The following is an 81,915-nucleotide window of genomic DNA, read 5'->3' as shown; positions in this document are numbered from 1 at the left end:
GCCAGTCCAGAAAACGCCAAGAGCATATTTTGTGTCTATTTTTATTCGCCCATTTTTATATATAACTCCGGGGCAACTAAACTCATCTGTTCTAAGAAAAAAAAACTTCCCTTCAGGGTCAGAGACGCCCACCTCAACCGTTCGACCCATGCCAATATGAGCGGAGAACACCCCACTCCTTACGCCTGCATTTAACCTAGAAGCTCCATCAGCATTTGCCTGCGAAGGCCATAGTGAGCCCATTAGAAAAAAAAATAGTAAAATTCCCGAAATGGAATTTTTCACTCCGTCCTCCTCAATATTGAACGTGAAGATGAGGAGGCACTCCCTCATCCAATATTAGTGTTGCTCCAGCCACGCCAGCTGCCTCTGAAAATGCCCTTCTATTAACATCTCTCGAACGAAAATCAATCGCAGTATTCCCAAGGTGGTCCGAGATATAGACACCCCGGCCGACCTGATCACTGATAGTCCGCTCCATGGCATCTAATGGATTAGATTTGCTTATTTTTGCTGATCGATAGCTATTTAGTATTTCCATCGCAGCCGCATGGTTTCGATAAATTCTAACTCCCTCCCCATGTCTAATCTTATAGAGCATACGACTGGCCTGTTCCCGTGGCGTTCTCAGGCCGTCAGTAACAATTAATTTATTACCTGTAATCCGACTATATTCGTCAGCTTGGTTTGAAACGACCGTTTCCTGGGCAGAATTGATTCTTACGCCCGGCTTCAGAACATAGTTGGGCGGTGGTGCCCAAGTTCGCGAATCTATTGGGCCAATACTTGTAACAGACGGCCCTCCGCCGCGAACTGCACCACTCCCATCGCATCCATCTACTCCACAAACATTGTAAGTCAGCCCCGAAATCTGCCGCCCATCCGGATCCGTAAACCGATACGGATTATTGGCCGCATAGTTGTAGCGATTGAAGTTCCAGGCCGTATTGGTATCGGCCGCCATCGGATCCGCGGAGAGGAACCTGCCGATCTGCGGATCGTAGTAGCGCTGCTGCATGTAGGTCAGGCCGGTGTCGTGATCCATGACGTGGCCGGTGTAGCCGGTGCCATCAATGTTTGTTGAGCCGTAGGCTTCGCCATACGGTGCGTAGGTGTTGCGTTTGACGATATGCGCGTCGGCATCGGTCTCGGCGACCGGACTACCGAGCGCATCGGTGTGCTGATAGCGCAGGGTCGTGGTGCCCGTGCCCCAGGCGACGTTGCGCGTGGCGACCTGCGTGTTGCCCAGGTAGACATAGCTCAGGTTCTGGCTACGTCGCGCTTCCGAGGTGTACAACACCTGCCCGCTCTGGCTGTAGATCCAGTATGTGGCGGTGCTGTTGGCATCGGTGGTCTGCACACGGCGGCCCTGACCGTCGTAGCGATAGGTCTGCTGGCCGGTGACCTGGTTCAGGCGGTTGGCGCTGTCGAACACGAAGGCCTGCGTGTTCTTGCTGGTGGTGTTGCCCTGGGCGTCGTAGCCAAGCGTGAACAGCGTCGCGCCGGCCGGGCTCTTGATGGTGCTCAGGCGCTGCGTGATCGCGTCGTAGGTGTAGCGGTACTGCCGCGCGCCCTGATCAGCACGGCGAAGATTGTCGAGCGGATCGTAGGCATAGGTGGCATTGCCCCACTGGCCGGGCGAGACCGCGGTGATCAGACGATCCAGATCGTCGTAGGCCATGCCCCGCGTGGTCAGGCCACCTTGCGCCTGATCGGTGATGTCGGTGACATTGCCGTTGGCATCGAAGGCATAGCTGTCATCGAGGATGATCGTGTCGCCGCTCGGGTCGTGATGGATGTCCTGACTGCGCGCCGGCAGCTTGCGGGCGTTCTGCACCATCGTGTGTTTGATGCCATTGCCGTAGACGAAGTCGCTGATCGCGCCGTTGGCGTAATAGTGGATGGCGCTGGCATACGTTGCGCCGCCCGTCGTGCCCAGGTCGGTGACCTGTGTGGCGCGGCCCAACGCATCGGGGGTGTAGCTGACGGTACGCCCGTCCGGATACGTCAGCGCGCCCAGATGCGCGTTGGCGTTGTAGCCATAGCCCAGGGTGTAGAAGGTCGTCGCATTGGCTGAGCTCTCGCTCTCGAGCAGGCGGCGTTTGTCGTACCCGTAAGTCGTGGTGACGGTGTGGGGCGTTGGCGTACCTGGATTTACCGCCGCCAGGCTGCGAACGAGACCGTCGAGCTCATAGGTCGTGGTCAGATCAGCCGTGCGGTTGGGCGTCTCCACCGACGTCACACGATTCATGACGTCGTAGTGGCGGATCGTGCGATTGTTCGTGCCGCTGGCAAGGGTGTTGCGATCACCATTGCAGCTCGACTGCGCGGTGCTGGTGAACGCGGTGCCGTCCGCACTCCAGTCGACATTGCCGGCCGCGTCATAACTGACCACGGTCGCGCCCGATTCCGGTTGGATCGTCTTGCACAGGCGCTCGTTGTCGTCATAGACATAACTGCGCGTGGCCGCCAGCGGGCTGCCGGCATACATGCCGCTGCGGGTCACGTTCAGCGGCTTGCCCAACGACGGTTGCCGGGCAATCGTGGTGGTCACGCCTTCGGGCAGGCTGATCTGCACCGGGCTATCGGTGCTCGGGCTATCGAAGACCTGATAGCTGGTGGTGGTTTGTTTGCCGCGCGCATTGGTGCTGCGCGTCTGGAAGCCGGCCAGGTACTCGGTGGTGCTGGTGAGGATGGGTGCTGTCGGTAGTTCTGCGTCCTGCTTGCTCTGGATCGGGCGACCGAGCACGTCGTAGACCGTGGTCATTCCCTTGAGGGCATCGTTGACGCTGGTCAGCGTATCGACGGCGTAGCTGGTGAACACGGTGCGCCCCAGCGCATCAAAGCGCGTGACCACAAAACTCTTGGTGGCGGCATTGCCCGTGTCTTCGCTCAGCGTCAGCACCGGATGCCACTGCGCATCGTAGAAGGTGCTGGTTCGGCCATTGCCGGTCTGCACCACCTGCTTCCAGTGGCCAGCGGGAAGGCCGTACTCGGCCACGGCGACGGGCGCGAAGCTGCGCGTGGTGTCGTTCCAGGCCACGGTATCGCCGACTGGATAGGTGATCCGGTTCATCCGACCCATCACGTCGTAGCCGTAGTTGGTATCGGTATGCAGCTGATTGGTGACGCGGGTGATCGACCCGATCGGGCTGATCACGGCCGCGAGCGTGGTGGTGTCGGGGAAGGTGATGGCGCCGGGAATACCGCGCGTCCAACTGCCGAGCGTGGTGGCGTGGCCGAGCGGATCGGTGATCGAGAGCAAGGTGCCGTCGGTGTTGTAGGCCAACGTCTGTTGCAAGGCACCGACGCTGTAGGTGCGGATCGGCAGATCCGACGTCGCGTCGTAGTCGGTCTGGCTCATGACTTTGCCGGTGACCACATCCGTCACGGTCGCGACCTGACCGATCACCCATTTGGCGGTGTCGTGACGATAGGTCGTGGTCTCGGTGCGGCTGTAGCTGGAGGTGGGCCCGGCCAGGCCCGCGCTGCTGCGCGTGATCGTGGTCGGATCGGCGTATTGATCGAAGCCGGTGGTCGCGGGATTGTTGACCTGCCAGATGAAGTTCACGCCTTGCAACGTCGTCTGCCGCTGGATCTCGGGCAGCACGCGCTCGGTGAGGAAGGTCTCGTCGCGTGCGCCGGCCTGGCCGCGGTAGGGATTGACGCCGGCGCGGATCACGAACGCGGTCGGGCTGTTGGCGCCGCTGGGCGCGGCATAGGTGTGGGTGTCTTGCTGCAAGAACACCGGCACGCCGTTGATCACACTGCCCTGTTGCTGCTGCAGCAACTGACCTTCGTTGAGATTGGCGTCGATACCAAAGGTGTAGCGGGTCAGGTTCCCGTCGGGGGCAATCGCATCGGTGGTGATGGTCGGGGGCAAGATGCCGGCATCAATGCTGGCCTTGGCGGTGGCGCGATCGGGGGCATAACTGAACTGCCAGGTGCCCGGGGTCAGGCCCGGACCCGAGATCGTCTTCTGGCTCAGCGAGAGGGGATACGACCACTGCCCGCTGCTGCCCAGCTTGAAGCGCGACACGAAGGTGAAGTCAGCGCGCGCGCCCGCCGGATGGATGACGTAGGCGCCCGAGGCGGTGGCATCTTCGGGTGGGGCCCAGCATTCCTGTGGCGGGGTCACCGGCTCGGGGCAAAAGGGCTGGTACGGCCCGGTGGTGGTCAGGTTGGTGAGGTTGTACTGCCAGCGCGTGGCATCGGGCAGCGTGACGCCGGTCAACGTGCCATTGGTGTCGTATTGATAGGTCCAGGTGCGCGTGCCGTCGGTGACTGAGCCGATGAAGCCTTGCGCGTTGTAGGTCGGGGTGATGGTGCGGCCATCGCTGGAGGTGATGCTGATCAGGTGTGCGAAGGCATCGTTGGACCAGGTGTATTTGACCCAGTTGCCGAAGCGGTCGGTGATCTGGCTGGGCAGCAGGAACACTTCCTTGCGGTACACCTTGCGGTTGGTGGCGCCGCCTTGAATCATCGGCGTGGGCTGGGTCGGCGCAGGTGACGTGCGCGACGTGCTGGGCGCGGGGCTGGCGACCAGCGCATTGCCCGGCAAGGGGATGATCTCGTACAAGCGCGACACATCGCGCGAGGTCATCCAGTCGAAGGTGTAATGCGTGCCGTCAGGCGACACCGCTTCGAAGGCTTCGCCGCCGGCGTTGTTCTTGGTCGTGGCCAGGCACGAGAACCACCAGCGGTCCTTGGTCACCCAGTGATACGGGCCGCCGGTGCTCGGGCGCGCGGGGTTGGGCAGGGAGGCGAGCAGCATCGTCTGATCGCCGCCGGGCAGATGCAGCGTGTTGCCTTGCCAGAATTCCCAGAACAGGTAATTGCCCGTGCTGCGCGGGTTGCCGGTCGCCGCCGCGCCGTTGGTCTTGAGTTGCGAGAGCACGCTGCAGCGCGATTGCGGGGTGGTTGAGTCGATCTCCCAGCCGTTGGCCTGGGTGAAGGTGCCCGACAGATAGGGAATATCCAGATCCCAATCGCCGAAAGCGCGCAGTTGCTTACCGGTCGTGGTCGGCGTCTCGGCCGCGTTGTTGTCGTCGTTGTCCATCCCCCGGTGCCGACCCAGCGCCACGCTCAGGCCGTTGTTGCCTGGCAGATTCACATCGGTCGCACTGAAGCTGGTCACGCCGGTGTAGAAGTTGGTCTGGTCCCCGGCGAAGTTCGGACCCAAGGCATCCACCACCTCCGCCGACTTGATCCGCTTGTCGTACTCCGTCTTCGGATCGGTCGCGCTCACTGTCAGCGACCAGAGGCACGACACCATCGCGACTAATAAGGCCCAGCCCGTACGATTCATGAGACCCCCGACGCCTGCTACCCGTCTGCAGCCTCCCGTGCGCCGCGTTCGGCAACCATCAGGAAATCCCCATAGGGCGTGTCAGAAACGACGCGCAGGCGCCCTCAGATAAGCGCCAGAATCTCGAGTCCGAAAAAAAAGCGGGCTCTGCGCCGCAAGTCTTGGCGTCTTTCGGCAATCCATTGCATGGCAAGCCCGCGACACATTCGCTCCGAGGCACGCCAAAAATTTGTCCCTTCAAATGGAGAGACCGGAAATACCAAGGGGAAAATTCTTGACCTTAAATTAATTGCATGTATAAATAAATAATGTCCCCGCCCCGCAAGCCCATTTCGATTCCACGCCGCCCCGGCCGCCCCAATCAGGACGCCGCGGACCTGCGCCAGCACCTGCTTGACGTCGCGCTGGCCCGCTTCGTCAGCGACGGCATCGGCAATACAAGCCTGCGCAGCATCGCCAAAGCGGCGGGCGTGACGCCGGCGCTGGTCAGCTACTACTTCGGCAATCGGGATCTTCTGGTCGGCGCGATTTTCGAGGAGCGGCTGATGCCGGTATTCGCGGAACTGCTGTCGATGCTTGCCGGCAAAAATCCGGATGACCTCGTGCGCGGCTTCGTCGAAGGCATGCATCGTCTGGTCGAATATCACCCGTGGTTGCCGGTGCTGTGGGTCCGTGAAATCCTCAATGACGGCGGCGCGCTGCGCGAACTTCTGCTAACGCATATCGCGCCAAAACTGCCGCAGATGCTGGCGGCGCGTTTCGCCGAGGCGCAGCGCGCGGGCCATCTCAATGCCGATCTCGATCCGCGCCTGTTGATGGTGTCGCTGATCGGCCTGACTTTGTTTCCACTCGCGGCCAGACCGATCTGGAGCCGCGTGTTCAACGCCAGCGACATCGACAACCAACAGCTGCAGAAGCACACGCTCGCCCTGCTCGAGCGTGGACTGGAGAACACCCATGCGCCTTGATCACCTACTCATTGCATCGGCCGTCTGCGTGGGACTGGCAGGCTGCGGATCGAAAGCCGATCCAGTGTTGCTGGGCACCCTCGAGTGGGATCGCATCGCCCTGCCCGCGGAAGCAAGCGAGCCGGTATTGACGCTCGCGGTGAAGGAAGGCGATCAGGTCGGCGCCGGCCAGTTGCTGCTGACGTTGGATGGCCGACGCATGGATGCAAAACTCGCACAGGCACAGGCGCAGGTGGCGCAACAACAGGCGCAACTCGCGGAGCTCGTGCACGGTGCGCGCAGCGAGCAGCTCGATGCCGCCCGCGCCGCGCTTGCCAGCGCGCAGGCGGGTCGCATCGAAGCCGACAAGCAGTTCAGGCGCCAGGCCGATCTGGCCGCGAAACAACTGGTCGCGCGCGCCACGCTCGATACCGCCCGCGCCACCCGCGATCGCGCCGATGCGCAAGTCGCGACGGCGGAAGCGCAATTGCGCGAACTCACCCACGGCACGCGCGTCGAGCAAGTGGAACAGGCGGAGGCGGCGCTGGCAGCAGCGAAATCCGCACGCGATGAAATCCAGTTGAACCGCAGCAAGCTCGATGTGCGTGCGCCACGTGCCGGTCGCATCGATGCTCTGCCGTTCAAGCCTGGCGACCAGCCACCGATCAACGCCAGCGTCGCCAGCCTGCTGGTCGGCGATGCGCCGTATGCGCGCGTGTTTGTGCCCGCCAGCCAGCGCGCCGGCCTGCGCGATGGCGAGAAATTCCTGGTGCGCGCGAAAGGCATCGACCACGACCTTGCCGCGCACTTGCGCAGCGTCGCCAGCGAGCCCGCATTCACGCCTTACTACGCCCTCACCGGCGACGACGCGAGCCGCCTCGTCTATCGCGCCGAGCTCGTCATCGATGCGATCGATGGCAAAACTCTACCCGCGGGCCTGCCGGTCGAAGCGCGACCCGCGCAGTGAGCATCAATGCTGCCAGCACGAGCCTGGTAATCCAGGCGCGCGGCCTGACCCGCCGCTTCGGTGATCTGGTTGCGGTCGATCATGTCGATCTGTCGATTTCTCGCGGCCAGGTCTACGGTTTTCTCGGCCCGAACGGTTCAGGCAAATCGACGACGCTGCGCATGCTCTGCGGCCTGCTCACTCCGACCAGCGGCGAAGTGCAGGTACTCGGCCTGCGCATTCCCGAACAGGCCGAAGCGCTGAAGCGACGCATCGGCTACATGACGCAGAAATTTTCCCTGTACGAAGATCTGACCATCCTGGAAAACCTGCAGTTTCTCGCGGCGATCCACGACCTTCCGCGCGCAAAGATCAAAGCACGCGTCGACGAAATGATCGAGCGCTACCACTTCGGCGATCGCCGCGGACAGCTCGCCGGCACCTTGTCCGGCGGTCAGAAGCAGCGGCTCGCGCTGGCATGCTCGGTGTTGCACGAACCCGAGCTGCTGCTTCTCGACGAGCCGACCAGCGCCGTCGATCCGGAATCGCGCCGGGATTTCTGGGCCAACCTGTTCGAACTCGCCGACGCCGGCACCACGCTGCTGGTATCGACGCATTACATGGATGAAGCCGAGCGCTGCCATCGCCTGGCGATCCTCGAAAGCGGTCGCCTCGTTGCCGACGACACACCGCAGGCCTTGTGCGCCGCTTTGCCCGGACGCGTCTGGCGCATCCACACGGCGCAGACACGTCAGGCCGAGAAAAATCTGCGCAGCCATGCCGAGGTTCTCGGCGTCGCGCAGATAGGCACTGACCTGCGCGTGCTCGCGGCGACGTCGCTGGACGAAGCGGCGCTTCGTCGCCTGCTGCCCGACGGCGACGCCGTGAACATCGAGGCGGTGACGCCGAATCTCGAAGACGTGTTCGTCGCTGCCACCAAGCTCGGTCGCGCGGAGGCCGCATGAATTTCACGCGACTGTTCGCGATCGTGATCAAGGAGCTGCGCCAGCTGCGCCGCGACCGCATCACCTTCGGCATGATCCTTGGCATTCCGACCCTGCAGCTGCTGTTGTTTGGTTTTGCGATCAATCTCGACATCCGCCATATCGATGCCGGCGTGGTCGATCAGGCGCAGACCGCGCATTCGCGGGAGATCCTCGCCGGCCTCGACGCCACCGGCGTGATGACAGTGCGCGCACAGGTGACCACGCCCGAGCAACTGCAGACGCTGATGCGCCGCGGCCGGATCAGCATCGGCCTGGTGATTCCTCCCGATCTCGAACGACGCCTGGAAACGCGCGATCGCCCGGCCTTGCAGGTGATGGTCGACGGCTCCGATCAGACCGTGCAGGCCGCCGCGCGACAACTTGCGGTGATGCCGCTGCCGGGAATGCGCGCCAACTATCAAGGTGTGGAAGTGGTGAATTTCTACAATCCGGAACGCCGTGCGCCGGTCAACACCGTGCCCGGTCTGATCGGCGTGATCCTGACCATGACGCTGGTGATGTTCACGGCGATGGCGCTGGTGCGCGAGCGCGAACGCGGCAATCTCGAGATGCTGATCGCGACGCCGGTCTCGCCGTGGGAGTTGACCATTGGCAAGGTGCTGCCTTTCATCGCGATCGGGCTGGTGCAGGTGACGGTGGTGCTGACCCTGGGCAAGCTGGTGTTCGCCGTGCCGATCCGCGGCAGCCTGCTGGAGGTCTATGCCGCGGCGCTGCTTTTCATCATCGCCAATCTTTCGCTGGGCATTTTTATTTCTACGCTGGCCAAGAGCCAGTTCCAGGCGATGCAGATGGCGTTCTTCACGCTGCTGCCGCAGATCCTGTTGTCGGGCTTCATGTTTCCGTATGCCGGCATGCCGCGGGCGGCGCAGTGGCTGTCGGAAGTGTTGCCGATGACGCATTTCATCCGTCTGATCCGCGGCATCATGCTGCGCGGCGCGGAGCTGACCGATTTGCCGAACGATCTGCTGGCGCTCGCGGCGATCGCCACAGTGCTGCTGATCATCTCGACGCGGCGGATCAGCAAACGGCTGGATTGAACACTGCGATCTTCTGTTGCGGGAACATCATCCCCGTGACAAATGCGCAAGCTCGCCGGCATTGCGCTCCCATTCGCGGCCATCGAATGGCTCGACGATGAGCTCGTCCACTTCGCCATCGTCCAGGCAACGCGCATTGACATCGATGCCATCGGGATTGGAGCGCGGCACGTAGAAACTCTTGATGCCGCAGACGCGGCAGAAGCGATGTTTTGCGACGCCAGTGTTGAAGGTATATTCGATCAGGTCGTCGTGCCCGGCCAGCAGGCGAAACCGCGCCGCCGGCACGATCAGATGCCAGAAGCCGCTCATCCGGCAAAGCGAACAGTTGCAGTCCTGCACCGTCAGCACGACGGGCGCATCGACCTCAAAACGCACGCGCCGGCAATGGCAGCCGCCGCGGTAGGTTTTCAATATGGGCTCGGCTTCGGTCATTGGATCGATCTTCCTGTTTGCGTCGCCGGGATCGCGCGTCTGCGCAGAGCGACGGGGTGAATGCCGTTTCGCTTTCCCGACCGTTCGAATCTAGGACGGGACACCCGCAAGCGCAACTGCACCCAGCGCATGGCGACGATCAGTCCATGCGCTACCGATGCCGATGCGTATTCGGTGCCCCGGGGCTAACCCCGCCGGACGAAAGCAGGCGTTCCCGCCTGTGACCAACCCCGGAGGTGTCCCATGGTTCGCAGCCAAACCGCAGTCCCCACCCTGTCCCTGGATGGCAAGCGCATCGCCGCCAACAGCGTCGTCATCGCCTTGCACGTTGCTGCGCTGATGATGCTGCTGGCGCCGGTGCAGACACCGATGTCGACCACGATGGATGAGCCCGAGATGCAGGTCGTCCAGGTCGATGAGGTCAAGCCGATTCAACCTCCGCCGCCGACGCCCACCAGCGATCCCAAGCCGCATCCGCAGCCGCCCAGCCATGCGTCGACGCCCATCGCGCAGATCGCACCGCCATCCGAGATCACCTACACCGACGGCACCGAACAAGCGATTCCGGACACCGGCCAGCAAGTCGATGTCGATACCGACGTCGGCCCGTCCGAACCGGCGCTGGCCGCGCTGACCACCGACCGCGCGCCGGCGCCGCCCTATCCGCCGATGGCATTGCGTCGTGGCATCACTGGCACGGTGGTGTTGCTGGTTCTGGTCGGTGCCGATGGCGCGCCGCTCGATGTCAGCGTTGAGCAGAGCAGCGGCTCGAAGTTGCTCGACGAGGCCGCGCAGAAATTCGTGCGCAGTCACTGGCATTTCAATCCGGCGTTGCAAGGCAGCATCGCGATCAGCGCCTACGCGCGGGTGCCGATCAACTTCACGCTGGGTCGCTGATCCGCCTCCGGTGTCGGCCCCGAGCCGGCGACGGTTCGCGGGGATGCGGTCGCGGCGCTAGGATGGCAGCTTCAGCCGAAGGAGCTCGCCATGCGTTTGCCCACGATCGTGCTTGCCTGTGCCATCACCACAGCGCTGGGCATTTCCAGCGTTTCGGCCAACTCCCTGAAGCACAAACTCCAGCAAGCGCTGCAAAAATCCTCGGCGACCACCGGCAATCCCAGCCAGGCCGAAGCCGCTGGCGGCATCAAGGAAGCCCTCGCGCAGGGCGTGAACCGCGCGATCACCCAACTCGGGCACAAGGATGGTTTCCAGGGCGATCCGCTGGTGCGCATCCTTGTGCCGGAAAAGATCCGCTCGCTCACCGACACTGCGCGGCGCTTGGGCGCCGGCAAGAAAGTCGACGAGTTCGAGTTGTCGATGAATCGCGCCGCCGAGCAGGCCATCCCGGTCGCGGCGAATATCTTTTCCGATGCGGTACGGCAGATGACGGTGCAGGATGCCGTCAACATCGTGCGTGGCCCCGATGACGCCGGCACACAATTCTTCCGCCGCGTCACCAGCGATACGTTGCGCGCGAAATTCCAGCCGATCATCGCCAATGCCACCGCGCAGACCGGCGTGACCCAGCGCTACAAATCGATGCTGGGAAAAAACCAGGGCCTGGGCAATCTGCTCGGCGGCAACCAGAACCTCGACCTCGACTCCTACGTCACCAACAAGGCCATGGACGGGCTGTTTTTCTACGTCGCGCAGCAGGAAAAAGACATCCGGCGCGACCCGCTCAAGCGCACTACCAGCCTGCTCAAGAAAGTCTTCGGCGGCTGAGGACTCAGGCCAGCAAGGGCCGGATCGCGAGGAACACCGCCGCGCATCCGGCCACGCCGCAGGCAACGGCGGCGATCAACGAACCGATGTAAAGACTTTTCCCCATGAAGCGCTGGCGCGGCGTCAGCGAGTGATAGTTGGCGCCGTACGCGGAAGTTGACGACAGGCAGAGGAAGGCGAAGAACACGCTGCCCATCGCCAGCATCACCGCCAGGATCAGCCACAGCCACCAGGTCATCGCTGCGCTCCGCGGCGATCGCTGTTCAAAGACGCTCCGCCCGATGCGGACGGTTTCGGCAACGGCTTCATTTCACCAGTGTCGCGATCGCTTCCGGCTTGCTCGCGCGCAACCGCAGCAGCACGCCGGCATTGAAGCAGAGGTAGTAACCGACCAGCGTGCCAGCGATGACGAAGGTCAGCGGCGACAGCTGCGCCATCGGATCGCCGCCGATCTGCGTGGCCACGCCCTGGACCAGGAAGCGGTAGGCAAGCCGGCCGACCAGCACCGCGCTCAAGGCCATGCCCATGTAGATATTCGGCGTATAGAACAGGCCGGTCGCGCGATAGTCGAAATGCGCCAGCTTCAGTCCCCAGAGCGCGAGGACGGCACCTCCCGCCATGCCCGCGAGAGCGCCAAGCCCCACCGGCACTTTGACCAGCAGCAAGGTGCTCATCAGCAACGCGACCAGGGCGAGGAAAACTACGCGTACCCAGACCCGGGTCGGCCGCACCTGCTGCACACCGAAATTCCTGCGGAAGCGCCGGTACACACTGAACACCAGCAAGGGCCCGACGACGAAGGGGAGATAGGGCGCGGCCATGGGCGACTCGGGACGAAAGAGGCGGCAAGTATCGCCGAATCGGCCGCGCCCCGACCATGCTGGAAGTGATGGCCGCCGTGCCCCGGTGCCGACGCGGGTAAAATGCGCGCCTGTCCTTCCGGAGCCACCCATGTCCCTGAGTCCCGAACTGCGCGCGCGCATCGAGCAAACCCTGCAGGCCCATCACGTCGTGCTGTTCATGAAGGGTGATCCGGCGTCGCCGCGCTGCGGTTTTTCCGCGAAGGCGGTCGGCATCCTCGACGGCCTCGTGCCCGGCTACGGCAGCGTCGATGTTCTCGCCGACCCCGAGATCCGCGAAGGCATCAAGGAATACGGGCAGTGGCCGACGATCCCGCAGTTGTATGTCGGCGGTGAACTGATCGGCGGCAGCGACATCATCGAGCAGATGTTGAACTCAGGTGAGCTGCACGAAGTGCTCGGCCTGCCCGCGCCCGATCGTCGCGCACCGCAGCTGCATATCAGTGCCGAAGCCGCCGCGGCGATCGAACGCGCGATCGCCAATACCGAGCCCGGCATCGGCCTGCACCTGTCGGTGGATCCGCGCTTCAACGCGCAATTCCAGCTCAAACCGGTGACCGGGCAGGAGATCGTCAGCGAGTCGGCCGGCATCCGCGTGCACTTCGACCTGGCCAGCGCGCCGCGCGCCGAAGGCATCCGCATCGACTGGGTCGAGGACGTTCGCGGCTCGGGTCTGGCGATCCACAACCCGAATGCACCGCCCGCCGTGCAAGCGCTGTCGGTGCAGGATCTTTCCGCGCAAATGCTTGCCGGTGCGGCACCTGTCGTCATCGACGTGCGTCCCGCTGCCGCACGAAAACAGGCGGGTTTTCCCGGTGCGCACGAGGTTCTCGACGAGGATAGCCACGATCGCCTCGCCGCATTGCCCAAGCAAACGCCGCTCGCTTTCCTCTGCCACCACGGCAATTCCAGCCGCCAGGCCGCCGAGCATTTCCGTGGCCTGGGCTTCACTTCGGTGTTCAATATCGAGGGTGGACTGGATGCCTGGGCCGTCGAAATCGACCCGTCGGTGCCGCGTTATTGAGGCCGTACCGGCAAAACCTCCTGTGAACCGCCCGCGGCCCATTCGTGACGGGGCGCACCTGTGCAGTTAGAGTAAACATGCAAACATCGCAAGATGGCCACGAAATGTGGCACCAGGATGGCAGTGCCATGGTTCACAGGGGGTTCTCGATGAAGACCATTTCCACGCTCGCGATCTGTATTCTGCTGACCGCCTGCGGCGGCAGCGGCGGCGGCGGCAAGAACGACATCGCGGCCACGGCCTGCGATGCCTATGCCAAGAGCCAGCTGGCCGACAAGCCTTACAAGCTCGATCTCGGCGCGCTCGCGGCCAGCATGAAGGACGACGGCACCGGCTCGATGCTGCTCACCGCCCCGATCGTCATCAACCCGGGCGTGCCCTCGGCGGAGAGCAAGCAAAGCCTCGAATGCCAGGTGCGCTTCACCGCCGGCAAGGCCCAGCCCGACGTCACCCGGATGCAATTCATCTGGTGACGCAATAAAAAAAGCCCGGCGATTGCCGGGCTTTTTTCATGGCTGCTTATGCTGGTCAAAACAACGACGATTACTCGTCGAAGCGCAGATGCTTGACCGATTTGCCGTGGCGCCGGATCAGCTTCAGCGCCTCGATGCCGACGTTGATGTGCGCCTCGACGAAATTCTCGGTCACCTTCTTGTCGGAGGCTTCGGTCTTCACGCCTTCGGGAATCATCGGCTGATCCGACACCAGCAGCAGCGCGCCGGTTGGGATCGAATTCGCGAAGCCGGTGGCGAAGATCGTCGCGGTCTCCATGTCGATCGCCATGCAGCGGGTCTTGCGCAGGTATTCCTTGAAGTCCTCGTCGTGCTCCCAGACGCGGCGGTTGGTGGTGTACACCGTCCCGGTCCAGTAGTCGTGGCCGAGGTCGCGGATCATCGTCGACACCGCGCGCTGCAGCGCAAAGGCCGGCAGGGCCGGAACTTCCGGCAGCAGGTAATCGTTGGAGGTTCCCTCGCCGCGGATCGCCGCGATCGGCAGGATCAGGTCGCCGAGCTCGTTCTTGCGCTTGAGTCCGCCGCATTTGCCCAGAAACAGCACCGCCTTCGGCGGCAGCGCGCTGAGCAGGTCCATCACCGTCGCGGCGTTGGCGCTGCCCATGCCGAAATTGATCATGGTGATGCCATCGAAAGTCGCGCTCGGCATCGGCCGGTCCAGGCCGACGATCTCGGCGCCGGTCAGGCGCGCGAAGGTGTTGAGATAACCGCCGAAGTTGGTCAGCAGGATATGTTCGCCGAACGCTTCCAGCGGCAGACCCGTGTAGCGCGGCAACCAGTTGCTGACGATCTCGTTCTTGTCCTTCATTCTTTTTCTCTCCGTATTTTCGCGGCCATTTTGCCACGTCCGGCCCGGGCCGTATGCCGAAAGTCACTGTTGGCAAGCACCGGCGCAGGGGCTACGGTGACTCCGCCACCGGGGGAGTGTCCATGTTCCGAACCATGCTTGTCGTCGCGCTCGCGACGCTGACGGTGACCGCGTCCGCGGCGACCACCGATCCCTATCCCAGCACTTATCACGCGATCGCCTCGGGTCCGGTACTGATCCGCAATGCCACCGTGTTGACCGGCACCGGCACGCGCCTGGATGGCGCCGACGTGCTGATGTCCGACGGCCGCATCATCGGCGTCGGCAAGAATCTCGACGCACCGAACGATGCGCGCGTGATCGACGCTACCGGCAAATGGGTGACGCCCGGCATCATCGACGTGCATTCGCATCTCGGCGTCTACGCCAGCCCCGGCGTCAGCGCGAACGACGACGGCAACGAGGCCACCAGCCCGGTCACGCCCAACGTCTGGGCCGAACATTCGATCTGGCCGCAAGACCCCGGCTTCGCGACCGCGCTTGCCGGCGGCGTCACTGCGATGCAGATCCTGCCGGGCTCGGCCAACCTCATCGGCGGACGCGGCGTGACCATCAAAAACGTCTACGCCAACACCTACCAGGCGATGAAATTTCCCGGCGCGCCCTGGGGCCTGAAAATGGCCTGCGGCGAAAATCCCAAGCGCGTCTACGGCGCCAAGGGCAGCGCGCCGTCCACGCGCATGGGCAATGTCGCCGGCTATCGTGCGGCGTTCATCGATGCCCAGACCTACATGCGCGCCTGGGACAAATACGAAGCCGGAAAAAAAGATTCCGGCAAGGGCAAGAAAGGCGACGACAAGAAAGGCGATGACGATCCGCCGGCGCGCGACCTCGCCAAGGAAACCCTGGTCGGCGTGATGAAAGGCGAGATCCGCGTGCACATCCACTGCTATCGCGCCGACGAGATGAGCACCATGCTCGATCTCGCCAAGGAATTCGGTTTCAAGATCTCCGCATTCCATCACGGCGTCGAGGCCTACAAGATCGCCGATCGCCTCGCCGCCGAAGGCGTCTGCGGCGCGCTCTGGGCCGACTGGTGGGGCTTCAAGATGGAGTCGCTGGACGGCATCGAGGAAAACCTCGCGTTGGTGGATCGCCCCGTCAACAGTTGCGCGATCGTGCACTCGGATTCGCCCGAAGGCATCCAGCGCCTGAATCAGGAGGCCGCGAAAGCGATGGCGCACGGCGCCGCCGTCGGCATCGATATTCCACCCGAACGCGCGATCCGCTGGCTGACCGCGAATCCGGCGAAAGCCCTCGGCATCGATACGCAAACCGGTTCGCTGGAGGTCGGCAAGATGGCCGACGTGGTGATCTGGAACGGCACGCCCTTCAGCGTCTACGCGCATGCCGAGAAAGTCTTCATCGACGGCGCCCTGCTCTACGATCGCAGCAATCCGAAGCTGCAGCCGAAATCCGACTTCATGCTCGGCCAGGAGGTGGCGCCATGAAGCAGCTCGCGCTTTCCCTGCTACTGCTCACCGGCGCGGCCTCGGCGCAGGACGTGTTGATCCGGCACGCCACCGTACACACCGCCGGCGTGCGCGGCACGCTCAAGAATGCCGACGTGCTGGTGCAAGGCGGCATCATCCGCGCCGTCGGTCCCGGCCTGCTCGTGCCGCCGGGCGTGCCCGTGGTCGAAGCCGGCGGCAAGCCGCTGAGCCCGGGGTTGTTCGCGGGCCTCGGCGATATCGGCCTGGAAGAAGTCTCCGGCGAGGACAGCACCGTCGACGGCGCGCAGTCGTTCGGCGGCAATGGCCTCGCGCCGCAGATGCGTCCGGAGTTCGACGTCACCGTCGCCTTCAACCCGCATTCGATGCTGATCCCGGTCGCGCGCATGGATGGCCTCACCTTCAGTGCGCTCGCCGCCAATCCCACCGGCGGCGGCAGCCTGGTCGCCGGGCAAGGCGGCGTCGTTCGTCTTGATGGCGACTATGCCAATCCGCTCGGCGGGCGACAGTTGTATGTGAGCCTCGGCAGCAGCGCCGATTCCCTCGGCGGCAAATCGCGCGCCGCGCAATTCATGCTGCTCGACCAGGCCCTGCGCGAAGCCCGCGGCCTCACGCCGTATGGCTCGCCGTATGCGCTGCTCACGCCGGCCGGGCGCGAGACGCTGGCGAAATACCTGCTCGGCGGCCGCGTGCTGTTCAACGTCGATCGCGCCGCCGACATCCACCAGGTTTTGCTGTTCGCCCGCCGCAACGGCCTCCGTCCGATCATCGTCAGCGGCGCCGAGGCGTGGGTCGTGGCGAAGGAATTGGCCGCGGCGAACGTGCCGGTGATCCTCGACTCGTTGCAGAATCTCCCCTCGAGTTTCGATGCCATCGGCTCGCGCCTCGACAACGCCGCGCTGCTGCACAAGGCCGGCGTGCGCGTAGCTTTCACGCAGTTCGAATTCGCTTCGCACAACGCCCGCAAGGTGCGCCAGGAAGCCGGCAACGCGGTCGCCAACGGCCTGCCCTGGGAAGCCGGCCTCGCCGGTCTCACCAGCGTGCCGGCGAACGCGCTCGGCGTCGGCGACAAGGTCGGCCGCATCGAACCGGGACTGATCGCCGATCTCGTGCTGTGGACCGGCGATCCGCTGGAAGTCACCACGTTGGCGTCGCAGGTATGGATGGCCGGCAAACCGATGCCGATGCGCTCGCGCCAGACGCAATTGCGCGATCGTTATCTGCAGGCGCCGGACGCGCTACCGCGCGCCTATTCGCACTGACGGAGACGGCGAGTGAACATCCGCTGGTACTTCGATTTCATCTCGCCGTTCGCCTACCTGCAATGGCCGAAGGTGCGCGCACTCGCGGCGCGGCAGCGCGTCGACTTCATGCCGATCCTGTTCGCCGGCCTGCTCGATCGCAACGGCAACAAGGGCCCCGCGGAAATCCCCGGCAAGCGGCTTTTCACCTATCGTCATGTGCTCTGGCAGGCGCAGCAGCAAGATCTGCCGCTGAAATTTCCGCCGACGCATCCGTTCAATCCGTTGCCAGCGCTGCGGCTTTGTCTTGCCGCCGGCAATTCGGCGGAAGCGATCGACGCAATCTTCCACTGGCTCTGGGCCGAAGGCCGTGCCGCCGACAGCCTCGAGGCAATCGCGCCGCTGGCGGCGGCGCTGGGCGTCGCCGATCCCACGCAGGCTTTGGCCGCCGCGGAAGTGAAGAATGCGCTGCGCGACAATTTCGAGCGGGCCGTCGCCGAAAACGTGTTCGGCGTCCCGACGCTCAGCGTCGATGGCGAACTGTTCTGGGGCAACGATGCCTTCGCCTTCGCACAGGCAGTGATCGCCGACCCGGCGATTCTTTCCGCGCCGGCGATGCAGGCCCTGTCCGCGTTGCCGATTGGTATTGCGCGACGCTGAGCGAATTCACCGACGCGAATGCGCCGCACTGAGCAAGGTAGAACTCCGTGCCGCGAGGACATGCCCGTCACGGCAATGGCGGTTAGAGTGTCGGCCTGCGGTCCGCCCGCCTCATGATCGCCACGCCGGAGAACACCATGGCCACCCGTTACTACATCCGCCTGCCCAACCCCGCGCTCGCCCGCGGCAACGACGACGCCCTCGCGTTCCGCAGCGAAAGCGCTGGCGAGCTGGCCACGGAACTCGAGCAGGCGCTGCGCACGACCGCGCTGTTCGATCGCTGGCGCGACCAGCAGGACGATCCCGAAGGCGTCGAGCCCGGTCTCGGCGCAACCGATCCGCAGGCCACGGTAGTCGGCTCGCAGCGGGACCTGGCGATCGATCTCGTTGTCACCACCCGCCTTCCCGGCGATCTGTTCAAGATGCGTCTGCGCTGGCTGGCTGGCTCGCACTGGCAGCTGCGCGACGTCAGCGCCGGCTGATCGCGACAACCAGCTACGGGCTGCGAAATCGCCCGGCTTGGATGACAATGGCGGCCTCATCTGGAGGTCGCATGCCCATCGCCGGACTCGGACTGCACATCATCATCGCGATCTTCTTCGCCGCGCATGCCGTGCGCAGCGGCCAGGATCGCTACTGGCTATGGATACTGTTCGCGTTTCCGGGGCTGGGCAGCCTCGTCTACGCACTGACGATCTGGTTGCCGGATGCGCGCAATACCCGCCAGGGCCAGCAGGTCGTACGCGGCGTCACCCGCCTGCTCGATCCAAGCCGCGAATTGCGCGCGGCGCAGGAGTCGCTGGAAGTCGCCGCCACGCCCGAACACCGCCTGCGTCTGGCCGATGCGTTGCTCAATGCCGATCGCGCCTCCGAAGCCGTGGTGCAATACCACGAGGTGATGCAGGGCATTTACGCGAAGGACCCGCAGATCCAGGTGCGGCTCGCGCATGCCCTGGTCGAATCGGGCAATCCCGGCGAAGCGCGCGGTCTGCTCGAAGCATTGATTCGTGACCAGCCCACGTTCAAATCGCCGGAAGGTCACCTGACCTACGCCCGCGCACTGGCCGCACTCGATGAACGCAGCAAGGCGCGCGAGGAATTCGAAGTACTGGTCGGCTACTACGCCGGTCTCGAAGCCCGCGCCTGCTACGCCGCCATCCTGCTGGCCTGGAACGATCGCGAACGCGCCCGCACGCTGGTCGCCGAAAGCCTCAAGCTCGCCCAGCGCATGCCGCGCTATTCGAAAAAGATGAATGCCGATTGGCTGAGCCAGCTCAAGCGTGTGGAAGCGCAGTTGACGAAAGCGCCGACTGCGTAGGCCATCGTCAGCCGGTGTTCTGCACGCCGGCCGCGATCCCGTTCACCGTCGCCACCAACGCGGCGAACAAGGCATCTTCTGGCCGACCGGCCTCGCGCCAACGTGCAAGCAGATCGACCTGCAGCAGGCTGATCGGATCGACATAGGGATTGCGCAGGCGGATCGAACGGCGAAATCTGCGATCGCCCTCAAGCAACCCGGTCTGCCCCTTGATCATCAGCAACGCTTCGCGGGTACGCGAAAATTCTTCGGCGATGCGTGGATACAGTTGTGCGTGCAGCGGGCCGGCGAGCTGCGAGTAGCGCTCGAAGATCGCCATGTCGGATTTCGCCAGCACCATTTCCAGGTCGTCGAGCATCATCACCAGGAACGGCCAGTCGCTTGCCATTTCCTGGATCGTCGCCAGGCCGTGTTCGGCGATCGCCGCACTCAAGCCGGTGCCGGCGCCATACCACGCCGTCAGGCCGGCACGATTCTGCGACCACGAAAACACCCAGGGAATCGCCCGCAGGCTGTCGACGCCACCACTGCCGCCGCGTCGTGATGGCCGCGAACCGATGCGCAGCCGCTCGATCACGTCGATCGGCGTCGCCGCACGGAAGTACTCCGGGAATTCCGGCGTGTCGTAGACGAGGCCGCGGTAATGACCGCGCGCGACTTCGGCCATGACGGCGACGATTTCGCGCCAGCGCACCTCGCGTGGCTCCGCTGCGCGTGGCCGCAGCGTCGCGCGCAGCACCGCACCGGCGGCCTGTTCGAGATTGCGCAGCGCGATCGCGCGGATGCCGTATTTGCGATGGATGACTTCGCCCTGTTCGGTCACGCGCAGCACGCCGTTGATCGATCCACGCGGCGCCGCGATCACCGCGCGTTCGGTCTTGCTGCCGCCGCGCGACACCGAACCGCCACGGCCATGAAAATAGCGGATGACGATGCCGGCCTGCGCAGACAGTTCAGTCAACTCCACCTGCGTGCGCTGCAGCGCCCAGCGCGAGGCGATCAGGCCGCCGTCCTTGGCGCTGTCGGAATAGCCGAGCATCACCCACTGCACACCGCCGCGGCGCGCGAGGTGATCGCGATACGCTGGCTCGGCAAACAAGGTGCGCAAGACATCCTGCGATGCCTGCAGGTCGGCGACGGTTTCAAACAGCGGCGCGATGTCCAGCGGCACCGCGCCATCGCCATCGACGCATCCGCCCAGCCGCGCAAGCGCGAGCACGGCCAATACGTCGGCGGCGCTGCGGCTCATGCTGATGATGTAAAGGCCGAAGGCGACGCGCCCGTAGCGCGGCAACGACGCCGCCATCGTGCGGAACACCGCCAGTGTCGCGACAGCAGCCGGCGCGTCAGCCGCGGAGACGCACGCATTCGCCAGAAGCAATGGCCGCAGCAATGCCAGCCGCTGCTCGATATCGCGCGCCGCATAGCCGGCATCAGCAAACAAGGCCGCCAACGCGATGTCGTGCTGGCGCGAATCCTGGCGCACATCCAGCGTCGCCAGATGAAATCCGAAGCAGCGCGCGCGCCGCAATACACGACGCAGCGCAAACCAGCCGGCCTGTTCACCGTGATGGCTGCGCAGACTGTCGCCGATCAGTTCGAGGTCGGTGGTGAATTCCGCGGCATTGCCGTAGCCCGATGCAAGACCGGCCTCCGTCGCACGCAGGCGTTGCACGATCAGATCGAGCAGCGCGCGATAGGGCATGTCCTGCCAACGCGGTCGTGGCCGCGTTTCCGGCGGCAGCAGCGCGCGGTAGTCGTCGATCCGTGCCAGCACCGCCGCGGAAATCGCCACCCGCGTCGCCGACTGGCTCAGCAATTGCGCGAGGTTGCGCAGATCGGCGCGATACGCAGCCAGCACCAGCGCGCGCTGCGTGGCCAGCGTCGCCGCGATGGTTTCCGCGCCGACGTTGGGATTGCCGTCCATGTCGCCGCCGACCCAGGAGCCGAAGCGCAGCAGTCCGTCGGGTGATGCGACGCCGGGAAAATTTTCGCCGAGCGCATCCTCGAATATTTCGTGGAAGACCGGCAGGATCCGGTACAGCACTTCGGTCAGATAGAAACTGACATGCTCAAGCTCGTCGGCGACGGTCGGCTTTTCCGGCGCCGATTCCTCGGTCTGCCAGGCGGCAGTCAATGCGGTGCGAATGATCGCAAGATCGGCGCGGCGCTCGGCCGGCGTGCGTTGCTCGTCGAAACCCGCGACCAGGGCGCGGACGATCATGCGCTCCTTTTCCAGCAATGCCCGTCGCACCGCTTCGGTCGGATGCGCGGTGAACACCGGCTGCACCAGGCAGTCGGCGAGCGCTGCGCGCAATTCGTCGGCATCGACGCCTGCATCACGCAGTGCCGCCGCGACCTCGCGCAGACCACCGGGTTGCGCGCTGGCGCCGGCACGCTGGTAATCGCGCTGGCGGCGGATGCGATGCACGAGCTCGGCGAGATTGACCGCGGAAAAATACGTCGCGAACGCGCGTACCAGATCCTCGGCGCGCGCCAGCGGCAGATGGCTCAGTTGTTGCGCGAGCACCTCGACGCCACCATCGCTCTCGCGACGCGCGATCGCCGCCTTGCGGATGCGTTCGACCTCGGCGAGAAAATCCGCGCCGACCTGTTCGGAGAGAATTTCGCCGACCAGCGCACCGAGCCGACCGACATCCTCGCGCAATGGCTCGTCGGTGACCGGAAAATCGATCTCGCGCTGGCTATCGTCGACGGGGGCGGCGGGCAACGGCATGCGGCGGATTCTCGCGGCGGGCGTTGCGTACAACTTACCGTAGATCGGTCGTCTTTTTTACCCCTGCAGGAGCGACGCAAGTCGCGATGTCTTTGGCGCTGATGGGATGTCGCGACTTGCGTCGCTCCTACATTGCTCCTACGCGCCCATCAATATGCGAATTCGCGAAACAGCGGATCCACCGATCCGCCCCATTCGCCGTGATAGAGCGCGAGCTTGCGTTCGGCCGGGGTCTGGTTGGCCATCGCGAATTCGATCAGCGGTTCGAGGAACACAGCTTCGCTGGCGCCGGTGCGGTTGAGGCGATTGCGCCGCGCCAGGCCCTGGCCAGAAATCTTCAATGCCTCGATGGCGATATCGCGCAGCGTGCCGCCACGATGCGGCACCTTGAAGCCAAGCCTCGGCACGTTGTCGCGCAGGGCATTGCGTTCGGCCATGGTGAAATCCTTGACCAGATCCCAGGCCGCATCCAGCGCGACATCGTCGTAGAGCAATCCGACCCAAAATGCCGGCAGCGCGCACAGGCGATTCCACGGGCCGCCGTCGGCGCCGCGCATCTCCAGATATTTCTTCAGGCGCACTTCCGGAAACGCCGTGGTCATGTGGTCGCCCCAGTCCTTCATCGTCGGCAATACGCCGGGAAGATTGGGCAATTTGCCGGCGAGGAAATCCTTGAAGCTGCGGCCGGCGCAGTCGATGTACTCGCCGTCGCGATAGGTGAAATACATCGGCACGTCGAGCAGGTAGTCGACGTAGCGCTCGAAGCCGAAGCCGTCCTCGAAGACGAAATCGAGCATGCCGGTACGGTCGGGATCGGTGTCGGTCCAGATATGCGAGCGATAGCTGAGGTAACCGTTCGGCTTGCCCTCGGTGAACGGCGAATCGGCGAACAGCGCGGTGGCGATCGGCTGCAGCGCCAGCGACACGCGGAATTTCTTCACCATGTCGGCTTCGGAAGCGAAGTCGAGATTGACCTGCACGGTGCAAGTGCGCGTCATCATGTCGAGGCCGAGACCGCCGACCTTGGGCATGTAGTCGCGCATGATCTGGTAGCGGCCCTTGGGCATCCACGGCATTTCGTCGCGACGCCATTTCGGCTGGAATCCCATGCCGAGAAAACCGAGCCCGAGTTCTTCGGCGACAGTTTTCACTTCCTGCAGATGCTGCATGGTTTCGCAGCAGGTTTCGTGCACGTTCTTGAGCATCGCGCCGGAGAGTTCGAACTGCCCGGCCGGCTCCAGCGTCACCGAGGCGCCATCGCGCAGCAGCGCGATGACCTTGCCCTTCTCTTCGTATGGCTGCCAGCCGAAACGGGTGAGGCCGCGCAGCATCGCTTCGATGCCGCGCTCGCCTTCATAGGTCGGCGGGCGCAGGTCGTCGAGACGGAAGCCGAATTTTTCATGCTCGGTGCCGATGGTCCACTGCTCGCGCGGGCGGGCGCCGGAGGCGTGAAACTCGACCAGCTGTTGCTTGCTGGCGATGGGAAGCTCTTTGACGTTGCTCGGACCGGACACGGGCGCGCCCTCTTCAAGATGGATACGTTAGTTGGGGGCGAGGCCCTACAATCGCAAGGCGACGGTCGCCCCGGCCGAAACCTTCGTCACGGCAGGAGCCCGTTTGCCAGCGATCACCCCGCCCCGAGTGTACCCGTTGCCTGCGATCGGCTTGCTGCTGGCGTTGCTGCTGGCGATTTCCGCCACCGCCACGGCGCAGACGCTGCTGCGCGGCAACGGCCCGGAGCCGTCGACACTCGACGCGCATCGCTGCCCGGAAGTGAGTTGCGGCAACATCCTGCGCGACCTTTACGAAGGCCTGGTCACGGAAGATGCAAAAGGCCAGCTGATTCCCGGCATGGCCGAACGCTGGGAGCTGTCGGGCGACGGCCGCGAATGGATTTTTCATCTGCGCAATGGCTTGCGCTGGTCGAACGGCGAGGCCTTGACTGCCACGCAGATCGTCGCGAGTTTTCGGCGCGCGTTCGCGCCGGCGACCGCTGCACCTTTCGCCGTGCATTTCACCGCGATCGAAAATGCCGAAGCGGTGCAGCAGGGGAAATTGCCGCCGGAACGATTGGGCATAACCTCGCCGGATCCGCGCACAGTGGTGTTCCGCATCACCCGCAGCGTCGCGTTGCCGCAGTTGCTGCTGTTGCCGATCGCGTATCCGGTGTATCTGCCGGCGCTGGAGAAATTCGGCGCGCAACACACGCGCCCCGGAAATCTGGTCAGCAATGGCGCTTATCGCCTGGAGGACTGGCGGCCGCAGGCGCAGGTGAGCCTGCTGCGCAACGCCTGGTTCCGCGATGTCGCGCCGATCGAACACGTGCGCTATCTGGTGACAGAAGACGCCGCCAGCGAATTGCAGCGCTTCGAGGCCGGCGACCTGCATATCACCGAGACCGTGCCGCCGCAGCCGCTGGCGCTGCTGCGTCCGCGCTTCGGCACGCAACTGCGCATCAGTCCATATCTTGGCGCGATGTGGATCGGATTGAATCTCGACAAGCCGCCACTGCGCGGCAACGCCGCCTTGCGCGAGGCGTTGTCGCTGGCGATCGATCGCGACAAGCTCACGCGCTACATCACTGGCCTCGGCGAAAGCCCTGCTTACGGTTTGATTCCACCCGGCGTCGCCGACTATCGACCGGTGTCGCTGCCTTGGGCAGGCGCCACGCAGGCAGCGCGCGAAGCGCTGGCGCGGCAGCGTTATCGCGAGGCGGGATACGGCGAAGCGCAGCCGCTGCAGATCGAACTGCGTTACAACACCTCGACGCCGCTGCGCCGGATGAACCTTGCGGTCGCGGCGATGTGGCGCGAGGTGCTTGGTGCGCAGGTGACGCTGCGCAACGAGGAGTGGAAAGTCTTCGTCGGCAACCGCAAGCAGCGTGTGATCACCCAGGCGTTTCGCGGCGGCTGGATCGCCGACGTCAACGACGCGCGCAATTTTCTCGCCAATTTTGAAACCGGTTCGATCACCAACTGGAGCGGCCTGCATGATCCGGGTTTCGATGCACTGATCGCTGCCGCCGATGCCGCGCCCGACCTGCAGCAGCGCGGACAGAAGTTGCAGCAGGCGGAAGCGCGCGTACTGACGCAGCAGGCGATCATCCCGGTGTATTTCTACACATCGAAACATCTGGTGCGCCCGGAAGTGCAGGGTTTCGAGGCGAATGCGCTCGATCATCATGCGAGCCGGTTTCTGCGCTTGGTGGAGATGCGACGGTGATTTTTCCTGTGGTCGCGATTGCCATCGCTCCTACGGGGCGATGCCGCAGGAGCGATGGCAATCGCGACATCTGCGAGCGCGGCGCGCAATGAAGCGCATCGCCCTGCTCGTTCTCGAAGCCGCGCTCACGCTCTGGCTGCTCGCGACGCTGTGCTTTTTCCTGTTGCACGCCGCGCCCGGCGGGCCGTTCGATAGCGAGAAAGCGGCGCCGCCTGAAGTGCAGGCGGCGCTGGATGCGCAGTACCGGCTCGACCAGCCGCTGCTGCAGCAATACGCGCGCTGGCTGGGCGATGTCGTGCGCGGCGATCTCGGGCCTTCGTTCCAGTATCCCGACTATCGCGTCAACGAATTGATCGCTTCGAGTCTGCCGGTGTCGCTGATCAATGGCAGCTGCGCATTGTTGCTGGCCCTGCTGCTGGGCATGCCGCTAGGTGTGTGGGCGGCGTTGCGCGCGGGGCGCTGGAGCGATCGCCTGCTGATGTTCGGCGCCGGGCTGGGTTTGGCGATGCCGAAATTTGTGGTCGCGCCGCTGCTGATCCTGGTGTTCGCGGTGACGCTGCGCTGGTTGCCGGCCGGTGGCTGGGACGGTGGCTGGCGCAGCGCGTTGCTGCCGATCGTCGCACTGACCCTGCCCAACCTCGCGTACTGCGCGCGGCTCACGCGCGCCAGTCTGCTCGAAGTGCTGGATGCCGATTACCTGCGCGCGGCGCGCGGGCGTGGACTGTCGGAAGCACGATTGTTGTTCGCGCATGCGCTCAAGCCAGGACTGTTGCCGGTGATCGCCTGGCTGTCGCCGGCGCTGATCAACGTCGTCAGCGGTTCGGCGGTGGTCGAGCAGGTGTTCGGAATTCCCGGCATCGGCCGCTACTTCGTCCAGGGCGCACTCAACCGCGACTACACGCTGGTGCTGGGCGTGGTGCTGGTGATCGGCCTGGCGATCGTGGTGATCAACTTCATGGTGGACGCGTTGCGCGGATGGCTGGATCCACGGCTGCGGGATTCCGCGTGAGCCTCTGATCGCGCGATCGGTGCGGCGTGCTACAGCTGCAGCCAGCCAGCGACGACCTTGCGCGCTTCGTCGATGCCGATCTTGGTTTCGGCGGAAAACAATTGCGCGGTGGCGACGCCGCCCAGAGCCTTGCGCACTTCCAGCAGCGTCTTGGCCTGCGGGCCGCGGCCGAGCTTGTCGGATTTCGTCAGCAGGCAGTGCGCGGGCAGGCTGCGGTTCTTGGCGAAATCGAGCATTTGCAGGTCGTATTCGCGTAGCGGATGACGGACATCCATCACCACGATCAGGCCCGCCAACGAAGCGCGGACCTGGAAATACTGGTTGATGAACTGCTGCCAGTGCAGGCGCACCTGCTCGGGCACCTTGGCGTAACCGTAGCCGGGCAGATCGACCAGGTAGCGTTCGGGCTTGGCTTCGAAATACACCAGTTGCTGCGTGCGACCCGGCGTCTTGGACGTGCGCGCCAGCGACTTCTGGTGGGTCAGGGCATTGAGGGCGCTGGACTTGCCGGCGTTGGAGCGTCCGGCGAACGCGACCTCGAGGACGGTATCGACCGGCAACTGCTTGATCGCATCGGCGGAAAAGCGGAATTCGGCTTGGGCGAGAGGATTGGCCATGCCGGCATCTTACGCGAGCGCGGCGCGGCGCCGTTCCCGAGCAACGCCCGAGCCGGCGACGCACCGGGCTTTCATTGACCCCGCGCAGCCGGGACTGGGATAATCGCGCCCTTGCATGCGGCCCGCGCATGCCCCGCAACAAGCTGTCCGGAGCTCATCCATGAAGTTCTTGCGCATCCTCGGTATGGCCAGTGCCGTGCTCGTCACGACCGCCGTCGCCCAACAGGCCGCCACGGTAACGCCACTGCCCGATCCTGCGCCGGCCCCGGCCGCAGCCATCGCTGCGGCAGCGGCTGCCGATGCCAAGCCGGCGACCTTCGGCGACGTCAAGGCCGGCCAGACCAAGGCCGGCGCCTGCGCCGCCTGCCACGGCCTCGACGGCAATTCCTCCGATCCGCAATACCCGCGCCTGGCCGGCCAGCACGAGCGCTACATCTGGCGCCAGCTGAAGATGTTCAAGAGCGGCGAGCGCAACAACGCCATCATGATGGGCATGGGCGCGCCGCTGAGCGAGCAGGACATGCGCGACATCGGCGCCTATTTCGCGACCCAGAAAGCCGTGCCCGGCGTCGCCGACGACACCAAGATCGCGACCGGTCCGAACCAGGGCCGCAAGTTCTACCAGGTCGGCGAGTCGATCTTCCGCGCCGGCAAGCCCGAAGCCGGCGTCCCGGCCTGCATGGCCTGCCATGGCCCCAGCGGTCGCGGCAATCCGGGCCCGTCCTATCCCTCGATCGGCGGCCAGCACGCCGGTTACACGGTCGCCAAGCTGCAGGCGTTCCGCGGCGGCGAGGTCTGGGGCAAGGCTGGCAATGCCAACGTGATCATGAGCGGCATCGCCCACAACCTCAGCGATGAGGAAATCCAGAGCTTGGCCACGTACATCGAAGGCCTGCACAACAGCCGCGCCGCCGCCAAGGCCGAGTAACGCAGTTAAAGTTCCCGATCACGCCGCTTGCGCGCCAGCCACGATTCAGCCGACCGTCGGCATGGTGTCGCCGGTTCGCCCCTTTCCCAGGAGATTTCCATGTTCCGCCGCGCCCTGATCGCACTGCTGCTGCTTGTTCCCCTGATCGCCTGCGCGCAGTCGCCAGCCCCGCCGGCGATCCCCGCCAACGCCGAGCCGCGTCTGGGCGTCGACTACGAAATCCTCGAAACGCCGCAGCCGACCTACGGCCAGGGCAAGATCGAAGTCGCGGAAGTTTTCAGCTACATGTGCATCCACTGCGCGCACTTCCAGCCGTCGGTGAATGCCTGGAAGAAAAAGCTGCCGGCCGACGTCCGTTATGAATACGTGCCGGGTGTGTTCGGTGGTGCCTGGGACAGCTTCGCCCGCGCCTACTTCGCCGCCGAGATCATGGGCGTGCAGCCGCGCACGCACGACGCGGTGTTCAAGGCGATCCACATCGACCACGTGCTCAAGACCGGCAGCCTCGAGGAAATCGCCGACCTCTACGGCACCATGGGCGTGGACCGCAACAAATTCCTCGCGACGATGAACAGCTTCGCCGTCACCGCCAAGCTCAACCGCGCCAAGCAGTTCGCGGTGCGCACCGGCGTCAACGCCACGCCGACCCTGATCATCGCCGGCAAGTACCGCGTGCTGGCCAGCCAGGATCGCGGTCTGGAATACATGTTCACCACCACCAACTTCCTGCTTGCACGCGAGCGTGCGATGGCCAAGCCGGCCGCCGTGGCTCCAGCCAAACCGGCAGTCACGAAGCCGGCCGCCAAGAAGGCATAACGCTTCGTCTGCCGTTTCGAGAAAAAGGCCGCATCGCGGCCTTTTTCTTTTCCCGGGGCTTGCGGCCGCCCCGATCGAGCGCGAGGATGCCCCATGCCATCGCCCGACGCCACGTCGTTGCGCCTGCTGAGCTGCAACATCCAGGCCGGATCGAGCACCCGCGCCTACCGCGAGTACGTGACACGCAGCTGGTCGCATGTCCTGCCCAACGGCAAACGCGCCAATCTCGACAGCCTCGCCGAACTGTTCCGCCCCTTCGACATCGTCGGCCTGCAGGAGAGCGACCCCGGCAGTCTGCGCTCGGGTTTCAGCAATCAGAGCGATTACCTCGCCGAACGCGGCGGCTTCCCGTTTTTCAGCCACCAGGCCAACCGACGCATTTCGCGCATCGCGGGCAGCGGCAACGCCCTGCTCAGCCGTCTGGCGCCGAACGATCTGCTCGACTACGCCCTGCCCGGCCGCGTCGCTGGGCGCGGCGTGCTGATCGCCAACTTCGGCAGTGGCGACGATGCCTGGCAACTCGCCATCACCCATCTGTCGCTGGGCGCACGCTCGCGACAACTGCAACTGGCCTTTCTCGCCGAGTTGCTCGCCGAACAAAAACGCCTCGTGCTGATGGGCGATTTCAATTGCGCGGTCGATGCGCCGGAAATGGCTTCGCTGTATCGGCGCACGCGGCTGCAGCCACTGGATCACTGCCCGCCGAGCTTTCCGAGCTGGGCGCCGGACCGGGCGCTGGACCATATCCTCACCGCCGGTTTCCGCAGCGCCGACTATCGCGCGCTGCCCGCTGCCGGTTCCGATCACCTGGCCGTGGCGATCACGCTCCATCACTGAGCCGGGTTGGGCCGCTGGCGCGGATGCCCTACTCTTGGCGCATGTACCTCACACATTACGGCCTCGCCGAGCCGCCTTTCGCGATCACGCCCGATCCGCGCTTCGTGTTCCTCAGCGAACACCACCGCGACGCGCTGGCGCATCTGCTTTACGGCATCGGCCAGGGCGGCAGCGGCGGTTTCGTGCAGCTCACCGGCGAGGTCGGCACCGGCAAGACCACGCTCTGTCGCCTGCTGCTCGAACAACTGCCGGCGAACGTGCGCGTGGCATTGGTGCTCAATCCAAAACAAACGCCGCTGGAATTGCTGACCACGATCTGCGAAGAACTGCATATCGATCTGCCCGGAAAACGCCGCAGCCTGAAGATGGAAATCGATGCGCTCAACGCGCACTTGCTCGATGCGTATGCGCAGGGGCTGCGCGTGGTGCTGATTGTCGACGAGGCGCAGGAATTGTCGCGCGAAGCGCTGGAGCAGATCCGCCTGCTCACCAATCTGGAAACGCCGACGCAGAAATTGCTGCAGATCGTCCTGCTCGGCCAGCCGGAACTGCGCGACACCTTGTCGCGGCCGGCGTTGCGGCAACTGGCGCAACGCATCACCGCGCGCTACCACCTCACGCCGCTGGCGCCCGAGGAAACCGAGGCGTATCTGCGCCATCGCCTGACGATCGCCGGGGCGAGCGCATTTCCTTTCGAAGCGCCGGCGGTGCGGCGATTGCATGCGCTGTCCGGCGGCGTGCCGCGTCTGCTCAATGTGCTCGGCGAGCGCAGCCTGCTCGCCGGTTATGTGCACGGGCGCGGGCGCATCGACGCAGCGCTGGTCGATCTCGCCGCGCGCGAAGTATTGCCGCCGATCGATGCGCGCGAACGCCGCTGGCGCGTGTTCGGCTGGAGCCTCGGTCTCGGCGCGCTGACGATCGTCGCGCTGTGGCTGACGCTGCACACGGGAGTCCGCTGAGATGTCGCTGATCCTCGACGCCCTGCGCAAGTCCGAAGCCGAACGCCGGCGCGGACAATCGCCCGACCTGTTCGCGCCATCGCCGATGGTGACCCCGCGCGTGGCGCGACGAGGGATCCAGACCTGGCAGGTGGTGATCGTGATCGCGGCGATCGCATTGCTGGCCGGTGTCTGGTGGAACCTGCGCGCGACCGGCGCGGCGACGGATGAATCGATCGCGTCGATACCGGTACTGACGGAACCGAAGCCGGCACCGGCATCCGCAGCCACAGTTGTCGCTGCGCCGCTGCCCACGCGTCACGATGACCCGTCCGCAAGATCGGAGACCGCGCCAGCCTTGGTCGCGGCCAAGACCGCTCCTACGGTGGCTGCAGCGCCGGTCACGCCGTCCACGACGCCTTCCGCGCAACTCCCGCCGCCCATTCCACCGTCGGCGTCCACATCCGCCGCGACCACCAACAGCGATGCCGACGAAGCCTTGCCGAACATCGCCGCGCTCGACGATGCGCAACGCAGCGCTCTGCCCGCGCTCAAGATCAGCATGCATGTCTGGTCGGCGACGCCGGCGCAGCGTTTCGCGATCGTCGACGGCCAGCGCGTCACCGAAGGTTCAAGCCTGTCGGGCAACATCGTTTCGGAAATCCGTCGCGACGGCATCGTGCTCGACATCAACGGCCGCCGCTACCTGCTGCCCCGCCCCTAGGATCGTCCGCATGCTGTTCGTCGACCTGCCCACGCGCAAGCAACCGAAACGTCGCTGGGCGGCACCCTTGCTCGCGCTGATCGCGATCGGCGTCTACGTCTGGATGGCCTGGGGCCACGGCGATGCCGAACACCAGGCGCTGCTGCAGCGCTGGGGTGCGGTCTCCGGGAACCCGACCGACTGGCACCTGCTCTGGCGCAACGGTCGCTTTCTCAACCTGGTCACCGCGCTGTTCGTGCATGCCAGTCTCTGGCATCTGATCAGCAACGGTTTGTTCCTGATCATCTTCGGCGTGCCGGCCGAACGCGCACTCGGCTCCTGGCGATTGCTCGCGCTGTTTCTGATCGGCGGCGCGCTCGCCAACTTCGCGGCGGCATTGCTGATGGACAGCCCCGGCCGCGTGATCGTCGGCGCCAGCGGCGGCATCTCGGCAATGATCGGCGCCTATCTCGTGTTGTTTCCGAATGCGCGCCTGGGCATCGTCGTGCCGATGGGCCTGTGGCTGGAATTCGTGCGCGCGCCGGCGGCGCTATTGATCGGTTTGTGGGCGGCGCTGCAATTGGTTTTCACTTTCGTCGGCCCCTCGTTCGGCGCCGTCGCCTGGTGGGCGCATCTGGCCGGATTCATGGTCGGCGTGGTGATGGCGTTCGGTTTCCGGCCGGCGCTGGCGCGGAAAAAACGCGGCGCGTGAGTTCATCGCTGGATCGATACAAAAGCGCTCACGATGTTTGGTCACCGCGTTGCATGATCTCTTGATTGAATCTCTTGACCAGTGCGGTTTCCTCCAAGGAAACATAGCTCATCAGTTGATAATAATCAGACACCGCTCGATCCAGAAGGTCCTTCGCCGCCTCCTTCGGATCAAATGACACGCAATCGTCGCCCGACGCATTCATATGCTTCGTGCGGTTTTTCGGCAGATTCATGGTGTCTGCCATTTTTCTTCGGGTAATGGTTTCTGCACCGTCGTTGGATCGATCTGCGATAGCAACAGCGACGGATCTCGTGTTTTCGAACGATGGTTCTCCGCCAAGCCTTGTGACGTAGTTTCCAAGAATTTCCTCCGCCGCTCCTGCGAGGTGGAGACTCGAAAAGTAGGAATCACCCCGGAAATAAAGATCCAGCGCCCGATCCAGTAACTCGGCGGCAATATTGATCTTCTCGACTGACATGGGATCGTCCTCGTTCGCGCCGATTACCTCTTCAGCCAACTCCGCGGATCCTGCGGCTGGCCGTTGCGGCGCAATTCGAAATACAGCGCCGGCCGGCCCTGTCCGCCGGAACTGCCGACCGTGGAAATCGCTTCGCCGGCGCGGACGCTGTCGCCGGTGTTTTTCAGCAGCGCGTCGTTGAATGCATACAAGGTCATCCAGCCGCCGCCGTGGTCGATGATCAGCAGCAGGCCGTAGCCTTTCAACCAGTCGGCATAGGCGACGCGGCCGGCATTGACCGCGTGCACTTCCGCGCCGGCGTTACCGGCGATCAGCAGGCCCTGGCTGGTGTGACCATCCGGCATCACGCCGCCGTAGCCGGCTAGGACGGTACCGGCCAGCGGCAGATTCATCGGGCCGGTCGGAATCGCGGCATTGCCCACCGTCGGCGGCAGGCGCGCGCCGCTGGGACGCGTCGAATGCGTCGGCGGCGGCAACGGTTTCGGTTTCGGCATCTGCGCCATCAGTTTGCGCAGGCGCTCGAGCAGGGCGACGGTGCTTTTTTCGTCGCGACCGAGCGCATCGATCTGCTGGCCGCGATCGCGCGCCTGCGCCGCCAGCGTCGATACCAGCTTGGCGCGTTCCTGCTTCTGCGCTGCCAGCGCACCCAGCTGCGTGCGTTGCCGGCCGCGGGCGAGTTCGAGCTGCTGCTGTTGCGCTCGCACCTGGTCGGCGACGATGGCCAATGATTGCAGCTCAGCGGTCAGCCCGCTGATGCGTTGTTGCCGGTCTTGCTGGAAATAGCGGTGATAGACCAGTACGCGCGCGAGATCGCTCATCCGATCCTGCTCGAGCAACAATTTCAGTTGTTCGCTCTTGCCCAGCGCATAGGCCGAACGCACCAGCCGCGCCAACTCCTCGCGTTGCCGGCTGAGCTTGCTCTCGAGCTCCAATTGCTTCTGCTGCAGATCCTTGAGTTGCGCCTGCAGTGCGGCGATCTGCGCCTCGGTGTCGTGCAGCGCGTGCTGCGACCCCGCAACCTTGCCGTCGACCGCGCGCAACTCGCTGTTGGCCGTATCGCGGTCGGCCTCGATCTTTTTCTGCTCTTCGCTGAGCGATTTGATCTCGCCGCGCACCTGCGCCAATTGTTTTTGTGCGGCCTGATCCTGCGCGCGCTGCGCCGCCGTCTGCGCCTGCGCCGATGTCGCGGCCAGGGCCAACAGTGCGATCAGCAGAAAACGTCGCACTCAGCCCAACTCCACCAGCGGGCGACCGGTCATCTCGACGGGAATCGCGAGGCCGAGCAGGTAGAGCATCGTCGGAGCGATATCGCGCAAGGCACCGCCCTCGCGCATTTTTCCGGTGCGGCCCACATACACCAGCGGAACCGGACCGACCGTATGCGCCGTATGCGGCTCGCCGGTAATCGGGTCGCGCATCATTTCCAGATTGCCGTGGTCGGCAGTGACGATCATCTCGCCACCGACCTCCTGCAGCGCCGCGCGGATTTCTCCCAGCGCCACGTCCACCGCTTCCGCTGCCTTGATCGCCGCGTCGAGCAAGCCGGAATGCCCGACCATGTCGGGATTGGCGATGTTGCAGATGATCACGTCGTGGCGCTGCGCCCGGATGTCGGCACAGAGCGCGGCGGTAAGTTCCGGGCAGCTCATTTCCGGCTGCAGGTCGTAGGTCGCGACTTTCGGCGAGGGAATGAGCAGACGATCTTCGCCGGCCTCGGGTTGCTCGCGGCCGCCGCTGAGGAAGAAGGTCACGTGCGCGTATTTTTCCGTTTCGGCGATGCGCAACTGGCTGAGGTGATTCGCCGCCAGTACTTCCGACAACGTGTTGCGCAGATCCTCGGAGGCATAGGCGACCGCCGCCGGCAGGCGGGCGTCGTATTCGCTGAGACAGACGAAACGCGACAGCGCGATCGCGCGTGGACGCATGAAGCCGGCGAAATCCGGTTGCACGAAACAAGCGGTGAGTTCGCGGGCACGATCGGCGCGGAAATTCATGAACACCACGGCGTCGCCGTCGGCGAATTTCGCACCGGAACCAATGACCGTCGGCTTGACGAATTCGTCGGTCTCGCCACGCGCATAAGCCGCTGTCAGTGCAGTAAGCGCATCGGCGCTGTGAAACTCGGATTGCGCTTCGGTGATCGCCAGGTACGCCGGCGCGACGCGCTCCCAACGTGCGTCGCGATCCATCGCGTAATAGCGACCGCTGACGGTCGCGATGCGCGCGTTGCCGGCGTTCGCGCAAGCAGCAGTGAGGGCGGCCAGGCTGGCTTCCGCGGATTTTGGCGGCGTGTCGCGGCCGTCGAGGAAGGCATGCACGGCGACTTCAGCAACGCCTTGCCGGCGCGCGAGCTCGATCATCGCGAACACGTGCGTCTCGTGGCTGTGCACGCCGCCCGGCGAGAGCAGGCCGAAGATATGCAGGCAACGGTTCGCCGCCTTCGCGCCGGCGCAGGCGGCGGTCAGCTCCGGGTTGCTGAAGAAGCTGCCGTCTTCGATCGCCGCATCGATGCGGGTCAGGTCCTGATAGACGATGCGGCCAGCACCGATATTCATGTGCCCGACTTCGGAATTGCCCATCTGCCCCTCGGGCAGACCGACGTGGCGGCCCTCGGTATGCACCAGCGTGTGTGGATAATCGGCGAGCAGACGGCGCCAGTTCGGCACTTCGGCCAGCGCGATGGCGTTGTCGGCGCGTTCGATGCGGTGGCCCCAACCGTCAAGAATCAGCAGCAGCAAGGGTTTGGGGCGGGCCATGGGCACTCCTGACGTTCGGCACGGGACGATTGTAGCGAACAGGCCTAGAAAGGGTTCGCCAGAAAAGCTTCCTGCCCTGGCCGTAAACCTTTTCCCGAACCCCGGCATCCGAGCCACGACCCTCAACGGAGACACCCCATGCGCCGCACCCTGCTCGCCCTCGCGCTCTGCCTCGCCGTTACCGGCGCCCAGGCCCATGACGACGACGATGACAACGACACCTCCCGCATCAATGGCGGCGTGCACGCCGAAGCCGGCAAGAATTACGGCGATCTGAGCACGGTCAACGGCGGCATCAGTATCGATACCGGCGCCGTGATCAAGGACGCCGATACCGTCAACGGCGGCATCGACATCGACGACAAGGCGCAACTGCACAACGCCAACACCGTCAACGGCGGCATCACCGCTGGCGCTGGCGTGCAGGTGAGCAAGGATCTGGAAACCGTGAACGGCGGCATCCGCGTCGGCTTCAACTCGCACGTTGGCGGCGACATCAGCACCGTCAACGGCGGCATCCTGGTGCAGCAGACCGAAGTCGGCGGCCGCGTGCACACGATCAACGGCGACATCACCATCGGCGCGAAATCGCATGTCGCCGGCGGCATCCTGGTCGAGAAGCCGAACAATGGCGGCTTCAACATCAGCTTCGGCAAGCAGCGCACGCCACGCGTGGTGATTGGCCCGAACGCCGTAGTCGATGGCGAGTTGCGCTTCGAACGCGAGGTGGAATTGTTCGTGCATCCCAGCGCGAAGATCGGCAAGGTCATCGGCGCAACCGCCAAGCCTTACACCGATACCCTGCCCGCACGGCCGTAAGCGGCGGCAGTACGTTTAGAATGCGGGTCTCGCCGGTGGGAGACCCGCATGATTCGAGCCTCGTTCTGCCTGGTGCTGGCACTGGGCCTTTGCGGCTGCCAACCAAGCGCCATGCACATCACCGAAGCGTCGCTGGTCTCGGCCAATGAACGCGCCGGCCACGCCTTCGGACCGGAAATTTCCGCCGAGGATTTCGCGGCCCACGTAAAGGTTCTCGCCTCCGATGATTTCGGCGGCCGCGCGCCAGGCAGCGCCGGCGAAGACAAGACCGTCGAATACCTGCGCGAGCAGTTCCAGCGCCTAGGCCTGCAGCCGGGCAATGGCGACAGCTATTTCCAGACCGTGCCAATGGTCGAAACTACCGCTGACGTCGCGCACAGCATGCTCGCGATCGTGCAGCACGGAAAATCGCAGGCGCTGCGTTTTGGCGATGATCTCATCGTCAACACCCGTAGCGGCCAGGCCGATATCGCCGTACGCGACAGCGCGATGGTCTTCGTCGGCTATGGCGTCAATGCGCCGGAGCTGGGCTGGAACGATTACGCCGGCATCGACGTGCGCGGCAAGACCGTGGTGATGCTGGTCAACGATCCCGGCTTCCATTCCGGCGACGAAAACCTGTTCGAAGGCCGGCGCATGACGTATTACGGCCGCTGGACCTACAAGTTCGAAGAAGCCGCGCGCCAGGGTGCCGCCGCGGCGATCATCGTCCACGATACGTCCGGTGCCGGCTACGGCTGGGACGTGGTGAAGAGCAGCTGGAGCGGCGCGCAATTCGACCTTCGCAGCGAAGACGACCCGCAGCCGCGTCTGCCGATGCAGGGCTGGATCAGCGGCGCCGCGGCGCAGACGATGTTCGCGAGTGCGGGGCTTGATCTCGCGACCATGTATGCCGCCGCCGGCAAGCGCGGTTTCCATGCATTGCCGCTGGGCGATGCCCACTTCGACGCGCAATTGCACAACACAATCCGGGAATCGTCCTCGCGCAATGTCGTTGCGAAACTGCCGGGCAGCAAATATCCCGATGAAGCCATCGTCTACAGCGCGCACTGGGATCACCTCGGCACGCACTCCGGCGAGCCCGGCGACAACATCTACAACGGTGCGGTCGACAATGCCACCGGCGTCGCCGGCGTGCTGGAAATCGCCGAGCAATTCACCGTGCTCAAGCCCGCACCCGAACGCAGCGTGATCTTTCTGCTGGTCACGCTGGAGGAATCGGGGCTGCTCGGCTCGCAATATTACGTCGCGCATCCGCTGGTGCCGCTGGCGAAAACCGTGGCGGTGGTGAACATCGACGCGATGCCCGTGGTTGGCCCGACCCGCGATCTGGTAGTGGTCGGCCTCGGCAATTCCGATCTCGATGCCGTGCTGCGTCCGATCACCGACAAGCAAGGCCGCGTGCTGGTGCCGGAAACGTCGCCGGAGAAAGGGCAGTTCTTCCGTTCCGACCATTTCAGTTTCGCCAAGGCTGGCGTGCCGGCGCTGTACGCGAAAGGCGGCACCGACCATATCGAGAAAGGCCGCGACTATGGCCTGTCGGTACTCGCCGATTACACCGCGCACCGTTATCACCAGGCCAGCGACAACTACGATCCGGCCTGGGATCTGCGCGGCATCGTGCAGGACCTCAACGCCCTGTATGGCGTCGGCAAGAAACTGGCGATGAGCCGCGACTGGCCGAATTATCGCGAAGACAGCCCGTTCCGCGCGCTGCGCGATGCGTCGCGCAAAGGCGAGCAGCCTTGATGTTGACGAATGCTCTGTAGGGTCGCCAGCAAGCTGGCTCCTACGTGCGCTCGTAATTTGTAGGAGCCAGCTTGCTGGCGACCGGCTACTTCACGAACGCGTTCAACGCTTCCGCGACATTGCCCGGCTGCGCCATCATCGGCATGTGGCCGCAGCCGGCGAGCAACACGGTCTGGCTGTCATGCAGGCCTTGGTGGAAAATTTCCGCGGCGCTGACGTCGACCACGCGGTCATCGCGACACCACAGCAGCAGCACCGGCGCCTGGATGTTCGGCAATTCGGCCTGCAGTGCGAAGGCTTCGGGACCGCGGCCGATACCATCCAGCACCTTCTGTTCGAAGGCGACGTCGGCGCGGCGGCGGCGCACCATCGCCTCACTCGCCGGCCAGGGCACGAACGGCGGATCGGTGAAGACGATGCCGAGATAGCGCTGCAGTTGCGCACGCGTGGTCACTTCGAACGGGTTGCGACCAGCGACGACTTCGCGGCCGAATTCGTTTTCATGAAACAACACACCGGCCGACGACATCAGCACGACGCGCGTCACCAATTCCGGTCGCCGCGCCGCGAGCAGGCCGACGATCTGTCCGCCCATCGAATGACCAACCAGCAGTGCGGGTTTTTCCTTCAGCGCGGCCAGGAAGGCAGCAAGACGAATCGCCTGCGCACCGGGGCCATAGTCGCCGTCGGGTTTGCGTTCGCTCTCACCCCAGCCGGGCAGGTCGGGTGCGACGACGCGATGCGTCTTCGCCAACTCGCGCATCAGCGGCAGCCAGTTTTCCTTGCTGCCGGTAAAGCCGTGCACGAGTACGAGCAGCGGCCCGTGACCCGCCTCGATGTAACTCCAGCGATGGTCGTCGACCTGCAGCGTGTGCTGGCTGGCACCGGCCAGCCAGCGCTGCCGCGCGAACTCGGCATCGAGCACGCGCTCGGGCATGGTCACCGCCACGCCCACCGTCGTCAGCGCCAGCCCCAGTGAAACCGCCAGCGCGACGCGACCCTTCCGCATCGATCAGGGCGTCTTCTTGTCGGCCAGCGCCGCTTCGACCGAAGCGATCGTGATCGGGTGATACGCCGCACGCGCCTTGGCAAACTCGCCGCGGGCAAATGCCAGGCCATCAGGCGTCTTCGCCAGTTCGGTGTAGATCGGCATGATCAGCTTGCGCCGGCCGATGCGGCTGACGAACTGCGAGATCGCCGGGCGCGCCTGCGTGTAGCCGCTGCGGATGGTCAGCGGATACCAGCGCTGGGCGATTTCGGCGTTCGGCGTACCGGTGAAATGGAAGGCCGCGTCGAGCTCGGTCAACTGGTCGGCGGAAAGTTTTTCCGGCATGCCTTCGAGGAAGCGCACCCATTCCTGCGTGGTCCACTTGGACGTGTCGAAATCGCCGGCCTTCATGTGGCCGCCCAGCCAGTGCGTGCGATCTTCATCGACGCTGTCGAAACGCGCCGACGCCGCCGGTGTCGCGAACGCCGGGATGCCCGGGCCGTGCAGCCAGGCGTTGATTTCCTCGGGCGTGGTCTTGCCGGGATTCTTCTCGATCAGCTCGGCATGAAGGAAGCGCTCGAACTCAGCGCTGTCCTGACTGGTGAAGGCGTGATCATCAAACCACTTGCGCAGGAAGGCGTCGAAGGTTTCGCGGCCGTAACGTTGTTCGAGGAAGGTGAGGAACCACTGGCCCTTGATGTAGGCGATCGAGGTCAGCGCGTCATCGGGGTCGCGACCGGTCAGCGGCGCCAGCGCGAGCAGCTGGTCGTCGGGCTTGATGTCCTTGATCTCTTCGGCGAGGCCGTGCTGCGCAATCACTTTTTCCATGTCGGAAGCATCGGCGCCGTAAAGCGATTCGACGATGCGGTCCTGCACGTAGGTGGTGAAACCTTCGTTGAGCCAGATGTCCTTCCAGCTCGAATTGGTCACCAGGTTGCCCGACCAGCTGTGCGCGAGTTCGTGCGCGATCAGGCTGACCAGGGATTTGTCGCCGACGATCACGGTCGGCGTGGCGAAGGTCAGGCGCGGATTTTCCATGCCGCCGAACGGGAACGATGGCGGCAGCACGAGGATGTCGTAACGGCCCCAGCGATACGGGCCGTACAACTTCTCGGCGGTATCGATCATCTTGCCGGTGTCTTCGAATTCCTTCGCGGCCTTGTCGGCCATCGCCGGCTCGGCCCAGACGCCGGCACGTTCGTTGATCGGGCGGAACACCAGGTCGCCGGCGGAAATCGCCAGCAGGTAGGACGGGATCGCCTGCGGCATCGAGAAACTGTAGTCGCCGTCACGCACGGCTTTCGGATCGTTGTCGGCGCTCATCACCGCCATCACGTTGCTCGGCGTGGTGATGTGCGCGCTGTAGGTGAAGCGCACGCCGGGGGTGTCCTGCAACGGGACCCAGCTGCGCGCGTGGATGGCTTCGGACTGGCTGAACATGAACGGTGTTTTCTTGCCCAGCGTCATCGCCGGCGTCAGCCACTGCAGGCCGCTGGCTTCGGGCGAGGTGCTGTAGCTGATGCGCACCTGCGGCATCTGGCTGGGCAGAGTGATGGTGAGCTTGCTGCCGTAGATCGGCGCGGGCGCGGCGAGCTCAAACGGCACGTCCTGCCAGGTCTTGCCGTCGCCGGCCTCGACCTTGGCGATCTTGAGCTCGCGGGTGTCGAGCACCAGCGCGGTGGCGGCGCTGTCTTTCCAGGTGAGGTCGAGCGTGGCGCTGCCAGCGAGGATCTTCTTCTGGAAATCCACGGCCAGATCGAGCGCCAGATTCTTGATCACGACCTTGTCGGGTTCGGCGTAGGAGCTTTCATCGTGCACGAGGGCGGCCTTCGCGGGTTCGGCGGCGGGCGTGGCCGTCGCGGGCGGAGCAACGGTGGCGACAGGCGTAGCGGGCTTCTGGCAGGCCGCCAGGGGCAGGAGGGCAGCAGCGAGCATCAGGACGGGCAGGCGCATGGTCGTGTCGTCGGTGGCGGAAGAGGAGGCGAGTTTAGCCCGGTCGGAGCAAAAGGTTTAAATGACTAATGCCATGGGACGGGGTGTCGTTCAGGCCCTAGCCTTCCGGCATCTCCCGGGGAATCCAAATCGTCATGCGCCTGCTCTCATTTCCCCTGCTCGTCCTGTTGCTTGCCCAGGCCGGCGTGGCCCGCGCCGCCGACCCGGTCGATGTTCCGCACCTGGACGGCAAGCCGAAGATCGATGGCCGCATGGACGAGCCGTTCTGGCAGCAGGCCGCGCATTTCGAGCTGACTTACGAAACAAAGCCGGGCGAGAACACTCCCGCCAGCACCAAGACCACCGTCTACATCGGCGAGAACGGCAGCGAGCTGCTGGTCGCGTTCGTCGCCGAGGATCCCGATCCGAAGCAGATCCGCGCCTACCTGCGCGATCGCGACAGTGCCTACAACGACGACTTCGTCGGCATGAACCTCGACACCTTCGACGACCAGCGCCGCAGTTACGAGCTGTATGTGAACCCGCTCGGCGCGCAGATGGATCTGGTCTACGAAGAAGCCAACCACAACGAGGACGACTCCTGGGACGGCCTGTGGCAGTCCGCCGGCGAGATCAACGCCAAGGGTTACATCGTCGAGATCGCGGTGCCGTTTTCCACGCTGCGCTTCAAGAGCAGCAAGGATGCGCAGCAATGGGGCGCCGATTTCGTGCGCTTCCGTCCGCGCGAAAACCGCTACCGTCTGTCCAACAACATCCAGGACCGCAACAAGCCCTGCTATCTGTGCGGCATCGGCAAGCTGCGCGGCTTCGCCGGCATCGATCCGGGCCGCAACCTCGAGATCGCATCGACCGTGACGATGCACTATTCGCAGGAGCGCAACGCGCCGGCGACGCCGTTCACCAGCGACGGCTTCAAGGTCGAGCCGGGCGTCGACGTGAAGTGGGCGCCGAGCACCAACTTCACCCTCAACGCGACCATCAACCCGGATTTCTCGCAGGTCGAGAGCGACAGCTCGCAACTTTCCGTCAACAACACCTTCGCGCTGTTCTTCCCGGAAAAGCGCCCGTTTTTCCTTGAAGGCGCCGACTACTTCAGCACGCCAAACCAGCTGGTCTACACGCGCAACGTCAACGACCCCGATGTCGGCCTGCGCGCCACCGGCCGCAACGGTCAGCAGACCTATGGCGTGTTCGTCGCGCGCGACACCGTCACCGACCTGCTGCTGCCGGGCGTGTTCGGCTCACGACTCGCGCGCTACGACACCGCCTCCAACGACGCCGCGCTGCGCTATCGCTACGACCTGACCAATACCGCCAGCGTCGGCGTGCTCGCCACCGAGCGCCGCGGCGACGATTACCACAACAGCCTGCAGGCCGTGGACGGCCGCTGGCAGCAAGGGCACCACACCGTGATCGGCCAGTTCATGAGCTCGAGCACGCACGATCCGGGCAAGGCCAGCATCGACGGCGACGCCTACTACGTCGAATACGACTACGATTCGCGCAACTGGTCTGGCTTCTTCTTCCGCAACAAGTTCGACGACGGTTTCCGCGCCGATCTCGGCTTCATCGGCCAGGTCGGCTACCAACAGAACTACTTCGGGCTCAATCGCGCCTGGTACGGCGACAAGGACAAGTTCTTCAACCAGATCCGCCTCAGCGCGCGCTGGAACGACGATCGCACCAGCGACGGCACCCTGATGCAGCTCAAGCGCGAGATCTTCCTCGGCGCCAACGGCCCGCTGCAAAGCTACATTGAGCTCGGTCACGTCGAACGCGACCGGCAATGGCGCGGCCAGCGTTTCCCGGAAAAAATCAACCGCATCTATGGCGAATTCAAGCCGGTGCGTGGCGTCGGCCTGACCTTGTTCGTGCGCCATGGCGACATGACCGATCTGGCCAACACCCGGCTCGGCAAAGTCACCTCGATGGAACCAACCATCACGCTCAACCTCGGACGATCGTTGAGCCTGACGGTCGATCACAACTACGAGCGCCTGAGTCGCGATGGCGGCAATGTCTACGTCGCCAACCTCACCGACCTGCGCCTGTCCTGGCAATTCAGCCTGCGCCAGCGCCTGCGCCTGGCGCTGGTGCGCAACGACATCACTTTCGACCCGCGCCTGTCCTCGTTCCCGGTGCCGGAGCGCGATCGCTCGATCAGCAGCCAGCTGATCTACAGCTACAAGATCAATCCGGGCACGGCGTTTTTCGCCGGCTATGCCGATGGCTACCAGGGCGACGAGACCACGCCGCTGTTCCAACGCGAACGCACCCTGTTCATGAAATTCGCGTACGCGTGGGAGCGGTGATTTGACCTGACAACGTAGAAGCGATGGCGTTTTCAACGGCGAAGCCGGTCGTCGCGACAATTCGGCGAGTAGCGGTTACGACAACATCGGCAGTCCTGCCGTAATGCCTATCTCGCCAGCCCTGGTCGCGGCTCACGCCGCTCCTACGAGACCACCATCGCAATCATGAGATGCCGGTGATCAGACGCTGTAACCCGAATGGATCGCGACGATGCCGCCGCTGAGGTTGCGGTGCGTGCAGCGGGCGAAGCCAGCCTTGGCCATCATCGCCTGCAATTCTTCCTGCGGCGGATGCTTGCGGATCGATTCGGCGAGGTATTGATAGCTGTCGGCATCGTTGGCGAACAGCTTGCCGAGTTTCGGCAGCACCTTGAAGGAATGGAAATCGTAGATCGGCCGGAACCACTCCGGCTTCACCTGCGAGAACTCCAGCACCAGCGCGCGACCGCCGGGCTTGAGGATGCGACGCATCTCGTTGAGTCCGGCCTGCTTGTCGGTGACGTTGCGCAGACCAAACGCGATCGTGACCAGATCGAAACTCGCGTCGGGAAACGGCAGCGCTTCGGCATTGAGTTGCACGTAACGCAGGCCGCGCACCAGTCCGCGATCGGTGAGGCGATCGCGACCGACGCCAAGCATGGCGGCGTTGATGTCGCCGATGACCACCTCGCCGGCATCGCCGACGCGTTCGTGCAGCAGCGCAGCGATATCGCCGGTGCCGCCGGCGAGATCGAGCACGCGGTCGCCGCGTTTCACGCCCGAGGTGCCGACGAAGTAGCGCTTCCAGACCCGGTGCACACCCAGCGACATCAGGTCGTTCATCAGGTCGTACTTGGCCGCAACCGAAGAGAAGACCTCGCCGACGAGCTTTTTCTTCTGCTCGACCGGCACGTCGCGGAAACCGAAATGGGTGGTTTTTTCGTCCATGCCGGCATTATTCCACGGCCGGGGCCCGTTCGTGGGAGCGGGCATGACCGCGATGAATCCCCCTTGCCGCGACTTCGGTCGTGCCCGCTCCTACGGCTCGCGGCTCAGGCTACGCGCCTCGAGCTCGGCCAGATACGCGGGCCAGCGCTGCTCGTATTCCTGGCCCAGCTCGCGCAGCGTGGTCCAGCTGAAGATGCCGCTGGCGTGGCCGTCGTCGAAATGCAGCAGCACCGCGTAATTGCCGACCGGATCGATCGCCCGGATGTTCACGTGCCGCTTGCCTGGCACCAGTACGCGCTGCCCCGGGCCATGTCCCTGTACTTCCGCCGACGGCGATTCCACGCGCAGGTATTCGCAGGGCAGGCGATAACGCTCGCCGTTGTCGAACGCGACCTCGAGTACATGCGAGGCGCGATGCAGGGTGATGTCGGTGGGCTTGGGCGTGGTCATGCGCGAATCATCGCATTGTGGCAGTGGTCATGGCCGGCGCTTCGCGCGCGGATGCGCGGCGTCGTAGACCTTGGCGAGGTGCTGGAAATCCAGGTGCGTGTAGATCTGCGTCGTGGCGATGTCGGCATGGCCGAGCAATTCCTGCACGCCGCGCAGGTCGCCCGAGGATTCGAGCACATGGCTGGCGAAACTGTGCCGCAGCAGATGCGGGTAGATGCGTTTCCATATCCCCTGCTGCTGCGCGAGATGGCGCACGCGCAACTGTATCGCGCGCGGCGTGATCGGCCCGCCACCGCGGCCGGGAAACACCGGCGCATCGAGCGCCGGCGCGGATTCCTCGCGCCATTCGTTCAATGCACTCAATGCATGACTGCCGACGGGAACCACGCGCATGCGACCACCCTTGCCGTTGACGCGTACCAGGCCATCGGCGAGATCGAGTTCGCGCCAGCGCAGTCCACACAATTCCGAAAGACGCAGTCCTGAGGAATAGAACAGCTCGAGCATCGCGCGGTCGCGCCGCCCCAGCGCACCGTCAGTGGGTACCTCGACCAGTTGCGCGGCCTCGTCGGCATCGAGCACCTGCGGCAATTTCCGCGGTGCTTTCGGTGCGCGCAGGCCTTGCGCGGGATTGCCGGCGAGTTCGCCGTGCTTGAGCAGATGCTGGAAGAAACTGCGCAGCGCCGACAGGCGCCGCTGCAGACTCACACCGGACAGGCCGCGGCGATGCTCGCTGGCGATGAAGCTGCGCAACTGCTCGCCCTGCAATGCACGAAAGCTCGCGATGCCAGAAGCTTCCATCCACTCCGCGAGCGCGAGCAGGTCGCGCCGGTAGTTGCTGATCGTGTGTACGGACATCCGGCGCTCGACCGCGAGATAGCCGAGGAAGGCCTCGATGCTCGCGGTCAGCACCGACATCGCGGCGTCATGCGCGCGCGTTGCGCGCCAGTGCTGCGGCGAAGTTCTCGCCCATCAGGCGCAGGAACAAGGTGCCCATGCCCGGAAAGAAGCGGTTTCCGTCGCGGCTGCCAACCGCGATCACGCCAACGCCGGCCACCGGCATCAACGCCACGGACTGGCTCGCTTCCTGCTCGTCGCCGAACAGCACCGTCATCTTGTCGGGATTGAGACGACCACAGATCGGCTCGTTGCTCGTCAGACAGTCGCGGAACGGCGCGAGCCTTGCGTCGTTTTCCGCGATCACCTGCAGCCAGTCGGCGGTCAAGCCAGCGATCGGCGCGAACAGGATCATGCGTACCGAATCGCCCTGGAAGTCCTCGGACAGGCTCGCCACCATCGCGCGCACCGTGCCGGCGGCATCGTCGGCGCGCAGCAGCGCCTGGCTGAGCTGATGTGTGCGCACAACCAGACGCTCGTTGTCCTGGGCGTTGGCGAACAATTCGTTGAGCCGGCGATTGAGTTCGCGATTCTTGTCGCGCAGCACTTCCAGCTGATAGCTGGCCAGCGACGCCGCCGGACCGTCTTCGCGCGGCACCACCAGCGACAACGCGAGATCGGGAAACTGCGCCAGGAATTTCGGATGCCGACGCAGCCAGACGGCGACGTCGTGCGCGCCGAGGCGCTCGCTTTTTTCCTCGATCATGCCAACCACTCCCCTTCGAAAACGAATGCCGTCGGCCCGGCCATGCGTACCGAGGCATCGTCCTGCGGCCAGGCGATGTCGAGTGCGCCGCCGGGCAGATGCACGCGCACGAGCCGGTCGACGCGATCCTGGCGCACCAGGATCGCCACCGCCGCACAGGCGCCGCTGCCGCAGGCCAGGGTCTCGCCGGCGCCGCGCTCATAGACACGCAGCTTGATGTCGTCGCGCGAAACGACCTGCGCGAAACCGACGTTGACGCCTTCCGGAAACAGGCCCGATGCCTGCAGCGCCGCGCCGAGTTCGGCGACCGGCGCGCGCGCGATGTCGTCGACGACGATCAATGCATGCGGATTGCCCATCGATACCGCGCCGAAATGCACGGCGTGACCGGCAATCGTCGCGGTATAGCGCTGCTGCGCCGTCGCCATCAGCGCCGCCGTCAGCAAGGGAATGCGCGTCGGTTCGAAATCGGGTTTGCCCAGGTCCAGCGAGAAGCGCCCGTCGCCGATGTGTTCGACCTGGATGCGCCCGGCCGGACTTTCCAGCGTGAAACTCGCGGTGTTGGCGCTACCGTCGCGCACCAGCCAGGCCGCGACGCAGCGCGCGCCATTGCCGCATTGCTCGGCGAGGCTGCCATCGCGATTCCAGATGCGGTAACGCGCGATGGCGTCGCGGTGTTCGGGGGCTTCGATGGTCAGCAACTGATCGAAGCCGACGCCGGTGTGGCGGTCGCCGAGTGCCGCGGCCAGGGCCGCGCTCGGTGCGGGGTCGCCATGACGGAGATCGAGGACGACGAAGTCGTTGCCGGCCCCGTGCATCTTGGTAAAGCGCAGTCCCATGCGATCAGGACTTGGCGGCCGGAGCATCGGCCGGCTTGTCGGGCTTCACCAGCTCACCCTTGTTGCCGCAGGCGGCGAGCAGGACAAACATCGACAAGGCGATGACCAGGGCAGCGATTCGATGATTTTTCATTGCCGGAGTATAGCGCCGGAAACGCGCGGGGAAACCTGCCTGGGCGGAGCGCGAAGCCATCGCGCCGGCCTCGGAACCTCAACCGCGCTTGGCGCGATCGATCGCCGCCAGCACCGCAGGATTGTCGGCGAAACGCGCACGAATCCGCGCTTCGTCAGCATCGAGCGTCGCGCACTCGAGCCGCGCCATCGCGCGCTCGACTTCGGCCGCACGCGCCTTGTCGTACAGGGGCTCGCCGCCGTAGTGCTGGCACGCGCCCATCCGCGAGACGAATTTCGCCGCATCGATGGGCAGGCCGCGCGTGAACTCCTGCAGCCAGGGCGCGGGATCATCCTGCGCGGATTCGGGGCTGGCGGCGAGCAGGTCGATCGGCTTGGCCGCATCGCCGATCCGCACTTCCAGCTCGCTGAATTTCCAGTCGCCCGCGGACTTTTCCGCCTTGAGATAGATCGTCGCTTTCGCTTTCGGGCCTTCGATCGGGATCGCAAGCTCGGCGTATCCGCCGGCCCCGTCTTCGCGAATATTTCCGCTGGTCAGCCAGCCTTCGGCAATCGGCGCACCCAACTGCGCCTGCACCTGCGGATTTGCGCGGGCGCTGGCGATGGCGGACAGATACGCCCCGTTGGAATGCATCACCGAATGGATGATCGAAAAAATGCCGGCCACGAACGCGCCGACCACCAGAATGAACACGAACACCAGCGACGGAACCAGCCATTTCCAGTTGCGCATCAGCCAATTGTCTGCCGACGGCGATGATCCTTGCGGCAGTGGCGGGGGGGCTGCGGCCATCACTCCTGCACTCCCAACTGCTGCAGCATGAACGCGTAGTACTCGGCGATCTCGTGGTAGCGCTGGAAACGGCCGGATTTTCCGCCGTGGCCAGCTTCCATGTTGATGCGAAACACCAGCGGATGCTCGTCGGTCTTGCGCTCGCGCAGACGCGCGACCCATTTTCCGGGCTCGTAATACTGCACCTGCGAATCCCACAGTCCGGTGCCGACGAAGATCGCCGGATACGCCTTCTTTTCCACGTTGTCGTACGGCGAATACGACAGCATGTAGTCGTAGTACTGCTTCTGCTTCGGATCGCCCCACTCGTCGAATTCGTTGGTGGTCAGCGGAATGGAATCGTCGAGCATGGTGGTGACGACATCGACGAACGGCACCTGCGCAATCAGCACGCGATAGTCGTCGGGGGCCATGTTGGCGATCGCCCCCATCAGCAAGCCGCCGGCGCTGCCGCCCTGCGCGGCGACGCGATCCTTCGCGGCGTAACCCTGGGCGACCAGGAAGCCCGTGACATCGATGAAGTCGGTGAAGGTGTTTTTCTTTTTCAGCAATTTGCCGTCGTCGTACCAGGCGCGGCCCATTTCTTCGCCACCGCGGATGTGCGCGATCGCATAGACCACGCCGCGATCAAGCAGGCTGACCACCGACGCGGAAAAATACGGATCGCTGGAAATGCCGTAACTGCCGTAAGCGTACTGCAGCAGCGCCGCGCTACCGTCCTTCCGGAAGCCTTTTTTGTACACGACCGATACGGGAATCCTGGCGCCGTCGCGCGCGGTCGCCCACAGTCGCTCGGTCACGTAATTGTCCGGATCGTAGCCGCCGAGCACCGGATCGCGCTTGAGCAGGCGGCGTTCGCCAGTCTTGATGTTGCGTTCGTAAGTCGTATTCGGCGTGGTCAGCGAGGTGTAGCTGTAGCGCAGCCAATCGGTGTCCGCCTCGGCGTTCACGTCCAGCCCCATCGTGTACGCCGGCTCGTCGGAAGCGACAAATTCGCTCATGCCGTCCTTGTCCAGCGTGCGCAGATGCAACAAGCCACCGGAGCGCTCTTCGATCGCGATGAAGTCATTGAACAGGTCGAATTGCTCGATGAAGACATCGGTCTTGTGCGGAACCAGATCGATCCAGCGTGCGCGGTCGCCCAGCGGCTGATCGTCGGCCAATGTCATCAGCTTGAAGTTCGGCGCGTCCCAGTTGGTGCGGATCACCCAGCGACCGCCGAGATGGTCTGCCTCGTATTCGAAATCGCGCTGACGCGGCGCGATCACCGCGAATTCGCCCGGCGCCGCCGCCGATGTGCAGCGGCTCTCGCTGCTGACGGTGGCCTCGAGGCTGATGCAGATGTACTTGTCCGAGCGCGTGCGCGAGATGCCGACGTAGAAACTGTCGTCCTTCTCTTCGTATACCAGCTTGTCCTGCGCCGCCGGCGTGCCCAGCACATGCGTTTTCACCCGCGTGCTCAGCAGCGTGACCGGATCTTTTTCGACATAGAAAATCGTGCGGTTATCGTCGGCCCAGACCAGATTGGCCTCGACGTTGTGCACGACGTCATCGAGAACCTTGCCGCTGGCGATGTCCTTGATGCGCAACACGTACTGGCGGCGGCCGACGTCGTCTTCAGCCCAGGCGATGAATTTGTTGTCCTGGCTGACCACCGAATCACCGATCTGGAAAAAGCCCTTGCCCGCGGCCATCGCGTTCTGGTCGAACAGGGTTTCCTCGGGCGCATCCATCGTGCCGGCGCGACGCGCGTCGATCGGATAGTCCTTGCCGGTTTCGTAGCGGCGGTAATACCAGTAACCGCGTTCGCGATACGGCACCGACGCATCGTCCTGCTTGATGCGGCCAGTAATCTCGGCATAAAGCTTGGCCTGCAACGGTTTCGTTGGCGCCAGCAAGGCGTCGGCGTAGGCGTTCTCGGCCTTGAGATAGGCGAGCATCGCGGAATTCTTGCGGCTGTCGTCGCGCAGCCAGTAGTACTCGTCCTGGCGCGTGCCGGCGGCAGCGACGACGGCATGCGGTTTCTTTGCGGCGATCGGAGGCGTGGGCATGTCGGCGGCTTGGGAACTCGGAGGAAGAGCGGCAAGGCAAACCGCAAATAAAATGGATTTCAGCGACAGGAAAGTCATGACCCGCCCCGTAGGAGCGGTCATGACCGCGATTGCTCCAAATTGCACGTCGGACCTGTCGCGACCAGATCCGCTCCCACGAAACGCAATGCGGTCATGACCGCTCCTGCAGATCAGAACAATTTTTTCTTGAGGAAGGTGTAGGCCAGCGCCTGCATGAACGCGGCCTGCTCGTTGTTCGCCGCGCCACCGTGGCCGCCCTCGATGTTTTCGTAGTACAGCACGTCGTGGCCCTGCTCCTTCATGCGCGCCATCATCTTGCGCGCGTGGCCGGGATGCACGCGGTCGTCGCGGGTCGAAGTGGTGAAAAGCACTGGCGGATATGTCACGTCCTTGCGCACATTCTGATACGGCGAATATTTCTGCAGGAAATCCCAGTCGGCGGTATCCGGATCGCCGTATTCGGCCATCCATGACGCACCCGCAAGCAGGTGGCTGTAGCGTTTCATGTCGAGCAGCGGCACCTGGCAGACCACCGCGCCGAACAGCTGCGGATACATCACCGTCATGTTGCCCATCAACATGCCGCCATTGCTGCCGCCCTGAATGCCCAAGTGCGCCGGCGTGGTGATCTTGCGCGCGATCAGGTCTTCGGCGACCGCCGCGAAATCCTCGTAGGCCTTGTTGCGGTTTTCGCGCATCGCCGCCTTGTGCCAGCGCGGGCCGTATTCGCCGCCGCCGCGGATGTTGGCGACCACGTACACGCCGCCCTGCGTGAGCCAGGCGCGACCGACGCTGGCCGAATAGCCGGGCGTCAGCGAAATCTCGAAACCACCGTAGCCGTAGAGCAGCGTCGGGTTCTTGCCGTTCGCGGCAACGCCCTTCTTCGCGACCATGAAATACGGGACTTTTGTGCCGTCCTTGCTGGTAGCGAAATGCTGGCTGATTTCCAGGCCTTTGGTGTCGAAGAACGCCGGCAGCTGCTTGAGCGTTTCCGGCTTGCTGCCGACCGTGCCGAGCAGCAGGGACGTCGGCGTGAGGTAGTCGGTGACGGTCATGAAGTAATCGTCGGAGGCTTCGTCGTCGACCGCGGCAACACTGATCGTGCCGAAGCCCGGCGCACCGGCCAACGGTTCGCGCTTCCAGCTGCCATCCGCGCCCGGCGTCAGCACGCTGATGCGATTCTTGACGTCTTCGAGCACGTTGAGCAGCAGGTGATTCTTCGTCCAGGTGTAACCGGACAGCGCCGCGTGATCGGTCGGCTCGAACAGCACGGTGAAGTCGCGGCCACCGGCCATGAACTTGTCGAAATCGGCGGCGATCAATGCACCGGCGGCATAAGTCTTGCCGCCGACCGTCCACGGATCGCGCAGCTCCAACATCAGGTATTGCCGATGCACGTCCTTCTGTGCGGAGTTCGGTACGTCGATCTTGACCAGCTTGCCGTCCTTGCCGATCAGGAAGAGCTCGTCGTTGTAGAACGCCAGCGAACGCTGGACGAAGTCACGCTCGAAACCGGGCGTGTGATCGCGGCTCGCACCCGCCGCCATGTCGGTCGCCTGCGCTTCGTACACCAGCGTCGCCGCCGACATCGGCGTGCCGCGCTGCCATTGCTTGACGATACGTGCGTAACCCGAGGGCGTCATCGAACCGGCGCCGAAATCGGTGGCGACGTAGACGGTGTTCTCGTCCTTCCAATTCAGGCTGCCCTTGGCTTCGGGACGGAAGAAACCATCCTGGCGCCAGGTCTTGCTGGCGAGATCGAATTCGCGGGTGACATCGGCATCGGCACCGCCGCGCGACAACGCGATCAAGCAATGCGTATACGCCGGCTTGAGGCAGTCGGCGCTGTGCCAGACCCAGTTCTCGTGCTCGGCCTTGTTGAGCGCATCGAGATCGACCAGCACTTCCCAGGCCGGCTCGGCCTTGCGGTATTCGGCCAGCGTGGTGCGCCGCCACAGGCCGGCGGGATTCTGCTTGTCGCGCCAGAAGTTGTAGTAGTACTCGCCTTCCTTGGTCACGGCAGGAATGCGCGCGTTGGAATCGAGGATCGCGCGCAGGTCGTCGCGCAGCACACCGAACGATGGATCGCTGGTCAGCGCCTTCTGCGAATCGGCGTTCTGGGCGCGGACCCAGTCCAGGGCCTTGTCGCCGTTGACATCTTCGAGCCAGAGGTTGGGGTCGTCCTTGGCCATGGTCTGGGCTCCGGCATGGGCGGCAAACAAGGCACTGGCCAACCAGGCAATCGCGGATGGGCGCATGGGATGTCTCCGAAGTGAAGAGACCCCGTCGTCGAGGCCTCGTGGTCGAGGCCGCAAATTAGCATGCAGCGCGCCTCCGGAGCGCGTAGGCCGAAAGTCATGCCGTTCGCAGTGCTGCGATCACGCCGCGCGCTGCGGCTGTTGTCGCTTGCTACGCACACGCAGCAGTCGCCGCGCCTGCTTGCCGCTCTGGCGCGGGCTGCGCGTGCGCGCGGCGGCTCGTTCGTGCGCTCGACCGCGCCAGGCCGATGCGATGACGTGGCGATACAGCATTGCCAGCGATATCAGCGGCGCCAGCAATAGCCAGAACGACCAGGGGCCCGCCGCATCGGAGACGCCACGTGCCGCCGGCAGGAAAAGCGTGACCAGCAGGCCCAGCGTCAGCCATTGCCAGAGCGAACGGGCGAGCACGGGCGACACCGATGGCGCGGAAGAGACAGCAGCAACGAGACGAGGCATGACGGATCTCCGGAAGCTGCCCGTCGCGATGGCGGGCGTGCAGCCACCTTGCAACCGCGCTTTCTCACGGATCGAGACGGCGCGCGCCGGCGGCGTCGATCGGGGCTTCGTCCATCGCTTCCCGTATTTTGGCCTCGCCTCGCCCGGCAGCAATCGTGGCCACAGGACTATTCCGCGAGTTCGGCCAAGGCTTTTTCCGCCGCGCGGCGGCCGAGTTCGATCATTTCGCGGGCGCGCCAGTATTCGTAGATCGCGCAGGTGTTGCTCGGGATCTGGATCAGCAAGTCGGGCGGATCCTGCGCCAGGTGCATGCGCGTCATGTGCGCGTGCATGGTGTCGAGCGAGCGCGCCATCAAGTCGAGCATGCTGCGCTTGTGGCCGTTGTCGCGCACCGGTTCGTCGTGTTCGCGCCAGCTGTTCCAGAGCGCCGTCATGCGCGCACGCAGGCTGGCGCCCTCCTCGTCCTCGGCGGCCACCTCCTCGTCTTCGTGCACGAGATCGACATCGACGCCATAGGCCGCGGCCAGAGTTTCGTCGCTGGGCGGATCGCCGGGCAGATGCCAGGCGATCGGGCCGTTGACGTCGACGGCGATCACCCGATCGACATGCGCCGAGCGCGTCGGTGCGATCGGCAGTGGCGCCAACAGACCACCGTCGACCAGATCGCGGCCATCGACGCGATGCGGCGTGAACAGCATCGGGATGGCGATCGAGGCGCGGATCGCATCGAACAAGCTACCGCGACTCAACCAGACTTCGCGCTGGCTATCGAGATCGGTGGCGACGGCGGTGAACGGAATCGCCAGATCCTCGATGCGATGCTCGCCAACCAGATCGCGCAGCACGCCGATCACGCGGTCGCCGCGGATCAGCCCGGGCAGGCCGAAATTGAAATCGAGCAGACGCAGCACATCGCTGCGATCGAGCTTGCAGGTCCAGTCGCGGTATTGCTGCAGTTTGCCGGCGGCGAAGATTCCGCCGACCAGCGATCCCATCGAGCAACCAACCACCGCATTGATCTCGAAACCGCGCGCCTGCAATACCTCGATCACGCCGATATGCGCCAGGCCGCGCGCGCCGCCCGCGCCAAGAACGAGGGCGACGCTCTGCCCGGAAAATGCACTCACGCGTTTTTCTCGTAGGCCGATACCGCCAGTTGCAGCAGCGTGCGCGCCTGCTGACGCAGGCTTTCCGGCTCGGTGATTTCCGCATCGGCGCCATAGCGCAGCACGTCCATCAGCAGCTCTTTAGCGTTGCTGTAGGGGATCTTCAACTGGTAGCGGCCATCGGCGAGGAAGCGGCCTTCCTGCTTGGAATGCCAGTGCTCGTCGGCGACCCAGCGCGCGGCCTTGGCGGAAAACAGGATCGTCGCGATGCCTTTGGGCGCGCCGGAAAAAATGCCGTAGCTGGCGGCGAGATGCTGGTCGAGCTCGGCATCGGGCAGATCGAGCGCGGCTTCGTCGACGACACGCGCATGCTGGATGCGATCGACGGAAAAGCTGCGCAGACCTTCGCGCTCGTGGTCGTAGGCGTCGAGGTACCAGTTGTCCTTGTAATGCGTCAGCCGCTGCGGCGACACGCTGCGGTGCGTACGCTCGTTGGTCGAACGCGCGAGGTAATCGAAGCCCAGGCGCTTGCGCTCGAGGACCGCGCCGGCGACCACGCGAAAAGCGATCTCGTCGCGACGACGCACGCCGCTGCCCAACACGCGCACGCGCTCGACCGGCCAGCGACGGCCGCCGGCCTGCTCCGACAACAACGATTCGATGCGCGCTTTCAACGGCGCCAGCGCCGAAGCGAGCACGCCGTTGCCGGTGCGATCGAGCAATTGATGGGTCGCCAGCAGGGCATGCAACTCGTCGGAGTTGAGCCACAGGCCGGGCAGTTCGAAACGCTCGGCTTCGCTTTCGTCGTAGCGGAAGCCGCCGTCGCCGCTGGCATCGCTCTCCACCGGTGCGCCGAGAGCATCGCGCAGGAAGGCGATGTCGCGATAAAGCGTCGCCCGCGAACAACCGAGTTCGTCCATCAGCCGCTGGTTGGAGACCGGATAACGCGCGGACTTGAAGGTCCGGTGCAGGGCGAGGATGCGTTCGTAGCGGTCCATTGGGGGGCGTCGAGCTCGAGGAGGATTCCGCCTAGAATGGCACCGCCCCCGTCGCGGCTCCAACCCCGGAGATTTCCATGTTCCGTCCCGCCCTCGCTTTCGCCCTCGTCTTCGCCGTCGTCGCGCCCGCCCATGCCGGACCGAAGGAAGACCTGCACGCCGCGTTCACCAAGTTCCTCGCACTGACCTCGTTCCGCGGTGCGGTCACCAGCACGTTTGGCGGCCGACCGAATACCAGCGCCATCGAATTCCAGGCGCCGGACAGCTACCGCGTCACCTCCGCCGGGCGGCCACCGGGTGTGATCGTCAACGGCACGATGTACTTCGACATGGGCGGAAAAACCGTGAAGGTGCCGATGGGCAAGGAAACCATCGCGCAGTACCGCAATGCCTCGATGCTCGCCGAAATCGAAAAAACCCTGGTGGTCGAAGACCTGGGCATGGATCTGATCGGCGGCCTGCCGGCGCACAAATACCGTTACACCGTCGGCCAGCCGCATCCGAGCACCAGCACCATCTGGATCGGCTCGGGCAATGGCCTGCCGGTGCAATTGCAGACCGCGCGCACGCTGATGGGAAAGCCCTCCAGCACGACGATCAAATACGACCATTTCAACGACCCGTCGATCAAGATCGTTGCGCCGAAGTCGTGATGCCGGTTGACCGCATAGCAGACGTGGGCGCGCATCTCGCTGACGAAGCGCAGTCGCAAGCGCACAGCCCCGATGCGCGAACCTGAGCTCAACCTGCAGCAGCCGGTCGGCGACGCCGTCAAGCAGACGACGTGCTACATGTGCGCGTGCCGCTGCGGCATCAACGTCCATCTCAAGGACGGCAAGGTCCGCTACATCGAGGGCAATCCGGCGCATCCTGTCAACCGCGGCGTGCTCTGCGCGAAAGGTTCGGCCGGCATCATGCAGCACTACTCGCCGGCGCGATTGCGCAAACCGATGCTGCGCACCGGCGAGCGCGGCAGCAACGAATTCCGCGAAATCGAATGGGAAGAAGCGCTGACGCTGGCGACGCAATGGCTGGGCGAAACGCGCGCGCGCGATCCCGACCGCCTCGCCTTCTTCACCGGTCGCGACCAATCGCAGGCGCTCACCGGCTGGTGGGCACAGCAATACGGCACCATCAATTACGCCGCGCACGGCGGCTTCTGTTCGGTGAACATGGCGGCCGGCGGCCTGTACACGCTCGGCGGCAGTTTCTGGGAATTCGGCGAGCCCGACTGGGAACACACGCGCTATCTGATGCTCTGGGGCGTCGCCGAAGACCACGATTCCAATCCGATCAAGCTCGGCCTCGGCCAATTGAAAGCGCGCGGCGCCAAGATCGTCGCAATCAATCCCGTGCGCACCGGTTACGGCGCGGTCGCCGACGAATGGATCGGCATCCGCCCCGGCACCGACGGCCTGTTCGCATTCGCGTTGATCCACGAACTGCTCAAGGCCGATCGCGTCGATCTCGACTACCTGGTGCGCTACACAAATGCGCACTGGCTGGTGATCCGAAATCCCGGTGGCGGCGACGACGGTTTGTTTGCGCGCGATGCCGAGGGAAACGCGTTATGCGCCGTATCCCTTCTCCCCGGGGGAGAAGGTGCCCGCAGGGCGGATGAGGAAAATGCCGAGGCAACGCGATTCGCGCGCGCCGATGCCATCGACATCGCACCGGCCATCGTCGGTGAAGTCACGCTGCCCGATGGTCGTCGCGCGGTACCGTCCTTCCATCTCGTCGCCGAACGCTACCTCGATCCGCAGTACGCACCCGATGCCGTGAGCGAACGCTGCGGCATCCCCGCCGACACGATTCGTCGCATCGCCACCGAACTCGCGGCGGCCGCGTTCGACAGCAAGTTCTCGCTGCCGATCGCCTGGACCGACACGCATGGCCGTCGGCACGAATCGATGCCGGGTCGCCCGGTCGCGATGCACGCGATGCGCGGCATTTCCGCACACAGCAACGGCTTCCATACCTGTCGCGCGCTGCATCTGCTGCAGATGTTGCTGGGCGCTGTCGACGCGCCCGGTTCGTTCCGCTACCAGCCGCCGTTTCCGCGCCCGATCCCGCCGGCAAACCGCCCCGGAAGAAATCGCGGTGCCGACGGCAAGCTCGACGCGCCGCCGTTGGGTTTCATCCACGGCCCGGAAGATCTGCTGGTCGATGCAGATGGACAGCCACGCCGCCTCGATCACGCGTATTCCTGGTCGTATCCGCTGGCCGTGCACGGCATGTTGCACACGGTGATCCGCAATGCCTGGGCCGGCGATCCGCAAACGATCGACCTGCTTTTCATGTTCATGGCGAACATGAGCTGGAACTCGGCGATGAACACCACCGAGACCCTGCGCTGGCTCACCGACAAGAATGAAAACGGCGAGTACCGCATTCCGAAGATCATCTACTCGGACGCCTATGCCAGCGAGATGACCGCGTACGCCGACCTCGTGCTGCCCGATACCACGTATCTGGAACGCCACGACTGCATCTCGTTGCTGGACCGGCCGATCTCCGATGCCGACAGCGCCGGTGACGCGATCCGGCATCCGCTGCTGGCCTCCGATATTGCTGGCGAAGGCCGCGACGTGCGCGGTTTCCAGAGCGTTCTGCTCGACCTCGGCGCGCGCCTGAAACTTCCCGCGCTGATCACCGCCGATGGCTCGCCGCGATATCGCGACTACGCCGACTACATCGTCAACCACGAACGCGCGCCTGGTGTCGGCCTGCTCGCCGGTTGGCGCGGCGAGGATGGATCGCAATCGGGCAAGGGCTCGCCGAATCCCGCGCAACTCGACAAATACATCGCCAATGGTGGCTTCTGGCGCGAGGAAATTCCGGCGTCGGCGCGCTACTACAAAATGGCCAATCGCGACTATCTGGAATGGTCGGCGCGCATGGGTTTCATCGCCAAACCCGAGGCGGTGGTGCTGCAGCTGTATTCGGAAACGCTGCAGAAATTCCGTCTCGCCGGCCAAGGCCACGGCGCGGTGTTGCCGCCACCAGCACAGCGCGAACGCATCGCCACGTATTTCGATCCGTTGCCGATCTGGTACGAGCCGTTCGAAGGCGCGCAGACCTCGGCCAGCGATTTTCCGCTGTCCGCGATCAGCCAGCGCCCGCCTTTCATGTATCACGCCTGGGGATCGCAGAACGCCTGGCTGCGCCAGATCACCGCGCGCAATTATCTTTATCTGCATCCCGACACGGCGAAAAAATACGGCGTCGCCGACGGCGATTGGGTCCACGTGGATTCGCACCACGGAAGAATCACCGTGCAGACGAAAACGGCGAGCAACATGCAGCCCGACACCGTCTGGACCTGGAATGCGATCGGCAAGCGTCGCGGCGCCTGGAAGCTGGCCAAGGACGCGCCGGAATCGCGGCAGGGTTTTCTGCTCAACCACCTGATTTCCGACATCACACCGCGCGGCGACTACGCCAATGCCGATCCGGTCACCGGCCAGGCCGCTTGGTTCGATCTGCGCGTGCGCATCGCCAAAGCCGATGCACAGGAAGAAAGCACGCCGCAGTTTCCGCCGCTCGCCGGGGCTGCCGCCGACAATCGCCCGCTGCGCTTCGGCGCACTATTTCGCAAAAAATCATGACCGGTCTGCCGCTGCCTTCGAAGAAAAAACTCGGTCTGGTGATCGACCTCGACACCTGCGTCGGCTGCCATGCCTGCGCGGTCGCCTGCAAGGAATGGAATGCCGGCGGCATCGCCGGTCCACTCACCGACGAGCGCCCTTACGGCAAGGATCCGAGCGGCGTCTGGTTCAATCGCGTGCACAGTTACGAGATCGAGGCACTGCCAGCGCCAGGCGCGCAGGCCGCATCGGCCTCTGCTTGTTCTTCAGAAGAATCGGATCTGCTGGCGATGCTCGCGCAGCCGGCGATGACCCTGCATTTCCCGCGCTCCTGCCTGCATTGCGAAACGCCGGCCTGCGTGACGGTCTGCCCGACCGGCGCCAGCTACAAGCGCGCCGAAGACGGCATCGTGCTGGTCGATGAGGACAAATGCATCGGCTGCAAGCTGTGCAGTTGGGCCTGCCCCTACGGCGCGCGCGAATATTCGGCGGTCGAAGGCGTGATGAAGAAATGCACGCTGTGCGTGGATCGCATCTACAACGAACACATTCCGGAACCATCGCGGCAACCGGCCTGCGTGCAGGCATGCCCGACGCGGGCGCGGCATTTCGGCGATCTCGGCGATGAGAATTCCGCTGTATCGAAACTTGTCGCCGAACGCAGCGGTGTCGCGCTGATGCCGGAACTCGGTTATGCGCCGGTCAACCGCTATCTGCCGCCGCGACCGCGGCGCGCAGGCGCTGTGGCGATGCAACCAGTCGCATCGCCGACCGTTGCGCGCGAAGAAAAACTCGAGCAAGAACAACTTCCTTCCCTGCTGCGCTGGCTAGACCGCGCTCTGAGTCGCTGACATGCATCCGGCTTTTTCCGTGATTTTTTTCACCGCGCTGTCGGGCGCGGGATATGGCGCGTGGTTCTGGGCAATGATCTTCTTCACCGGTGGCGACCATCCAAAACTGTCGTCCTCAGCCGCCTATCTTGTCGTGCTTGCGCTTGGCGCTGCTTTCGTCAGTATCGGATTGGGCAGCTCGGTGCTGCATCTGGGCAAGCCGCTGCGCGCATGGCGCGCTTTCAGCCAATGGCGCACGTCCTGGCTGTCGCGCGAGGGCGTGCTGGCGATCGCCACGTTCATCCCGTTTGCTTTCTGCCTGGGAATCGCCGCCGGCTTCCTGCCTATCGACGGAACATCCGCGCGGCTGATGGCGATCCTGCTGGCTATCGGCTCGCTGGCAACGGTGCTCTGCACGGCGATGATCTACGCCAGCCTGCGCACGATTCCAGCCTGGTCGCACCGCCTGGTGCCGACGGTGTATCTCGTGTTCGCATTGCACACCGGCGGCCTGATCTTTCTCGGTGTCTTCGCCGGCGAATTTCTATTTGGCAATGACATCGCCGGTCTCGCCGTCCTGTTGACGTCGATGCTCGCCTGGCGTCTGAAGCGCCGCTACTGGCGCGACATCGATCGCGCCGAGCTACCGGCGTCGCGCGCGTCGGCATTGGGACTGCCGGCGGATCGCGTCGCGACCGTGTTCGAGCGCCCGCACACCGAAGCAAACTACCTCACCACCGAAATGGGCTTCGTGCTCGCGCGCAAGCATGCGGCGAAGCTGCGCCTGATCGCGGTTGTCCTGTTCGCGATCGTGCCGATGCTGTGCGCGCTCCCGCTGTTTTTTTTCCCGATCACAGACACCCGACTGTTGTTCGGCATCGCCGCGCTGTCGGCACTGCTCGGCACCTTCGTCGAACGCTGGCTTTTTTTCGCCCAGGCCCGGCATGTGGTGATGGTGTATTACCAGGATGCGGTGTGACTGATTGCTTTTCGTAGGAGCGATGGCAATCGCGACAGCAATTGCCGCGGCATTCCTGTCGCGATTGCCATCGCTCCTACAACGCAGCAAATTCTATTTCGCCAGGCCCAGCATTTCGTCGGCGCCTTGCACCAACAACTCGGCAGCGACCAGACGGCCCAGGCCTTCAGGGTCGTTGGCCTTGCCCACGGCTTGCGCACGCACGCAGCGGCCGTTGCCGGCATCGCCGACCAGACCTTCGAGCGAGAGGATGCCGCCATCGAGCGAGGCGTAGGCGGCGATCGGAACATGGCAGCTGCCGTGCAGGCGACGTGTCATCGCGCGCTCGGCTTCAACGCAGGTGCGGGTGCGCGAATGATCGAGCGCCGACAGCAGCGCGAGCGTCGGCGAATCGCCCTCGCGACATTCCACCGCGATCGCGCCCTGCGCCGCCGCCGGCAACCAGCCCGGCGCTTCCAGGCGATGACGGATATAGCGCGACAGGCCGAGGCGCTCCAGGCCGGCGCAGGCGAGGATGATCGCGTCGTATTCGCGCGCCTCGAGTTTGGCCAGGCGCGTGTTGACGTTGCCGCGCAGGTCGACGATCTGCAGATCCGGCCGGCGTGCGCGCAACTGCGCCTGCCGACGCAGCGACGAGGTGCCGACGCGGCTGCCGCGCGGCAGGTCGTCGATGTCGGTGTAACGCACCGATACGAAGGCATCGAAAGGATCGGCACGCTCCAGAATCGCGCCGATCTCGAACGGGCCGTCGAGTTCCATCGGCACATCCTTGAACGAATGCACGGCGGCGTCGGCGCGATCTTCAAGCATCGCGACCTCGAGCTCCTTGAGGAACAGACCCTTGCCGCCAATATCAGCGAGCGGTCGATCGAGGATGCGGTCGCCACGCGTGGTCATCGGCACCAGCTCGACCTCGAGCCCGGGATGCGCGATGCGCAGTCGTGCGGCGACATGTTCGGTCTGCCAGAGCGCGAGTGCGCTTTGGCGGGTAGCAAGGCGAAGTCTGGTCATGGCGGGATTATCGCTGAATGCTGCGGTGGTGGTGTTTGTAGGAGCGGCGTAGGAGCGATAGCAATCGCGACGAAAATGCAGTGCTAAGCGAGGTCGCGATTGCCATCGCTCCTACGAAGAAAAGGTCACAGGTGTTTCAATCGCTCGCGCAAACCGGGCACGCAGCGACGGCTGACTTCCAGCGCCGCGCCGCCGTGGCGCAGGATCGCGTGCACCTGGCCATCAGGCAGGCGGCGCAGTTCGAGGAATTCGTCGACGCCGACCAGGCAATTGCGATGGATGCGCACGAAGCGATCGGCGAATTCCGATTCCAGCGATTTCAGCGATTCCTCGATCAGGTCTTCGCCGCGCGCGTGATGCACGACGACGTATTTTTCTTCGGCCTGCAGATAATGCACATCCTCGATCGGGATCAGGCGCAGGCTGCCGCGCAGACGCGCCGACAGATGGCTGCGTTGGCGCGTGGCCGGCATCACCGCGCGTGCCGAGGGTTGCGCGGCGCGATGTCGGCGCGCGCGCTCCAGCGCTTCGAGCAGGCGTTCGCGACGCACGGGCTTGACCAGATAATCGACGGCGGCGGCTTCGAACGCCGCCAGTGCGTGTTCGTCGTAAGCGGTGCAGAAGATTACCGCCGGCGCCGGCTCCAGTCGTGCCAGATGGCGCGCAGCCTCGAGGCCATCCATCACCGGCATCGCGATATCGAGCAGCAGGGCATCGACCGCCAGCGCCGCGGCTTTCTCGACTGCCTCACGACCATTCGCGGCTTCGCCGACCACTTCGCAGTCGGGCAGCTCCGCGATCATCGCGGCGAGGCGCTCACGCGCCAACGCTTCGTCATCCACGATCAGCAGTTTCATGACTGGCCCACCCCGAGGTCGCGGCCATGGTAGCCGTCGCGACGGTCAGGCGTCACCAACGGCATCGCGGTGATGGCCGATAACGGTGCGCTTGTCGCCGAAAAGTCGCTTCAGCCGGCCTGGAAGCGCGCCGTCAGCCAGTCGCCAAGATCGCGCACTTCCTCGGCGCAGACGCTGTGCGGCATCGGATAGCTGTGCCATTCCACGCCGACACCCAGGCCCTGCATGACCTCGCGGCTGCGTTGGCCCAGCGTCTGCGGCACGACCGGATCCTGCGCGCCGTGCGCCATGAACACCGGCGTGCGCTTGCCGGCGTCGGTGATTTCGCTGGCCATCTGCGGCGCCAGCGGCAGATACGTCGACAGCGCAGCAATGCCGGCGACGCCGGCTTCGCGACGCAGTCCGTTGGCCAAGGCGATCGCGCCGCCTTGGGAAAAGCCGATCAGGATCACGCGCGACGCGGGCACGCCACGATCACGCTCGCGCCCGATCAGCGCATCGATCTCGGCGATGGACTCGCGCACGCCGGCTTCGTCGGCACGCTGGTCGATCGCCTGGCTGACGATGTCGTACCAGGCGCGCATCGGCACGCCGCCGTTGATCGTCACCGGCCGCACTTTCGCGTGCGGAAACACGAAGCGGATCGCCGGCCATTCCGGACGCACGAGTTCCGGCACGATCGGCGCGAAATCATTGCCGTCGGCGCCCAGGCCATGCAGCCAGATGATGGCCCAGGCGGGCTTGCCGCGGGTTTCGCTTTCGACGGTCTGCAACATGGGCGGGATTCTTCACTGCGCGGGATTGCCCGGATTATCCCGGCAAGGCGCCGCGATGCGCCAGCGCCATCGCTGCGCAGGATGCGGATAGCAGCGACGGGCTGCGGCGACGAGGATGGAGCCCAAGCCATCAATGGAGCATTCCATGTCCTTTCGCATCTGCGCGCTTGCCGCCGAACCCTTTCACGCGCTGTTCGGTGCCAGTACCGAGGCGCTCGCCGCACAGGGCGTCCAGCGCCGCGTGGTCGATCGCAACCCAGGCTTTCCCTGCCGCATTTCCCTGCGCGATGCCGAACCCGGCGAGACCGTGCTGCTGCTCAATTACGAACATCAACCCGCAGACTCACCGTATCGCGCCAGCCATGCGATCTATATCCGCGAGCTCGCCGAGCAATCGTTTCCGGCAATCGATGAAATACCGCAGGTGCTGAGCACGCGATTGCTGTCGGTGCGCGCCTTCGATGCCGAAGGCATGATGCGCGACGCCGATGTCGTGCCAGGCGATGCGCTGCGCCCGCTGATCGAACGCATGCTCGCATCGCCGGATGTCGCCTACCTGCATCTGCACAATGCCAAGCCCGGCTGCTTTGCGGCGCGCGTGCAACGCGCCTGAGGGTGTTCGATATCGAACACTGGTGTTCGTGATCGATCAGAGCATGAGTCCGGTTCGCTCGCATTTCGATTCGTATCCTGCTGATTTACAACGCGCAATGTTTCGAATGGGAACATGGCACAGCTCTTGCTGATGGTCGTACACGCCTTCTGCAAGAAACCCTTTCCATGGATCAACCCATCAGCGCCCAGGTGATCGGCCGTCGACAACGGCTGCGACTCGCGCTCGCCATCGGCCTGCTGCTCACCATTGTCCTTGCGGCCTGGGGCATCAATCGCATCATCAGCCCCAGCGTCGCGATGGCCGACATACGGGTCAGCGAAGTGCGGCAAGGCAGTATCGCCAACACCATCAATGCCTCGGGCGTGGTCATCCCGGTGCACGAGGAGCAGGTGCCGAGTCCCATCCAGACCCGCGTTGCCCACGTGCATGTCAAAGCAGGCCAGGAAGTCGCGGCCGGTGAACTGTTGCTCGAGCTTGACGACCACACGATCCGTCTCGCGATGGACAACCTCGACGAACAGATCGCGCAACAGGAAATCCGCGTCCAGTCACTGACGCTGGAGATGCGGCAGAAACAGAAGCAGCTGGCGAGCGAGATCGAATTGCTGCAACTCGATCTGGAAAGCGCGAAGGTAAAGCTGGGTCGTTATCAGCGACTGGAGAGGATCGGCGCATCCTCGGCATCCGACCTCAACGCCGCCGAGCTGCTGGTCAAGCGCACCGAGATCGAGCTGCGCCAGCATCGCGAATCGGTGGCCGATACGCGCCAGGCGACGGAGACCAACATCGAGGGCGCGCAACTGCAGAAATCCATCCTGCAAAAGGAGCTGGAGCAGCAGCGCAACCTGCAGGCGCAGACACAGGTCAGGGCACCGTTCGCGGGCATGCTGACCTGGGTGCTGGCGGATGAGGGCGCCAGCGTCAGCAGCGGGCAACTGGTCGCCAAGGTTTCCGAGTTGCACAACTACCGCGTCGAAGCCACGGCGTCGGATTTCTACGCGCGCTACCTGAGTCCGGGGCAGCCGGTGCTGGTCGGTTACAGCGGCCAGACATTGCGCGGCCAGGTGCAGACCATCCTGCCGGAAATCCAGAACGGCACCATCACCTTGCTAATCACCCTCGCACAGCCGAACCACCCGCTGCTGCGCAACAAGCTGCGCGTTGACGCCAACATCATCACCGAGCAGAAAGCCAACGCGCTGGTGGCCGATGCCGGACCCGCCTTCAATGGCCGCGGTCGCCAGGACGTCTTCGTCGTCGATGGCGGCGTCGCCCGGAAAAAGCAGCTCGATGTCGGTCTCGGCGATGGCAAGGCGGTCGAGATCGTTTCCGGCGCCAAGGCCGGCGACAAGCTGATCGTTTCCGATGTCAGCCGCTACAAGCATCTCGACAGCATCCGCGTTTCCAACTAGACACCGCGATTTTTCAAACCCAGCGCCTTGAAATCCAAACCAGGAACAGAGACCCACGCCATGATCAGACTGCAGAACATCAGCAAGACCTACCAGACCGACAAGGTGGAAACGCTGGCATTGAAGGACATCAACCTGCATGTGAAGAAGGGCGAGTTCCTTTCCATCATGGGGCCCAGCGGTTGCGGCAAGAGCACCTTGCTCAATCTGATCGGCCTGCTCGATCAACCCGGCACCGGCGCGATCAGCGTCGACGGCATGGAGGTGAAATCGTATCGCGACAAGGATGTCGCCAGGCTGCGCAATCAGACCTTCGGCTTCATCTTCCAGAGCTTCCATCTGATCAACGATCTGCAGGTGATCGACAACGTCGAGTTGCCGCTGCTGTATCGCTCGCTGCCGGCGGCCGAACGGCGCCGGCGGGCAAAGGAAGCGCTGGAAAAAGTCGGACTCGGTGCGCGCATGGAGCACTACCCGAACCAGCTTTCCGGTGGCCAGCAACAACGCGTCGCCATCGCACGCGCGATGGTCGGCAAGCCACAAGTACTGTTGGCGGACGAGCCGACCGGCAATCTCGACAGCCAGATGGGCGCGGAAGTCATGGACCACCTGGTCAAGCTCAACCAGGAAGGCACCACCGTGGTCATGGTCACCCACGACGAACGCGAAGCCAAACGCGGCAGCCAGATCATCCGTGTATTCGACGGCCAACTGGTCGCCTGAGGAAATCCCATGCTCAAGAATTATCTATTGATCGCCTGGAAGGTCTATACCCGGCGCAAACTGTTTACCGCGATCAACCTGCTATGCATCACGATCACGCTGATGGTGCTGCTGGTGGTGACCGCGCTGCTGCAGAACGCGTTCTATCCCACCGGCGTCGAGGGCAAGAGCGATCGCTTCCTGCAAGTGACCACGCTGGTGTCGCTCAACAAGGATGGCAGCAGCAGTCGCACCAGCCCGCTGGGCTACAAGGTCATCGAGCAATACCTGCGGCCGATGAAGTCCGCGCAACTGGTGGCGGCCGTCACCGGCATCAAGACGGTGTCCGTCTACCAGGATGACCGCGTCACCGAGCTGCAGCTGCGTCGTGCCGACGCCGGCTACTGGAAGATCCTGGACTTCAAGGTGCTCGATGGTCGCGTGCCTTCTGCTGAAGACGTCGCGCTCGGGCGCTTTGTCGCCGTGCTCAACGAAACCAGCGCGCGCAAACTGTTCCCAGGCAGCAAGGCCGTGGGCCAGAAGTTGAACGTCGGCGGCCAGAAGTTCGAAATCATCGGCGTGGTCGAAGACGTCATGCAACTCAACTCCTACGCCGACATCTGGGCGCCGATCAGCACCGATCCGTCGACCGAATACCGCGATCAGATGTCGGGCGAGTTCAGCGCGCTGCTGCTGGCCAAGAGCCCGGCCGATATCCCGCGCATGCAGGCCGAGGTCGCGCAGATCGCCCCGCAGATCAAGTTCGACGATCCCAAGGAATGGAACCAGGCGTTCATGTGGGCCGACACCAAGCTGGATTTTTTCGCGCGTGGCCTGCTCGACAACGAGCGCGCACCCAATTCCGGTGCCGCCGTGCTGCTCACGGCCATCGCCGTGCTGATGCTGATGTTCATGCTGCTGCCGGCGCTGAATCTGGTCAATCTCAACACCGGGCGGATCATGGAGCGCAGCACCGAGATCGGCGTGCGCAAGGCGTTCGGTGCATCCAGCGGCACGCTCGTGCTGCAGTTCGTCGCTGAAAACGTGATTCTTTGCCTGGTCGGCGGCCTGCTCGGGCTGATCCTCGCCAAGGGTGTCCTGATCTGGCTGGAAAACTCGGGATTGATTCCCTACCTGAAAGTGGACATCAACTTTTCGGTCTTTTTCTGCGGCCTGATCATCACCGTGGTTTTCGGCCTGCTTTCTGGCGTGATTCCCGCCTGGAAGATGTCCCGCCTCCATCCCGTGCAAGCCCTCAAGGGAGCCGCCTGATGTTTCGCCAATTGTTGAAGCCGATCTGGAAACGCAAATCCAGAAACCTGATGCTCAGCCTGGAGATCGCGCTCGCTTTCGTGGTCGTTTTCGCGATCGCCGCCGCGGCCAGTCGCTATTACCAGCTCTATCACCTGCCGACCGGATTCAACTACGAAGACGTCTGGTCGGTGCAGATGGAGCTGCCGAACGACGACGACGCCATGAAAAACGATGCGCAGATGTACGACAAGTTCAAGCGCAGTCTGCAGGCCCTGCCGGAAGTGGAACAAGTCGCGTTCGCCAATTCGTCGCCTTATGAAGACTCGACTTGGCGGACCGGTTACTACCTGCCCGAAGGCGGCGCGGATGCAGACAGCGACCTGATGACGGTCAGCGACGATTTCTTCGCCGTGATGGGCATGACGCTGACCGAAGGTCGCTGGTTCTCCAGCGCCGATGAAGGCGCTGCCGAGGAGCCGGTGGTGGTCAACCGCCGTTTCGTGCAGGCGCTTTTCCCCGGCCAAAACCCGCTGGGAAAAATCATCAGCGATGGCAAGCCGGACAGCAAGGACCGGAAGATGCTCAGGATCACCGGCGTGATCGATGACCTGCGCAACCACGGCGAGTTCATGCTGCCGACCAATTTCGTCATCGCGCGCTTTTCGCCGCAGTCGAGTACCCGCGGCGTCGCGACGATTCTGCTGAAGGTGAAGCCGGGCACCGAGCGCATCTTCGAGGCCACGCTAAGCAATCAGCTGAAACTGGTCCGCAATGACTGGTCCTACCGCATTTCGCCCCTGAGCGATCTGCGCGAATCCCACCTGCGCCGATGGATGATGCCGCTGATCGTGTTTTCGGTGATTGCCGCGTTTCTGTTGCTGATGGTCGCTTTCGGATTGTTCGGCGTGTTGTGGCAAAACACCACACAGCGCATTCCGGAGCTCGGCTTGCGTCGCGCGATCGGCGCCACGGCCGGCAACATCTACCGGCAGATCATCGTCGAACAATTGCTGCTCAGCACGCTGGCCATGCTGGTCGGCCTGGTTCTGCTGGTGCAGCTGCCGATCACCGGCGTGCTGGGCGAAAACCTCGACTGGCGGCTGTTTTCCATCGCGACCCTGATCTCGGTGACGATCATGGCGCTGGTGTCGGTGCTCTGCGCTCTCTATCCTGCATGGCAGGCCAGCCGGTTGAGTCCGACTGAAGCCTTGCATTACGAATAACCGGCTCAAGGCGTCGCACATCAACACCTCGATGGAAGTCTCCCGCAAGCAATGCGTGCTGATCGTCGACGATGACGGTTCGGTGCAGGTTTCGCTTGCCCTGTTGTTGAAGCAATCGGGCTTCGAGGTGTTGACCTGCGACGACCCGAAGCAGGTCCTGCCCCTGCTCGCCGCCAATTCGGTCGATCTGGTGCTGCAGGACATGAATTTCTCACCGCAGACCAGCGGCGAAGAAGGGCTGGCCCTGCTGGCGGCGATCAAGGAACAGCATCCGGTATTGCCCGTGCTGCTGATGACGGCCTGGGGTTCGATCGCCCTGGCCGTCAAGGGCGTCAAGGTCGGCGCCGCCGATTTTTTCACCAAACCCTGGCAGAACGCGCAGCTGATCGATCTGATCCGGACCACGCTGGAACTGGCGATTCCGCGTTCGCCAGCGCGACTGGATCGGCGTGCGCTGGACAGCGAATTCGATTTCGCCGGAATCATCGGCGAGCATCCCGATCTGCTGAAAGTATTGTCGACCATTGGCCGCGTGGCGAAGACGCGGGCGCCGGTGCTGATACTCGGAGAGAGCGGTACCGGCAAGGAACTGGTTGCCGATGCGATCCATCGCAACAGTCCGCGCGCCGGCAAGCCCGCGGTCAAGATCAACATGGGCGCGATCACCTCGTCGTTGTTCGAGAGCGAGATGTTCGGCCATGTCAAAGGCGCGTTCACCGATGCCAGAACCGATCGCAAGGGACATGTCGCCAGTGCGAACGGCAGCACCTTGTTCCTCGACGAAATCGGCGAGTTGAACCGCGCAGACCAGGTAAAACTGTTGCGCGTGATGCAGGACCACAGCTACCGACCGGTGGGTGCGAGCGCTTCCGAGCAGGCCGACATCCGCGTTGTCTCGGCCACCAACCGCGAATTGGCGGAGCTGGTCGCTGCCGGTGAATTCCGCGAGGACCTTTACTATCGCCTGAACCTCATCACCATTCGTTTGCCGGCCCTGCGCGATCGCCGCAGCGACATCCCGCTGATCGCCGCGCGACTTATCGCCGATCTGGAGAGCGAGTACGGATTGGGCAACGTGTCGTTGGCACCCGCGGCGATGGAATGGCTTTCCGCGCAACCGTGGCCAGGCAATATCCGGCAACTCAAACAGATGCTGGAACGTACCCTGCTGCTGGTCGGAAAGCGCGTGCTGGAGCAGGCCGATTTTGTCGCGGCCGAACACCGCGATGCCGACGCCGGCCGGCCCGGCCCCGTTGTCGGCGTCGATGGCATGACGCTGGAACAGGTCGAGCGGCACATGATCGAGAAGGTTCTCGAGCAGCATCAAGGCAACATTTCCCGCGTCGCCCAGGCGCTGGGGCTCAGTCGCGCGGCGCTGTACCGCCGGCTGGAAAAACACGGCCTGACCGGCGACAACGAGGACGCCTCGTGAGCGTGCGTCGCCGCCTGACGATCTATCTTGTCGCCGTGCATCTGGTGTTTTTCGTGGTGACGCTGCTGCTGTATCGCGAACAGCCCATCGTCGTCGTATCCGTGGAAATCTTCCTGGTGGCGAGCGTGATCGGCGGAACGATTCTCATCGAGCGCGCCTTGCAACCGCTGGACTATGCACGGCGATTCCACGAACTGCTGCAGGACCAGAATTACGCGGCGCGCCTGCAGCAGGCGCCCAACGACGAGTTGGCCGGAATCGTCAGCCTGTTCAACGGCATGCTCGAAGCGCTGTATCAGGAGCGGCTCACGCTCGGCGAGCAACGCGGATTCCTCGACCGCCTGCTCGAAGCCACGCCCAGCGCGGTGGTGGCATTCGATTTCGACGGCCGCATCAGCCTGATCAACGCCAGCGCGATGTCGTTGCTGGGCCTGGCCCGTCCGGAAGGAAAGACACTGGCCGACTGGCAGCAGGGCAACGGCGAATTCGACACGCACCTGGATGCGGCAGGCCGATTGCGCACCGTGGACATGCTTGCCCAGCTCGATGCCTTGCCGTTGGGCGAAAGCAGGCTGCTCAGCGATTCCGACGGACGTCGCTATCGCTGCCAGCGCAGTCATTTTTTCGATCGCGGTTTCGCGCGACACTTTCTGCTGATCGAAGAGCTGACCGAAGAGCTGGAGAGCTCGGAGAAAGCGACCTACGAAAAACTGGTGCGCGTGCTGGCCCATGAGGTGAACAACACCGTGGCAGCGACCGGCTCGGTGCTCGATTCACTGCTGTTCTATCAGCCGCAACTCGCGCCGGCAGACAGCCTCGACTTCAGCACGGCGATCGACGCGGTGAAGCGGCGCAATGCCAGCCTGGGCGAGTTCATCGAACGCTTCACGCGCGTGGTAAAAATGCCGGCAGCAGAGCCCGTGGCTACCGATGTCCGCGAAATGATGGAGGGCATCGTGCAGCTGTATCGCGAGCCCTGCCGCAGCCGCGGCATCCGCATCGCCTGGCTACGCTGCGACGATGTTCCGGCGCAGGCGCTGGACCGCAACCTCATGGAGCAGGCGTTGCTCAATATCGTCAAGAACGCCATGGAAGCCGTGGCGGTCACGATGCAGGAAACCGGCAAGGCGGACGGCCACATTAATCTCGAACTGACCCGGGATGCGAACCGCATCAGGCTGTCGGTGATCGATTCCGGCGATCGTCTCGGCGAGGTTCCCGCGGGCCAGATATTCACTCCGTTCTTCACCACCAAGAAAGGCGGCCAGGGCATCGGCCTGCTGTTCGTCCGCGAGGTGTTGAACCGACACGACTTCCCCTACCGACTGGCCAGCACGGGTCAGGGCGAAACGCGGTTCGACATCTGGTTTTCATGAGTGTGGCCATCGTCGAGAGTGGGACTCGACGGAAAGCACCACCGTGTTCAATCACGTTGCGGCGCTTGAGCTCAACCGGAAGACCCACGGCTTACTTGCAGACATAATTCCCTGGCGCCAAGCGCTGGCAGTCGTCCGGCGGGCCGTACTTGTCCCACGACTCGGTGAAGCCCTTTTCCTTCAAAAGCATTGGAAATTCCGGCAGCGCGCGCATCGACTTGCCGGCCGGGCTCCACATCAGGGCATAGATATCGCTGCTGTCGCCGATTCGCGTCGTGCGCAGTAATTCCAGCGCTCGGCGGGGTTGGCCGAGCAGAACCATAACCACCGGGATCTGCCCGGACACTTGCGCGTGCGGCTTGGCCAGGTACGCATCGAGCACGGCCATCGCCCGCGTTTTCGCCGCGGCATCGCCGAACATGCCGGCGGAAAGGATCTCCGGATCGCCGGGCGGAAGCCGGCGCAACAAGTTTCGCGAACCATCGGGCCATTGCCGGATCGCCGTCGCGGTATCGCCGCGGTCGAAGGCGACAAAGGCCAGCTCGCGGTCGGCAATCGCCAGGCCATTGGAGCGTGCGCGCTTGAGGAACTGCTCGGCATGGTCCAGATCACCCGCATTGCGGTACATGATGCCGCGCCAGCGCAGCACGTTCGGCATCATCGGATCGATCGCCAGCGCGTGGTCGAACAAGGCGATGCCGCGTTCGCGGTAACCGGACTCGATCAGGCTCAGGCCGTACCAGAAATTGCTGGTGACGTCGTCCGGGTCCAGCCGCAGCGCTTCGTCGAATTCTTCGCGCTCCTGTAGATGGCCGTTGGCCAACTCGCGCCAGGACAGCCCCATCGCCGCATGCGGCTCGGCCAGGGTCGGATCGAGTGCGAGTGCGGCGCGCGCGTGCTCCAGCACTTTCTCGTGCGCCTGGGTCGTATCGACATCGTTGTAGGAGGAGAGCACGACATACAACGCCGCCAGGCGCGAATGCGCGCGCGCGTACTTCGGGTCGAGCTTGATCGCCTGCTCCAGGTCGACGATCGCGTCCGGGAAACGCGGACTGTCGCGGCGGTCGAAGATGGCGGTCGCCTGCAGGTACAGCGAATAGGCTTCCGGGTTGCTGGTGCTCACTGGCACCAAGCGCGTCTTCTGTTCGCCCTCGAGCACGACCTGCAGTTGGTCGGTAATCGCGCGCGCGATGTTCTCCTGCAACGCGAACACGTCCTTCAAGTCGCCGTCGTAGGCATGCGACCACAGGTGGGTGCCGTCCGCGGCGTTGATCAGCTGGGCGGTGATGCGCACCTGGTTGCCCTGCTTGCGCACGGAGCCTTCGAGCACGTGGGCAACGCCGAGCGCCTTGGCGATGGCGCGCAGGTCCTCGTTGCGGCCCTTGTAGTAGAACGAGCTAGTGCGCCCGGCGACTTTCATATCCTTGACCTGCGCTAACGCATTGAGGATTTCCTCGGCCATGCCATCGGAGAAATATTCCTGGTCATGGGTTGGACTCAGATCGGTGAATGGCAACACGGCGATGGACTTGTTGTTGGCTGCTAATGCGGCAGCGCTTGCCGACTTCGTGGCGGCGGATGCTGTCGCCGTCGCAACCAGTGCCGCCTCGCGCCTTGGTGCCAGCACGAATTTGTCGAAACCGAGATACGCCAGAGCCAGCAGCAGCACGGCGACGATCATGCGTTCCATGCGTCGTGCCGTCTGCGGTGCGATCGATTCCTCCGGCGTCACCTCGGCATCGCGCTTCAGGCCTTCCGGCGTCAACTCGAATACCCAGGCGAATATCAACGCTGGAATGAAGCCGATTGCCAACAAGATCACGACACTGCGCGGCAGCCATTCCGGTGCGCCAAACATCGGCAGCACCGTGCTCGCCACTTGCACCAGCAACCACGCGCCGACCAGATACAGCCCGGCCATGCGGATGACGTTACGGCGCTTGAGTTCGGCGATGAACGACATGCGGTCACCCTAGTGCCGCGCGTGGCTGCGCGGCGTCCCCTGTCGGGATCATGCCAGAAGACGGGATGGGGGCGCGCCGGCCGCCAAGGCGCACGAACATGAGTGTTCGGCGATGCGGATCGGCAAACTCCCTCGCTCCGGAGAGTCACCGGTTTGTTTGGTGGGCCCACCAGCCCCATTTAGACTAGATGGAATGCCTTTGGCTATGCGCTTTCCGCCATTCTTTCCGAGATAGATGCCCCCAAAAATGCCCCTCGATATAAGTGCTGGATCACAAGGCTCGCAGCGGTTTCTGCGAATTTTTCCGAGCACATGATGCAACCTTTCTCATACGCGGTGAGGCTATGAGACACGCCGACGGCCTATTGATTCCTCTCGTTGCATGCAGACATGCCCGCGCAAAAACTCCGCAAGGAATTTTTGATTCGGCATCAGCCTCCGCCGTCATCGTGAAGAGGCCCGATAGCCGTGAAAATATAGAGCGGTTGCAAGTCTTGCGGTTGAAAAGCGCAATGAGCAAATTTTGCACGCTAGTTCACTGGTCGGGAAATTCTCGACGGTTGGATTCTAGCCAAGGGCTGCGATCGCCATATCGGCCGACGAGGCGAAAGCACGATGGCGCAAACTGAATGGTGTTGCCTGACAGCCGCGTGACGCCTTTTCGTAGTGACTTGGAGCTGAGACAATGGTAGCGCGATGAATACCGCCCGTGACGAGAAAGTCCGAATTCTCCAGTGGTTACTGCCTCAGCTCGAGGACAGCGAAATTGTCGCGTCTGAGCTTCCTTTTGACGGTGTAAGGAGGAAAGCCGACCTAGCAGTGATCTCTTCAGAGCGCTTGCGGGCAATTGAGATCAAGGGACCACGTGACAATGTCCGCACCTTACCTGCTCAAATTGACGACTACCTAGAAGCATTCTTGGAAGTCGACGTCGCTGTGGCTTCCAAATTTGTCCCGTTCGTCCGCGAGCAATTGCCAACCGCAGTGGGGATAATCGAACTCGCTGAGGATTTCGTGATTCGGCGCCGGCGAGCATCGATTCACGCCGCGCTTTCGTCATCCGGCGCGCTCCAGTGGCTCCACTCGAGTGATTTGCGTCGCCTCCTCGCAGGCTCGGAATACAGATTCATGAGTCTCGTGGAGCTCCGTGCGGCAGCGACCAGGGTTCCCAAGTCAAAGTTAAATTCTGCCGCGTTGGCCGCGGTTTTTAAACGAAGCGAGGCTCGATACAACGCCTTTTTGGATGAGCGGGCAGAGCGACTAAACCACGATGACATCGCGGTATTGGAGACTCCTCAGAAAATCCGCTAAGTGAGCCTCTCAACCTGTCTCGTAATGTGCAAGTTGACACGTACAGCTATCCAGTGAGCCGGGCTCCTGCCCTGTGGGTTGCCAGCGGCCGCATCGCGTATGTTTGCGTCTGCCCAGCACCCTATCGGCTGGTACGCGGGATCAGCAAGGGCCAGCCTTGCCGCATAAACATATCCGCCGGCGTCGCGGCGGTAGCGACGATAGTAGACTTCACGAGGAAGGGGCACGTCCACACGAGGGACCCAGTTCGTTACCGTTCCAAGCATGTCCGCAGGGTGGATTAGACCGTAGTCTCCGTGGACAACGTCCGCCAATGAAGTGGCTGACTTCACGTCCTCCGAGAGGGTTACTTCGAGCAGGGGAAACTTTCCGTAGTCGTCGCCACCATAGTCAGGGAGGACCACGCTGCTGGGAAAACTGCTGGCTGCAACAGCCCTGAGCAGCGGCTTTGCAAATATCTGCAAGGTTGCCTTCGCATCCGAAGACATGGCTGGAAGTGACCCGCGGGTGACATAGCCACCGTCGCAAATAACGATGCAGCGTTCGAGCGAGCCCAGCGTGGCCACCAGCAGCGCGGCGAGCTGCAGCGCGTGCTCGTATCCTGGAGGAATTCTGAAGGCGATGTAGCCGCTGTGGTGGATCAATGCCGCGGCCTGAAGCGCGACGCTGTTTGGATCGAATGGATCAGTCAGATGCACCACAGGGACGCAAGTCAAAGGCAACTGTGTCGCGACAAAGGCGCGCCAATTCTGAAAACTGTTGGAAGGATCCAAAAACCCGTCAGTTTCAGCGCTGGAGAGAGCCTCCATGGAAGTCACGTCTGCGATAAAAAAACGATCCCCCAAGCCTTCCTTTACCTTGGCAACACAGACAGCTACTGCTCCATTTGGATTGGTCTTTGTTCGCCGTGACTTGGTGAACTCGATGACCGGAAGAATTGAATCTTTCACCTTGTCCGATAACTCAATAAAACCCTTTAGCTCTGCATCCCTCGAGCGGACAATGGGGACATATCTCTTTTTATCCAACTTGACCGTCACGTGAGAGAGTACCCGAGCGAATTTAGCCGAAATCTCATTGCCAGCGAAGAGACGTTGAACTCGTTCGCTAGGTCATTGAGACCTCGACTGCCATTGCGCACAGAGCTCACAACCGAAGAAGTCGGCATCAATAGCTCCGCCGCGAACTGATCGGCCTCCCGTTCCATGGGCGCCGGATTGTCATTTCGTCGCGCGAAGGTTCTGTCCTTGAACTCTCCCTGCTGGTCGCGATGAAGCACGAAATGTGCGATCTCGTGAGCCAACGAAAATCGCTGCCTGACCTTGTGGTGATAGGCATTGACGCCAGCCACCCAGCGGCCATTGCGACGTTCTAAGAAGCCAGACATGTCATCACCCATAGGCTCTCGCACAACTTGGATATCCAAGAAAGCCGCCACGCGATCGATGTCGAGGGGGGGGGTCATAAGGTCGACATTCGCCAGTGCGCCCTGCAGCTCTTGAAGAGTACGGAGTTCGCCTCTGTCCAAGAAGTACGTGCTTGGAGTACGAGTATTAAGTTTCACGATCGCCATGTTCGCCCTCCCTGTCGATGTCTGGATTTTGGTTTTGGCCAGATTGTGGCTCTACAGTTGAATTTTGCGCTTGGGTGGCTGCTTGGTCAGTGAACGGCTCCGTAGAACCTCCCCTCGGGGACACTGGCATTGGATCGACAGCGGCAGCTTGGGGCGATTCGTGGGACGGCGCGCCAGGCGACGGGCCCGACGATTCTCCGCTGGCAGAGGAGCCGCCTGCATCATTCTTCCGCTTGCCCACAATGTCATCCAAATCCTCGACGTACCTCTGCAGCGCTTCCAATGTGTCGTAGATATCGCCCCCCTGAGTTTCGATCTGCTTCGCGACAATCGCGGCAACCTTTGCCTGGAAGTCTGCTCCGCCAACTACGTCCATCGCGATCTTTTCGACCTCGCGCTGGGACAACCAACGAATCGTCACGAAGGACAAACCTGCAATCAACGTCAACAGCAGCACGAGCAATGTGATAACCGTCTCATAAAAGGACGTCAGGGTGTCGAGCTGCCGGCCAAATGCTTCGGCATCAATCGTCGGGCATTGCAACGCCGCCTGAGGCGCAGGGGCCGGCGGGCATTGAATCACCTGGACCCAGTGGGCTCCAGGCTCACTCGATGAAATAGCAGCGGCGACCGGCTTCGCAAAAACCAGCGCCAAAAGCAGCAGGCAGAGTACTACCTGCGCAACCGTGATTCGCGTGGCTCTACTCATCGGTACAAGCGCCTTCTCCAGTGCCCACGCAGATTCGACGCCACAGTCTTCCCACGGACTGAGACGGAGTGCTGAGAGATAGTCAATATATTGCCAAGCAAAAGCAACCATTCAGCAATCATTGCTAAATTGCTTGCCTACGTTGGCCGGCCTATTTGCATAGATTGAGATTGCCACTCGGCACAGCTTGCTGACCGCTTCGGCCCGGGTCAGGAGTACAGAGTGCTTCCGAGTGGCCGGGCCAGATTGACCCTTGCGGTCATAGGGTCATATCGGAAGACTACCCGTGAGCGCGTCGGATTTTTCTGGCTGACTGACGAGATGGCTGGGGGCGACTCATTCCACCTTCTGTACTTCCGTTTCTCGTTGTTACTCAGAAATAACGGGCCTGCCTGCGTAGTACTTCCTTACTTTTTCAACTATTTCCAATTTCTTTTCAGCAGAAATCACGTCAGATTGGCCATCAGGCCGCTCGTGCCAACTGCAAAGAGATGAAAGTTTTATCACTGTTGTTCTCGAAAAAAAACCCGGGCCCGGAACAATCCAAATTAAGGCGATGAAGCCATTGTCCTCATATCTAAGAGACTCGCGATCAATCCAAGCGAGTTGAGAACCGTCTTCAAACATCATTCTGTTTCGGAGGGTAGTCATTTTTACGGAACAACTTTGTATGGAATGCCACGCCATTCTAGTATCTTTTTCTCCACGCTTAGCCAAATAGACCCCTCGGCGGTCCCCACTTTAATCGCTGTGCCAGTGGCGTTCCCAGCGAACGTCGCAGAAGCCGCCTTCCAAAGGGGATAAGGCACCCTTTTGCCAAACGTATTCAGAACCGAGCCAATCGGTGTTCTTTCGAGCGATATACCAATTCTCCCCGCTCTCGCCGCATTCCCGGCTCCCGACCAGAAAACCGTTCGACTTCCACCTACCAATCCTGCAGTCCAAGTTGCGCCAATACCGATCGCGTAGCCGCCATATTGCCCGTTGCTAAATGCCGTTGAATGTTCATCAGCCGACTCCAGCCCAAGAAATCCCCAGATAGAATCCTGCGAAGCAAATCCAAGTGTAGTGACCTTAATAACGCCACTTGCTGTGCCAGCGGAGCCATTTACCAGCCAAGTGGGCGCAGGATTTGCCGCTGCAGTTGCGGAAGCCCACGTTGTGAAGCTTCCCCATTGGTCATCGGTCGCATCTTCTTTCTCTTTTTGTTTTTTGCGTTTGCATTCAATAATGGTGCCGCAATCTTTGCCGGAGTCAGTTTTGCTGCCAGCTCCCTTCGTCTCTCTCCCATCGGGGTCTGTGAAGCTAAATGGGTTGTTGTTGGCGTACCAATAGCTATCGAAATTTGCTCCGCTATTGGGATCCGCCGCCACCGGATCCACACTCAAAAATCTCCCAATCTGGGGATCGTAGTAGCGCTGCTGGGCATAGGTCAGGCCCGTCGCCTGATCCATGACATGGCCGGTATAGCCGGTGCCGTCCACTGCGCCGGTATAGGCCTCGCCAAACGGCGCATAGCTGTGCCGTGCGACCACGTTACCAGCGGCATCCGTCTCCGCCACCGGACTGCCCAGCGCATCGGTATGCTGATAGCGAATCGTCACCGCGCCCGTATTCCAATTCCAGGCGCGCGTGGCCACCTGCGTGTTGCCCAAATAGATGTAGCTCAGGTTTTGGCTGCGACGACCTTCGCCGGTGAACAACACCTGCCCGCTCTGACTGTAGATCCAGTACATGGCGGTGTTGTTGGAATCGGTGGTCTGCACGCGCCGGCCCTGGCCGTCGTAGCGATAGGTCTGCTGGCCAGTGACCTGGCTCATACGATTTGCGCTATCGAACACAAAGGCTTGGTTGACCGCACTCGCGCAACCCGCCGCCGGCACGCTGGCGCAGCCCGCACCAGGTGTCTTACCCGTGGTGTTGCCCTGGGCGTCGTAGCCGAGCGTGAACAGCGTGGCGCCGGCCGGCTCCTTGATCGTGCTCAGACGATTGCTGGAATCATAGTTGTAGCGGAACTGGCGGATGCCCTGATCGGCACTGCGGATATTGTCGAGCGGATCGTAGGTGTAGGTGGCATGCACCCACTGGTTCGGCGCATCCGCCACCAGCAACCGGTCGAGCCCGTCGTAACCAAGAGCGCGCGTGCGGTTCTCGGTAGTGGCTGGCGTGGCATCGGTCAGGCTCAGGACATTGCCATTTTCATCGAAGGTGTAGGTGTCGTCGAGAATCTTGATCGAGCCGTTGAGATCCTGGCTGTGCGCCGGCAACTTGCGCCCGTTCTGCGCCATCGTGTGCGCGATGCCGTTGCCGTAGCTGAAGTCGCTGATCGCACCGTTGGGATAGTAGTGAATGGCGCTGGCATAGGTCGCGCCGCCCGTCGCGCCCAAGTCGGCGACCTGTGTGGCGCGCCCCAACGCATCGGGGGTATAGCTGACGGTACGCCCGTCCGGATAGGTGAGCGCGCCCAGATGGGCATTGGCGTTGTAGCCGTAGCCCAAGGTGTAGGTCGTCGTCCCATTGACCGAGCTCTCACTCTCGAGCAGGCGACGCTTGTCGTAGCCGTAAGTGGTGGTGACGGTGTAGTTGGTCGGAGTGCCCGGGTTAACTGCTGCCAGGCTTTGGACCAAGCCATCGAGCTCATAGGTCGTGGTGAGATCGGCTTTGCCACTTGGTGTAGTTACCGTCGTCACGCGATTCATCGCGTCATACGCGCGGGTAATCTTCGGGATCGAATTGGCGATGACATCCAAGCGATCAGCCGCACAGCTCGCTTGGACCGTGCTGGTATAGGCCGTGCCTTCCGCACTCCAGACTATATTTCCAGCGGCGTCATAGTTGACGATCGCCGCACCTGATTCCGGGTTGATCGTCTTGCATAGGCGCTCGTTGTCGTCATAGACATAGCTGCGCGTGGCCGAGAGCGTGCTGCCGGCATATGTGCCGCTGCGGGTCACGCTCAGCGGTTTGCCCAAGGACGGTTGCCGGGCGATGGTGTTCGTCACGCCTTCGGGCAGACTGATCTGCACCGGGCTGTCCGTGCTCGGGCTGTCGAAGACCTGATAGCTGGTGGTCGTCTGATTGCCACGTGCGTTGGTGCTGCGCGTCTGGAAGCCGGCCAGGTACTCGGTGGTGCTGATAAGCACGGCCGGCGACGGATCGGTGTCTTGCTTGCTCTGTATGACCCGACCGAGCGCGTCATAAACCGTCGTCATGCCCTTCAGACTGTCATTGACACTGGTGAGGGTGTCGACGGCATAACTGGTGAACACCGCTCGACCCATCGCGTCATAGCGGGTGACGATAAAACTCTTGGTAGCGGCATTGGCGGTGTCTTCGGCCAACGTCAGCACCGGATGTAACTGGGCATCGTAGAAGGTGCTGGTTCGGCCATTGCCGGTCTGCACGACCTGCTTCCAATGGCCCGCAGGCAACCCATATTCGGCGGTGGCGACGGGGGCGAAGCTGCGCGTGGTGTCATTCCAGGCCACGGTATCGCCGACCGGATAGGTGATCCGGTTCATCCGGCCCATGACGTCGTAGCCGTAGTTGGTGTCGGTATGCAGTTGATTGGTGACGCGGGTGATCGACCCTATCGGGCTGATGAGCGCGGCGAGCGTGGTCGTGTCCGGGAAGGTGATGCCGCCGGGAATACCGCGACTCCAATTGTTCAATGACGTCACGTGCCCCAGCGGATCGGTGACCGAGAGCAAGGTGCCGTCGGCGTTGTAGGCCAACGTCTGCTGCAACGCGCCGACGCTGTAGGTGCGGATCGGTAGATCGGACGTCGCGTCGTAGTCGGTCTGGCTCATGACCTTCCCGGTGGTCACGTCCGTCACGGTCGCCACCCGGCCAATCACCCACTTGGCGGTGTCGTGGCTATAGGCCTTGGTCTCGGTGCGGCTGTAGCCCGATGCCGGGCCAGCGAGGCCTGCACTGCTGCGGGTGACACTGGTCGGATTGGCATAAACATCGAAGCACAGCGCACCACTGCAGGTGTTATCGACCTGCCAATTAAAAGTCACACCTTGCTGCGTCGTCGTCCGCGTCTTCACCGGCAAGCGGCGTTCGCTGGAAAAGGTCTCGCCCTGCGTCACAGGCCCGGTCAAAGGATTGACGCCTACCCGCACCACATAAGCAGGTGCTGGCGTGACAGGCACGTAGTCGCTATCGGTCTCGGTGTAGAACACCGGCACCGTCGTCGTCGTGGTGGTGGGAGAGCTGTCATCGGCCAAATCGCAGTAACGCGGATTGCACGTCACCGGCGGCGTGCCGCCACTACTTGTCGTGGTGGTGGTCATCACACCCTGCATTTCTGCTAGCAACAGGGTTTCATCGACGTTAGTGGTGATACCAAACACACGGCGAGAAACGCTGTTATCGGGAGAGACTTCATCGGTGAAGATTCGTCCGGGGCAGGCACCGGCCTGACACGCGGCTTTGGCTTGATCGAGCGATGGCGAGAAGGCGTATTTCCACGTGCTCGTTGTGAGCCCCGGGCCCGAGATGGTTTTCTGGGTAATGCCCAAAGGATTGAACCAACCATCCGATCCGCCCAGTTGGAAATGCGGTGTAAAGCTAAAGTCGACGCGCGCCCCCGCAGGGTGCACGACATACGCGGTGTAGGTGCCGAAAACGCCTCCCCCCGATCCAAAGCAGACCCAAGGATCGTTCGTGGGGTTGTCGCAGGAGCCTGGCTGAAGCTCCATCGCATTGAGGCTGGCCAAGCTGTACTGCCAAGCACTGCTATCGGGCAAGGTAACTTGGGTCAGGCTGCCACTGGTGTACGTGTACAACCAAGTGCGCGTGCCATCGGTGACGCTGCTGACGAAACCCTGCGCGTTGTAGCTCAGGGTGATCGTACGATCCGCCGTGGTGGTTCCGACCGGACCCGAGGTGATGGTTTGTAGGCGCGCAAAGGCATCATTCGACCAGGTGTACTGCACCCAATTGCCGAAACGATCCTCGATGCGCGTGGGCAGCATCAGGTATTCCGCGCGGTAGGTGTACTTGGTTTGATAGTGCGAACCATCAAGCTCGATGGTGTTCGTCACATCGTCGACATTGCGCTTGGTCAGCCAATTGAAAGTGTATTTGCTGCCATCGGGGGCGATCGCCAAAAACGCTTCGCCGCCGGCACTGTTCGCGGTGGCCGACAGACAGGAAACCCACCAACTCTGGTTGGTCGTCCAGTGGTAGGGGCCGCCGGTGGTCGGTCGCTGCGTGTTCGGCAGGCTGGCCAAGAGCAGGCTCTGATCGCCGCCCGGCAAATGCATGTTGTAGCCATGCCAGTACTTGTGCGCGCCCATGTTGCCGGCGCCAGCAGAGCTATCCACCGGCGGCGCGCCGTTGGCGGCGGAACCATCAGCTTTGACTTGACCGACCACGCTGCAACGATTCTGCGGCGTGGTCGAATCGACGATCCAGCCCGCTGTCTGCGTCATCGTCGTGCTGAGGTACGGGACATCGAGATCCCAGTCGCCAAAGGCACGTTGCACGGTGCCAAGAATCTCTGGCGGTGTACCGGTTCCCTTCGTCACGGCGCGCTGGTGATTGCCTTCCACCGTGTAGAAGCGACCAACGGCGACACTGAGGCCGCTATTGCCAGGAATGCTGACATCGGTCGCGTTGAAGCTGGTTCCGCCGGTGTAGAAGTTCACGCGGTCGCCGGCGAGATCGTTGCCGAGGGCACCGATGTCCTGCGCGGACTTGATCTTCTTGTCGTATTCGGTCTTGTAGTCAGCCGCAATGGAC

Annotated in this window: 70 protein-coding genes and 1 pseudogene; 37 read left to right on the top strand and 34 right to left on the bottom strand. The window is 63.4% G+C overall.

What is annotated here, in order from left to right; all coding sequences use genetic code 11:
- Together VKM35_RS12785 and VKM35_RS12780 are read right to left on the bottom strand one after the other, a co-directional pair.
- The coding region (locus VKM35_RS12785; RefSeq protein ID WP_324321429.1) for a hypothetical protein at positions 1–285 on the bottom strand (285 nt) is incomplete at its 3' end.
- A gap of 10 nt (positions 286–295) precedes the next feature.
- On the bottom strand, positions 296–5,308 hold the full coding sequence (locus VKM35_RS12780) for an RHS repeat-associated core domain-containing protein (RefSeq protein ID WP_324321427.1): 5,013 nt from the start codon (positions 5,306–5,308) through the stop codon (positions 296–298).
- Between the two features lie 308 nt (positions 5,309–5,616).
- Between VKM35_RS12780 and VKM35_RS12775 the strand changes: the two genes are divergently transcribed.
- The 4 genes from VKM35_RS12775 to VKM35_RS12760 are packed head-to-tail and all read left to right on the top strand — an operon-like array spanning position 5,617 to position 9,245.
- Complete coding sequence (locus tag VKM35_RS12775; RefSeq protein ID WP_324321425.1) at positions 5,617–6,276, top strand: TetR/AcrR family transcriptional regulator; 660 nt, start codon at positions 5,617–5,619, stop codon at positions 6,274–6,276.
- Positions 6,266–7,222 (top strand): HlyD family secretion protein, encoded by a 957-nt coding sequence (locus tag VKM35_RS12770; RefSeq protein ID WP_324321423.1) that lies wholly within the window; start codon positions 6,266–6,268, stop codon positions 7,220–7,222. The genes VKM35_RS12775 and VKM35_RS12770 overlap by 11 nt, the downstream gene beginning before the upstream one ends.
- A 29-nt stretch (positions 7,223–7,251) precedes the next feature.
- Positions 7,252–8,166, top strand: coding sequence for an ABC transporter ATP-binding protein (locus tag VKM35_RS12765; protein ID WP_324321437.1), 915 nt, complete (start codon positions 7,252–7,254; stop codon positions 8,164–8,166).
- The gene (locus tag VKM35_RS12760; protein WP_324321422.1) at positions 8,163–9,245 is read left to right on the top strand and encodes an ABC transporter permease; all 1,083 of its coding nucleotides are present in this window, start codon (positions 8,163–8,165) and stop codon (positions 9,243–9,245) included. Before VKM35_RS12765 ends, VKM35_RS12760 begins: the two co-directional genes overlap by 4 nt.
- 27 nt (positions 9,246–9,272) lie before the next feature.
- Here VKM35_RS12760 and VKM35_RS12755 read toward each other — a convergent pair whose 3' ends face one another.
- Positions 9,273–9,680: a GFA family protein gene (locus VKM35_RS12755; protein WP_324321421.1), complete on the bottom strand. Its 408-nt coding sequence runs from the start codon at positions 9,678–9,680 to the stop codon at positions 9,273–9,275.
- A gap of 243 nt (positions 9,681–9,923) precedes the next feature.
- On the opposite strand from VKM35_RS12755, the gene VKM35_RS12750 reads away from it, so the two are divergent.
- Together VKM35_RS12750 and VKM35_RS12745 are read left to right on the top strand one after the other, a co-directional pair.
- Positions 9,924–10,577: a TonB family protein gene (locus VKM35_RS12750; protein ID WP_324321420.1), complete on the top strand. Its 654-nt coding sequence runs from the start codon at positions 9,924–9,926 to the stop codon at positions 10,575–10,577.
- A gap of 90 nt (positions 10,578–10,667) precedes the next feature.
- Positions 10,668–11,405 carry a DUF4197 domain-containing protein gene (locus tag VKM35_RS12745; protein WP_324321419.1) on the top strand — a complete coding sequence of 246 codons (738 nt, stop codon included), beginning with the start codon at positions 10,668–10,670 and terminating at the stop codon, positions 11,403–11,405.
- A 4-nt stretch (positions 11,406–11,409) separates the two neighbouring features.
- Here VKM35_RS12745 and VKM35_RS12740 read toward each other — a convergent pair whose 3' ends face one another.
- The gene (locus VKM35_RS12740; protein ID WP_324321418.1) at positions 11,410–11,643 is read right to left on the bottom strand and encodes a hypothetical protein; all 234 of its coding nucleotides are present in this window, start codon (positions 11,641–11,643) and stop codon (positions 11,410–11,412) included.
- A 67-nt stretch (positions 11,644–11,710) separates the two neighbouring features.
- Complete coding sequence (locus tag VKM35_RS12735; RefSeq protein WP_324321417.1) at positions 11,711–12,226, bottom strand: DUF1453 domain-containing protein; 516 nt, start codon at positions 12,224–12,226, stop codon at positions 11,711–11,713.
- Between the two features lie 130 nt (positions 12,227–12,356).
- On the opposite strand from VKM35_RS12735, the gene grxD reads away from it, so the two are divergent.
- Entirely contained in the window at positions 12,357–13,289 is a 933-nt protein-coding gene (gene grxD, locus VKM35_RS12730) for a Grx4 family monothiol glutaredoxin (protein ID WP_324321416.1), read from the top strand.
- Between the two features lie 149 nt (positions 13,290–13,438).
- A complete protein-coding gene (locus VKM35_RS12725; RefSeq protein WP_324321415.1) occupies positions 13,439–13,762 on the top strand; it encodes a hypothetical protein in 324 nt (107 codons plus the stop codon).
- A gap of 70 nt (positions 13,763–13,832) precedes the next feature.
- Here VKM35_RS12725 and VKM35_RS12720 read toward each other — a convergent pair whose 3' ends face one another.
- Complete coding sequence (locus VKM35_RS12720) at positions 13,833–14,609, bottom strand: AMP nucleosidase (RefSeq protein ID WP_324321414.1); 777 nt, start codon at positions 14,607–14,609, stop codon at positions 13,833–13,835.
- 122 nt (positions 14,610–14,731) lie between these two features.
- Here VKM35_RS12720 and VKM35_RS13885 point away from each other — a divergent pair.
- The 6 genes and pseudogenes from VKM35_RS13885 to VKM35_RS12695 form a co-directional block, all read left to right on the top strand.
- Positions 14,732–15,401 (top strand): annotated as a pseudogene (locus VKM35_RS13885) (amidohydrolase); the annotation flags it as partial.
- Complete coding sequence (locus tag VKM35_RS13880; protein ID WP_414636659.1) at positions 15,401–16,120, top strand: amidohydrolase family protein; 720 nt, start codon at positions 15,401–15,403, stop codon at positions 16,118–16,120. The pseudogene VKM35_RS13885 and the gene VKM35_RS13880, both read left to right, overlap by 1 nt.
- A complete protein-coding gene (locus tag VKM35_RS12710; RefSeq protein ID WP_324321413.1) occupies positions 16,117–17,382 on the top strand; it encodes an amidohydrolase family protein in 1,266 nt (421 codons plus the stop codon). Before VKM35_RS13880 ends, VKM35_RS12710 begins: the two co-directional genes overlap by 4 nt.
- A 12-nt stretch (positions 17,383–17,394) precedes the next feature.
- The gene (locus VKM35_RS12705; RefSeq protein ID WP_324321412.1) at positions 17,395–18,021 is read left to right on the top strand and encodes a 2-hydroxychromene-2-carboxylate isomerase; all 627 of its coding nucleotides are present in this window, start codon (positions 17,395–17,397) and stop codon (positions 18,019–18,021) included.
- Positions 18,022–18,134: 113 nt separating this feature from the next.
- Complete coding sequence (locus tag VKM35_RS12700; RefSeq protein WP_414636658.1) at positions 18,135–18,503, top strand: hypothetical protein; 369 nt, start codon at positions 18,135–18,137, stop codon at positions 18,501–18,503.
- A gap of 71 nt (positions 18,504–18,574) precedes the next feature.
- Complete coding sequence (locus VKM35_RS12695; protein WP_324321411.1) at positions 18,575–19,339, top strand: tetratricopeptide repeat protein; 765 nt, start codon at positions 18,575–18,577, stop codon at positions 19,337–19,339.
- Positions 19,340–19,346: 7 nt separating this feature from the next.
- Here VKM35_RS12695 and ppc read toward each other — a convergent pair whose 3' ends face one another.
- Both ppc and VKM35_RS12685 read right to left on the bottom strand, forming a co-directional pair.
- Entirely contained in the window at positions 19,347–22,076 is a 2,730-nt protein-coding gene (gene ppc / locus VKM35_RS12690) for a phosphoenolpyruvate carboxylase (RefSeq protein ID WP_324321410.1), read from the bottom strand.
- Between the two features lie 149 nt (positions 22,077–22,225).
- Positions 22,226–23,590 (bottom strand): glutamate--cysteine ligase, encoded by a 1,365-nt coding sequence (locus VKM35_RS12685; protein WP_324321408.1) that lies wholly within the window; start codon positions 23,588–23,590, stop codon positions 22,226–22,228.
- A gap of 136 nt (positions 23,591–23,726) precedes the next feature.
- Between VKM35_RS12685 and VKM35_RS12680 the strand changes: the two genes are divergently transcribed.
- On the top strand, positions 23,727–25,298 hold the full coding sequence (locus VKM35_RS12680) for a peptide ABC transporter substrate-binding protein (protein ID WP_324321406.1): 1,572 nt from the start codon (positions 23,727–23,729) through the stop codon (positions 25,296–25,298).
- Between the two features lie 88 nt (positions 25,299–25,386).
- Positions 25,387–26,307 carry an ABC transporter permease gene (locus VKM35_RS12675; protein WP_324321404.1) on the top strand — a complete coding sequence of 307 codons (921 nt, stop codon included), beginning with the start codon at positions 25,387–25,389 and terminating at the stop codon, positions 26,305–26,307.
- Between the two features lie 29 nt (positions 26,308–26,336).
- Here the strand turns inward: VKM35_RS12675 and yihA are convergent, their stop codons facing one another.
- Complete coding sequence (gene yihA / locus VKM35_RS12670; RefSeq protein ID WP_324321403.1) at positions 26,337–26,924, bottom strand: ribosome biogenesis GTP-binding protein YihA/YsxC; 588 nt, start codon at positions 26,922–26,924, stop codon at positions 26,337–26,339.
- A gap of 160 nt (positions 26,925–27,084) precedes the next feature.
- Here yihA and VKM35_RS12665 point away from each other — a divergent pair, with 160 nt between their 5' ends.
- From VKM35_RS12665 to VKM35_RS12640, 6 genes are all read left to right on the top strand, one after another.
- A complete protein-coding gene (locus tag VKM35_RS12665) occupies positions 27,085–27,852 on the top strand; it encodes a c-type cytochrome (RefSeq protein WP_324321402.1) in 768 nt (255 codons plus the stop codon).
- A 99-nt stretch (positions 27,853–27,951) separates the two neighbouring features.
- Complete coding sequence (locus VKM35_RS12660) at positions 27,952–28,668, top strand: thiol:disulfide interchange protein DsbA/DsbL (protein ID WP_324321400.1); 717 nt, start codon at positions 27,952–27,954, stop codon at positions 28,666–28,668.
- Positions 28,669–28,761: 93 nt separating this feature from the next.
- Positions 28,762–29,505, top strand: a complete 744-nt coding sequence (locus tag VKM35_RS12655; protein ID WP_324321398.1) for an endonuclease/exonuclease/phosphatase family protein — start codon at positions 28,762–28,764, stop codon at positions 29,503–29,505.
- Positions 29,506–29,546: 41 nt separating this feature from the next.
- On the top strand, positions 29,547–30,464 hold the full coding sequence (locus VKM35_RS12650; protein ID WP_324321396.1) for an ExeA family protein: 918 nt from the start codon (positions 29,547–29,549) through the stop codon (positions 30,462–30,464).
- 1 nt (position 30,465) lies between these two features.
- Complete coding sequence (locus tag VKM35_RS12645) at positions 30,466–31,167, top strand: general secretion pathway protein GspB (RefSeq protein ID WP_324321395.1); 702 nt, start codon at positions 30,466–30,468, stop codon at positions 31,165–31,167.
- A 13-nt stretch (positions 31,168–31,180) separates the two neighbouring features.
- Positions 31,181–31,858, top strand: a complete 678-nt coding sequence (locus VKM35_RS12640) for a rhomboid family intramembrane serine protease (protein ID WP_324321431.1) — start codon at positions 31,181–31,183, stop codon at positions 31,856–31,858.
- A 28-nt stretch (positions 31,859–31,886) separates the two neighbouring features.
- Here VKM35_RS12640 and VKM35_RS12635 read toward each other — a convergent pair whose 3' ends face one another.
- From VKM35_RS12635 to gpmI, 3 genes are read right to left on the bottom strand one after another with little or no spacing between them, the layout of a single operon-like run.
- Positions 31,887–32,339, bottom strand: a complete 453-nt coding sequence (locus VKM35_RS12635; RefSeq protein WP_324321393.1) for a hypothetical protein — start codon at positions 32,337–32,339, stop codon at positions 31,887–31,889.
- Between the two features lie 23 nt (positions 32,340–32,362).
- Complete coding sequence (locus VKM35_RS12630) at positions 32,363–33,565, bottom strand: murein hydrolase activator EnvC family protein (protein ID WP_324321391.1); 1,203 nt, start codon at positions 33,563–33,565, stop codon at positions 32,363–32,365.
- Positions 33,566–35,095, bottom strand: coding sequence for a 2,3-bisphosphoglycerate-independent phosphoglycerate mutase (gpmI, locus tag VKM35_RS12625; protein WP_324321389.1), 1,530 nt, complete (start codon positions 35,093–35,095; stop codon positions 33,566–33,568).
- A gap of 138 nt (positions 35,096–35,233) precedes the next feature.
- Between gpmI and VKM35_RS12620 the strand changes: the two genes are divergently transcribed.
- Positions 35,234–35,914: a hypothetical protein gene (locus VKM35_RS12620; protein WP_324321387.1), complete on the top strand. Its 681-nt coding sequence runs from the start codon at positions 35,234–35,236 to the stop codon at positions 35,912–35,914.
- 48 nt (positions 35,915–35,962) lie between these two features.
- Complete coding sequence (locus tag VKM35_RS12615) at positions 35,963–37,663, top strand: M28 family metallopeptidase (RefSeq protein ID WP_324321385.1); 1,701 nt, start codon at positions 35,963–35,965, stop codon at positions 37,661–37,663.
- A gap of 85 nt (positions 37,664–37,748) precedes the next feature.
- On the opposite strand, the gene VKM35_RS12610 is transcribed toward VKM35_RS12615, so the two are convergent.
- Positions 37,749–38,672 carry an alpha/beta fold hydrolase gene (locus tag VKM35_RS12610; protein WP_324321383.1) on the bottom strand — a complete coding sequence of 308 codons (924 nt, stop codon included), beginning with the start codon at positions 38,670–38,672 and terminating at the stop codon, positions 37,749–37,751.
- A gap of 3 nt (positions 38,673–38,675) precedes the next feature.
- Positions 38,676–40,604 (bottom strand): M1 family metallopeptidase, encoded by a 1,929-nt coding sequence (locus VKM35_RS12605; RefSeq protein WP_324321381.1) that lies wholly within the window; start codon positions 40,602–40,604, stop codon positions 38,676–38,678.
- Positions 40,605–40,738: 134 nt separating this feature from the next.
- On the opposite strand from VKM35_RS12605, the gene VKM35_RS12600 reads away from it, so the two are divergent.
- Positions 40,739–42,916, top strand: a complete 2,178-nt coding sequence (locus VKM35_RS12600) for a DUF5916 domain-containing protein (protein WP_324321379.1) — start codon at positions 40,739–40,741, stop codon at positions 42,914–42,916.
- 180 nt (positions 42,917–43,096) lie between these two features.
- Here VKM35_RS12600 and ubiE read toward each other — a convergent pair whose 3' ends face one another.
- The 12 genes from ubiE to VKM35_RS12540 all read right to left on the bottom strand — a co-directional run bounded on the left by ubiE (position 43,097) and on the right by VKM35_RS12540 (position 54,553).
- Positions 43,097–43,843 carry a bifunctional demethylmenaquinone methyltransferase/2-methoxy-6-polyprenyl-1,4-benzoquinol methylase UbiE gene (gene ubiE, locus VKM35_RS12595; protein ID WP_324321377.1) on the bottom strand — a complete coding sequence of 249 codons (747 nt, stop codon included), beginning with the start codon at positions 43,841–43,843 and terminating at the stop codon, positions 43,097–43,099.
- Between the two features lie 90 nt (positions 43,844–43,933).
- The gene (locus VKM35_RS12590) at positions 43,934–44,293 is read right to left on the bottom strand and encodes a DUF971 domain-containing protein (RefSeq protein ID WP_324321376.1); all 360 of its coding nucleotides are present in this window, start codon (positions 44,291–44,293) and stop codon (positions 43,934–43,936) included.
- 27 nt (positions 44,294–44,320) lie between these two features.
- Entirely contained in the window at positions 44,321–45,211 is an 891-nt protein-coding gene (xerC, locus tag VKM35_RS12585; protein ID WP_324321375.1) for a tyrosine recombinase XerC, read from the bottom strand.
- Positions 45,212–45,218: 7 nt separating this feature from the next.
- Positions 45,219–45,893 (bottom strand): DUF484 family protein, encoded by a 675-nt coding sequence (locus VKM35_RS12580; protein ID WP_324321430.1) that lies wholly within the window; start codon positions 45,891–45,893, stop codon positions 45,219–45,221.
- Positions 45,893–46,735 carry a diaminopimelate epimerase gene (gene dapF / locus VKM35_RS12575; protein WP_324321374.1) on the bottom strand — a complete coding sequence of 281 codons (843 nt, stop codon included), beginning with the start codon at positions 46,733–46,735 and terminating at the stop codon, positions 45,893–45,895. Before dapF ends, VKM35_RS12580 begins: the two co-directional genes overlap by 1 nt.
- Before the next feature lie 4 nt (positions 46,736–46,739).
- Positions 46,740–46,868: an LPS translocon maturation chaperone LptM gene (gene lptM / locus VKM35_RS12570; RefSeq protein WP_324321373.1), complete on the bottom strand. Its 129-nt coding sequence runs from the start codon at positions 46,866–46,868 to the stop codon at positions 46,740–46,742.
- A 78-nt stretch (positions 46,869–46,946) separates the two neighbouring features.
- Positions 46,947–47,600, bottom strand: coding sequence for a cytochrome c oxidase assembly factor Coa1 family protein (locus tag VKM35_RS12565; RefSeq protein WP_324321372.1), 654 nt, complete (start codon positions 47,598–47,600; stop codon positions 46,947–46,949).
- Positions 47,601–47,659: 59 nt separating this feature from the next.
- Entirely contained in the window at positions 47,660–49,711 is a 2,052-nt protein-coding gene (locus VKM35_RS12560; RefSeq protein WP_324321371.1) for a S9 family peptidase, read from the bottom strand.
- Positions 49,712–49,902: 191 nt separating this feature from the next.
- A complete protein-coding gene (locus VKM35_RS12555; protein WP_324321370.1) occupies positions 49,903–51,990 on the bottom strand; it encodes a prolyl oligopeptidase family serine peptidase in 2,088 nt (695 codons plus the stop codon).
- Between the two features lie 120 nt (positions 51,991–52,110).
- Positions 52,111–52,449 carry a hypothetical protein gene (locus VKM35_RS12550; RefSeq protein WP_324321369.1) on the bottom strand — a complete coding sequence of 113 codons (339 nt, stop codon included), beginning with the start codon at positions 52,447–52,449 and terminating at the stop codon, positions 52,111–52,113.
- 167 nt (positions 52,450–52,616) lie between these two features.
- On the bottom strand, positions 52,617–53,576 hold the full coding sequence (locus VKM35_RS12545; RefSeq protein ID WP_324321368.1) for a patatin-like phospholipase family protein: 960 nt from the start codon (positions 53,574–53,576) through the stop codon (positions 52,617–52,619).
- The gene (locus VKM35_RS12540) at positions 53,573–54,553 is read right to left on the bottom strand and encodes a YafY family protein (protein WP_324321367.1); all 981 of its coding nucleotides are present in this window, start codon (positions 54,551–54,553) and stop codon (positions 53,573–53,575) included. Before VKM35_RS12540 ends, VKM35_RS12545 begins: the two co-directional genes overlap by 4 nt.
- A 77-nt stretch (positions 54,554–54,630) precedes the next feature.
- Between VKM35_RS12540 and VKM35_RS12535 the strand changes: the two genes are divergently transcribed.
- The 4 genes from VKM35_RS12535 (at position 54,631) to VKM35_RS12520 (ending at position 59,949) form a co-directional block, all read left to right on the top strand.
- On the top strand, positions 54,631–55,206 hold the full coding sequence (locus VKM35_RS12535) for a hypothetical protein (protein ID WP_324321366.1): 576 nt from the start codon (positions 54,631–54,633) through the stop codon (positions 55,204–55,206).
- A gap of 72 nt (positions 55,207–55,278) precedes the next feature.
- Positions 55,279–58,161 (top strand): molybdopterin oxidoreductase family protein, encoded by a 2,883-nt coding sequence (locus tag VKM35_RS12530; RefSeq protein ID WP_324321365.1) that lies wholly within the window; start codon positions 55,279–55,281, stop codon positions 58,159–58,161.
- On the top strand, positions 58,158–58,991 hold the full coding sequence (locus VKM35_RS12525) for a 4Fe-4S dicluster domain-containing protein (RefSeq protein ID WP_324321364.1): 834 nt from the start codon (positions 58,158–58,160) through the stop codon (positions 58,989–58,991). Before VKM35_RS12530 ends, VKM35_RS12525 begins: the two co-directional genes overlap by 4 nt.
- Positions 58,992–59,010: 19 nt before the next feature.
- Complete coding sequence (locus tag VKM35_RS12520) at positions 59,011–59,949, top strand: dimethyl sulfoxide reductase anchor subunit family protein (protein WP_324321363.1); 939 nt, start codon at positions 59,011–59,013, stop codon at positions 59,947–59,949.
- Positions 59,950–60,042: 93 nt separating this feature from the next.
- Here the strand turns inward: VKM35_RS12520 and hemC are convergent, their stop codons facing one another.
- The 3 genes from hemC to VKM35_RS12505 all read right to left on the bottom strand — a co-directional run bounded on the left by hemC (position 60,043) and on the right by VKM35_RS12505 (position 62,593).
- Positions 60,043–60,960, bottom strand: a complete 918-nt coding sequence (hemC, locus tag VKM35_RS12515) for a hydroxymethylbilane synthase (RefSeq protein ID WP_324321361.1) — start codon at positions 60,958–60,960, stop codon at positions 60,043–60,045.
- A 125-nt stretch (positions 60,961–61,085) separates the two neighbouring features.
- The gene (locus VKM35_RS12510; protein WP_324321360.1) at positions 61,086–61,817 is read right to left on the bottom strand and encodes a LytTR family DNA-binding domain-containing protein; all 732 of its coding nucleotides are present in this window, start codon (positions 61,815–61,817) and stop codon (positions 61,086–61,088) included.
- A gap of 110 nt (positions 61,818–61,927) precedes the next feature.
- A complete protein-coding gene (locus VKM35_RS12505; protein WP_324321357.1) occupies positions 61,928–62,593 on the bottom strand; it encodes an alpha/beta hydrolase in 666 nt (221 codons plus the stop codon).
- Positions 62,594–62,738: 145 nt separating this feature from the next.
- On the opposite strand from VKM35_RS12505, the gene VKM35_RS12500 reads away from it, so the two are divergent.
- The 7 genes from VKM35_RS12500 to VKM35_RS12470 all read left to right on the top strand — a co-directional run bounded on the left by VKM35_RS12500 (position 62,739) and on the right by VKM35_RS12470 (position 70,608).
- Positions 62,739–63,206, top strand: a complete 468-nt coding sequence (locus VKM35_RS12500; RefSeq protein WP_324321355.1) for a DUF1203 domain-containing protein — start codon at positions 62,739–62,741, stop codon at positions 63,204–63,206.
- 167 nt (positions 63,207–63,373) lie between these two features.
- Positions 63,374–64,621 (top strand): efflux RND transporter periplasmic adaptor subunit, encoded by a 1,248-nt coding sequence (locus VKM35_RS12495; RefSeq protein WP_324321353.1) that lies wholly within the window; start codon positions 63,374–63,376, stop codon positions 64,619–64,621.
- A gap of 60 nt (positions 64,622–64,681) precedes the next feature.
- Positions 64,682–65,344, top strand: a complete 663-nt coding sequence (locus tag VKM35_RS12490) for an ABC transporter ATP-binding protein (RefSeq protein WP_324321352.1) — start codon at positions 64,682–64,684, stop codon at positions 65,342–65,344.
- Positions 65,345–65,353: 9 nt separating this feature from the next.
- Entirely contained in the window at positions 65,354–66,595 is a 1,242-nt protein-coding gene (locus tag VKM35_RS12485; protein WP_324321350.1) for an ABC transporter permease, read from the top strand.
- The gene (locus VKM35_RS12480) at positions 66,595–67,800 is read left to right on the top strand and encodes an ABC transporter permease (protein WP_324321349.1); all 1,206 of its coding nucleotides are present in this window, start codon (positions 66,595–66,597) and stop codon (positions 67,798–67,800) included. The genes VKM35_RS12485 and VKM35_RS12480 overlap by 1 nt, the downstream gene beginning before the upstream one ends.
- Positions 67,801–67,831: 31 nt before the next feature.
- Positions 67,832–69,232: a sigma-54 dependent transcriptional regulator gene (locus VKM35_RS12475; RefSeq protein WP_324321347.1), complete on the top strand. Its 1,401-nt coding sequence runs from the start codon at positions 67,832–67,834 to the stop codon at positions 69,230–69,232.
- Positions 69,229–70,608, top strand: coding sequence for a sensor histidine kinase (locus VKM35_RS12470; protein WP_324321345.1), 1,380 nt, complete (start codon positions 69,229–69,231; stop codon positions 70,606–70,608). The genes VKM35_RS12475 and VKM35_RS12470 overlap by 4 nt, the downstream gene beginning before the upstream one ends.
- A gap of 91 nt (positions 70,609–70,699) precedes the next feature.
- Here the strand turns inward: VKM35_RS12470 and VKM35_RS12465 are convergent, their stop codons facing one another.
- Complete coding sequence (locus VKM35_RS12465) at positions 70,700–72,571, bottom strand: tetratricopeptide repeat protein (RefSeq protein WP_324321343.1); 1,872 nt, start codon at positions 72,569–72,571, stop codon at positions 70,700–70,702.
- A gap of 696 nt (positions 72,572–73,267) precedes the next feature.
- On the opposite strand from VKM35_RS12465, the gene VKM35_RS12460 reads away from it, so the two are divergent.
- Entirely contained in the window at positions 73,268–73,882 is a 615-nt protein-coding gene (locus VKM35_RS12460; protein WP_324321342.1) for a sce7726 family protein, read from the top strand.
- On the opposite strand, the gene VKM35_RS12455 is transcribed toward VKM35_RS12460, so the two are convergent.
- From VKM35_RS12455 to VKM35_RS12440, 4 genes are all read right to left on the bottom strand, one after another.
- Positions 73,879–74,922 carry a beta family protein gene (locus tag VKM35_RS12455; RefSeq protein WP_324321341.1) on the bottom strand — a complete coding sequence of 348 codons (1,044 nt, stop codon included), beginning with the start codon at positions 74,920–74,922 and terminating at the stop codon, positions 73,879–73,881. The two genes, VKM35_RS12460 and VKM35_RS12455, sit on opposite strands and share 4 nt — an antisense overlap.
- A complete protein-coding gene (locus tag VKM35_RS12450; RefSeq protein ID WP_324321340.1) occupies positions 74,919–75,455 on the bottom strand; it encodes an ImmA/IrrE family metallo-endopeptidase in 537 nt (178 codons plus the stop codon). Before VKM35_RS12450 ends, VKM35_RS12455 begins: the two co-directional genes overlap by 4 nt.
- On the bottom strand, positions 75,436–76,275 hold the full coding sequence (locus VKM35_RS12445; RefSeq protein WP_324321339.1) for a hypothetical protein: 840 nt from the start codon (positions 76,273–76,275) through the stop codon (positions 75,436–75,438). Before VKM35_RS12445 ends, VKM35_RS12450 begins: the two co-directional genes overlap by 20 nt.
- 542 nt (positions 76,276–76,817) lie before the next feature.
- Complete coding sequence (locus VKM35_RS12440) at positions 76,818–81,821, bottom strand: RHS repeat-associated core domain-containing protein (RefSeq protein WP_324321338.1); 5,004 nt, start codon at positions 81,819–81,821, stop codon at positions 76,818–76,820.
- Positions 81,822–81,915 lie beyond the last annotated feature (94 nt).

It is taken from the genome of Arenimonas sp. (genome assembly GCF_035312645.1).
GTDB lineage: Bacteria > Pseudomonadota > Gammaproteobacteria > Xanthomonadales > Xanthomonadaceae > Arenimonas.
The sequence above is the reverse complement of the archived record's forward strand: the minus strand, read 5'-3'. Positions and strand labels throughout refer to the sequence as shown.

Excerpts from the sequence above, each read along its gene's own strand:
- VKM35_RS12780 (WP_324321427.1), bottom strand. The coding sequence starts at position 5,308 with ATGAATCGTACGGGCTGGGCCTTATTAGTCGCGATGGTGTCGTGCCTC.
- VKM35_RS12775 (WP_324321425.1), top strand. The coding sequence starts at position 5,617 with ATGTCCCCGCCCCGCAAGCCCATTTCGATTCCACGCCGCCCCGGCCGC.
- VKM35_RS12770 (WP_324321423.1), top strand. The coding sequence starts at position 6,266 with ATGCGCCTTGATCACCTACTCATTGCATCGGCCGTCTGCGTGGGACTG.
- VKM35_RS12760 (WP_324321422.1), top strand. The coding sequence starts at position 8,163 with ATGAATTTCACGCGACTGTTCGCGATCGTGATCAAGGAGCTGCGCCAG.
- VKM35_RS12755 (WP_324321421.1), bottom strand. The coding sequence starts at position 9,680 with ATGACCGAAGCCGAGCCCATATTGAAAACCTACCGCGGCGGCTGCCAT.
- VKM35_RS12750 (WP_324321420.1), top strand. The coding sequence starts at position 9,924 with ATGGTTCGCAGCCAAACCGCAGTCCCCACCCTGTCCCTGGATGGCAAG.
- VKM35_RS12745 (WP_324321419.1), top strand. The coding sequence starts at position 10,668 with ATGCGTTTGCCCACGATCGTGCTTGCCTGTGCCATCACCACAGCGCTG.
- VKM35_RS12740 (WP_324321418.1), bottom strand. The coding sequence starts at position 11,643 with ATGACCTGGTGGCTGTGGCTGATCCTGGCGGTGATGCTGGCGATGGGC.
- VKM35_RS12735 (WP_324321417.1), bottom strand. The coding sequence starts at position 12,226 with ATGGCCGCGCCCTATCTCCCCTTCGTCGTCGGGCCCTTGCTGGTGTTC.
- grxD (WP_324321416.1), top strand. The coding sequence starts at position 12,357 with ATGTCCCTGAGTCCCGAACTGCGCGCGCGCATCGAGCAAACCCTGCAG.
- VKM35_RS12725 (WP_324321415.1), top strand. The coding sequence starts at position 13,439 with ATGAAGACCATTTCCACGCTCGCGATCTGTATTCTGCTGACCGCCTGC.
- VKM35_RS12720 (WP_324321414.1), bottom strand. The coding sequence starts at position 14,609 with ATGAAGGACAAGAACGAGATCGTCAGCAACTGGTTGCCGCGCTACACG.
- VKM35_RS13880 (WP_414636659.1), top strand. The coding sequence starts at position 15,401 with ATGCGCGCCTGGGACAAATACGAAGCCGGAAAAAAAGATTCCGGCAAG.
- VKM35_RS12710 (WP_324321413.1), top strand. The coding sequence starts at position 16,117 with ATGAAGCAGCTCGCGCTTTCCCTGCTACTGCTCACCGGCGCGGCCTCG.
- VKM35_RS12700 (WP_414636658.1), top strand. The coding sequence starts at position 18,135 with ATGATCGCCACGCCGGAGAACACCATGGCCACCCGTTACTACATCCGC.
- VKM35_RS12695 (WP_324321411.1), top strand. The coding sequence starts at position 18,575 with ATGCCCATCGCCGGACTCGGACTGCACATCATCATCGCGATCTTCTTC.
- ppc (WP_324321410.1), bottom strand. The coding sequence starts at position 22,076 with ATGCCGTTGCCCGCCGCCCCCGTCGACGATAGCCAGCGCGAGATCGAT.
- VKM35_RS12675 (WP_324321404.1), top strand. The coding sequence starts at position 25,387 with ATGAAGCGCATCGCCCTGCTCGTTCTCGAAGCCGCGCTCACGCTCTGG.
- yihA (WP_324321403.1), bottom strand. The coding sequence starts at position 26,924 with ATGGCCAATCCTCTCGCCCAAGCCGAATTCCGCTTTTCCGCCGATGCG.
- VKM35_RS12665 (WP_324321402.1), top strand. The coding sequence starts at position 27,085 with ATGAAGTTCTTGCGCATCCTCGGTATGGCCAGTGCCGTGCTCGTCACG.
- VKM35_RS12660 (WP_324321400.1), top strand. The coding sequence starts at position 27,952 with ATGTTCCGCCGCGCCCTGATCGCACTGCTGCTGCTTGTTCCCCTGATC.
- VKM35_RS12655 (WP_324321398.1), top strand. The coding sequence starts at position 28,762 with ATGCCATCGCCCGACGCCACGTCGTTGCGCCTGCTGAGCTGCAACATC.
- VKM35_RS12650 (WP_324321396.1), top strand. The coding sequence starts at position 29,547 with ATGTACCTCACACATTACGGCCTCGCCGAGCCGCCTTTCGCGATCACG.
- VKM35_RS12645 (WP_324321395.1), top strand. The coding sequence starts at position 30,466 with ATGTCGCTGATCCTCGACGCCCTGCGCAAGTCCGAAGCCGAACGCCGG.
- VKM35_RS12635 (WP_324321393.1), bottom strand. The coding sequence starts at position 32,339 with ATGTCAGTCGAGAAGATCAATATTGCCGCCGAGTTACTGGATCGGGCG.
- gpmI (WP_324321389.1), bottom strand. The coding sequence starts at position 35,095 with ATGGCCCGCCCCAAACCCTTGCTGCTGCTGATTCTTGACGGTTGGGGC.
- VKM35_RS12620 (WP_324321387.1), top strand. The coding sequence starts at position 35,234 with ATGCGCCGCACCCTGCTCGCCCTCGCGCTCTGCCTCGCCGTTACCGGC.
- VKM35_RS12615 (WP_324321385.1), top strand. The coding sequence starts at position 35,963 with ATGATTCGAGCCTCGTTCTGCCTGGTGCTGGCACTGGGCCTTTGCGGC.
- VKM35_RS12610 (WP_324321383.1), bottom strand. The coding sequence starts at position 38,672 with ATGCGGAAGGGTCGCGTCGCGCTGGCGGTTTCACTGGGGCTGGCGCTG.
- VKM35_RS12605 (WP_324321381.1), bottom strand. The coding sequence starts at position 40,604 with ATGCGCCTGCCCGTCCTGATGCTCGCTGCTGCCCTCCTGCCCCTGGCG.
- VKM35_RS12600 (WP_324321379.1), top strand. The coding sequence starts at position 40,739 with ATGCGCCTGCTCTCATTTCCCCTGCTCGTCCTGTTGCTTGCCCAGGCC.
- ubiE (WP_324321377.1), bottom strand. The coding sequence starts at position 43,843 with ATGGACGAAAAAACCACCCATTTCGGTTTCCGCGACGTGCCGGTCGAG.
- VKM35_RS12590 (WP_324321376.1), bottom strand. The coding sequence starts at position 44,293 with ATGACCACGCCCAAGCCCACCGACATCACCCTGCATCGCGCCTCGCAT.
- xerC (WP_324321375.1), bottom strand. The coding sequence starts at position 45,211 with ATGTCGGTGCTGACCGCGAGCATCGAGGCCTTCCTCGGCTATCTCGCG.
- dapF (WP_324321374.1), bottom strand. The coding sequence starts at position 46,735 with ATGGGACTGCGCTTTACCAAGATGCACGGGGCCGGCAACGACTTCGTC.
- lptM (WP_324321373.1), bottom strand. The coding sequence starts at position 46,868 with ATGAAAAATCATCGAATCGCTGCCCTGGTCATCGCCTTGTCGATGTTT.
- VKM35_RS12565 (WP_324321372.1), bottom strand. The coding sequence starts at position 47,600 with ATGCGCAACTGGAAATGGCTGGTTCCGTCGCTGGTGTTCGTGTTCATT.
- VKM35_RS12560 (WP_324321371.1), bottom strand. The coding sequence starts at position 49,711 with ATGCCCACGCCTCCGATCGCCGCAAAGAAACCGCATGCCGTCGTCGCT.
- VKM35_RS12555 (WP_324321370.1), bottom strand. The coding sequence starts at position 51,990 with ATGCGCCCATCCGCGATTGCCTGGTTGGCCAGTGCCTTGTTTGCCGCC.
- VKM35_RS12550 (WP_324321369.1), bottom strand. The coding sequence starts at position 52,449 with ATGCCTCGTCTCGTTGCTGCTGTCTCTTCCGCGCCATCGGTGTCGCCC.
- VKM35_RS12540 (WP_324321367.1), bottom strand. The coding sequence starts at position 54,553 with ATGGACCGCTACGAACGCATCCTCGCCCTGCACCGGACCTTCAAGTCC.
- VKM35_RS12535 (WP_324321366.1), top strand. The coding sequence starts at position 54,631 with ATGTTCCGTCCCGCCCTCGCTTTCGCCCTCGTCTTCGCCGTCGTCGCG.
- VKM35_RS12530 (WP_324321365.1), top strand. The coding sequence starts at position 55,279 with ATGCGCGAACCTGAGCTCAACCTGCAGCAGCCGGTCGGCGACGCCGTC.
- VKM35_RS12525 (WP_324321364.1), top strand. The coding sequence starts at position 58,158 with ATGACCGGTCTGCCGCTGCCTTCGAAGAAAAAACTCGGTCTGGTGATC.
- hemC (WP_324321361.1), bottom strand. The coding sequence starts at position 60,960 with ATGACCAGACTTCGCCTTGCTACCCGCCAAAGCGCACTCGCGCTCTGG.
- VKM35_RS12510 (WP_324321360.1), bottom strand. The coding sequence starts at position 61,817 with ATGAAACTGCTGATCGTGGATGACGAAGCGTTGGCGCGTGAGCGCCTC.
- VKM35_RS12505 (WP_324321357.1), bottom strand. The coding sequence starts at position 62,593 with ATGTTGCAGACCGTCGAAAGCGAAACCCGCGGCAAGCCCGCCTGGGCC.
- VKM35_RS12500 (WP_324321355.1), top strand. The coding sequence starts at position 62,739 with ATGTCCTTTCGCATCTGCGCGCTTGCCGCCGAACCCTTTCACGCGCTG.
- VKM35_RS12495 (WP_324321353.1), top strand. The coding sequence starts at position 63,374 with ATGGATCAACCCATCAGCGCCCAGGTGATCGGCCGTCGACAACGGCTG.
- VKM35_RS12490 (WP_324321352.1), top strand. The coding sequence starts at position 64,682 with ATGATCAGACTGCAGAACATCAGCAAGACCTACCAGACCGACAAGGTG.
- VKM35_RS12485 (WP_324321350.1), top strand. The coding sequence starts at position 65,354 with ATGCTCAAGAATTATCTATTGATCGCCTGGAAGGTCTATACCCGGCGC.
- VKM35_RS12480 (WP_324321349.1), top strand. The coding sequence starts at position 66,595 with ATGTTTCGCCAATTGTTGAAGCCGATCTGGAAACGCAAATCCAGAAAC.
- VKM35_RS12475 (WP_324321347.1), top strand. The coding sequence starts at position 67,832 with ATGGAAGTCTCCCGCAAGCAATGCGTGCTGATCGTCGACGATGACGGT.
- VKM35_RS12465 (WP_324321343.1), bottom strand. The coding sequence starts at position 72,571 with ATGTCGTTCATCGCCGAACTCAAGCGCCGTAACGTCATCCGCATGGCC.
- VKM35_RS12460 (WP_324321342.1), top strand. The coding sequence starts at position 73,268 with ATGAATACCGCCCGTGACGAGAAAGTCCGAATTCTCCAGTGGTTACTG.
- VKM35_RS12450 (WP_324321340.1), bottom strand. The coding sequence starts at position 75,455 with ATGGCGATCGTGAAACTTAATACTCGTACTCCAAGCACGTACTTCTTG.
- VKM35_RS12445 (WP_324321339.1), bottom strand. The coding sequence starts at position 76,275 with ATGGTTGCTTTTGCTTGGCAATATATTGACTATCTCTCAGCACTCCGT.